113 protein-coding genes and 3 tRNA genes (2 of these 116 cut by a window edge) are annotated in these 111,364 nt (G+C 67.9%); 59 read left to right on the top strand and 57 right to left on the bottom strand.

From position 1 onward, the window contains the following. From J2753_RS02645 to J2753_RS02670, 6 genes are all read right to left on the bottom strand, one after another. Nucleotides 1–388, bottom strand: the 5' portion of a protein-coding gene (locus J2753_RS02645; RefSeq protein WP_209490194.1) for a DUF7555 family protein. Its footprint begins 5 nt before the window's first position; only the first 388 of its 393 coding nucleotides appear in the window; the start codon lies at nt 386–388; its stop codon lies beyond the left edge, outside the window. After that, nucleotides 385–1,701, bottom strand: a complete 1,317-nt coding sequence (locus tag J2753_RS02650; RefSeq protein ID WP_209490197.1) for an ABC transporter ATP-binding protein — start codon at nt 1,699–1,701, stop codon at nt 385–387. Before J2753_RS02650 ends, J2753_RS02645 begins: the two co-directional genes overlap by 4 nt. Then, a complete protein-coding gene (locus J2753_RS02655; protein WP_209490199.1) occupies nt 1,698–2,735 on the bottom strand; it encodes an ABC transporter ATP-binding protein in 1,038 nt (345 codons plus the stop codon). The genes J2753_RS02650 and J2753_RS02655 overlap by 4 nt, the downstream gene beginning before the upstream one ends. Further along, the gene (locus tag J2753_RS02660) at nt 2,735–4,264 is read right to left on the bottom strand and encodes an ABC transporter permease (RefSeq protein ID WP_209490200.1); all 1,530 of its coding nucleotides are present in this window, start codon (nt 4,262–4,264) and stop codon (nt 2,735–2,737) included. The genes J2753_RS02655 and J2753_RS02660 overlap by 1 nt, the downstream gene beginning before the upstream one ends. 2 nt (nt 4,265–4,266) lie before the next feature. Further along, nucleotides 4,267–5,370 carry an ABC transporter permease gene (locus J2753_RS02665; protein ID WP_209490202.1) on the bottom strand — a complete coding sequence of 368 codons (1,104 nt, stop codon included), beginning with the start codon at nt 5,368–5,370 and terminating at the stop codon, nt 4,267–4,269. Between the two features lie 228 nt (nt 5,371–5,598). Next, entirely contained in the window at nt 5,599–7,440 is a 1,842-nt protein-coding gene (locus tag J2753_RS02670) for an ABC transporter substrate-binding protein (RefSeq protein WP_209490204.1), read from the bottom strand. A 283-nt stretch (nt 7,441–7,723) separates the two neighbouring features. Between J2753_RS02670 and trmY the strand changes: the two genes are divergently transcribed. Continuing rightward, entirely contained in the window at nt 7,724–8,320 is a 597-nt protein-coding gene (gene trmY / locus J2753_RS02675; RefSeq protein ID WP_209490206.1) for a tRNA (pseudouridine(54)-N(1))-methyltransferase TrmY, read from the top strand. A 6-nt stretch (nt 8,321–8,326) separates the two neighbouring features. On the opposite strand, the gene J2753_RS02680 is transcribed toward trmY, so the two are convergent. The 4 genes from J2753_RS02680 to arcS form a co-directional block, all read right to left on the bottom strand. Then, nucleotides 8,327–9,163 carry an RAD55 family ATPase gene (locus J2753_RS02680; RefSeq protein WP_209490208.1) on the bottom strand — a complete coding sequence of 279 codons (837 nt, stop codon included), beginning with the start codon at nt 9,161–9,163 and terminating at the stop codon, nt 8,327–8,329. A 41-nt stretch (nt 9,164–9,204) separates the two neighbouring features. Beyond that, nucleotides 9,205–10,170, bottom strand: a complete 966-nt coding sequence (locus tag J2753_RS02685; RefSeq protein WP_209490210.1) for a beta-ribofuranosylaminobenzene 5'-phosphate synthase family protein — start codon at nt 10,168–10,170, stop codon at nt 9,205–9,207. Between the two features lie 72 nt (nt 10,171–10,242). Beyond that, nucleotides 10,243–10,590: an SHOCT domain-containing protein gene (locus tag J2753_RS02690; protein ID WP_209490212.1), complete on the bottom strand. Its 348-nt coding sequence runs from the start codon at nt 10,588–10,590 to the stop codon at nt 10,243–10,245. A 99-nt stretch (nt 10,591–10,689) separates the two neighbouring features. Next, entirely contained in the window at nt 10,690–12,492 is a 1,803-nt protein-coding gene (gene arcS / locus J2753_RS02695; RefSeq protein ID WP_209490214.1) for an archaeosine synthase subunit alpha, read from the bottom strand. A gap of 90 nt (nt 12,493–12,582) precedes the next feature. Between arcS and J2753_RS02700 the strand changes: the two genes are divergently transcribed. From J2753_RS02700 to J2753_RS02725, 6 genes are all read left to right on the top strand, one after another. Next, nucleotides 12,583–13,731: a sensor histidine kinase gene (locus J2753_RS02700; RefSeq protein ID WP_209490216.1), complete on the top strand. Its 1,149-nt coding sequence runs from the start codon at nt 12,583–12,585 to the stop codon at nt 13,729–13,731. Between the two features lie 69 nt (nt 13,732–13,800). Next, nucleotides 13,801–15,141 (top strand): glutamate-1-semialdehyde 2,1-aminomutase, encoded by a 1,341-nt coding sequence (gene hemL / locus J2753_RS02705; protein ID WP_209490218.1) that lies wholly within the window; start codon nt 13,801–13,803, stop codon nt 15,139–15,141. 274 nt (nt 15,142–15,415) lie between these two features. Next, complete coding sequence (locus J2753_RS02710) at nt 15,416–16,357, top strand: hypothetical protein (protein WP_209490220.1); 942 nt, start codon at nt 15,416–15,418, stop codon at nt 16,355–16,357. A 134-nt stretch (nt 16,358–16,491) separates the two neighbouring features. Continuing rightward, nucleotides 16,492–17,511 carry a PQQ-binding-like beta-propeller repeat protein gene (locus J2753_RS02715; protein ID WP_209490222.1) on the top strand — a complete coding sequence of 340 codons (1,020 nt, stop codon included), beginning with the start codon at nt 16,492–16,494 and terminating at the stop codon, nt 17,509–17,511. Nucleotides 17,512–17,572: 61 nt separating this feature from the next. Next, nucleotides 17,573–18,727 carry a hydroxymethylbilane synthase gene (hemC, locus tag J2753_RS02720; protein WP_209490224.1) on the top strand — a complete coding sequence of 385 codons (1,155 nt, stop codon included), beginning with the start codon at nt 17,573–17,575 and terminating at the stop codon, nt 18,725–18,727. A 2-nt stretch (nt 18,728–18,729) separates the two neighbouring features. Next, the gene (locus J2753_RS02725; RefSeq protein ID WP_209490226.1) at nt 18,730–19,461 is read left to right on the top strand and encodes a uroporphyrinogen-III synthase; all 732 of its coding nucleotides are present in this window, start codon (nt 18,730–18,732) and stop codon (nt 19,459–19,461) included. A 23-nt stretch (nt 19,462–19,484) separates the two neighbouring features. Here the strand turns inward: J2753_RS02725 and J2753_RS02730 are convergent, their stop codons facing one another. The 3 genes from J2753_RS02730 to J2753_RS02740 all read right to left on the bottom strand — a co-directional run bounded on the left by J2753_RS02730 (nt 19,485) and on the right by J2753_RS02740 (nt 21,337). Continuing rightward, nucleotides 19,485–19,994, bottom strand: a complete 510-nt coding sequence (locus J2753_RS02730) for a nucleoside deaminase (protein WP_209490228.1) — start codon at nt 19,992–19,994, stop codon at nt 19,485–19,487. Nucleotides 19,995–20,177: 183 nt separating this feature from the next. Further along, a complete protein-coding gene (locus J2753_RS02735) occupies nt 20,178–20,825 on the bottom strand; it encodes a trimeric intracellular cation channel family protein (protein WP_209490230.1) in 648 nt (215 codons plus the stop codon). After that, the gene (locus J2753_RS02740; protein WP_209490232.1) at nt 20,825–21,337 is read right to left on the bottom strand and encodes a nicotinamide-nucleotide adenylyltransferase; all 513 of its coding nucleotides are present in this window, start codon (nt 21,335–21,337) and stop codon (nt 20,825–20,827) included. Before J2753_RS02740 ends, J2753_RS02735 begins: the two co-directional genes overlap by 1 nt. Nucleotides 21,338–21,538: 201 nt before the next feature. Between J2753_RS02740 and lonB the strand changes: the two genes are divergently transcribed. The 3 genes from lonB (at nt 21,539) to J2753_RS02755 (ending at nt 24,821) form a co-directional block, all read left to right on the top strand. After that, a complete protein-coding gene (lonB, locus tag J2753_RS02745; RefSeq protein WP_209490234.1) occupies nt 21,539–23,662 on the top strand; it encodes an ATP-dependent protease LonB in 2,124 nt (707 codons plus the stop codon). Nucleotides 23,663–23,832: 170 nt separating this feature from the next. Beyond that, a complete protein-coding gene (locus J2753_RS02750; RefSeq protein WP_209490236.1) occupies nt 23,833–24,378 on the top strand; it encodes a DUF7342 family protein in 546 nt (181 codons plus the stop codon). A 134-nt stretch (nt 24,379–24,512) separates the two neighbouring features. Further along, complete coding sequence (locus J2753_RS02755; RefSeq protein ID WP_321168772.1) at nt 24,513–24,821, top strand: hypothetical protein; 309 nt, start codon at nt 24,513–24,515, stop codon at nt 24,819–24,821. A gap of 201 nt (nt 24,822–25,022) precedes the next feature. Here J2753_RS02755 and J2753_RS02760 read toward each other — a convergent pair whose 3' ends face one another. Then, nucleotides 25,023–26,201 (bottom strand): twin-arginine translocase subunit TatC, encoded by a 1,179-nt coding sequence (locus J2753_RS02760; RefSeq protein ID WP_209490237.1) that lies wholly within the window; start codon nt 26,199–26,201, stop codon nt 25,023–25,025. Nucleotides 26,202–26,295: 94 nt separating this feature from the next. On the opposite strand from J2753_RS02760, the gene tatC reads away from it, so the two are divergent. The 6 genes from tatC (at nt 26,296) to J2753_RS02790 (ending at nt 31,279) form a co-directional block, all read left to right on the top strand. Then, entirely contained in the window at nt 26,296–29,034 is a 2,739-nt protein-coding gene (tatC, locus tag J2753_RS14520; RefSeq protein WP_209490239.1) for a twin-arginine translocase subunit TatC, read from the top strand. Nucleotides 29,035–29,210: 176 nt separating this feature from the next. Continuing rightward, entirely contained in the window at nt 29,211–29,390 is a 180-nt protein-coding gene (locus J2753_RS02770; protein ID WP_209490242.1) for a ribbon-helix-helix domain-containing protein, read from the top strand. Continuing rightward, nucleotides 29,387–30,121 (top strand): queuosine precursor transporter, encoded by a 735-nt coding sequence (locus J2753_RS02775; protein WP_209490244.1) that lies wholly within the window; start codon nt 29,387–29,389, stop codon nt 30,119–30,121. The genes J2753_RS02770 and J2753_RS02775 overlap by 4 nt, the downstream gene beginning before the upstream one ends. A gap of 47 nt (nt 30,122–30,168) precedes the next feature. Continuing rightward, nucleotides 30,169–30,540 carry a hypothetical protein gene (locus J2753_RS02780; protein ID WP_209490246.1) on the top strand — a complete coding sequence of 124 codons (372 nt, stop codon included), beginning with the start codon at nt 30,169–30,171 and terminating at the stop codon, nt 30,538–30,540. A gap of 204 nt (nt 30,541–30,744) precedes the next feature. Continuing rightward, nucleotides 30,745–31,077, top strand: a complete 333-nt coding sequence (locus J2753_RS02785; protein ID WP_209490248.1) for a hypothetical protein — start codon at nt 30,745–30,747, stop codon at nt 31,075–31,077. Beyond that, nucleotides 31,070–31,279: a hypothetical protein gene (locus J2753_RS02790; protein WP_209490250.1), complete on the top strand. Its 210-nt coding sequence runs from the start codon at nt 31,070–31,072 to the stop codon at nt 31,277–31,279. Before J2753_RS02785 ends, J2753_RS02790 begins: the two co-directional genes overlap by 8 nt. Here J2753_RS02790 and J2753_RS02795 read toward each other — a convergent pair. Both J2753_RS02795 and J2753_RS02800 read right to left on the bottom strand, forming a co-directional pair. Next, complete coding sequence (locus J2753_RS02795; protein ID WP_209490252.1) at nt 31,276–32,166, bottom strand: 23S rRNA (uridine(2552)-2'-O)-methyltransferase; 891 nt, start codon at nt 32,164–32,166, stop codon at nt 31,276–31,278. The genes J2753_RS02790 and J2753_RS02795 overlap by 4 nt on opposite strands. 237 nt (nt 32,167–32,403) lie before the next feature. Continuing rightward, nucleotides 32,404–32,973, bottom strand: a complete 570-nt coding sequence (locus J2753_RS02800; RefSeq protein WP_209490254.1) for an ArsR/SmtB family transcription factor — start codon at nt 32,971–32,973, stop codon at nt 32,404–32,406. A gap of 133 nt (nt 32,974–33,106) precedes the next feature. Here J2753_RS02800 and J2753_RS02805 point away from each other — a divergent pair, with 133 nt between their 5' ends. After that, nucleotides 33,107–35,503: a heavy metal translocating P-type ATPase gene (locus J2753_RS02805; RefSeq protein WP_209490256.1), complete on the top strand. Its 2,397-nt coding sequence runs from the start codon at nt 33,107–33,109 to the stop codon at nt 35,501–35,503. Here J2753_RS02805 and J2753_RS02810 read toward each other — a convergent pair whose 3' ends face one another. After that, entirely contained in the window at nt 35,504–35,710 is a 207-nt protein-coding gene (locus tag J2753_RS02810; protein WP_209490258.1) for a heavy-metal-associated domain-containing protein, read from the bottom strand. Nucleotides 35,711–35,762: 52 nt separating this feature from the next. Further along, nucleotides 35,763–36,059: a hypothetical protein gene (locus tag J2753_RS02815; RefSeq protein WP_209490259.1), complete on the bottom strand. Its 297-nt coding sequence runs from the start codon at nt 36,057–36,059 to the stop codon at nt 35,763–35,765. A 91-nt stretch (nt 36,060–36,150) separates the two neighbouring features. Here J2753_RS02815 and J2753_RS02820 point away from each other — a divergent pair, with 91 nt between their 5' ends. After that, a complete protein-coding gene (locus J2753_RS02820) occupies nt 36,151–37,152 on the top strand; it encodes an aldo/keto reductase (protein ID WP_209490261.1) in 1,002 nt (333 codons plus the stop codon). Between the two features lie 66 nt (nt 37,153–37,218). Beyond that, complete coding sequence (locus J2753_RS02825; protein ID WP_209490263.1) at nt 37,219–38,247, top strand: threonine aldolase family protein; 1,029 nt, start codon at nt 37,219–37,221, stop codon at nt 38,245–38,247. On the opposite strand, the gene J2753_RS02830 is transcribed toward J2753_RS02825, so the two are convergent. Continuing rightward, nucleotides 38,244–40,865, bottom strand: coding sequence for a GAF domain-containing protein (locus J2753_RS02830; protein WP_209490265.1), 2,622 nt, complete (start codon nt 40,863–40,865; stop codon nt 38,244–38,246). The genes J2753_RS02825 and J2753_RS02830 overlap by 4 nt on opposite strands. A 208-nt stretch (nt 40,866–41,073) precedes the next feature. Here J2753_RS02830 and alaS point away from each other — a divergent pair, with 208 nt between their 5' ends. The 6 genes from alaS (at nt 41,074) to mtnP (ending at nt 48,000) form a co-directional block, all read left to right on the top strand. Continuing rightward, complete coding sequence (alaS, locus tag J2753_RS02835) at nt 41,074–43,836, top strand: alanine--tRNA ligase (RefSeq protein WP_209490267.1); 2,763 nt, start codon at nt 41,074–41,076, stop codon at nt 43,834–43,836. 53 nt (nt 43,837–43,889) lie between these two features. Continuing rightward, entirely contained in the window at nt 43,890–44,666 is a 777-nt protein-coding gene (locus J2753_RS02840) for a hypothetical protein (protein ID WP_209490269.1), read from the top strand. A gap of 206 nt (nt 44,667–44,872) precedes the next feature. After that, nucleotides 44,873–45,640: an alpha/beta fold hydrolase gene (locus tag J2753_RS02845; protein WP_209490270.1), complete on the top strand. Its 768-nt coding sequence runs from the start codon at nt 44,873–44,875 to the stop codon at nt 45,638–45,640. Between the two features lie 152 nt (nt 45,641–45,792). After that, the gene (locus tag J2753_RS14615) at nt 45,793–45,975 is read left to right on the top strand and encodes a CorA family divalent cation transporter (RefSeq protein ID WP_321168773.1); all 183 of its coding nucleotides are present in this window, start codon (nt 45,793–45,795) and stop codon (nt 45,973–45,975) included. Between the two features lie 83 nt (nt 45,976–46,058). Next, nucleotides 46,059–47,015 carry an AEC family transporter gene (locus J2753_RS02855; RefSeq protein ID WP_209490272.1) on the top strand — a complete coding sequence of 319 codons (957 nt, stop codon included), beginning with the start codon at nt 46,059–46,061 and terminating at the stop codon, nt 47,013–47,015. A 112-nt stretch (nt 47,016–47,127) separates the two neighbouring features. Further along, on the top strand, nt 47,128–48,000 hold the full coding sequence (mtnP, locus tag J2753_RS02860; protein WP_209490274.1) for an S-methyl-5'-thioadenosine phosphorylase: 873 nt from the start codon (nt 47,128–47,130) through the stop codon (nt 47,998–48,000). A gap of 763 nt (nt 48,001–48,763) precedes the next feature. Here mtnP and J2753_RS02865 read toward each other — a convergent pair. The 3 genes from J2753_RS02865 to J2753_RS02875 all read right to left on the bottom strand — a co-directional run bounded on the left by J2753_RS02865 (nt 48,764) and on the right by J2753_RS02875 (nt 51,642). Further along, nucleotides 48,764–50,692 (bottom strand): ABC transporter ATP-binding protein, encoded by a 1,929-nt coding sequence (locus J2753_RS02865; protein ID WP_209490276.1) that lies wholly within the window; start codon nt 50,690–50,692, stop codon nt 48,764–48,766. Between the two features lie 146 nt (nt 50,693–50,838). After that, nucleotides 50,839–51,114: a DUF7538 family protein gene (locus J2753_RS02870; protein ID WP_209490278.1), complete on the bottom strand. Its 276-nt coding sequence runs from the start codon at nt 51,112–51,114 to the stop codon at nt 50,839–50,841. 18 nt (nt 51,115–51,132) lie between these two features. Next, the gene (locus J2753_RS02875; protein WP_209490280.1) at nt 51,133–51,642 is read right to left on the bottom strand and encodes a DUF192 domain-containing protein; all 510 of its coding nucleotides are present in this window, start codon (nt 51,640–51,642) and stop codon (nt 51,133–51,135) included. 84 nt (nt 51,643–51,726) lie between these two features. Here J2753_RS02875 and J2753_RS02880 point away from each other — a divergent pair. The 4 genes from J2753_RS02880 (at nt 51,727) to J2753_RS02895 (ending at nt 54,031) form a co-directional block, all read left to right on the top strand. Then, nucleotides 51,727–51,800 (top strand) — tRNA-Val (locus tag J2753_RS02880). A 240-nt stretch (nt 51,801–52,040) separates the two neighbouring features. Beyond that, nucleotides 52,041–52,598 (top strand): hypothetical protein, encoded by a 558-nt coding sequence (locus tag J2753_RS02885; RefSeq protein WP_209490282.1) that lies wholly within the window; start codon nt 52,041–52,043, stop codon nt 52,596–52,598. Between the two features lie 61 nt (nt 52,599–52,659). Then, nucleotides 52,660–52,733: transfer RNA gene (locus J2753_RS02890), tRNA-Phe, on the top strand. Nucleotides 52,734–53,167: 434 nt separating this feature from the next. Further along, nucleotides 53,168–54,031, top strand: coding sequence for an alpha/beta fold hydrolase (locus tag J2753_RS02895; RefSeq protein ID WP_209490284.1), 864 nt, complete (start codon nt 53,168–53,170; stop codon nt 54,029–54,031). 21 nt (nt 54,032–54,052) lie between these two features. On the opposite strand, the gene J2753_RS02900 is transcribed toward J2753_RS02895, so the two are convergent. Further along, nucleotides 54,053–54,649, bottom strand: a complete 597-nt coding sequence (locus J2753_RS02900; RefSeq protein WP_209490286.1) for a phosphoribosyltransferase family protein — start codon at nt 54,647–54,649, stop codon at nt 54,053–54,055. A 79-nt stretch (nt 54,650–54,728) separates the two neighbouring features. On the opposite strand from J2753_RS02900, the gene J2753_RS02905 reads away from it, so the two are divergent. Both J2753_RS02905 and J2753_RS02910 read left to right on the top strand, forming a co-directional pair. Continuing rightward, nucleotides 54,729–55,136, top strand: coding sequence for a DoxX family protein (locus tag J2753_RS02905; protein ID WP_209490288.1), 408 nt, complete (start codon nt 54,729–54,731; stop codon nt 55,134–55,136). 30 nt (nt 55,137–55,166) lie between these two features. Further along, nucleotides 55,167–55,943, top strand: coding sequence for an enoyl-CoA hydratase/isomerase family protein (locus tag J2753_RS02910; RefSeq protein ID WP_209490290.1), 777 nt, complete (start codon nt 55,167–55,169; stop codon nt 55,941–55,943). On the opposite strand, the gene J2753_RS02915 is transcribed toward J2753_RS02910, so the two are convergent. Then, nucleotides 55,940–56,185 (bottom strand): hypothetical protein, encoded by a 246-nt coding sequence (locus J2753_RS02915; RefSeq protein ID WP_209490292.1) that lies wholly within the window; start codon nt 56,183–56,185, stop codon nt 55,940–55,942. The two genes, J2753_RS02910 and J2753_RS02915, sit on opposite strands and share 4 nt — an antisense overlap. A 220-nt stretch (nt 56,186–56,405) precedes the next feature. Here J2753_RS02915 and nucS point away from each other — a divergent pair, with 220 nt between their 5' ends. From nucS to J2753_RS02930, 3 genes are all read left to right on the top strand, one after another. Beyond that, nucleotides 56,406–57,182 (top strand): endonuclease NucS, encoded by a 777-nt coding sequence (nucS, locus tag J2753_RS02920; protein ID WP_209490294.1) that lies wholly within the window; start codon nt 56,406–56,408, stop codon nt 57,180–57,182. A 59-nt stretch (nt 57,183–57,241) separates the two neighbouring features. Continuing rightward, complete coding sequence (locus tag J2753_RS02925) at nt 57,242–57,772, top strand: 50S ribosomal protein L16 (RefSeq protein ID WP_209490296.1); 531 nt, start codon at nt 57,242–57,244, stop codon at nt 57,770–57,772. 87 nt (nt 57,773–57,859) lie between these two features. Beyond that, nucleotides 57,860–58,897: a carbohydrate kinase family protein gene (locus J2753_RS02930; RefSeq protein ID WP_209490298.1), complete on the top strand. Its 1,038-nt coding sequence runs from the start codon at nt 57,860–57,862 to the stop codon at nt 58,895–58,897. 4 nt (nt 58,898–58,901) lie between these two features. Here the strand turns inward: J2753_RS02930 and J2753_RS02935 are convergent, their stop codons facing one another. Beyond that, the gene (locus tag J2753_RS02935; protein WP_209490300.1) at nt 58,902–59,846 is read right to left on the bottom strand and encodes a sugar kinase; all 945 of its coding nucleotides are present in this window, start codon (nt 59,844–59,846) and stop codon (nt 58,902–58,904) included. Nucleotides 59,847–59,952: 106 nt separating this feature from the next. Here J2753_RS02935 and J2753_RS02940 point away from each other — a divergent pair, with 106 nt between their 5' ends. After that, entirely contained in the window at nt 59,953–60,342 is a 390-nt protein-coding gene (locus J2753_RS02940; protein ID WP_209490302.1) for a winged helix-turn-helix transcriptional regulator, read from the top strand. A gap of 75 nt (nt 60,343–60,417) precedes the next feature. Here the strand turns inward: J2753_RS02940 and J2753_RS02945 are convergent, their stop codons facing one another. Beyond that, nucleotides 60,418–60,642, bottom strand: a complete 225-nt coding sequence (locus J2753_RS02945) for a DUF7860 family protein (RefSeq protein WP_209490303.1) — start codon at nt 60,640–60,642, stop codon at nt 60,418–60,420. 79 nt (nt 60,643–60,721) lie between these two features. Here J2753_RS02945 and J2753_RS02950 point away from each other — a divergent pair, with 79 nt between their 5' ends. Beyond that, a complete protein-coding gene (locus J2753_RS02950) occupies nt 60,722–60,964 on the top strand; it encodes a hypothetical protein (RefSeq protein ID WP_209490305.1) in 243 nt (80 codons plus the stop codon). Between the two features lie 6 nt (nt 60,965–60,970). On the opposite strand, the gene htpX is transcribed toward J2753_RS02950, so the two are convergent. Further along, complete coding sequence (gene htpX / locus J2753_RS02955) at nt 60,971–61,846, bottom strand: zinc metalloprotease HtpX (protein WP_209490307.1); 876 nt, start codon at nt 61,844–61,846, stop codon at nt 60,971–60,973. Between the two features lie 93 nt (nt 61,847–61,939). Here htpX and J2753_RS02960 point away from each other — a divergent pair, with 93 nt between their 5' ends. The 4 genes from J2753_RS02960 to J2753_RS02975 all read left to right on the top strand — a co-directional run bounded on the left by J2753_RS02960 (nt 61,940) and on the right by J2753_RS02975 (nt 65,497). Next, nucleotides 61,940–62,842: an NAD-dependent epimerase/dehydratase family protein gene (locus tag J2753_RS02960; protein WP_209490309.1), complete on the top strand. Its 903-nt coding sequence runs from the start codon at nt 61,940–61,942 to the stop codon at nt 62,840–62,842. Between the two features lie 124 nt (nt 62,843–62,966). Then, nucleotides 62,967–63,179: a hypothetical protein gene (locus J2753_RS02965; protein WP_209490311.1), complete on the top strand. Its 213-nt coding sequence runs from the start codon at nt 62,967–62,969 to the stop codon at nt 63,177–63,179. A 61-nt stretch (nt 63,180–63,240) separates the two neighbouring features. Then, entirely contained in the window at nt 63,241–63,951 is a 711-nt protein-coding gene (locus tag J2753_RS02970; protein WP_209490313.1) for a fumarylacetoacetate hydrolase family protein, read from the top strand. A 424-nt stretch (nt 63,952–64,375) separates the two neighbouring features. After that, the gene (locus tag J2753_RS02975) at nt 64,376–65,497 is read left to right on the top strand and encodes a 60S ribosomal export protein NMD3 (protein WP_209490315.1); all 1,122 of its coding nucleotides are present in this window, start codon (nt 64,376–64,378) and stop codon (nt 65,495–65,497) included. Nucleotides 65,498–65,598: 101 nt separating this feature from the next. On the opposite strand, the gene J2753_RS02980 is transcribed toward J2753_RS02975, so the two are convergent. Then, complete coding sequence (locus J2753_RS02980; protein WP_209490317.1) at nt 65,599–66,417, bottom strand: hypothetical protein; 819 nt, start codon at nt 66,415–66,417, stop codon at nt 65,599–65,601. Between the two features lie 34 nt (nt 66,418–66,451). Beyond that, the gene (locus J2753_RS02985; protein WP_209490319.1) at nt 66,452–68,335 is read right to left on the bottom strand and encodes a helicase C-terminal domain-containing protein; all 1,884 of its coding nucleotides are present in this window, start codon (nt 68,333–68,335) and stop codon (nt 66,452–66,454) included. A 252-nt stretch (nt 68,336–68,587) separates the two neighbouring features. Here J2753_RS02985 and thiC point away from each other — a divergent pair, with 252 nt between their 5' ends. Then, complete coding sequence (gene thiC / locus J2753_RS02990) at nt 68,588–70,036, top strand: phosphomethylpyrimidine synthase ThiC (RefSeq protein WP_209490321.1); 1,449 nt, start codon at nt 68,588–68,590, stop codon at nt 70,034–70,036. Between the two features lie 52 nt (nt 70,037–70,088). Here thiC and J2753_RS02995 read toward each other — a convergent pair whose 3' ends face one another. After that, on the bottom strand, nt 70,089–70,967 hold the full coding sequence (locus J2753_RS02995; protein WP_209490323.1) for a fumarylacetoacetate hydrolase family protein: 879 nt from the start codon (nt 70,965–70,967) through the stop codon (nt 70,089–70,091). Nucleotides 70,968–71,116: 149 nt separating this feature from the next. Between J2753_RS02995 and J2753_RS03000 the strand changes: the two genes are divergently transcribed. From J2753_RS03000 to J2753_RS03015, 4 genes are all read left to right on the top strand, one after another. After that, nucleotides 71,117–71,767: a DUF7504 family protein gene (locus J2753_RS03000; protein WP_209490325.1), complete on the top strand. Its 651-nt coding sequence runs from the start codon at nt 71,117–71,119 to the stop codon at nt 71,765–71,767. Nucleotides 71,768–71,818: 51 nt separating this feature from the next. Then, nucleotides 71,819–72,154 carry a DUF5783 family protein gene (locus tag J2753_RS03005; RefSeq protein WP_209490327.1) on the top strand — a complete coding sequence of 112 codons (336 nt, stop codon included), beginning with the start codon at nt 71,819–71,821 and terminating at the stop codon, nt 72,152–72,154. Nucleotides 72,155–72,224: 70 nt separating this feature from the next. Then, nucleotides 72,225–72,602: a NifU family protein gene (locus J2753_RS03010; protein ID WP_209490328.1), complete on the top strand. Its 378-nt coding sequence runs from the start codon at nt 72,225–72,227 to the stop codon at nt 72,600–72,602. A 90-nt stretch (nt 72,603–72,692) separates the two neighbouring features. After that, the gene (locus J2753_RS03015) at nt 72,693–73,298 is read left to right on the top strand and encodes an Sjogren's syndrome/scleroderma autoantigen 1 family protein (RefSeq protein WP_209490330.1); all 606 of its coding nucleotides are present in this window, start codon (nt 72,693–72,695) and stop codon (nt 73,296–73,298) included. Between the two features lie 200 nt (nt 73,299–73,498). On the opposite strand, the gene J2753_RS03020 is transcribed toward J2753_RS03015, so the two are convergent. The 4 genes from J2753_RS03020 to J2753_RS03035 form a co-directional block, all read right to left on the bottom strand. Next, on the bottom strand, nt 73,499–75,943 hold the full coding sequence (locus J2753_RS03020) for a DEAD/DEAH box helicase (RefSeq protein WP_209490332.1): 2,445 nt from the start codon (nt 75,941–75,943) through the stop codon (nt 73,499–73,501). Nucleotides 75,944–76,021: 78 nt separating this feature from the next. After that, the gene (locus tag J2753_RS03025; protein WP_209490334.1) at nt 76,022–76,264 is read right to left on the bottom strand and encodes a ferredoxin; all 243 of its coding nucleotides are present in this window, start codon (nt 76,262–76,264) and stop codon (nt 76,022–76,024) included. 42 nt (nt 76,265–76,306) lie between these two features. Further along, a complete protein-coding gene (locus J2753_RS03030) occupies nt 76,307–76,732 on the bottom strand; it encodes a VOC family protein (RefSeq protein WP_209490336.1) in 426 nt (141 codons plus the stop codon). Then, a complete protein-coding gene (locus tag J2753_RS03035; protein WP_209490339.1) occupies nt 76,732–77,079 on the bottom strand; it encodes a cupin domain-containing protein in 348 nt (115 codons plus the stop codon). Before J2753_RS03035 ends, J2753_RS03030 begins: the two co-directional genes overlap by 1 nt. A gap of 86 nt (nt 77,080–77,165) precedes the next feature. Here J2753_RS03035 and J2753_RS03040 point away from each other — a divergent pair, with 86 nt between their 5' ends. Beyond that, on the top strand, nt 77,166–78,062 hold the full coding sequence (locus J2753_RS03040; protein ID WP_209490341.1) for an ABC transporter substrate-binding protein: 897 nt from the start codon (nt 77,166–77,168) through the stop codon (nt 78,060–78,062). 2 nt (nt 78,063–78,064) lie between these two features. Next, nucleotides 78,065–79,051 (top strand): ABC transporter substrate-binding protein, encoded by a 987-nt coding sequence (locus J2753_RS03045; protein WP_209490343.1) that lies wholly within the window; start codon nt 78,065–78,067, stop codon nt 79,049–79,051. A 31-nt stretch (nt 79,052–79,082) separates the two neighbouring features. Here the strand turns inward: J2753_RS03045 and metG are convergent, their stop codons facing one another. Together metG and J2753_RS03055 are read right to left on the bottom strand one after the other, a co-directional pair. Further along, a complete protein-coding gene (gene metG, locus J2753_RS03050) occupies nt 79,083–81,161 on the bottom strand; it encodes a methionine--tRNA ligase (protein ID WP_209490345.1) in 2,079 nt (692 codons plus the stop codon). A 233-nt stretch (nt 81,162–81,394) separates the two neighbouring features. Then, complete coding sequence (locus tag J2753_RS03055; protein ID WP_209490347.1) at nt 81,395–81,673, bottom strand: hypothetical protein; 279 nt, start codon at nt 81,671–81,673, stop codon at nt 81,395–81,397. Nucleotides 81,674–81,865: 192 nt separating this feature from the next. Here J2753_RS03055 and J2753_RS03060 point away from each other — a divergent pair, with 192 nt between their 5' ends. Further along, a complete protein-coding gene (locus J2753_RS03060; RefSeq protein ID WP_209490349.1) occupies nt 81,866–83,266 on the top strand; it encodes an amidase in 1,401 nt (466 codons plus the stop codon). On the opposite strand, the gene J2753_RS03065 is transcribed toward J2753_RS03060, so the two are convergent. Together J2753_RS03065 and J2753_RS03070 are read right to left on the bottom strand one after the other, a co-directional pair. Then, entirely contained in the window at nt 83,260–85,329 is a 2,070-nt protein-coding gene (locus J2753_RS03065) for a hypothetical protein (protein WP_209490351.1), read from the bottom strand. The two genes, J2753_RS03060 and J2753_RS03065, sit on opposite strands and share 7 nt — an antisense overlap. 62 nt (nt 85,330–85,391) lie before the next feature. Then, a complete protein-coding gene (locus J2753_RS03070) occupies nt 85,392–85,889 on the bottom strand; it encodes a DUF456 domain-containing protein (RefSeq protein WP_209490353.1) in 498 nt (165 codons plus the stop codon). Between the two features lie 82 nt (nt 85,890–85,971). Here J2753_RS03070 and J2753_RS03075 point away from each other — a divergent pair, with 82 nt between their 5' ends. Beyond that, the gene (locus J2753_RS03075; protein ID WP_209490355.1) at nt 85,972–86,343 is read left to right on the top strand and encodes a 4Fe-4S dicluster domain-containing protein; all 372 of its coding nucleotides are present in this window, start codon (nt 85,972–85,974) and stop codon (nt 86,341–86,343) included. Between the two features lie 16 nt (nt 86,344–86,359). Here J2753_RS03075 and J2753_RS03080 read toward each other — a convergent pair whose 3' ends face one another. Both J2753_RS03080 and tmcA read right to left on the bottom strand, forming a co-directional pair. After that, nucleotides 86,360–87,430 carry an aminotransferase class I/II-fold pyridoxal phosphate-dependent enzyme gene (locus J2753_RS03080; protein WP_209490357.1) on the bottom strand — a complete coding sequence of 357 codons (1,071 nt, stop codon included), beginning with the start codon at nt 87,428–87,430 and terminating at the stop codon, nt 86,360–86,362. A gap of 54 nt (nt 87,431–87,484) precedes the next feature. After that, complete coding sequence (tmcA, locus tag J2753_RS03085) at nt 87,485–89,830, bottom strand: tRNA(Met) cytidine acetyltransferase TmcA (RefSeq protein WP_209490359.1); 2,346 nt, start codon at nt 89,828–89,830, stop codon at nt 87,485–87,487. A 204-nt stretch (nt 89,831–90,034) separates the two neighbouring features. Between tmcA and rpl7ae the strand changes: the two genes are divergently transcribed. The 5 genes from rpl7ae to J2753_RS03110 all read left to right on the top strand — a co-directional run bounded on the left by rpl7ae (nt 90,035) and on the right by J2753_RS03110 (nt 91,868). Then, nucleotides 90,035–90,397 (top strand): 50S ribosomal protein L7Ae, encoded by a 363-nt coding sequence (gene rpl7ae, locus J2753_RS03090; protein ID WP_054583460.1) that lies wholly within the window; start codon nt 90,035–90,037, stop codon nt 90,395–90,397. Between the two features lie 3 nt (nt 90,398–90,400). Next, nucleotides 90,401–90,628 carry a 30S ribosomal protein S28e gene (locus tag J2753_RS03095; RefSeq protein WP_049979819.1) on the top strand — a complete coding sequence of 76 codons (228 nt, stop codon included), beginning with the start codon at nt 90,401–90,403 and terminating at the stop codon, nt 90,626–90,628. Beyond that, nucleotides 90,628–91,038, top strand: a complete 411-nt coding sequence (locus tag J2753_RS14655; RefSeq protein ID WP_345777168.1) for a 50S ribosomal protein L24e — start codon at nt 90,628–90,630, stop codon at nt 91,036–91,038. The genes J2753_RS03095 and J2753_RS14655 overlap by 1 nt, the downstream gene beginning before the upstream one ends. Continuing rightward, a complete protein-coding gene (gene ndk / locus J2753_RS03105; protein ID WP_209490361.1) occupies nt 91,035–91,499 on the top strand; it encodes a nucleoside-diphosphate kinase in 465 nt (154 codons plus the stop codon). Before J2753_RS14655 ends, ndk begins: the two co-directional genes overlap by 4 nt. Before the next feature lie 87 nt (nt 91,500–91,586). Continuing rightward, nucleotides 91,587–91,868: a hypothetical protein gene (locus J2753_RS03110; RefSeq protein ID WP_209490363.1), complete on the top strand. Its 282-nt coding sequence runs from the start codon at nt 91,587–91,589 to the stop codon at nt 91,866–91,868. Nucleotides 91,869–91,997: 129 nt separating this feature from the next. Here the strand turns inward: J2753_RS03110 and J2753_RS03115 are convergent, their stop codons facing one another. The 10 genes from J2753_RS03115 to J2753_RS03160 form a co-directional block, all read right to left on the bottom strand. Continuing rightward, entirely contained in the window at nt 91,998–93,077 is a 1,080-nt protein-coding gene (locus J2753_RS03115; RefSeq protein ID WP_209490365.1) for a methionine synthase, read from the bottom strand. After that, nucleotides 93,077–94,084 carry a 5-methyltetrahydropteroyltriglutamate--homocysteine methyltransferase gene (locus tag J2753_RS03120; RefSeq protein ID WP_209490367.1) on the bottom strand — a complete coding sequence of 336 codons (1,008 nt, stop codon included), beginning with the start codon at nt 94,082–94,084 and terminating at the stop codon, nt 93,077–93,079. Before J2753_RS03120 ends, J2753_RS03115 begins: the two co-directional genes overlap by 1 nt. 53 nt (nt 94,085–94,137) lie before the next feature. Then, nucleotides 94,138–95,172: an ABC transporter ATP-binding protein gene (locus tag J2753_RS03125; protein ID WP_209490369.1), complete on the bottom strand. Its 1,035-nt coding sequence runs from the start codon at nt 95,170–95,172 to the stop codon at nt 94,138–94,140. Next, nucleotides 95,169–96,254 carry an ABC transporter ATP-binding protein gene (locus tag J2753_RS03130; RefSeq protein WP_209490371.1) on the bottom strand — a complete coding sequence of 362 codons (1,086 nt, stop codon included), beginning with the start codon at nt 96,252–96,254 and terminating at the stop codon, nt 95,169–95,171. Before J2753_RS03130 ends, J2753_RS03125 begins: the two co-directional genes overlap by 4 nt. 6 nt (nt 96,255–96,260) lie before the next feature. Beyond that, a complete protein-coding gene (locus tag J2753_RS03135) occupies nt 96,261–97,217 on the bottom strand; it encodes an ABC transporter permease (RefSeq protein WP_209490373.1) in 957 nt (318 codons plus the stop codon). Next, on the bottom strand, nt 97,214–98,170 hold the full coding sequence (locus J2753_RS03140; protein WP_209490375.1) for an ABC transporter permease: 957 nt from the start codon (nt 98,168–98,170) through the stop codon (nt 97,214–97,216). The genes J2753_RS03135 and J2753_RS03140 overlap by 4 nt, the downstream gene beginning before the upstream one ends. 12 nt (nt 98,171–98,182) lie before the next feature. Next, complete coding sequence (locus J2753_RS03145; protein ID WP_209490376.1) at nt 98,183–99,811, bottom strand: ABC transporter substrate-binding protein; 1,629 nt, start codon at nt 99,809–99,811, stop codon at nt 98,183–98,185. A 253-nt stretch (nt 99,812–100,064) separates the two neighbouring features. Continuing rightward, a tRNA-Val gene (locus J2753_RS03150) sits at nt 100,065–100,139 on the bottom strand. Nucleotides 100,140–100,223: 84 nt separating this feature from the next. After that, complete coding sequence (locus J2753_RS03155; RefSeq protein WP_209490378.1) at nt 100,224–100,853, bottom strand: helix-turn-helix domain-containing protein; 630 nt, start codon at nt 100,851–100,853, stop codon at nt 100,224–100,226. Nucleotides 100,854–100,900: 47 nt separating this feature from the next. Next, a complete protein-coding gene (locus J2753_RS03160; RefSeq protein WP_209490379.1) occupies nt 100,901–101,263 on the bottom strand; it encodes a group I truncated hemoglobin in 363 nt (120 codons plus the stop codon). A 161-nt stretch (nt 101,264–101,424) separates the two neighbouring features. Here J2753_RS03160 and trpD point away from each other — a divergent pair, with 161 nt between their 5' ends. Genes trpD through trpG form a run of 4 tightly spaced genes read left to right on the top strand, consistent with a single transcriptional unit; the run spans nt 101,425 to nt 105,363 of the window. Then, nucleotides 101,425–102,435 carry an anthranilate phosphoribosyltransferase gene (trpD, locus tag J2753_RS03165; RefSeq protein ID WP_209490380.1) on the top strand — a complete coding sequence of 337 codons (1,011 nt, stop codon included), beginning with the start codon at nt 101,425–101,427 and terminating at the stop codon, nt 102,433–102,435. Beyond that, entirely contained in the window at nt 102,435–103,088 is a 654-nt protein-coding gene (locus J2753_RS03170; RefSeq protein WP_209490381.1) for a phosphoribosylanthranilate isomerase, read from the top strand. The genes trpD and J2753_RS03170 overlap by 1 nt, the downstream gene beginning before the upstream one ends. Then, nucleotides 103,088–104,725 carry an anthranilate synthase component I gene (gene trpE, locus J2753_RS03175; protein ID WP_209490382.1) on the top strand — a complete coding sequence of 546 codons (1,638 nt, stop codon included), beginning with the start codon at nt 103,088–103,090 and terminating at the stop codon, nt 104,723–104,725. Before J2753_RS03170 ends, trpE begins: the two co-directional genes overlap by 1 nt. Further along, complete coding sequence (gene trpG, locus J2753_RS03180) at nt 104,722–105,363, top strand: anthranilate synthase component II (protein WP_209490383.1); 642 nt, start codon at nt 104,722–104,724, stop codon at nt 105,361–105,363. The genes trpE and trpG overlap by 4 nt, the downstream gene beginning before the upstream one ends. A gap of 7 nt (nt 105,364–105,370) precedes the next feature. On the opposite strand, the gene J2753_RS03185 is transcribed toward trpG, so the two are convergent. From J2753_RS03185 to J2753_RS03210, 6 genes are all read right to left on the bottom strand, one after another. Further along, a complete protein-coding gene (locus J2753_RS03185; RefSeq protein ID WP_209490767.1) occupies nt 105,371–105,577 on the bottom strand; it encodes a hypothetical protein in 207 nt (68 codons plus the stop codon). A gap of 169 nt (nt 105,578–105,746) precedes the next feature. Then, the gene (gene hisS, locus J2753_RS03190) at nt 105,747–107,057 is read right to left on the bottom strand and encodes a histidine--tRNA ligase (RefSeq protein ID WP_209490384.1); all 1,311 of its coding nucleotides are present in this window, start codon (nt 107,055–107,057) and stop codon (nt 105,747–105,749) included. A gap of 42 nt (nt 107,058–107,099) precedes the next feature. Beyond that, nucleotides 107,100–107,690, bottom strand: coding sequence for a DUF7411 family protein (locus J2753_RS03195; RefSeq protein WP_209490385.1), 591 nt, complete (start codon nt 107,688–107,690; stop codon nt 107,100–107,102). Next, entirely contained in the window at nt 107,690–108,040 is a 351-nt protein-coding gene (locus tag J2753_RS03200; protein WP_209490386.1) for a DNA-binding protein, read from the bottom strand. Before J2753_RS03200 ends, J2753_RS03195 begins: the two co-directional genes overlap by 1 nt. 42 nt (nt 108,041–108,082) lie before the next feature. Further along, entirely contained in the window at nt 108,083–108,538 is a 456-nt protein-coding gene (locus J2753_RS03205; protein WP_209490387.1) for a 30S ribosomal protein S19e, read from the bottom strand. Nucleotides 108,539–108,595: 57 nt separating this feature from the next. Then, the gene (locus J2753_RS03210; protein ID WP_209490388.1) at nt 108,596–109,624 is read right to left on the bottom strand and encodes a lysylphosphatidylglycerol synthase transmembrane domain-containing protein; all 1,029 of its coding nucleotides are present in this window, start codon (nt 109,622–109,624) and stop codon (nt 108,596–108,598) included. Nucleotides 109,625–109,713: 89 nt separating this feature from the next. Here J2753_RS03210 and thiL point away from each other — a divergent pair, with 89 nt between their 5' ends. Beyond that, on the top strand, nt 109,714–110,589 hold the full coding sequence (gene thiL / locus J2753_RS03215) for a thiamine-phosphate kinase (protein WP_209490390.1): 876 nt from the start codon (nt 109,714–109,716) through the stop codon (nt 110,587–110,589). Nucleotide 110,590: 1 nt separating this feature from the next. Here the strand turns inward: thiL and J2753_RS03220 are convergent, their stop codons facing one another. Further along, nucleotides 110,591–111,364 carry the 3' portion of a site-2 protease family protein gene (locus J2753_RS03220; protein WP_209490391.1) on the bottom strand. Its footprint extends 372 nt past the window's final position, so only the last 774 of its 1,146 coding nucleotides appear in the window; the start codon falls outside the window, past its right edge; the stop codon is at nt 110,591–110,593.

The following is a 111,364-nucleotide window of genomic DNA, read 5'->3' on the forward strand; positions in this document are numbered from 1 at the left end:
GACCGACGCCGAGGAAAACCTCCATCGCGAGCGAGACCGCCAGCGTCGCGACGCCCGTGAGAAACAGCTTCCAGTCGCGGCTCACGCGGTCCTCGTAGGGGAGCAGTCGCCCCCGGAGCGGGGGAACCTGCTGGAGCGCCACCTCGACGTCGGCGGGTTCGTCGCTCTGGACGGTCACACGCTGCTCGTCACGGCCGGGGCGGGGGGGCTGGATGGCGAAGCTCCCGAGCCCGAACAGCAGCAGGCCGACGACGAACAGCACGTACTTCAGCGTGGGCAGGCCGTCGCCGAACAGCAGCGACGGGACCGCAGAGAAGACGACGGTCAGCGCCGTCGCCCCGGCGACCCAGAGGGCGGCCTCCACGAGACGGAGGATACGTCGGCTCACCGCCTGATTGCGGACTCGACGTCGTCGTACTCCTCGCGGTGGCGGTGACAGTAGCTCTCCCGGCCGCGGTCGCCGACCTGGTGGTGGGCCGGACGCTCCCGATCACAGACGCTGCCGAACGCCTCGTGGAGGCGCTCGCGGGCGTCCTGTGGGTGGCCGGCTTTCACCTGCTCGACCGCGTACGTGAGGTGGTCGTCGACGACCGGCGGGCGCTCGACGCCGTCGAACAGGTCCTTGACGGCCTCGTCGATGTCGTCGTACTTCGAGAACAGGCCGGCGCGACGCTTCACGCGGTCGACCGTGCCCAGTTCGACGCGGGTCCGCTCCCGGACGATCTCGCGGAACCGCTCGATTGCGTCCCACGTCTCCTCGGAGACCTCCTCGAACCCCTCGGGACGGATCTTCGCCGGACAGCGCGTCGAGAACTGACAGCCCTGGGGCGGGTCGCGCGGACTCGGCGGCGTGCCGGGGAGCGTGGTTCGCTCGCTCTCGTCGGTCGGGTCGGGTCTGGGGATCGCCGACAGCAGCGACTTCGTGTAGGGGTTGACCGGGTCCTCGTACAGTTCCTCGGTCTCGCCGACCTCCATGATCTTCCCGAGGTACATCACCGCGACCCGGTCACAGATATGCCGGACGACGCTTAGGTCGTGGGCGATGAACAGGTACGTGAGATCGAACTCCTCCTGGAGGTCCTCGAGCAGCGTGATGATCTTCGCCTGGACGCTCACGTCCAGCGCCGAGACCGGTTCGTCGAGAACGACGAACTCCGGCTCCAGGGCGAGCGCGCGGGCGATACCGACCCGCTGGCGCTGGCCGCCGGAGAACTGGTGGGGGTAGCGGTAGTAGTGCTCCTCACGCAGGCCGACCCGCGAGAGCAGGTCCATCACCCGCTTGCGGCGCTCGCGTTCGGTCCCCTTATCGTGGGCGTCGAGCGGTTCGCGGACGATTTCGCCCACGGTCATCCGGTCGTTGAGGCTGGACTCGGGGTCCTGAAACACGATCTGGGCGTTGCGCCGCCACCGTTTCAGGTCCGATCCCTCGAGCGTCGTGATGTCGGTGCCGTCGAAGGAGACGGTTCCCGACGTCGCCTGTTCGAGTCTGAGGAGCGTCCGGCCCAGCGTACTCTTGCCAGATCCGGACTCGCCGACCAGACCGAACGTCTCGCCGCGTTTGATATCGAGGTCGACGCCGTCGACGGCTTTCACCGGCGGCGGCGAGAACATCCCGTCGTCGCCGTAGTACTTCTCGAGGTTCCGCACCTCGATGAGCGTCTCCTCGTCGGTGTCGTCGTGACGCTGTGTCGCCTGGCTCATTCGTGGTCACCTCCCGTCTCCGCCTGCGCTCGATGGTGTTCGACTCGCTCCGACCGCGACTTCTCCCCGGGGTAGAGCAGACAGGCCGCAGTGTGCTCCGGGCCGACCTCGACGTGTTGGGGGTGGGCCTGCTCACAGGCGTCGAACGCGTGCTCACACCGCGGCGCGAACCGGCAGTGCGACGCCGCCTCGTTCGCCGTCGGCACGTCCCCCTCGATGGTTCGAAGCTGTTCGCTCCCGTCCTGCCTGCCCGGAATCGCGTCGAGCAGCCCCTCGGTGTAGGGGTGGGTGGGACTCGCAAACAGCTCCTCGACCGGCGCGGTCTCGACGATCTCGCCGGCGTACATCACGTTGACGCGGTCGGCGATTTCGGCGATGACGCCCATGTCGTGAGTGATGAACAGGATCGAGAGACCTCGCTCCTCCTGGAGCTCCTGGAGCAGTTCGAGGATCTGGGCCTCGATGGTCACGTCGAGCGCTGTCGTCGGCTCGTCGCAGATGAGGAACTCCGGATCACACGCCAGCATCATCGCGATCATCGCGCGCTGGCGCATCCCGCCCGAGAACTCGTGTGGGTACTCGTCGAGTCGGCGGGGCGCGTCGGGGATGGCGACCGCTTCGAGCAGGTCGATCGCCTCCTCGCGGGCCTCCTCGCCGGTGAGGTCCTGGTTCTCCTCGAGCGCCTCGATGATCTGGTTGCCGACGGTGTAGACGGGGTTGAGCGACTTCTGGGGATCCTGGAACACCATCCCGATCCCGCTGCCCCGGATCTCGCGGTACTGCGCGTCGTCGAACTCGGTTAGCTCCTGGCCGTTGAACCGGATCGAGGAGCCAGGGAGGATCTCCCCGGGACTTTCGACCAGCCCCATGATCGAGCGGGCGGTGACGGATTTGCCCGACCCGGACTCGCCGACGATGCCGACGGTTTCGCCGCGGCCGACGTCGAAGCTGACGCCGTCGACGGCACGGATGGTCTCGCGGTCGGTGTGGAACACCGTCCGGAGGTTGCTGACCGAGAGCACTGGCTCGGACATCAGGCACCACCCCCTGCGGCCGCTTCGTCGTCGTCGCCACCGGCGCTCTCGGGGTCGATGGCGTCACGGATCCCGTCGCCGAGGGCGTTGAGCCCCGTGACGAGGACCACGATCATCGCCCCCGGGATGAACGAGATATGCCACGATGGGCCCGAGACGTAGCTCTGACCCAACGAGACCGCCCGGCCCCACGCGGGGGTCGGCGGCGTGATACCCAACCCGTTCCCGAGGAACGAGAGCGCTGCGAGACCGACGATGATACCGCCGGTCGACATCGAGGCGTACACGAGCAGATAGCCGGTGATATACGGGAACATGTGTTTTCGCATGATCGTCCGCGGCGGCTGACCGAAGCTCTCGGCGGCGTCGACCCACTCCTCCTGGGCGACTTGGAGTGCCGGGCCACGTACCGCGCGCCAGAGGAACGGCCAGCCAGTGAAGGCGAAGATGAGCGCCAACAGGAACCCGCCGTCCAACACCCCCGCGAGCCAGTGGTTGGCGAAGATGGCGCTAATCATGATCAGCAGCAACAGTCGCGGGACGGAGACGATACCGTCTGCGGTCGTCAGCAGCGTCAGGTCGATGTTGCCGCCGTAGAACGCCGACACCATCGCCAGCCCACCCGCGATGAGCGCGCTCAGACCGATTGCGAGCCCCGCGACGATGAGCGTGATGCGGGCCCCGCCCATCATGAAGGTGAACAGGTCCCGCCCGTTGGGGAGCGTGCCGAACGGGTGGAACCGGTTGAAGTTGTCGTAGGTCATCGGGCCGACGTTCTGGTCGCCCGCGCCCTTCGACTTCGAGTTGAAGTTGGCGTCGCCGGCGGCGACGGTTTCGACGGCGCCGGCGTCCGCGTTGAAGTACGTCACCTCGTGGCTGTACGGCGAGACGATGTTCTGTGAGACGGTGGTCGGGCCGAGCGCCGGGCCGAACAGCGCCATGATCAGGAACAGCGCGAGCACGAAGATCCCGAACTGGCCCCAGCGGTGATCACGGAGTCGGTCGATCATGTCGTCGGTCGGGGTCCAGTCGGCCTGGCGGTAGTGCGCCCGGAAGACGAGCCATCCACGGAACAGCCAGTAGAACGTAAACAGGGAGTAGCCGACGATGAGCAGCACCCGAACCGCCCACGCCAGCGCCGGCTCCAGTCCTAGGAACGTGTCGACCCAGGGCCCGTCCGCGCTCGCGAGATGCCCCTGATTGGGGATGGTCTCCCGGCTGAGCAGCGTCGGGAGCCCTTCGGCGGCGTCGCGGGCGGTCGTGACCGCGCCGGAGAGCGCCGACTGCACGTCGACGACCGCAGCGGAGGCACCCGTGAGGCCGACGAGGCCGAACAGCACGTCGAAGATAGCGGTGACGCCGACGACGGCCGCATCGAGTATCGACAGCAGGCCGCCGAGCAGCGAGCCGATCTGGACCAGCGCCAGCGCGGCCATCACCGCCGCCCACCGGAGCGCCGGTTCGGGGTCGGCTTCGAGCCGTGAGCGGAGCGTGCTGTCCTCGTCGAAGCGAGAGGTTGGTTCCTCCATCGTTACCTCCCCGCGTCCTCGAGGGTGATGCGCGGGTCAACCATGGTGTAGAGCAGGTCCTGTAGTATGTTCATCAGTACTTGGATGACCACGAAGATGAAGACGAGTCCCATCACGACGGGGATGTCCGGCCCGAGAACGGCTCTGAAAAAGAGGTTCCCGAGGCCGTTGATGCTGAACACCTTCTCGACGAGCACGCTCCCGCCGATCAGCAGGTAGAACTCCCCCATAATGACCGGGAGCAGCGGGACGACCGCGTTCCGACCGACGTGCTTGACGATGATGCGTCGACTGGAGAGCCCCTTGGCTTTGGCCGTCTCGACGTATTTCGAGTTGATACTCTCCAGGACGGCGGTCCGGCCGATTCGGATCTCGTTCCCCATCGACGCCGACCCGAGGACGAGCGCCGCCGGGAGGATCCACTTGAACGCGATAAGTACGTTCCCCACGTTCGGTATCGGAAGGAACAGTAGTTCGAGCACCGGAACACCCTGGAACAGGTCGACGACGGTGAACAGGTTCCCCACTTCGTCCGGGGTCCCGATCACGTCGGTTTTGAGACCGTAATCGCTCCCCAAACCGCGATACCATCCGAGCGCACCGCCCGCGGAGAGACTCCCCGCGAGCATCACCGCGAGCCAGAAGTTCGGCATCGCACGCCAGATGATGCCGCCGCCGGAGGCGAGGTAGTCGCTCCAGCTGTTGGCCTTGAGACCGGCGAAGAGACCGATCGGGATACCGAACAGCAGCGCGATGACGACCGACCACCAGCCCAGCCAGAGCGTTGCCGGCATGCGGTTGCCGATGACTTCGGTGACCGGGACGCCCCGCTGGATGATCCACGACTGACCGAACTGGAGGGTAAACAGGTCGTACATCACGGTGGCGTACTGCTCCCAGATCGGGACCTGTGTCCCGTTGGGACGGATGTAGCCGAGCGCGATGCGAAGCTGTCGGATGTCACTCGCCGTGGCGTCCCGACCCAGGATGGTCATCACGGGGTCGATGGGGCCACGGTACATGATGAGAAACGACATCGTGAGGCCAAAGAGGACGACCGGAACCCCCAGCGCGAGTCGTTTCGCGAGATACGTAAGCCGGTTCATCGACGACTCACCACCGTGTTCGGCCGAGAGGCTGTGTCGGGCGACGGCGAGTTCGTTCGACCGGCAGTGGAGGGGCAGGTCGTGATACTCAGGACGTCGGTATCGGTACTGTAACGACTCATATTGGAGATGGAATCCGTTTCATAACCGTTTCTAGTCGGCTGTTCGTGCTACGAAAAAGTCCACGACCGGTTTCAGCATATCGAAAGTCGGCTGCACGAGCGCAGCCTACTCGCCCTGCCAGTGGCTCTGGTACGCGTCGGCGCCACCCGGGTAGACCTGGGTCGGCGTGAGGTGGTACGCCGAAGCGCCACGCCCCTTGAAGACGCTCTCGACGAACTGGTCGCGGTTGATGACGTACGCCATCGCCTCACGAACCGGCTTGGGCACGTTCTCGAGGTTGAACGCGACGTAGTAGCTGTTGATCGTCGGCGTCTGGGCCATGTTGACCGTCTTGTCGTTCTGGAGCGGCCCGTAGGTCCCTCGGTCGATGCCGTCCTCGGTCCGATCGATGCTGACCTTGCTCGGGTCGTACTTCGAGGTCGGGATGGCTGCGAGGTCGGCGTTCTCGTTCAGGAAGTAGTTGTACTGCGCCGTGGTGTCGGTGATGATGGCGGCGTCGATGCCGTCGATGGCGGGCGCCTGACCGTGGTAGTCCGCGAACGCGTCCGCGGAGAACTCCCCACCGTTGCCCGACTCCCAGTTGGCGAACTCGAAGGGGCCCGAGCCGACGGGGTTCGAGGTGGAGAACTCCTCCCAGCTCATGTCGCCGTCGTAGCCCTCGATGTCGCCGACGATGCCTTCCGGAACGACGGAGAACGCCGAGTAGGCGAGCACCGACAGCGCGAACGGGAACGTGTCCTCGAGCGAGACCTTGAAGCTGTACTCGCCGGTCTTCTCGACGCCGGTCGACCCGGGGACGACGTTGCCGTCGTCGTCGGTCTCGCGGACGATGTTGAGCACCGAGTTCGGGAAGTAGGTGTTCGTGGAGTTCGGGGACTCGACGAGGCGGCGGAGCGAGTAGACCATGTCGTCGGCCGTGACCTCGCCGTAGTCGCCGTGGAACTGGATCCCCTGCTTGAGCGTGAACTCGTACTCGGTCAGGTCGTCGCTGATGGAGTAGTCCTCGACCAGCAGGTTCCGGACCTCGGTGGTCCCGTTGTGGTAGTTCATCGGCGCGTCGAACATGTTCATGATCTTCCGGCCCGACGCGGTGTTGCCCGAGGCGATCGGGTCGAGGGCACTGAACGTGGCCGAGATCTTGTCGAGACGGTCCTTCCCCTCGAGGCCGCCGACCGAGATGTTCTCCTTCGCCCGGGAGCCGCCCATCCCGCCGGGCGGGTTGTAGTCGAGGCGGTCGTACCAGAACGACTGCGAGACCTGGTGGTAGACCGGGATCAGCGCGGCCGACTCCCAGAGCCCCTCCTCCATCTTGGCGGTGGCGTCGTCACGGGTCGCCTGCGCCTCGTCGGACTGCTCGGGGTTGTTCTGGATCCGGTCGAACTGCTCGGTCATGAACTTCCGAACCGCGGGGCTACCCTTGGCGTCCTCGGACCAGAAGAGGCGTGCGCCGTTCGGCGTCGACCCCTCCGCGTCGTACACCGTGTTCTCGGGGTCGATGAGCTGGAGGAAGTTCTGGGGCGCGGGGTAGTCGGCGATCCAGCCGAGCGTGTACGCGTCCATATCGCCCTTCTCGGTTTTTTCGAGCAGCCCACCGAAGTCCGCCTCGGCGATGCTCATCTCGATGTGGGCGGACTCGAGCCGGGAACGGATGGTGTTAGCCATCTCCTTCCAGGCCGGGCTCGTGTACTGGAGCCAGTCGAGCTCGTACACGTTGTCCGGGCCGTAGCCAGCCTCCTCCATCACCTGCTTCGCGCTGGCGACGTCGGTCTCGCCCGGCGAGTACGGGTACGAGTCGTGCCCTTCGAACTCCTCTGTCTCGGTGGTCGAGGTGTCCGTCTCGGTATCGGTCCCCTCGCCACCCCCACATCCCGCAATGCTCGTGGTCAACGCGGCAGCACCGGTTGCTTTCAGGAAACGCCGCCGGTTATAGTCGCTATTTCGAGCCATTCCACATGATATCCTAATGGAAAATCATTAAATCCTTCGAAACAGCCTTAAAGACACGTAGCACGGCTCAGTTAAATCAGTTCGAGAAGGGAGTCGCATGTTCGTGTCAGTGTCTGTTGTTGAACTGGACGGGATCGATGATCGAGACGGCGTTCCATCGGTCCCGAACAGGGTCCCTACCCACCGAATCACGTAAGAGCGGAAGGTCGTGCTGAAACCACCCGACTGACGACGCGAGCCGACTTACCGAAACCTGTTCCCCGGTGGCGAAACTGGGGACGCTATGCGCCAGTTCCTCGTCGTCGGCCACGACGTGCCGACCGAGCCGTCCTTCTCGCTCGACGATATCGCCGGCGGCGCTGGCCGCCTCGACGTGCTGTGTCGCTGTGTCAACTCCGCCTTCTTCCTCTCGCACGACCTGCGCGAGGACGTGAAAGTCCACCTCGTGCTCGGCGACGAGTACACCGTCAGCTTCGACGGCGCGCACCTCCGCCGCCTGAACCCCGACGAGCGCTCGACAGCCGCGCTGATCCGTGGCGCGCTAGAGGAGAAACGCGAGGCCATCGGCCACCAGCCAGTCGAAACGAGCCCCGGCGTCTCGCTCTACCGGATGGGCTTTGCGGACACGTTCGAGCGCGTTTCTCGGGACGCGACGGTGGTCCAACTTCACGAGGACGGCGACCCGCTTCCGGACGCTGAGCCGCCGGCGGACCCACTGTTCGTGCTCTCGGATCACCACGACTTCGCCGGCGCCGAAGAAGCCCTGCTGGACGAGAAGGCCGATCGGCGGGTACGCGTCGGCCCGAAACTGCTCCACGCCGACCACACCATCACGGTGGCGCACAACTACCTCGACACCGAGGGGTTCGAGCGGTACTGACGCCCTTTAGCGGATCTTCCGCACGTCGCTCACGTCGAAGCCGCCCTCGTGGATCTCGGTTTCGAACTGGACGATGTTCTCGGCCTCTAGTTGTGAGAGCACGCCGCGGAACTGCCGGACGACCATGGAGCGGGCGCGCTGCGAGCCGCCGGACTCCCACGAGAACTCGAAGGTGCCCTCGGCGGCGTCCATCAGTTGGCCGAACTCCGTCCGGGTGAGCGTGTCGCGGTTGACGATCATGATGATCAGCCCGTCCCAGTTGTGGGAGGCTTTCGTCAGCCCGCGCAGCAGCGTCGTGATGTCGCTCCACTCCACGTCGTCGCCAACGGCGCCGACCAGATCGGAGATGGAGTCGATGATCACGAGGTTCCCCGCCGCGTTCTCGTTGAGGTAGTCCCCCAGCGCCCCGAGCACGTCGTCAGTGCCGGTATCCTTCCCGAGGTCCTCGATAGTCTGGGGCTCGCCCACGTACCACTCCCGCGGGATCGGCGAGAGTTGGAAGAACTCCGGCGAGAGGTCGCGGAACTGGATGCTGTCGGTCGCGGCGTCGACGATCTCCTCGTCCATGGTGTACCCCATCTCCCGGGCGATCTCGCCGCCGTCGGCAGTGAAAGAGAGGTAGTGGACCTCCGGGGGCACCACCGATCGCTCGTGGAGGTCGCCGTAGTAGAGGTCGAACAGCTCCGGGTCCGCCGCCGAGAGTGCGTTCATCACCGCCGCGGTGTGGGCGAACTCGCGCCCGCCCGCCCCGGACTCGCCGGCGGCCAGCAGCGTGCTCCCCGGCGGCGCCCCGCCCTGCAGGATCCTGTCGATGCGCGCGACGCCAAGCGGTAGCCGCTCCATGCTCCTTCGAGGGGCTGCCGACGGCATAAAGGGTTCCCGTGTCAGGGCTCGAACGACGCGCCGTGATTCCGGCCGCCGGCGACGAGCACCTCGCCGTCGACGCCCGCGGCCGCCAGCGCTTCCCGTCCGGCCTCCCGGGCCGCCTCAGCGTGGTCGGCGTCGGTAACACCGTACACCGTCGGTCCCCACGACGACTGGCCGGCGCCGTAGACGGCTGGCGCGCCCGAGAGCGAATCGACGATGGCGCCGACCGGCGGGCGATAGGTGCCGCCCTGCTGGTCGGCGTACCACGCGCCGTTGAGCCGACCGACCTCACTCACTGCGTCGCCGAACCGAGTTGCGTCGCCGGCGGCCACGGCGGGTAGTACCTGCCGGACGACGACACCGGCGATGCGGTCCGCGAGTTCGGGATCCGCTTCGGTTACGGCCTGCCGCATCGACGCGTCCTCGTCGGCGCCGCTCCGGCCCGACGGCACGTCCGGAACCACGAGGAGGAACCGCCAGTCCCGCGGGATCGGGTGGTGCGCGGCGACTTCGGGCACGTCCCACTCGCCGACCCGTGGTGCGTCGGCGGTGAACAGCGCGGCGGGGTGGCCGGCGTCCAGTACGAACCCGCCCTGCTCGAACGTGGCGACGCCGACGCCCGAGCGCCCGCCGCGGCCGAGTGCGGGAGCGCGCTCGCGGACGGCCGGCGCGCGGTCGTGGGCCTCGGCGACCGCCGCCAGCACCGAGAGCGCCAACTGCGTGCCGCTGCCGAGGCCGGCGTGTCGCGGGAGCGCGCTCTTGACCGTGAGGTCGGCGCCCGCGACGCCGAGCAGGTCACACGCCAGTTCCGCGTACTCGGCGGCCGCGTCGTCGTCGCAGCGTACCCCGTCGGCGGCCGTCGCCTCCACGGAAAGCGTCGGCTGGTCGAGTGCGACCCCGAGCGCGCCGTAGAGGCGGTCGTGGGCCAGCGAGAGGTTCCCGAAGCCGAAATGCAGGCGGCCGGCCGTCTCGATGCGTGCCATCGTTCGTGACTCTCGCCCCGGGCCCTTCGCCGTTTCGGCGGCCGGCTCACCGTTCCGGAAACTGCGGCGCCGTTACCGCTCCTTGAGGACGGTTCGCTCTCGGTCGCGATCCGACGGTTGCTCAGCTTCTTCGGTCTCCAGGAGCCGATCCAGCCGCCGTTCGAACTCCGACTCGCTGAGTTCGCCCTGCGCGTATCGCTGTCGCAGCGTCGATACCGGGTCGCCAGCCTCCTCCTCGGTGTCGGCGTCGCTGTCGTCGTAGTACGTGAGGATCGCCAGCGCCGGGGCAACGATGAGCCAGCCGGCGATAGCGATTACGGCGGGGAGGGCACCGAGCGAGAGGACGGCCGTGAGGGCGGAGAGCCCGAACGTCACGACGAGGACGAGCCCGATTCCGGGCCACGATTTGAGCGGGACCATACCCGAAAACGGGTCAGGATTCCTGAAAAAACTACCGTCGGCTCTTCGTCAGATCTCGTCGACGTCACCAGACTGCGTCTGGTTTGCTGACGAGAAGTGTTACGTCTCGTCGACGTGGCGCATCTCGACGGCGATGCCCCGCGTCGAGTCCTGCATCTCTTCGCCGAACATCGCCGCCCGGCCGACGCCGAACGCCTTCGGGCCGGAGACGATCACGTCGTCGCCGGTCCGGATCTCCTCGTCGGCGTCGACGATACCTGGGGCGAGCACGCTCCCCTTCGGGACGAACCCGTCGATTTCGACGGTTTTCGAGGGGGCGTCGCTCTCGGCCCACTTCCGGGCGCCCGCGGTCGTGAAGGAGAGCACGCCGTACTGGGGGACCATCGTCGCCAACTGCTCGCCGTCGGTGTCCCGGACCTGTAGCTTGGGGTAGCGACTGGTGGTCTGAATCTCGTCGCTGGGGAACAGCGCCTCGCCGGCGCCCTCGCCGATCTGATAGTCGGCCATCGCCCGGACGATGCGGTGTTCGCGGGTTCGCTTCTGGTAGGCCTCGACGCCCGAAAGCGCTTCAGAGAGTGCTGCGAGGGACTCGTCGGTCGTCGGGTGGTCCACGACAGTGTACTCGAACTCGGCATCGACCGCGGGTTCGACCGTCTCGCAGATCTGCGTGTAGCCGCCCGGCGGGACGTGGGCGACGACGCGGTCGTAGTCGTTGCGTTCGAGGTAGCGCCGCAGGACTTCGGCGACGAACTCCTGCTCGTCGGCGGTCCAGCGGCCGGTGACGACGGTGTCGTACTGCTGGGCCGGGTAGGTGAGTTCGAGTTCCTGGGGCACGACGCCGATGGGCGAGGTCATCGACGCCAGATGCCCGCGCCACTGGATCGCGTCGTGGAACTGCCGGTGGCTCTGGGACTCGCTGTAGGGCTTCTTCGCCGAACAGGGGACGAGCACCAGCGGGCCGTCGAACTCCGTCTCGTAGCGGTTGGTCACGCGCTCGGCGAAGCGCTGGATCTCCGGCCGGCGGATGCTGTCGCCGCTGGCGGCCGCGAGTTCGCTGTCCCGGACGACCGGCGCGCGCTCTTCGACGTACTGGTACTGCTGGTCGAACTCCCGGAACGCCGCGGTGAGCCACTGGTCGTGGCGGGCCTGCCCCTCGACGTAGTCACGCAGGCGCCCCTCGCGGATGCGCTCGCGCACGACCCGGAGTTCGGTCCGGAGCGCGTTGGCGTTGTGCTCGGCGCAGTCCCGGCGGTCGAACGCCTCGATCGGCTGCTGGCAGGCCGAACAGGAGCAGGGTAGCTCGCGGAGGTCCTCGAGGAAGCGCTCGCCCTCGCTGGTGAGGTAGAACCCTTCCGCCCCGCGGATCTTTGCCTTCTTCGCGTCGACGAGGTCGACGCCGGCGTAGACGAGCGTGGCGACGTTCCGCGGCGTCGCGACCCCCGAGAGGTAGAGCGCGGTGTCGGCGGGGATGGCCTCGTGGGTCCGGACGATGGCGTCTTTGAACGCCGACGCGTGGCCGACGAAACCGTTGGCGTCAGAGAGGAGGTAGGCGTCCGCACCGACATCGCGGGCCTCCTCGCTGGAGATGACTGCGGCGGTCGGGGCGTCGATCTCGGGATGCTCGACGCGGAACGACTCCCGAACCGGGTCGCGAGTGCCCGGCGGGAACGCGCGATGGGGGAGGATCGTGAGGCGGTCGTCGGCGCCCTCGGGGAGTTCGCGCTCACGGGCCCACAGGGAGCCGGCGTCCTCGATCACCTCGTTGCCGGACTGCGTCCGGCCGCCAGTGGAGCTCTGCTCCACGCTGTCGACGAGCGCCGGCGTCGAAACGGGGTCGTCGAGGCGGAGTTCGCCGAGGCGGGCGGCGCCGTCGCGCCCGTGAACCTCGAAGTACTCGGTCATGGCCGGAACTGGCGCCGGGAGGGCCTTAGCCCGTTCGTTGTGACGCCGCCGATAGCTTGATTGACTGGCTGGATGACCGTAGAGACAACAATGGCTTCGAACGCTGGAACGGGCGGGATCGTCGAGACGATCCTGCGCGAGATCGGGTTCAATCCCGAGGTGGAAGCAGATAGGGAGCCTGATCGGGGGGTGCCCAGACTGCTCGCGAGCGCGGTGGTCGTGGTGACGGGCGTGGTGCTGCTGGTGCCGAACATCACCATCCTGCTGACGCCGCCGAACGACCCGGTGGGGACGGTGCTCTCGCTGCTCGGCACCGTCGTCTCGACCGGGCTGATAGCGGCGGGCTACAGCCTCTACCGCAGCAACTTCAGCGACCGGAACGCGATCCGGATCGCGATCTGGAACGTCCTGGGGTTGGTCGTGCTGGGACTGGTGATGCTGGGGCTGTTCGCCTACCAGACCAGCGCCGGTGCGAACCCCGTCGACCGCGCGTTCACCATCGCGAACCTGCTGGCCATCGGCGCGGCCGCCCACGTCATCATCGGCGTCTACGACGCCCGGCGTGTTCGGGCCGAGGAGTTGGCGGCCGAACGCCGGAAGCTGTCGGTGCTGAACCGCGTGCTCCGGCACAACCTCCGCAACGAGGCGACGGTGATGCTGGGCCACGCCGAACAGATCGTCGAAACCGCCGAGGATCAGGGCGTCGCCGACTCCGCCGAGACGCTCCAGCGTCACGTCGAGATCGTCGGCGATCTCGCCGAGGAGGCCGACACCGTGATGGGAGTCTACGACCGGCGCGGCGGCGGCCTCGAAGAACGAGCCGTCCGCTCGGACGCCGAGCGCGCCGTCCAGTCGGTCGCCGACAAACACCCCGAAGCCGAGTTCTCCATCGACGTGCCCGAGGGGCTGACGGCACAGACCGACCCGGCGCTCCCGGACGCGCTGGAGGAACTGGTCGAGAACGGCGTCGTCCACGGCGCCGACGATTCCGAGGTAGAGGTAGATGCCGCCCGCGAGGACGACTGGGTCGCCGTCGAGGTCCGGGACAACGGCCCCGGCATCCCGGAGGAGGAGTATCAGGTCGTCACCGGCGAGAGCGAGATCACCCAACTCACCCACGGCTCCGGCCTCGGCCTCTGGGTCGCGCAGGCCGTCGTCGACGCCGTCGACGGCCGCCTCGACTTCGGCGTCCCCGAGGAGGGCGGCACCGTGGTGACGCTGCGGCTGCCGCCGGCCTGACCGGTGCGAACCCCGCCCGGGCTGCCGAACCCGTTAGCTTCTTTCGCTCCCCGGACCGACTCCCGGACTATGAACCACGAACGATCGGGCGACCTCTACGACCGTGCGCTGTCGGTGATGCCCGGCGGCGTGAACTCCTCCGTCCGGGCAGCCATCGAGCCGTACCCGCCGTTCGCTGAGCGCGGGGAGGCCGGCCACCTGATCGATGCCGACGGCAACCGCTACGTCGACTGGGTGATGGGCCTCGGCCCCCTGCTGCTGGGTCACGACCTGCCCGAGCAGGTGCAGTCCGAGATCCAGCGTCAGGCCAGCGCGGGCCCGATGTACGGGATGCCGACCGAAATCGAGGTCGAACACGCCGAGTTCGTCGCCCGCCACGTCCCGAGCGTGGAGATGATCCGCTTTGTCAACTCCGGCACCGAGGCGACCGTCTCCGCGACGCGTCTCGCCCGCGGCTACACGGGCCGGAACAAGATCGTCGTGATGCAGGGCTCCTACCACGGCGCCAACGACTCCACGCTGGTCGAGGGCGACATCGACGAGCGCGGCCCCTCCACGCAAGGGATTCCGACCGAGTTCGCCGAGCACACCATCCCGGTGCCGTTCAACGACCCCGAGGCCGCGACCGAGGCGTTCGAGGAGCACGGCGACGACATCGCCGCGGTCCTCGTCGAACCGATTCTGGCGAACAAGGGGATCGTCCACCCCGTCGACGGCTACCACGAGACCCTGCGGGACCTCTGTGACGACTACGGCTCGCTGCTCATCTGGGACGAGGTCATCACCGGCTTCCGCGTGGGCGGCCTCGGCTGTGCCCAGTCGAAGTTCGGTATCGAGCCCGACGTGACCACGTTCGGGAAGATCATCGGCGGCGGCTTCCCCGTCGGCGCTATCGGCGGCAAAAGCGAGATCATCAGCCAGTTCACGCCCTCCGGCGACGTGTTCCAAGCCGGCACCTTCTCGGGGCACCCCGTGACGATGGCCGCTGGACTCGAAACGCTGCGCTTCGCCGCCGAGAACGACGTGTACGAGCACGTCAACAGTCTGGGCGAGAAGCTCCGCGAGGGGCTGACCGAGATCGTTCGGGAGCGCGCGCCGGAGTACACCGTCGCCGGCACGGACTCGCTGTTCAAGCTGATCTTCACCCGGAACGGCCCGGAGAACGTCGCGGACACCTGTTCCGGTGGCTGCCAGCAGAACGAGTCCTGTGCGCGCTTCGACTACTGTCCGAAGACCGGCGCCGACGTGGCCGCCGCCGAGACCGACCGCTGGCGCCGCCGCTTCTGGCCGGCGATGAAGGAACAGGGCGTGTTCCTCTCCCAGAACCAGTTCGAGTCGCAGTTCGTCTCCTACGGCCACACCGAGGCGGACGTGGAGGAGACGCTGGATGCGTATAGAGAGGTATTATAGGGATCAGCAACTAGATAAATGATATATCTGCCGCACAAATACTATATTTAGATCCAAACCGAAAAATATAAAATAGGTATCTGACATAGCTGTCATGGGAGAAGACCCATTAGAAAATAATAGTATTGGTCGTAGGAACATTTTGAAGAGCGGAATTGCAGCTACGTCGCTATCGTTCCTTCCAAAGACTGTTTCAGCTAAGAAACTGAGTCGGACCATCAAACTCACAGGCACGCTAAACAGCCCTGTTTCCGAGAAGGTGGTAAACAAGTGAGTGAAGCAATTAATCAAACGAGTTCCAGAGATCAATAAGGGGGATCTTATGCTGTACGGGTCTCCCAAATTCGGGCAAGAGGAAAAATACGTAGGGGCCTTTGTCATGAAGATCGGGCGAGATGGTGTTCCTATAGTTACAATCGGATACGGCAAGCCGGGAGAAGACGGTGATAATAGCGCGAAGGTCAAAGAGAACGCGGAAGAAGCGTTTACTCGGATGGATAGTTCAGAGACAGTCCAGGACTATACCACCTCAACGGAGGGCAGTGTTAGTCTCCAAAGTTCGTCAGGCAATGAGCCTACATTTGATAATGGGTGGAACACATACTCAAATACAGAAGCTTTCACCGAGGGAGATAACGGACAAGTGAGTATAACTGGACAACATGCACGCTTCGATAAGAGCGCAGACGGTAGCGATAGTTGGGATCAGTGGGGAGCCTCATTCAACTACCGATCTACTCCATATGAGAACCTTGGTCGAAAACGTGTTTCAGATACGACATTCCGACAAGACTGGTCAGAAGGGTTCATGGATGTCAAGAACGATAGTATATATGACTCATCACCAAGCGGTAGAAAGGTGGGTGAACAAACAATCGGAGCAGAAGTCAGCGCGAGTGCAGGTACCGATACATCTGTGGGAACAGCGATTAGCTGGTCCTACACGCAACCGGACGTGACACGGACGGAACGTTCTGATCAGAATGGAAATGATGGTGACGCTGTTTGGAATTTCGACTGTTCCAGCGGCTCAACCAGTGCGTATGATACAACCCTAGATGTCACCTGTGGAAGTGTTGTCTATTTAGATCAAATTGACAACTGCACCGCTGCAAGCGCTGGGGAAATTTCTAATAGAACACTGTTCAATGGCAGTACGTTCGGGAGTAATATATCATGTGAAGCAAATATGGATTTCAACACCTGTCCACTCTAACTATACCAATGTTTCGTAGGGAGCTATTATTGAGTGCGGCGTGTGGAATACCTGTCCTTATTTCCGGGTGTGGCTCCCGCGATCCCGAACCGACACCGGGCCTTCGTTCGGCTGTCGGCGACGGGAACTGGCCGATGGCAGGCGCCGACCCAGCCAACAGCGGCTACGTCGATGGATCGTTTCCCACCGATCCCACAGAACCGGCCGAACTGTTCACCATCAACAGTTACCCCGGCGGCGTTGAGTCGATCACAACCGGCGACGGCATCCTCGCGGCCACGTTCGGTGGGACGAAACTGCTCGTTTGGGACCTCAACGATAGGAGCGAGCGGTGGCGCTTCGACGCCGGCGAGGGCGAGGGGCTTTACCCATCGCCGACGGTCGCCAATGAAAGCCTCTACGTTCGGACGCCGGCTCACGTGCGCTGTCTCTCCTTGGCAGACGGATCGACGCGGTGGGTAACTGGAATCTCCTCGCCGGACCTCCGCCCGGTACCGCTGGGCGAGGAGCTGGTCGTCGGCGCCGCGACGGAGCAGGCAGTCGTTGGCTTGAACGCACGCACCGGCGAACGTCGTTGGACGTTCGAAACCGAGGGATCCCCGACTGGAGTCGCTGTCAGCGATGACCGGCTGTTCGTGACCGACCGCGGGAACGAGAGCGGCCGGGTCACTGCTGTCGATCCAGAAACACGGGAAGCTGTGTGGCAACGCACTTTTACCCCGATCAAGGCTCCGCCGACGGTCACCGACAGCACCGTTCTCGTCGGCGACGCCGGGGGGATGGTGCGAGCGCTCTCTCGCGGCGACGGATCGACGGAGTGGGAAGACGACGTGATCGGCGACGCAGAAGGTGTGCAGTCGCCAGTGGCCACCGACGGCGACCACGTCTACGTCACCCCGGATAACGACGAGGTACTGAGCGTTCTTGGAGCCGAATCGGGGAAAGAACAGCATGCGACCGAAGTGGGGCAGTCGTACTGGGTTGGTGCGGTCGGGGACACTGTGCTGTTCCGGACGCGGTCTGGCGTCGGCGTCTGGCGACCGGGCTCGGGCGACGCTCAAACCATCGACGTTCCTGGAAATGTCTCCGCGGTCTGTCCGACCGACAGCGGGGCCTTCGTTGCGGCAGGGGACGCCGTATACCGGCTTGGCTAACATTCCCACGCAGTCAAACGCGAACGCACTCCTTTTCCCCAACCACCCCCCACTCCCGCCCATGAGCACCGACAGGACCCTCCGCCTCGCCACGCGCGGGTCCGACCTCGCCATGCGACAGGCCACGCTCGTACAGGAGCGGGTCGGCACCCGACGCCGGCCCGTGGAACTGATCGAGATCGAGACCGAGGGCGACCGGATCCAGGACGAACTCATCGCCGACCTGGGCCGGATCGGCGCGTTCGTCCACGCGCTGGATCAGGAAGTCGCCGACGGCGACTGTGACGCCGCCGTCCACTCGATGAAGGACATGCCCACGGAGTTCGCCGAGGGGATGGTTGTCGCCGCCGTGTCCGAGCGCGCCGCCGCGGGCGACCTGCTGGTCACCGAGGACGGGAAGGCGTTCGAGGACCTGCGCGAAGGCGCCGTCGTCGGCACCTCGTCGCTTCGCCGGACCGCCCAACTGCTCCACGCCCGCCCGGACCTCGACGTGCGCCCGCTGCGCGGGAACGTCGACACCCGGATCGAGAAACTGCTCGCCCCCCGCCTCCAGCGCGAACACGAGCGCCGGATGGACACCGACGAGGAGGCACAGAGCACGGAGATGCGGGACTACAACATCGACCCCGAGGGGGTCCTCGACGACGAGAACGCGGACCTCGACGACCCGGACGACGACGACGAGTTCGAGCAAAGCGTCGACGAGTGGTTCGAGAGCCTCTCGGAAGTCGAACGCGCCGCGATGGGCCAGGAGTACGACCACGAGTACGACGCCCTCGTGCTGGCCGAAGCGGGCTTGGAGCGCAGCGGCCTGCGCCACCACATCGGCACCAGCCGGCTCCCGAAGGACAAGTTCGTCCCCGCGCCGGCACAGGGTGCCATCGCCGTCACCGCGACAGACGAGGACGTGATCAAGCGGCTGCAGCAGAACCTCGACCACGCGCCGACGCGGGTCGCCGTCACCGTCGAGCGAACAGTCCTCTCGGAACTCGGCGGCGGCTGTGTCGCCCCGCTGGGCGTCCACGCCACCGTGCAGGGCAACAGCGTCAACGTCCGCGCACAGGTGCTCTCGACCGACGGTACCGAAGTCGTCGAGGGGACCCGGGACCTCCCCATCGAGACCCACGCCGAGGCAGCCGCGGAGTTCGCTGCGGACCTCGCCGAACGCGGTGCCGACGACCTGATCGCGGCCGCCGCAGCCGAGACCGACGAGTAACCATGCGCCGCCCGCGCGTCGCCGTCTTCCGTCCGGACGACGGCCGCATCAACGGCGCCGCCGCCCTCCTCGAGTCGCTGGGTGCCGAGCCGGTGCCGGATCCGATGCTCACCATCGAGCCGACCGGCCAAACCCCGCCCGAGGCTGATTTCGTCGTGCTCACCTCCGCGACGGGCGTCGGCGTGCTCGCCGACGCAGGCTGGGCGCCCGGCAACGCGGCGCTCTGCTGTATCGGCGAGTCGACGGCCGAGGCCGCCGAAAAAGCGGGCTGGACCGTCGAGCACGTTCCCGAGCAGTACGACTCCGAGGGGATGGTCGCAGAACTGGAGAGCGACGTATCCGGGAAGTCGGTCGCGCTCGCGCGCTCGGACCGGGCGAGTCAGACGATGCCCGAGGGACTGCGCGCCGCCGGCGCCGAGGTGATCGAGACGACCCTCTACCGCCTGCGCCGGCCCGACGACGCCGGGGAGTCGGCCGAACTGGCCGCCGCGGGCGACCTCGACGGCGCCGCGTTCACCTCCTCCTCGACCGTGGAGGGGTTTCTCGCGGCTGCCGAGGAGCGCGGAGTCCGTGAGGCGGCGATTGCCGGCCTCGAGAGCGCCGTCGTCGGCGCCATCGCCGAGAGCCCGGCAGAGAGCGCCCGGGAAGCCGGGATTTCGGTCGACGTGGTTCCTGAGGAGGCCGACTTCGAAGCGGTGGCTCGGGCGGTCGTGGAACGGGCGAAATCGCAGTAGCCGAGAAACGGGATCCGCGCGGCCTACCAGTGCTCCTCGTGCAGTTTCTCCCCTTCCTCACGGAGCACGTCCGGGATCACTTCCACGTCACCGCCGCCGGCGTCGAACACCTCCGTCGAGGGGAGCAGCGGGCTGCCGCCCCGGAGTTCCGCGGCGCGTTCGCCCGAAACGCTGTACACTACGGCCCGGAGTCCAGCGATGTCGATACCGCCCGAGCACATCGGGCAGGGCTCCGTGGAGGTGTACATCACCAACTCTCCCGGGTCGCCGAGAGCCTCGCTCTCGGCTGCCAGCCGAGGACGTTCGTCCTCGGCGGCGGCGTCGCGCTCCGCGGCGGCGCGTTTCGCGAGCGTGAGTTCCGGATGTTCCCGGAGGTCGTTCTCGGTGTTGATCCGGTTGCCGGCGCGCATCACCACCTCGTCGTCTCGCACCAGCACCGAGCCGTAGGGTTCGTCGCCGCGGGCGGCCGCCTCGCGGGCGCAGTCGATGGCTTCGGCCATGTGGGACTCGTGGTCGAACGCGTCGAGATCCATACTGTCACCTCGGGCGGGGGCGGCATAGCGGTTCGCCCGTTCGGCTGAAGGGGCTCACGACCCTCCGCCCTCGTGATGGGGGAGACGCTCGGGCTCCGAAACGCCGTCTCGATAGCACTTGGCGGGGTAATCGGGGGCGGCATGTACAAACGGGTGCGGGAAAGTCTCACTCGCTAAGTGGGCTCAAACCGTCGGCAGCCGCCAGCCGTATCGGATCGCGGCGAGTCGGAGCCCCAGCACCACGCCCGCGGAGAGCAGCGTCGTCGCACCCAACGGGAGGCCGAGCGCGATGGCCGGGGGCACGACGGCGCCGCCGACCACGGCCGGCGTCGCGTAGAAGTCCTCGCGGAGCACGGCCGGAATACGGGCCAGCAGCAGGTCCGAGAGGCTGCCGCCGCCGACGCCGGTGAGCGTCGCCGTGACGACGACGCCGAACGGGGAGAGGCCCGCCTCGATTCCCACGGCGGCGCCGGTCGCCGCGAAGGCAGCGAGACCGATAGCGTCCGGGAGCAGCACCGCAGGACTCTCCATCAAGTCGCTGCCACCAGAACGCGACGCGTTCTCGTCGACGTCGACGCGCTGGACGAGCATCACTGCGAGCGTGATGCCGGCAGCGGCGAGCAGGACTTCGAGGTTCGTCTGGAGCGAAGTGGGAACTCGGCCGACGAGGAGGTCCCGGACGGTGCCGCCGCCGAGGGCGGTGAGAAAGCCGAGCACGCTCACGCCGAACAGGTCGAGGCCGGCGTCGCTGCCCTTCAGCGCGCCGACAGCCGCGAACGCCACGAGTCCAATCGCGTTCATCGCCGCGAACGCTGCGCCCGCCTCGACCATCAGCTACTGGCGTCGGTCTCGGAGATCTGACGGATGCGCTCGACGCCGTCGACCTCGTGGATCGTGTCGACGACGGCCCCCGGGACGAGCGACTCCCAGTCGCCGCCGGTGACGAGTCGCTCCCGGATCTCGGTGCCCTCGAGGACGTCACGCTGGAACATCGGCGACTGGCGCACGTCGACGCCGGCCTCCCTGAACAGGCGGACAACGAGGGGGTTGTTGGAGTAGGCCACGTCGAACTTCGGGGTCATCGACTGGACGTGCCCGACCCAGACCGCGTTGCGGTCGAGGTCCTCGATGGGGACGACGTAGGTGGGGATGTCGACGTCCTCGACGGCTTTCGTGACCATCATGATACGCTCCCCCGCCGTGAAGGGGTTTCGGGTGGTGTGGGAGTTGCCCGCGGAGCCGATACCGACCACGAGTTCGTCGACTTCCTCGGCGATCTCGGTCACCATTCGGTGGTGGCCGTCGTGGTACGGCTGGAACCGTCCGATGTAGAACCCCCGCATGTCCGCGGCTTCTCACCCGGGGTGGATAAAAACGACGAGTCACGCCTCGGGGGCAGTTTATAAGCAACTCCAGGCATTCGTTGTTCGATAATACGGAGATAGAACGCTCGTAGAGCGCGATTTCCACGGTCGAACAGCTATCGAGAATGGGGGAAAGTATATCAGGCTCACGAGCCTCTTTTGACGTAGCGACAGCGTTCTATGAGCAACGAAACGGACGATACCGACGTGCCCGAAAACGGGGAGGAAGATCCCTTCCCGCTGAACGGCTCGGACGCCCAAACGGGCGATCCCGACGAACAGCCCGACCCCCCCGCGGAGCAGCCGCGCCGCGAGGAGGACGAGGAGCCCCCCAGCATCGACGACCTCGGGAGTGACGTGGAGTTCGACGCCGAGATCGCCGACGACGAGGAGATCGGGAAGGACGACCTACTCGGTGGTCTTCGGATCGACTCGACGGCGGAGATCAAGGTGCCCGACCGGCTGGTCGATCAGGTAATCGGCCAGGAACACGCCCGCGACGTGGTGCTGAAGGCGGCCAAACAGCGCCGACACGTGATGATGATCGGCTCCCCCGGGACGGGGAAGTCGATGCTCGCGAAGGCGATGGCCGAACTCCTCCCCAAGGAGGAGCTCGAAGACGTGCTGGTCTACCACAACCCGGACGACGGCAACGAGCCGAAAGTCCGGACGGTGCCGGCCGGCAAGGGCGAACAGATCATCGACGCCCACAAGGAGGAGGCCCAGAAGCGCGATCAGCTTCGCAGCCTCCTGATGTGGATCGTGATCGCCGTCGTCGCCGGCTACGCCATCCTCGCGATGGGGAACCCCATCATCGCCGTCATCGCGGCGGTGCTGATCTACATCGGGTTCCAGTACATCTCGCGTGGCAGCGACGCGGTGATCCCGAACCACCTCGTGAACAACGCCGACACGAAGACGGCCCCCTTCGAGGACGCCACGGGCGCCCACGCGGGTGCGCTGCTGGGCGACGTGCGCCACGACCCGTTCCAGTCCGGGGGGATGGAGACGCCGAGCCACGACCGTGTCGAGGCCGGCGCCATCCACAAAGCCAACAAGGGCGTGCTGTTCATCGACGAGATCAACACGCTCGACGTCCGATCCCAGCAGCACCTCATGACCGCGGTTCAGGAGGGCGAGTTCGGGATCACGGGCCAGTCCGAGCGCTCCTCGGGCGCGATGGTCCAGACCGAACCCGTGCCGACCGACTTCGTGATGGTCGCGGCCGGGAACATGGACGCGATGGAGAACATGCACCCCGCGCTCCGGAACCGCATCCGCGGCTACGGGTACGAGGTGTACATGGACGACACCATCCGCGACACCCCGGAGATGCGCCGGAAGTACGCGCGCTTCGTGGCCCAAGAGGTCGAGAACGACGGCCGGCTCCCCCACTTCACGGAGGACGCCGTCGAGGAGGTCATCCTCGAAGCCCGGCGCCGTGCCGGCCGGAAGGACCACCTCACGCTCGAACTCCGCTCGCTGGGTGGGCTGATCCGCGTCGCGGGCGACGTCGCCCGCGCCGAGAACGCCGAGGCCACCAGGCGCGAACACGTGATGGAGGCCAAGGGCCGTAGTCGCTCCATCGAGCAGCAGCTCGCCGACGACTACATCGAGCGCCGGAAGGACTACGAACTGCAGGTCTCCGAGGGCTATCAGGTGGGTCGCGTCAACGGTCTCGCCGTGATGGGCCAGGACTCGGGGATCATGCTGCCCGTGATGGCCGAGATCACCCCCTCCCAGGGGATGGGCGGGCAGGTGATCGCCACCGGTCAGCTGCAGGAGATGGCCGAGGAGTCCGTCCAGAACGTCTCGGCGATCATCAAGAAGTACACCGACGAGCAGATCTCGGACAAGGACATCCACATCCAGTTCGTCCAGACCGGCCAGCAGGGCGTCGACGGCGACTCGGCGTCGATCACGGTCGCGACGGCGGTGATCTCCGCGCTGGAGGGCATCGGCGTCGACCAGAGTCTGGCGATGACTGGCTCGCTCTCGGTCCGCGGTGACGTGCTGCCCGTCGGCGGGGTGACTCACAAGATCGAGGCCGCCGCGAAGGCGGGCTGTAACCGCGTGATCATCCCCGCAGCCAACGAGCAGGACGTGATGATCGAGGAGGAGTACGAGGAGATGGTCGAGATCATCCCGGTTTCGCACATCTCGGAAGTGCTCGACGTGGCCCTGGAGGGCGACGGCGAGAAGGATTCGCTGGTCAGCCGCCTCAAGAGCATCACCGGCTCCGCGCTGACGGAGGGCTCCGAGGTCACGAAGCCCGCCGGCGGCTCCGAGCCGACGCCGCAGTAAGCGGTCTTTCGGGCACGTCTTTTCGCAAGAACCGCCCCGGGCCAAGCCCCGAGGCACCCGGCTTGCGCCGCCTGTAGATCGGGAGAGCGATCAGTCGCAAGTAGCTCCAGTATACGAGATTAATAGTTCTCATCCGAAACTATTAGTCAAGAGGGTGCGAAGGGTCGGTGATGAGTGAGACGGAGTCCACATGGCCCGACGGGACGGACGCCGCAGCGCGCGTCCGGCATGTCGCGTCGACGCGAACCGAGCCACGGAACGCCGGATGGATCGCCGACGAGGCGGACGTATCGCGCGATACGGCCGTAAAGTATCTCACTCGAATGGTCGAACAGGGCGATCTGAAAACCGTCGAGACCGAACACGGGACGGCGTACAAGCCCGACGAGATGACGCAGTTCCTCGATGAGGTCCGCCGACTCGCCGAGGAGCGAAGCGTCGACGAACTGACTCGGGAACTCGACGCCATCGCCGAGGAGATGGACGGCTGGCGCGAACTGTACGGCGTCGAGTCGCTGTCGGGGTTGCGCCGGAGCGTCGGACGGGACGACCTCACTGCGACGGAGCGGCGCGAACGGCTCGATACGGTCGCCGAGTGGGAGTACGACGTGGAGATACGCGAGGCGATCCGGCTGGCGATCAGCCTGCAGGAGTCGCTGGCGACGCTTGAGCCGCTCGGCGATGGGTCAACTGGTCCAGTAGCAGAGAGCGGATAATGGTGTTCCTGCTCACTGGCGGTCGTGGGTTCACGCGACGTGAGGGTCTCCGTCGTCTCAAGGAGCGACTGCAGAACGTCGCTGGAGTGAGTTCGGTCCGGTACAGACCGTCCAAAATCCGACCGCGAACCGTCGTGGCCGATATCGCTGTCGAACAGTTCCTCGGCGAGTCGTTCCCCCGGTCAGAAGCGAAACTGAAGGTGCTGTGGCGACCGCGGGAGGGGCGGGACGTCCAGCGCGTGCAGTACGCCGACGATGCCGTCAGTCTCGGCTGGCACAAGGACGACGACCACCCGGAACCCGGGGAGACCCACTACCAGTTGGAGAGCGACGACGGGGTCCGACACGAACCAGCAAACATCGAGGCCGAGGCGCCGCTGAGCGTTCTGGAGATCTGTCTCGACCGGCTGCGAAAGCGGCTTCCGGACGGCGTGAACGACTGAGAACGCAGCGTCGTGGTCCGAGTCGGAAAATCGGCGTGAGAACCCATTTGTTAGCCGGCTCAAGCGCATCACCGGCTCCGCGCTGAGGAGGCTCCGAAGTTCGGAAGGCGGTCGAAGGCTGCGTCTGTGTGGAAGCGCTACTAGCGCACAGGGTCGGACGTGAGGCGGACGCCTGTCTGGTTACTCTCCGCCGTCGATGCCTCAGTTCCCGGTCCAGCGCAGTAGCGCCAGCGTCCCCTCGTAGAGGACGATCATCGTCGCGGCGATGATGAACGGGGTCATCCCCGTCGGGTCGGGGTTGACGAGGAACGCGATGGTGAGGAACCCGCCCCAGAACAGCAGGCGCTTGTCTTCCAGCCACTGGCGGGTAACGATGCCCATCATGATCGCGAGCATGATGAACAGCGGGATCTGAAAGATGATCGCCATGTAGCCCATGAGCACCAGGATCAGCGAGAACGTGCTCTCCAGCCCGTAGGCGACGGTGGCGACGTTCTCGTCGGTGTAGAGGGTGAAGTAGCGCATGATCGCGGGGATGATGACGAAGTGTGAGAACGCCATCCCGACCGCACCGAGGATCAGGCTCGTCGGGATCGCCGAGATGTAGTAGCGGCGTTCCTGCGGGTAGAGCCCCGGGCGCATGAACAGGTACGTCTCGTAGACGAACACCGGGAGCGCGACCAGCAGGCCTGCCAGCGCAGTCACCTTGAGTTCCGTCAGGATCAGCTCCAGCGGGCCGTACACCCGCGGTCGGCGCCCCTCGATCTCGGGCGCGCCGGGGATCGCGTTGTTCCAGAGGATGTCGATCAGGTCCACTGCGGTTGGCACCTGGTCGGATAGCTGCCCCAGGCCCAGCAGCGTCAGCGCGACGACGCCGCCGACGAGGAACACCACCGAGAGGCGCTTCATCATCTCCTCGATGTGGGCCGCCAGCGGCATCTCCTGATCCGAGTCGGGCCCGCCGCCGAGCAGCCCCTCCTCCTCGACATCGTCCTGCGTGGACTGCTGTGACGCTGCAGGCGTAGTTTCCGCGGGACCGTGGGGCGGCGGCGCCGACGCCGTCGATTCCGGCTCGTCGGGGGCTGCATCGGGGTCGTAGTCCTCGAACATGTACCCCTCCTCGGCGTCGTCAGCCTCGTCCGCGCCGTCGTCGCTGTCGCCGTCCCCCGTCTCGTCGTCCGCGTCGCCGCCGTTGTCGGGGCCTAACCCCTCGACGTTCGTGAAATCGGGAGCGTCGTCCTCGTCGCCGTCCTCTGGCGCGTCGGAGTCTGGGACGTCTTCGGCCGACTCGTCGGCCGGCTCGGTACGCTCCTCGTCGGAACCGGGCGGCGACGAGTCGGACGGCTCGCGATCCGACTCCTCGTCCGGTTCCTCGGGCATGGCTCGCTATCGCTTGCGCGGTCTTATAGGCCTTTTCGGATCGGCTTCCCGCGAGGTGGAAAGGTTGATAACTCCGAGGCGGCTCCTTCGTCCCATGTCTAGCGCGCTCGATGACGATACCCAGCGCGCCATCGCCGAGGGGCGTGAGACCGCCGGGGCGATGCTGCGGTCCGCACAGAAGGACCTGCAGAAGGTGTTCATCGTCTTCCTCATCGGCTTCATGGGGATGTTCTACGCCCTCCGGGGCGGGATCTGGGAGTGGCTCAAGGGCGTCACCACCCAGCGAATGCCCGACGAGCTGGCCAGCCAGTTCGACATCATCGCCCAGACCCCCTTCGACGTCATCCTGCTGCAGGCGAAGATTTCGCTCGTGGTCGGCATCGTCGTCGCCGCCCCCGTGCTGCTGTACTACTCGAAGGACGCGCTCGAGGAGCGCGGCCGCTGGCCCCAGATGCCGATCCCCATCTGGAAGGCTATCCCCATCGTCCTGCTCTCCCTGCTGCTGTTCGTGGGCGGGCTCGCCTACGGCTATCTGCTTTTCTTCCCGATCATGTTCAACTTCCTCGCCGGCAACGCGGCCGCGGCCGGCTTCGCCCCCCACTGGTCCATCGTGCTCTGGACCCAGTTCGTCCTCCTACTGACGTTCTCGTTCGGGCTGGCCGCACAGATGCCGCTGGCGATCACCGGGCTCTCCTACACCGGGATCGTCCCCTACGAGCAGTTCCGCGAGAAGTGGCGCTACGCCGTCGTCGCCATCTTCGTGTTCGGCGCGGTGTTCTCGCCGCCGGACCCGTTCACCCAGATCATGTGGGCCATGCCGCTTTTGGGGCTCTACGGCTTCAGCCTCTATCTCGCGAAGTTCGCGGTCACGATGAAGCGCGGCAGCGAGCGCCTCTCCGTCAGGGGGCTGTTCGTACGCAACTGGAACGGCGTCGTCGGCCTGCTGGTCGCCGGCATCGCCGCCGCGTGGGTGTACGAGAACGCGGGTGGTCGCACCGGGGCCAACGCCGGACTCGAAGCCATCGGCAGTAGCTACCGTGCGCCCGCCGTGAGCGAACTCACCTCGCTCTCGGCGACCGGGAACGTGCTGCTGGTCGGCGTCGCCATCGGCCTCGTGTTCGCCGTCTTCGGCATGCTGCTGTTCGCCTACCGCGAACTCGAAGAGACCGTCGACCCCGACGCCGACATCGGCGACCCGACCGGGATCGATCTCGACGAACTCGACGAGGCGGGCGTCCGCGCGGCGCCGATTCAGGCGTTCGAGGCGATGAGCGAGCCGGAAGCGCTCGAAGCCTCCCAGAACGCCATCGACGAGGGCCACCACGGGAAGGCACAGGCGATCCTCGACCGCTACGACGAGGCCCACGAGCCGGCCGAGGACGAGCCCGAGCCGCCGGCCTACGAGACCGACCCGCTGTTCAGCCCCGTCAACCCCATCGGCGCGATCCGGCGCGGCCGGGACTGGGTCGACTGGGGCCAGCGCGCCCGCGAGCAGGGCACCCCCCTCGGCGTGCTGGCGGTGCTCGTACTGGCCGTGAGCTACGCCGTGCTCGGCTACCCCGCCGAGGTGAACTCGCTGCTCACGCAGGCCGCGTTCGACCTCTCGGTGCCCGCGTTCGGGCTCTCCTCGACCGTCGCCGTGGGCGCCGCCGTCGGCATCACCGTCGCCGTGGTCGCGGTGCTGGTCGGGAGCTACGTCCTGCTCGCCAGCTACTTCGCGGGCAGCGACCCGACCGCGGTCAACGTCGGCCAGCTTTCGGCCGAGGAACTCGAACGCGCCCCGCCAGCGACGTTCACGGCGCTCGAAGAGTCGGCGGCGAACTTCTACGCCAACCGCGCGTTGGCGGCCGGCGACGACGCCCGGGCGCGGCTGATCCTCGACCGCTACGACGAGGCCATCGAGCAGGCCGAAGCCGAGGAAGCGGAGGCCGAACCCGGCAGCATGGGCGACCGCACCCAGCGCGCCGGCAGCACGTTCCTCGACGAGTTCGCCGAGGACACCGACGAGGAGGACATCGGCGGCTACTACAAGGACGTCCAGTTCATCCTCGGCTCGCTCACCTCCGGGCTGTTCTACATCGTCGGCACGTTCATGGCCGTGATGGCCGGGTCGTTCTTCTGGCTCTACACGGGCGGGATCAAGGACGTCTACGCGGACTTCCTCGCCCGCGTGCCGGGCGAGGTGCTCGCGCCGGGCCAGACCGCCTCGGAGGCGTCGAAGGTCATCGCGCTCCACCCCGTCGAGGCGCTGGTGTTCGAAGTGAAACTCTCCGCGCTGCTGGGCGCCGCCGCCACGCTGCCGCTGATCGCGTACTTCGCGTGGCCCGCGCTCCGGGAGCGTGGCTTCGTCCGCGGGCGCCGCAACGTCATCTTCGGCTGGGCCGGCCTCCTGAGCGCCGGCCTGCTGGGCGGCCTCGTGTTCGGCTACTACGAGATCGCGCCCCGCGTCATCTCCTTCCTCGTCGAGGACGCGCTGGCGGCGAACATGACGATCAGCTACCGCATCACCAACTTCTTCTGGCTGATCTTCTTCACCACCGCCGGGATCGGTATCCTCGCGGACGTGCCGGTGTTGATGGTGCTGTTGAACTCCGCGGGCGTCTCCTACAGCGCGATGCGGACCCGCTGGCGCGAGGTGCTGATCGGGATGCTGCTGGCGGCGTCGCTGCTGACGCCGGCGGACATCCTCACGATGGTCATGGTCACGATCCCGCTGATGGCGGCCTACGGCGTCGGGATCAGCCTGCTCTACGTGCTCACCCTCGGCGGCCGGCGGAACCTCCGGAAGCCGACTATCGGGCCCGACGCGCCCGGGTCGAACGGGAAGGCCTGATTGCCGGCCGTTTGGCCCTGTTCGAGCGTGTCGTTTTGCTTCGACGCCTCGCCGCCGAGCAGTGTGCTTTTACTCGTCCACCGTGGATATTCTCTCGAGAGTACTATGCGAGCATCGAACCAGCCACCACGGCGTGCTGTCGATACCGGCGTGACCGAACAGTCGGAGGGAGCGCAATGACCAAGGTTTCCGTCGAGATTCCCGACGAACTGCTCGAAGATCTGGACGAGCACGTCGGCGACGACGCGAAGTTCGTGAACCGCAGCGACGCCGTCCGGGCGTCGATCCGGAAGACGCTCGACCGCCTCGACGAGATCGACGAGCGACAGGGCCGGCTGGCGGAGGAGGAGTCGTGAGCGCCGAACGCCGCCCGCTCCCGGTCGACCGCCTGCTGCTGGTCGCGCTGTTCGTCACCGCGCTGGTGGTCGCCCAGCTAACGGCCGCGAAACTGCTCTCGTTCCAGCTACCGTTCTCCATCCCGGTCGCCGGCAGCGCGCTCACGCTCCCGGGCGCCGCGCTCGCGTACGCGGTCACCTACTTCGCCTCGGACTGCTACGCCGAACTGTACGGGAAACGGGCCGCGCGGGAACTGGTCAACGTCGCGTTCCTGATGAACTTCGTCGTGCTGGCGCTGGTCTGGAGCACCATCGTCGCCCCCGCGGCGAACCCCGAGTTCGCGAGCACGTTCTCGTCGGTGCTCGGCTCGGCGACCAACATCGTCGCCGGGAGCCTGCTCGCCTACGTCGCCAGCCAGAACTGGGACGTGATCGCGTTCCACCGGCTGAAGGAGTACACCGACGGTGAGAAGCTCTGGCTCCGCAACATCGGCTCGACGGCCAGCAGCCAACTCATCGACACCGTCATCTTCGTCGGCGTCGCGTTCTGGCTGCTCCCGCAGGTGGGCGTCGGCGCCGAGATGGGGCTCCCCCTCGTCGGCGGCGGCCCGGTGCCGAGCGTCGCCGCGCTGATCGTCGGCCAGTACGTGTTGAAGCTGGCTATCGCACTGATCGACACCCCGTTCGTCTACGCGGTGGTCCGGGCGGTCCGGAACCGCGAGGCGGGCGAACGCCGACTGTTCGCGGCGTAGCTGTCCAGTAGTCAAGTTTTTCACGCCCGCAGCCGAGGATCAGCGTGATGGAGATCACCAGCTCCCTCTGGAGTGCCCTCTCGGCGGTCGCCGCCGTCGTCGCCGCAGCCATCACGGCCGGCCTGCTGTTCGTCGCCGACTCCCCCGTCCTCCCGGCGGTCGGGATGGCGCTGCTCGCGACAGCCTTCTTCGCGCTGAGCGCGCTCCCTCGCGTTCGAGCGCACCACGCGTACGGTCCGCTGAACGTCGGATTCGTCGCCGCGATGCTGGCGCTCTGGTTCGCGACGCTGCGGGTCGGCCCCGCCGGGGAATCGGCCGTGACCGGACTCGTCGGTGGCCTCGCTGCCGTCGGTCTCGCCGTCGCCGCCGTCGAACTGTACCGCTATCGGCGGGGCGGCGTCACACCGCATCTCGGCTGAGTTGTCACGGACTGCGTGGCTTTTTCTCGCCGGCGCACCGAGTCGGCGCCGATGGACGAACAGCGAGTGGGGACGGTTCTCTACGCGACCGCCGCGGTGCTGATCGCCGTCGTCGGCGCCACCTTCGCCGTCCGGCCCGGCGATTCCGCGCCGTAGGCCTACGCACTGGTCGCGCTGGGTGTCGCCTTCTTCGGCCTGAGCGCGGTGCCACAGGTCCGTGCCCACGACGCGTACAACGCCGTCGGCGTCACCAGAAATCTTCGATTTCTGGTTGGCAGACGAGAGCCTGCGGCTCTCGTCGACATCACCAGAACGCGGAGCGTTCTGGTTGCCCGCAGAGCGGAGCTCTGCGACGCCGCGTTCGCGACGGCGGTCTGTACCGTCGCCTACCTCGGGAGCGGGTCGCTGTTCGTAGGTATTCTTGCCGTCATCAGCGCAGTCGGGACGCTGGTGGAACTGTACAACTGGCAGGCTGGGACGACGTATCTGCGGCCGCCAGTTTCCTCCCGCCGGCCACCGAAGCGACCGTATGGGTAGCGACGCAATCGTCGGCCTCGATCAGGACACGTGGACGGTGATGGCGAAGTACAACCTCGCGCTAGCGACGCTGTTCGGACTGGTGACGGTCTGGGCCCAGCAGGCATCCCCGGCGGATCCCGGGAGCGTCCTGCTCGCGGAGAACGGCGTGTTGGCCCTGCTGTTCGGTGCGATCCAGACGTACGCCTGGATCTCGAGTTAGTCGAGTCGCTCGGCGAACGCGAAGTTCGGCTTCACGTCGGTGATCTCGATGTCGATCTCCTCGCCGACTTCGGCGTCGGCAACGAACACGGTGAACTGCTCGACCTTGGCGATCCCGTCGCCCTCCTCACCAGTGTCGGTGATCTCCACGGAGAGTTCGTCGCCCTCGGTGATGGGCGCCGTCGTGTAGCCCTTGCCGACCAGATACACCTCACTGGAGGAATCGCGGGAGGCCTCCGGGGTGACGGTGCGGACGTACTGGAACGACTCGCTCATCTCCTCGCGGAGGTCCGCCAGATCCCGACCCTGGAACACCTTGGCGACGAAGTCGCTGCCGGGCTTGAGGTACTGCTGGGCCGTCTCGAACGCGATGCGGGCGAGGTGGACCGAGCGCGCGTGGTCGAGTTCGTACTCGCCGGTCATGTTCGGCGCCATGTCCGAGATGACCAGATCAACGACGCCCTCTCCCTCGTCGGCATCACCAGAAATCTTCGATTTCTGGTTGGCAGACGAGAGTCTGCGGCTCTCGTCGACATCACCAGAACGCGGAGCGTTCTGGTTGGCCGCAGAGCTTCGCTCTGCGACGCCGAGTTCGCGGCGCAGGCGGTCGCGGGTCTGCTCCTCGGTCATGTCCCCGCGCATCGTCGTCACCTGATGGGGTTCGAGGTCGTCGATGCGCTGGAGGTCGACGCCGACCACCTTCCCCTGCGGGCCGACTTTCTCGGCGGCGACCTGAAGCCACCCGCCGGGGGCGGCGCCGAGGTCGACCACCGTGTCGCCATCCGCGAACAGGTCGGCGGTCTCGTCGAGCTGTTTCAGCTTGTAGGCTGACCGGGCGCGGTAGCCCTGCTGTTTGGCTCTGTTGTAGTAGTCGTCTTTTCCGCTCATACGTCTCTCACCGGGTTCGGTACGTCCCGCGTGGCGTCTCTCGGCGACGGCGCGTTCATACCGTCTCTGATGGGGTCGAACCGGAAAGGTACGTCGGATAGCGCCTGAAGACATGGGCGGAACAGCGCCCCGTCGGCTTCCACACTGGGACCCGGGCAACTCTTTCGACGACCCGTGTGGGACATCCGCGTGCGACGCTCGCGGTACAGGTCGGGCAGGCGGGCGACGATATCACCATCACGACCCCGACGGATCGTCACTGCCAGCAGAAACGTCGTCGAGGACCCCGGTCTCGCTCAGGTCGATGAGGGCGCGATTCAGTAGTTCGCGGAGGACGAACTCCTCGTAGTGCTGGGTCTCGCAGTACTCACTGGGCTTCATTTCGCGGGCGACCGCTTCGATCTCGTCGCCGTGCTCCGTGTACAGCGTTTCGACGAGCGACTCCAACTCCTCGGTCGCGGTCGCCTGCGTCCCCGCGAGGGTCTCGTCGGCCCCCTCCGGGAGGTCGTAGGAGAAGACGCGCGTGTTCGATCTGTAGTACTTCCGCGTGCCGCCACCAGCCTCCTCGAGGCGGGCGATTTCGACCATGCCGGCGTCCTTCAGGACGTTCACGTGGTGGCGCACCGTCGTCTCGGCCTTCTCTTCGCCGCGCCGCTGCAGTTCTTCGTGAATCCCCTTGATCGTCATCCCTTCGTCGGCAAGCATATCCAAAACCTTCGCTCGCACGTCGTTCTCGAGGGCTTTCGCCTTCTCGGGGGTGGTTGTGACGACCTCGCGGATCGGCACCTCGGATTCGAGCAGAGCCATTTCCTTACCGCCAGTTAGGGGAACAACGACAGTAAGAGTATCGCTACATATCCGATTTCGATATCGGGAAGTTAGCACCATTATGAAAGTGGTCGTAATGGTTATGCACGTCGCCCGGCAAGGACGACCCCAGATGGGGACGACACAGGAGCAGTTCAACGTCGGCGGGATGTCCTGCTCGTTCTGTGCGGAGAGCATCGAGAAGGCGTACCGCCGCACCGACGGCGTTGCCGACGTGGACGTGAGCCTCGCCCACGAGGAGGTGCTCGTGCAGTACGACGCGGATCGGATCAGCGAGGTCGACGTGAAGGACACACTCCGCGACCTCGGCTACACCATCCGCGATCCGGACAAGGAGAAACGGTACGAGGAGCAGCAGGCCGAACTCGCTGACGGCAAACGCCGCCTCGTCCTTGCGGGGAGCGCGTCCATCGTCGTCGCCGCGCTGATGAGTTGGATGATCATCGTGACGGGGCGTTTCGAGTCGGAGTCGCTGGCGATGGACCTCGTTACGCTCGCGTTGGCCCTCGGAACGATGTTCGGTCCCGGCCGCTACATCAAGGAGAAGGCCTATCAGAGCCTTCGCCGAGGCATCCTCAATCAGCACGTCCTGCTGGAGGCGGGGGCGTTCGCCGGCCTGCTCGGCGGGTTTCTCGGCCTGTTCGTCTTCGCCGACTTCCCGACCGTCCACTTCTTTGCGGTTTCCGTGTTCATCACCACCTACCACATCCTCTCGGAATACACGAGCCTTATCGTCCGCACGCGGGCCTCACAGGCCGTCCAGAGCCTCCTCGACCTCCGACCAGACACCGCACGCCGCGTCACCAGCGAGGCGCGAAGCGCCTCGGACCGGCCGAGCGGGGAGAGCAATGGCGACCAAAAGGGCTCCTCGAAGCGAGCGGGAAGCGATGCGGCCTGCGAGCAAAGCGACCCACGGGCCGATGAGACCAGCGTCGAGGAAGTGCCCGTCAACGACCTCGATGTCGGTGATCGCGTACGGGTCAAGCCCGGGGAGAGCATCCCCGTCGACGGCGAGGTCGTCAACGGCGAGTCGACGGTCGACGAGTCGGTCGCCACCGGCGAGTCCATCCCCGAGGAGAAATCCCCGGACGACGAGGTGATCGGCGGTAGCGTCAACCAGACGGGCACACTCCTCGTCGAGATGACCGCCACGGGCGAGGACGCGTTCCTGAACCAGGTCGCCCACGAGATCGAGGAAGCGCGGGCGATGAAACCCGGTATCATCAAGCTGGCCGACCGCGTCCTCAGGTACTTCGTCCCCGCCGTTCTGATCATCGCCACGCTGGCCTTCGTGTTCTGGCTGGTCGCGCCGCTCGCGTGGGGTGCCGATCCGAACGTCCGTCGGGGCGCCTTCGCCGCCTTGGCCGTCCTCGTCCTCGGGTACCCCTGTGCGCTGGGGATGGCGACGCCGCTGGCGCTGATCCGGGGGGGTGGCAAGGCCGCGAACCGCGGCATCCTGATGCGGTCGGGTGACGCCTTTCAGGTATCCCCCGATATTGACCACGTTGTGCTGGACAAGACCGGCACGATCACCGTCGGCGCGCCAGCCGTCAGCGAGGCCGTCGCGCTCGAAGGCGGGACACGAGGCGGCATCGAGTCCGAGATGCTGGCGACGGCGGCAAGCGCGGAGGCGTTCTCGGAACATCCGCTCGCGGACGCCGTCCTCGAGTACGCCGACGAGCGCGGCATCGACTACGACGATCCCGAAGGGTTCGACTCCATGACGGGCAGGGGCGTCCGCGCGACCGTCGACGGCGACGACGTGCTCGTGGGGAAGCCGGAATGGCTCGATGGGGAAGGAATCGACATCAGCGGCGCGGCCGACGAGGTTCAGCGGCTCCAGCGCCGCGGTCTCACGGTCTCCGGGGTCACCCGTGACGGCGATCTCGTCGGCCTACTCGGCATCGGCGACGGAATCAAGGGCGACGCCGCTGCGACCGTCCGCCGGATGACGGATGCAGGCATCACGCCCGTGATGATCACCGGCGACAATCAGCGAACGGCCGCGGCGGTCGCCGAGGAGGTCGGCATCGACCGCGTGATGGCCGACGTGCTGCCCGACGAGAAGCGCGAGGAGATCGGTCGCCTGCAGGACGGCGGGCACCGCGTCGCGATGGTCGGCGACGGTATCAACGACGCGCCGGCGCTCACGCAGGCGGACATCGGTATCGCCATCGGGGCAGGCACCGATATCGCCATCGAATCGGCAGACATCGTCCTGATGGGCGACCGGCTTGGCGGCGTGATGGACGCCCACGAGATCGGGACGGAGAGCTACCGGAAGACCCGACAGAATCTCGCTGCGGCGTTCGCGTTCAACGGCATCGGGGTCGCCGCCGCGACGACCGGACTCGTCCACCCGGTGTTTGCGATGATCGCGATGGTGCTATCCGTCTCGGCGGTGCTGGCCAACAGCTTCGCCGGCCAACTCCTCTCAGGCGAGGGCGTCAACACCGGCTTCAGCGTCGAAAACGGTGACGTGGGCCGTAGAGGAGGGAACGGCCGTTGACTAGGGCGCCACGTCGTAGCCCGCGTCTTCGATAGCGGCCTCGACGTCGTCGTCCGCGACATCATCCTCGGCGGCGAGTTCGACAGTATTGGCCTCGTGGTCGGCTTCGACCCGGGTGACCCCCTCGAGGTTCCGAAGGGCGTTTTTCACGTTCTGCTCGCAGCCGTTGCACGACATGCCGGTGACGGAGATCGTTTTGCGCTCCATACATGTGTGGTGTGGCGCCAGCAACAAATCCGTTGTGAGGATTGTTGGAGTACTACGGAAAGCTTCGCTCCGGCGCGGCCGCCTCGGCGTCCTCGTTCTCGATCTCCTCGATTCGCTCGTGGAGTTCCTCGACGTCCTCCTCGTCGACGGTGCCCCAGTAGGCGACGATGGCCAGCGAGAGCAGGAACACGATCCCCCAGCCCACCGTCTCGTAGGCGTCGGGCACGTACTGATTGAAGATGCCGTCGATCACCCCCTCCAGCGAGAAGACGATGATCACCGGCCCCACCACGTCGCGTGGCAGGAAGTGGTCGACGTACGCACGGAGCACGCGTGGGTCCCAGTCCATACGGATGCCTCGGCCGGGTGGGAAATCAATCTCGGGGCGGACGCCGCCGATTGTCGAACGTTTTTCCGCCGGCGCCCCTAGTTTCGCGTACATGAGCGATACCGATCTCGGCTTCGTACAGTTCGGCGACAGCGGCCTCCAGACGAGCGAACTCCAGTTCGGCACGTGGCGCTTCGGCCGCGAGACCGAGGAGGGCAACGTCGAGATCGACGAGGGGCAGGCAAAGACCCTGCTCGATGCCTACGCCGACGCCGGCGGGCGCTATATCGACGCCGCGGACGTCTACGGCGGCGGGAAGGCCGAGGAGTGGATCGGCGACTGGCTGGCCGAGCGTGACCGGGAGCGCTACACGGTCGCCTCCAAAATCTACTGGCAGATCCGGGAGGACGACCCCAACAGCCGCGGCACGAACCGGAAGAACCTCCGGCACCGCGTCGACGCCATCCTCGACCGCCTCGACACCGACTACATCGACGTGCTCTATCTCCACCGCTGGGACGGCGAGACGCCAACCCGCGAGACGATGAAGACTCTCAACGCGCTGGTCGAGGAGGGCAAAGTCCACTACCTCGGCGCGTCGACGCTCCGACCCAACGCCTGGCGCGTCGCGAAGGCCAACGAACTCGCCCGCGCGGAGGGCTGGGTGCCGTTCTCGGTGCTCCAGCCGCGCTACAACCTCGTCGACCGCGAGGTCGAGGGAGACTACCTCCAGTTCGCCCGCGAGGAGGGGCTGGCGGTCTGTCCGTGGAGCCCGCTCGGCCAGGGGTTCCTGACCGGGAAGTACGACCGCGAGGAGGGCCTGACCGGCGAATCTCGCGCCGCCGAATCCTCCCGCTTCGAGAGCGCCTACCTCACCGAGACGAACTTCGACGTGCACGACGTGCTCGATGCCGTCGCCGACGAGGTCGACGCCACGCCCGCGCAGGTCGCGCTCGCGTGGCTCCAGCACCGTGACGGCGTGACGGCGCCGATTGTGGGGGCCCGAACCGTGGAGCAGCTCGAGGAGAATCTCGCGTCCGCCGAAATCGACCTCAGTGACGAGCAGGCCGACCGACTGACCGAGGCGAAGGGCGGCCCGTACGCGAACCTCTAACAAGGTCAAGCGACGCGTTCTCACGCCACCGGTTTCCTTATTCCTCCCCCTCTCCCAGCCACCACCATGGTTGTAGACCTGCGCTCCGACACCGTCACCAGACCGTCCGACGCGATGCGGGACGCCGCCAAGAACGCCGAGGTCGGCGACGACGTCTACCGCGACGATCCGAGCGTCAACGAACTCGAGCGCCGCGCCGCCGAAATCCTCGGGAAGGAGGCCGGCCTGTTCGTCCCCAGCGGGACGATGGGCAACCAAGTCGCCATCCGGGCCCACACCGACCGCGGGCAGGAGCTACTGGCCGACGAGCACGCCCACGTCCTCAAGTGGGAACTCGGCGCCGTCGCCCAACTCAGCAGCCTGCAGACACGCCTGCTTGACTTCGGCGACTCCGGCGCGCCCACACCTGAGCAGGTCGAGGGGGGTATCGTCGAGGAAGGCCTCCACGAGGCCGGCACGGGGCTGTTCTGTCTGGAGAACACCCACAACTATCGTGGCGGTGTCGCCGTCCCGAAAGAAGAGATCGACGCCGCGGCCGAAGTCGCCCACGAACACGACGTGCCGGTCCACCTCGACGGCGCGCGCCTGTTCAACGCCGCCGAGGCGCTTTCCACCGACGCCGCCGCGCTCGCGGAGAACGTCGACAGCGTGATGTTCTGTCTCTCGAAGGGGCTCGGCGCCCCTGTCGGTTCCATGCTCGTCGGCGATCAGGCGTTCATCGACCGCGCACGCCGCGTCCGAAAGCTGTTCGGCGGCGGGATGCGCCAGGCCGGCATCATCGCCGCGCCGGGCCTGCTGGCACTGGAGAACCGCGAGCACCTCGCCGACGACCACCGGCGCGCCGCCCGGATCGCCGAAGACCTCGGCCAGATCGACGGCATCGAGACGACCGCGCCCGACAGCAACATCGTCGTCGCCGACGTGGCCGACACGGGGCTGAACGCCGAGGAGTTCGTCGGCCAGATCGAACAGCACGGCGTGCTCGCGGTCGCGTTCAGCGAGACCACCGTCCGCTTCACCACGAACTGGGACGTGACCGACGACGACATCGAGCAGGCAATCGACTCCGTGCGAACGGCGATGGCCGAGACCTAATCGGTCACGAACTCGAAGCGCGCGCCGCCCTCCTCGCTCGCCGTCGCCGACACCGACCAGCCGTGGGCCTCGGCGATGCTCTGGACGATGGGGAGGCCGAACCCAGTCCCCTCGTCGCTGGTCGTGACGCCCGTGTCGAACGGCTCGATATCGGGGTCGATCCCGGGACCGTCGTCGGCGACGTAGAAGCCCGCCGGCCGCCGCAGGTCGCCGACCGTGACCGTCGGCGTCTCGCCGGCGTGCTCGATGCTGTTCCGGTAGAGGTTCTCGAACAGTTCGATCAGGCGCTCGGGGTCGGCGTCGATATCCCGGCCGCTCTCGACGCGCAGCGACGCGTCGCCGGTGGCGACGTGGCTCCAGGCCTCGTGGGTCATCTCCTCGAGGCCGACCGACTCGGTCTCGCCAACGTCCCGGCCCTCACGGGCCAGCGCCAGCAGGTCCGTCACGAGGTCGTCCATGCGCTCGATGGCGTCCTCGACGCGGTCGAGATGGGCCTCGTCGCTCGTCTCCCGAACGAGTTCGAGATAGCCCGCGGCGACGTTGAGCGGGTTCCGGAGGTCGTGGCTCACGACGCTCGCGAACTGGTCGAGGCGCTCGTTCTGCCGGCGGAGTTCAGCCTCGCGCTCGCGTTGCTCGGTCACGTCCGAGTAGATGGCGTAGCCGGGCGCGCTCTCCTCGCCGACCTCCAGGGGCGTAACCTGTAGCAGGAAATGCTTGGGCCCGGTTGTGGTCTGGCGCTCGACTTCGGCCTGCACGCGCTCGCCATTGGCGATGCGTTCGTTGTACGACACGGCGTTCTCGTCGCCGTCGGACGGGATGATGAACTCGTCGAGGGACTCGCCGATCACCGAGTCGGCGTCGTGGCCGAACGTCTGCTCGAACGCGCCGTTGACCCGGCGAACGATCGGCTTGCCGTCGATCATCTCGTAGGCGACGGCCGCACCGGGGATGTTCTCGAACAGCGCGTCGAGGCTATCACGCTCGGTCCGGAGGTCCTCCTCGGCGCGCACCCGCTGGAGCGACACCGCGGTGTGGGCCATCAGTAGCTCTGCGAGGTCGACGTCCTCCTGATCGAACGCCGCTGGCTCGGTCGCAACGGCCTGAAACACGCCGAGATCCCCCAGTGGCACGGAGATGGCCGAGCGGAACGAGGCGTTGGTCGGGTCGGCGTCGGGGTTGGCGGCGAGATCGTCGACGAGGGACGGTTCGCCGGTGCGGGCGGTCTTGCCGGCCAGCCCCTCCGAGAGATGCATCGGCCGGCCCGCCTCGGGTGGGACGCCGCCGGACTCGACGACCGGCACGAGCATGTCGTCCTCCCGGAGGTCGATCTTGCACATATCGAGGGCAAGCACGTCCTCGGCGGCGTCGACCGCGCGGTCGAGCAGTTCGTCCTCCGTTTCGGCGCTTGCGAGCCCCATCGCCGTGGTGTGGAGGCGTTCGATCAGCCGCCGGGACTCCCGGAGCGCGGCCTCCGAACGGATGCGTTCGAGCGTCGCCTCCGCGTAGCCGACCAGTAGCTCCGCGAGTTCGCGGTCGCTCTCGTCGAACGTCCCGGTCTCGTCGGAGATGACCTGAAACACGCCGGCGTCGCCGACCGGCACCGAGATAGCCGACCTGATCGACTCGCCGGCCGGGTCGGCGTCGGGGTTCGTGCGGGCGTCATCGAGCAAGAACGACCGGTTCTCGTTGTACGTCCGGCCGAGAATACCGGCGTCAGTCGAAATCGCCGAAATCTGGTCGATCCGGCCCGCGACGGGGGTGAGCTCCCCGTCCCGGGCGATGAACAGCACCGACTGATCGAGCGCGAGCACGTCTTCGGCGATATCGACGACGCGGGCGAACAGCGCCGACTCGCTGTCGGCGTCGATCAGCGACGGCGCCGCACGGTGGAGTCGGGTGATCCGGGCCTGGCGCTGCCGGAGGCTCTCCTCGGCACGGATCCGGGCGTCGACCTGCGCGCCGTGGTTGGCCAGTAGCTGGCCGAACTCCAGATCGGCCTGGTCGAAGCTCCCGACATCCGGCGAGAGCGCCCCGAGCACGCCGACATCGCCAAACGGGATGGCGATTCCGGAGCGCAGCCCCTCGACACGCTGCTCGGCGACGGGGTGGGCGTCGATGTCCTCGATGATGGCTGGCTCGCCGGTCTGGCGCACCTCCGAGAGGACGCCGAACCCGGGTTCGGCGGTTTCGGGGGCGTCGGGGTCGGTCGAGGCGCCCAGCCGGAAGCTGTCGCCGTCGTAGAGATAGAGCACGGCGTTGCCGAAGCCGAGCACTTCCGAGCCGATTTCGACGACGCGCTGGTGAAGCCGCTCGCGGTCCTCGATCCCGATCAGTTCCGCAGAGCCCTCGTGGAGTCGGGCGATCCGGTCACGGTTCGGGGTGCCGTCGACGGCCGCCCGGACCCGCAGGGCGAGCGAATCGGCATCAGCGTCGGTCTCACCCGAGCCGTGGGCTGCGGCGCTCCGTACGGGGGGCGTCGAGCCCGCACAGTCGACCACCGGACAGCCAGCGTCGGCGGCCGCCGCGGCCAGCGACGTCGGCAGCGAGGCGGCACAGACGACGAGACAGTCGGGGGGGGACTCCTCGAAGGCGGCGAGCGCCAGAGCCGGGGCTCGCACGCACCCGGTGAACCCATTCCGATCCAGGAGGGAGCCGGCCGTGGAACACGGGCTGTCGCCGACGACGAGAATATCGGTACGATGTGACACGCGTGGGTACAGCTACTGTGAATCTTGTAAGAGAGTCGCATATGTGTTTCGGTAGACGGGATCCCGAGCCCACACGGACCCCGGAATCCTTTTGGCCGGCGGTGGACCACTGCCGGTAATGAGCGAGCTCGAGAGCGAGTACCGTCTCGACTACTTCGCGGAGAACGGGTTCGAGCGCCAGACCTGTTCGTCGTGTGGCGCCCGCTTCTGGAGCCGCACGGAGCGTGAGACCTGTGGCGAGCCCCCCTGTGAGGACTACGGCTTTATCGACGATCCCGGGTTCGAGAACGCGTACTCGCTGGTGGAGATGCGCGAGGAGTTTCTCTCCTTTTTCGAGGAGCACGACCACGAACGGGTCCCCCCCGCACCCGTCGCCGCCAACCGCTGGCGCGACGACGTACTGTTGACCCAGGCATCCATCTACGACTTCCAGCCCCACGTCACGAGCGGGCAGTCGCCGCCGCCGGCGAACCCGTTGGTGGTCTCCCAGCCCTGCATCCGGATGCAAGACATCGACAACGTCGGGAAGACCGGCCGGCACACGATGGCCTTCGAGATGGGCGGCCACCACGCGTTCAACGCCGACGAAGGCACTGATTACGCCTACGAGGGCGAAGTCTACTGGAAGGACCAGTGTGTCGAGTACTGCGAGCAGTTCTTCGCCTCCATGGGTGTCCCGCGAGAGGAAATCACGTTCATCGAGGACCCGTGGGTCGGCGGCGGCAACGCCGGCCCCGCCTTCGAGGTCATCTACAAGGGGCTCGAACTGGCGACGCTCGTCTTCATGATGCTGGAGCAGGACCCCGACGGCGAGTACGAGATGAAGGACGGCAACACGTACTCCGAGATGGACCGCCGGGTCGTCGACACGGGGTACGGCATCGAGCGCTGGACGTGGATGAGTCAGGGCACCCCGACCGTCTACGAAGCTATCTACCCCGAAAGCATCGAGTATCTCAAAGGCGAGGCCGGGATCGACCTGACCGAGGAGGAAGCCGATCTGGTCCACCGCGCCTCGAAGCTGGCGGGCCACATGGACATCGACGAGGCCGAGGACATGGAGGCCGCCCGGGACACCATCGCCGACCGGCTGGACGTCCCCGTGAGTCGGCTCGAGGAACTGATGGAGCCCCTGGAGGCCATCTACGCCATCGCCGACCACGCGCGCTGTCTCGCCTACATGTTCGGCGACGAGATCGTCCCCTCGAACGTCGGGACGGGCTATCTCGCCCGGATGGTGCTCCGCCGCACCAAGCGACTCGTCGACGACGTGGGCATCGACGTCCCCCTTGAGGACCTGGTGGACCGCGAGGCCGACCGGCTCGGCTACGAGAACCGTGAGACCATCCGCGATATCGTCCGCACCGAGGAGCGCAAGTACCAGGAGACGCTCGAACGCGGCGGCCGGAAGGTGCGCCAGCTGGCCGACGAGCACGCCCAGGCCGGGACACCCATCCCGACCGAGAAGCTGCTGGAACTGTACGACTCCCACGGCATCCAGCCGTCGATGGTCGCCGACATCGCCGAGGAGCGCGGCGCCGAAGTGAACGAACCCGACGACTTCTACTCGCTGGTCGCCGCCCGCCACGACTCCGAGGAGGCCCTGGAGGCGGAGCACGAGGAGGCCGACCGCGCCGACGAACTCCCGGACACCGAACAGCTCTACTACGAGGATCAGGACCGCATGGAGTTCGAGGCGGTCGTCCTCGACGTGCTCGAGCGCGAGGAGGGGTACGACGTGGCGCTCGACCAGACGATGTTCTACCCCAAGGGCGGCGGGCAGCCGGCCGACCACGGGACGCTCGTCTCCGAGGACGGCAGCGTCGAGGTGACCGACGTGCAGATGCGTGACGGCGTGATCCTCCACCGCACCGAAGAATCCCCCGGCAAGGGTGAGTTCGTCACCGGCCAAATCGACGCCGAGCGGCGTCGGCGCCTGATGGCCCACCACACCGCGACCCACATCGTCGGCGCCGCCGCGCGGCGCGTGCTCGGCGAGCACGTCCGGCAGGCCGGCGCCCAGAAGGGCGTCGATAGCTCCCGGCTGGACGTGAACCACTACGACCGGGTGAGCCGCGAGGAGGTCAAGGAGATCGAACGGGTTGCCAACGAGATGGTGACCGACAACACGCCGATTCGCCAAGAGTGGCCCGGCCGCCACGAGGCCGAGGCCGAGCACGGCTTCGACCTCTATCAGGGCGGCATCCCGCCGGGAGAGAACATCCGCCTGATCCACGTCGGCGACGACGTGCAGGCCTGCGGCGGCACCCACGTCAGCCGAACTGGCGACGTGGGCGCGATCAAGATCCTGAACACCGAACCCGTGCAGGACGGCGTCGAGCGGTTCGTGTTCGCCGCGGGCGAGGCCGCCGTCGAGGCGACCCAGCGCACCGAGGACGCCCTCTACGAGGCCGCCGAGACGTTCGACGTGAACCCACAGGAGGTGCCCGACGCCGCCGAGCGCTTCTTCATCGAGTGGAAGGAGCGAGGCAAGACCATCGAGGACCTCACGGAACAGCTCGCGGCAGCCCGCGCGGGCGGCGGCGAGAACGCCGAGGAGGTGGACATCGACGGTACGACCGCGGTGATCCAGCGCATCGACGCCGACGCCGACGAACTGCAGGCCACCGCGAACGCGCTGGTCGACGACGGCAAGGTCGCGGTCGTCGGCTCCGGCATCGACGAGTCGGCCCAGATCGTCGTCGGCGTTCCCGAGGGTGTCGACGTCGACGCCGGCGAAGTCATCGGCGTACTGGCTCGCAAGGTCGGCGGCGGCGGCGGCGGCCCGCCAGACTTCGCGCAGGGCGGCGGCCCGGACGTGGGGGCCCTCGACGAGGCGCTGGCGGAAGCGCCCGACGTGCTGCGCGAGCAGTTGGAGTAGCGGCGAATTGGCGACGGCACAAAAGTTTCAACTGATCCCACGGGACTGAGGGTATGCAGAAATCGGTCCCTACAGTTGCCCTCGCAGTGGCACTCCTCCTCGCTGGCTGTACTGGCGGCGTCGGAACACCCGAAACAGACACGTCGCCGACAGTCACTCAGACGGCGGAGTCGACGCCGACTGAGGCGCCAACTGAGACACAGACAGCGACGCCGACCGAACAGTCCCCGACCACCACGGTCGAACCCAGGAGCGTCGTCGACTACGAGGAACTGAACAGCCAGCAGCAGGACGCGTTCCGGGCAGCCATCGACGGGGAGGCGAAGTTCGTCCCGAACACGTCGTACGTGAGCGACTCCGCGGGGTACGCCTTCGAACACGCCGTTGCCTTCCAGAGGCACGAGCACGTCCGGTACGACGGCGACCTGTACCGGATCTCCACCCGTGCGGGAGAGCTGTACGCCTCCTACCAGATCTGGGCGTCCGTCGGCTCACCGGGCGAGAACGCGACCGTCGTCGCGTTCGACGACCTCCCGGAAGACATCCGCGACGAAGTCCGGACCGCGATCACGGAGGGCGACTACCACGCACCGTTCGGGAAGTGGGAGTCACTCCCTGAACCCCTGCACGAGGCCGACTACGTCCGGTACGACGGCGAGGCCTACAAGATGACCTACGCCGTCGGGGATGCGTGGGCGACGGTAGTGACCGTCGAGCAGGTAGACCGATCAGCGCAGAATCGGGACCGCTACCGCTTCTCTAAGGTCCCGTCACACTCCGGACAGCGATCCGGCGCGGCGCCGGCCAACTCCACCGTCCGCTTGTTGTAGCAGTCAGAACAGAGCAGCACCCCACAGCGGTCACACTCGTAGCCATCGTAGCTCGCGAGGCCGAGCGCGTCCGTCAGCCCCCCGCCCGTGGCCTCGAGATGGGTTCCACACCGTTCACACTCGGGCATGGTGCCACCCACGCTACCGATGACTGTCAAACTGTGCATAGCCGGAACGGTAAACACCGATCCCCGCGAACGCCCGGTGTGCCCTACGCGAGCAACGACGACGTCTCGCTCTACTACGAGACCGACGGCGACGGCGAGGCGGTGCTGTGCTGTGGCGACGTGGGACTGGGGGCCTGGCAGTGGGGCTGGCAGCACGCCGCCCTCGCCGGCCCCTACGAGACGATGGTTGCCGACACCCGCGGCTGCGGGCGCTCGGACGACCCGCCCGCGGACTGCACCGTCGAGACGCTGGCCGCCGACGCAGTGGAGATCCTCCGGGATCACGGCGTGCGCACGGCCCACGTCGTCGGCGCCGGCCTCGGCGGCATGGTCGCACTGGAGTTGGCCCGCACCACCGGCCGGGTGCAGTCGCTCACCCTGATCGGGACCGCGCTCTCGGGCGACGGCTACGACCCCGAGCCGATGTACGCGCCGCCAACTGACGAGACCGGGCTGCGGCAGGGGCTTGAGGCCGCGCTCTCCCGGGAGTTCGTCGACGAGCAGGCCGACGCGATTTCCCAGTTTGTCGAGTGGCGCGCCGCCGAGGACGCCGATCCCGACTCGTGGGAGAAGCAGGCCGCCGCGCTTTCGGAGTTCGTGATCGAGAAGCCCTACGAGATCACCGAGCCGACGCTGGTGGTCCACGGCACCGACGACCGACTCTGCCCGATCGCTCGTGGCCACGAACTCGCCGACGACCTCCCGAACGCCGACCTGTTCGAGATCGAAGGCGCCGGCCACCTCGCGCACGTCGAGGCCTCGCGGGCGGTGAACGACCGACTGCGGACGCTTCTGGAGACGGCATAGCCGCGGGCGATTCACCGACGGGGCCGCGAACCCCGGCGCATGCAACGACGAGCGCTCGCTGGCTGGCTGTTGTCGCTCGCCGGGTTGGTGGGCTACGCCGCCGGGGTGTTCGTTCACTCCCTGACCGGGCGTTCTCACTGACCGCGGTGGTAGTGTACGCGGACGAGGAGGTGAAGCGCTCCGACGACATCGGCGCGACCGTCTTCACCCCGCTGACGGTCGTCATCGGCGTCTACGGCATGAACTTCGCGGGCACCTCCTTCGCGATGCCCGAACTCGGCTGGACGGCCGGCTATCCGGCGACGATGCTCGGAATGGGCTCGTGGCGGCGCTGATGCTCGCACACTCCCGCCGGCAGGGCTGGCTCTGATCACCGGAACCGAACCCCTCTTGAGGCCACCAGCGCCATTCTGCGGTAGTGGCGCTGCTTTCGATCTTCGCTTCGGCGATCCTCCCGATCGTCCTGATCGCGGCCGTTGGGTTCACCCTCGGCCGGCTGCGGGACGTCGAGCCCGGCCCGCTGAACACCGCGGTCGTCTACGTGCTCGCACCGGCGCTGGTGCTGCACAGCCTGATGGCGTCGGAACTGAGCGGCGGGACGCTGCTCCGACTCGCGCTGGCTATCGCCGCGTTCACGCTCGGCATGGCCGCCATCGTCGAACTCTCGGGGCGCCTGCTCGGTGTCGACACCGCGACGCTGTCGGCGCTGGTGCTCGTCTCGATATTCCCCAACGCCGGCAACTACGGCATCCCCGTCTCCGCGTTCTCCTTCGGCACGACCGGCCGGGGTGTGGCGGTGCTCTACGTCGCGGTCCAGTCAGTCATGATGTACACCATCGGCGTCTACGTCGCCTCCCGAAGCGGCGGGAGCGCGGGGCTGGGCGCGGTCAAACGGGTGTTCCGGATCCCGCTGATCTACGCCGTCGTCTTCGGCCTGCTGGCCCGCGCGCTGGATCTCGTCCCCGCCGCCGGGTCGACGGCGATGGAGACGCTCCAACTCGTCGGCGACGCCTCGATTCCCGTGATGCTCCTGATTTTGGGGATTCAGCTCGCGAACACCGACTTCGGCGCCGCGCTGCCGGAGATCGGCGTCGCCGCGACCGCGAAGATGCTCATCGCCCCGGCGCTCGCGGTCGGTATCGCACTGCTGGTCGGCTTCGACGAGCCGGCAGTCGCCCGGACCTACGTACTGGAGTCGGCGATGCCCGCCGCGGTGACGCCGCTGGTGCTCCTGATCGAGTTCGCCGACGACGTGGAGGTCGGCGGCGTGAGCGCGCCGGAGTTCGTCTCGACGGTCGTCGCCGTCACGACGGTGCTGTCGGTGCCGCTGCTGACGCTACTGATCTCGGTGCTCCAGTCGGACGTGCTGGTTTAGCGGCGACCAGTCGGTGCGGCGTTGGTCGTGGGCCGGCACCGCGTCGCTGGTAACACGGGGCACTGCGGGCGAACCGCCCCCGTTTATTCCGTTGCGGGCAGAAGGGGGCGGTATGACCATCGGCTTCATCGGTGGCTCGGGTATCTACGAGTCCCTACCGCTCAGCAACACCCACGAAGTGACCGTCGAGACCCCCTACGGCTCGCCGTCGGCGCCGGTGACCCTCGGCGAGTTCGGCGACACTGGCCGGGAGGTCGCGTTCCTCCCCCGCCACGGCCCCGACCACCAGCACGCGCCCACGAACCTTCCCTATCGCGCGAACATCTACGCGCTGAAGCAGGTGGGCGTCAGCCACATTCTCGCGACCAACGCGGTCGGCAGCCTGCGCGAGGAGCTATCCCCGCGCACGCTGGTCGTGCCGGACCAGATCTACGACCGCACCAAGCACCGCGACCTCTCCTTTTTCGGCGACGGCATCGTCGTCCACCAGCCGTTCGCCCAGCCGTACTGCCCGGAGATGGTCGACCACCTCAGCGACGCCGCGGCGGCCAGCAACGCTGACGCTGACGCCGACGTGAGCGAGGGCGGCACCTACGTCTGTATCGAGGGGCCGCAGTACTCCACGAAGGCCGAGTCGGAGTTCTACCGCGAGCAGGGCTGGGACGTCGTCGGCATGACGGCGATTCCGGAGGCAAAGCTTGCTCGCGAGGCCGAGATGTGCTACGCCACCCTCGCCGGCGTCACCGACTACGACGTCTGGAAGGAGGACCACGAGGTCACGCTGGAGGAGGTGCTCGAGAACGCCAGCGCCAACGAGGCGGCGATCAAGGCCGCCATCGAGGAGGCCATCCGGACGTTCCCCGAGGACCACGAGTGCAGTTGCCACAGTTCGCTGGAGGGGACGATCAACACGCCGACGGAGGCGATTCCGGACGAGACGCGGGAGCGTGTTGACCTGCTGGTCGGGGAGTATCTGGACGACTGAGGGCGTACGTAGTTGCGGTTTTTGGCTTCTAGAGTGACTACGGCTGTAGTTCGCTTTTTTGAGACAGCATCAGCAACAGCAGCTCTATCGTTGGCAAATTGGGACGGCAGGGCGCCGGGGATGAACCCCGGTCACCAGAAATCAGAGATTTCTGGTTGGCAGACGAGAATCGGAGATTCTCGTCAACGTCGCAGGAAGGCGCCGCCTTCCTGCTGGCAAACGGGAGCTTCGCTCCCGTTAACGTCGCCGGACTACGTCCGGCTGGCGAACGGGAGATTTGCTCCCGTTAACGGTACAGCACGAATCCCCACCCCTCGCGGGTCGCTGACGCTCCCCGCTCGGTCTTCCGTGGCCTCCCTCCGGTCGGCCACGCACCCGCCCCCCGCGTTGACGAGAGCCTGCAGCTCTCGTTCGCCAACCAGAACGCTTCGCGTTCTGGTGACGTCGACGAGCGACGCTCGTCTGCCAGCCGGACGTGGTCCGGCGACGCTCGCCGACCACTGGCGAGCGCGAGGCGTCCACCGCACCGCAGCCGTGCCGGCGGTGGCGCGAAGCGGTCGCGTCGACGGACGCGACCCGAGCACGAGGGATGAGGGAGCGAAGCGACTGAATCGGCTGGGGAGGCTGTGGCCGCGGTGCTGGGTAGTGCGGTCACAAGTAGTCAAGGGAACTCCGCGGTCGTGTTAGCAGCCAAATCGACGACCCAAAGAAAGCGGCCCCAGCGAAAGGCCGTGGCAACCGCACCAACTGCTACTTGCCCGAATCAGTTATCGTCCACGTCCACGTCGGCCTCGGCGTGGCGCTGCTGGGCGCGCTCGATGAACTCCTGGGGGAGTTCGTCGATCTCGCCGGCCTGCACGCCCCAGAGGTGAGCGTACAGCCCGTCGTTCTCGATCAGTTCGTCGTGCGTGCCGCGCTCGGCGATCTCACCGTCCTCGAGCACGAGGATCTGGTCGGCGTCCTTGATCGTCGACAGCCGGTGGGCGATGGCGAACGTCGTGCGGTCCTCGGTGAGTTTGTCGATGGAGCGCTGGATCAGCATCTCCGTCTCCGTGTCCACGTCGGAGGTCGCCTCGTCGAGGATCAGGATCTCCGGGTCCTTCAGGATCGCTCGCGCGATGGAGAGGCGCTGGCGCTGGCCACCCGAGAGTTTGACCCCGCGCTCGCCGATCTCGGTCTCGTAGCCCTCGGGGAGGTTCATGATGAACTCGTGGGCCTCGGCGGCCTTCGCGGCCTCGACGACCTGCTCGTGGTCGGCGCCGAAGGTGCCGTACTCGATGTTGTCCGCCACCGTCCCGTAGAACATGAACGTATCCTGGGAGACGTAGCCGAGTTTCCTCCGCAGCGAGGGGATGGTCACGTCGCGGATGTCCTGCTGGTCGATCTCGATGGCTCCCTCGTTGACATCGTACATCCGCAGCAGCAGTTTGAGGACCGTCGACTTCCCGGCCCCCGTCGGGCCGACCAGCGCAAGGGTGTTGCCGCCCTCAACCTCGAAGTTGATGTCGTCGACGATGGTCTCCTCGTCGTAGCCGAAGGAGACGTCGTCGTACTCGACGTAGCCGTCGGTGACTTCCAGCGCCTCGGCCTCGGGGTCCTCGACGATGCGCGAGGGGGTATCCATCAGGCCGAACAGGCGGGCGCTGGACGCGCGGGCCCGCTGGTACATGTTGATGATCGAGCCGAACTGTGCCATCGGCCAGATGAACCGCTGGGTGTAGAGGATGAACGTCGTGAACACACCGGCGCTCAGCGTCTCCTGACTCCCGGTGATCCACGCCGGCGCCTCGCCGAGCACCCAGAGGCCGCCGACGGTGAACGTGATGATGAAGCCGATGCCGGCGATGACGCGCAGCGCCGGGAAGAACAGGATCCGCGTCTCGATGGCGTCCCAGTTGGCGTCGTAGTACTCTTCGGAGACGTCCTCGACGCGGTCGGATTCGAAACCCTCCGTGTTGAACGTCTTGATCACCTTGATGCCACCGAGGTTGTTCTCGAGACGGCTGTTGAGGTGGCCGACCGTCTTGCGGACGGTGGCGTACTTCGGCTGGATGATGTCGATGAACTTCCAGGTGATGACGGCGATGATCGGCACCGGCAGCAGCGCGATCAGCGCCAGCCGGGGGTTGAGCCAGAGCATGATGCCGGCGATACCCAGCACCATCACCGAGAGCCGGAACAGCGAGTTCATCCCCTCGTTGAGGAACCGTTCGAGGCGGTTCACGTCGTTCGAGAGGATGGACATCATCTCCCCGGTCTGCTTCTCGGCGAAGAAGTCCATGTTGAGCCGCTGCATCTTGTCGTACGTGTCGGTACGGATGGTGTGCTGGATCGTCTGGGCGAAGGAGTTCCAGCCGTAGTTTCTGATCCAGTGGAACGCCGACCCGCCGAAGAAGGACACGCCCAGCAGGGTGATCGCGAACCAGAACTGGGGTATCGTCTCGGTCGGGATGAACCGCTGGGGGAGCAGCGGCAGTTCGAACTGCCTGGGGCCGAAGATCGCGTCGATGGCGATCCCGAGCAGGAGTGGCGGCAGCAGGTCCAGGATCCGGGCGGCGACGCTGCCCAGGAACCCGATGCCGAAGTAGCGGGCGTTGGGCCACCCGTACTCCTCGAACAGGCGCCGCATCGGGTTATCCGTCTTCTGACGGATATCCTCGAACGGGTCGTCCTCGTCGGAGGGATGTGACATTGTTCACCGCGACGGAACCATCCCTCAAAAGACTTTACGAATCGAAACACGCTGCCGGTCGGGTGAGCCGGCCGAAATCGCCGGTATCGTTCGACGACAGGGGGGCGACGAGTGGTTTCTGGTCGTTTGGGGTGTGAGACCGAGCCTCAAATCGGTCGGCTCTCGACGCTGGAATCGACGCCAGCGGCGTCGAGGTCCTCGCGAATCCTCGCGCGCAGGGGGTCCGGGACGGTGTCGCGGCCGACCGGGACGGCCGTCTCGCCATCGCCCTTGACCTTCCAGTAGAGGACGCAGTCGCTGGGTGCGTAGTACTCGATGCTGTAGCGGTCGCCGTCGCCGCGGTAGTGGACGCGGGCGGCGAACTCCTCGGCGGTCCAGCCCTCGCGGTCGGCGAGGGCGTCGACGGCCTCGTACTCGCTCACGATTGGTGGTGGGGCCCCTCAGTCGTCGGTGTTTCGGTGTTCCTCGGGGATCTGGACCTGATCGCCGACTTCGATCCCGTGCTCGACGGTGTACTCGTAGGGGAGTTCGACGACGTACTTCCCGTACCCCTCGTAGGTGGGGCTCTCTTCGCCCTCCGGCGGGACCTCGGCGTGGTGGATAGTCGTGATGGTGCCGTTCTCGGCGACGAACACCATGTCGATGGGGAAGTCCATGTCCCGCATCACGTAGCCGTGTTCGCCCTCGCGCGGGTGGACGAACAGCATCCCCCCGTCCTCGTCGAGGGATTCGGTGTTGCTCAGTCCGGTGTAGCGCTCGTCCCACGTGTCCGAGACGTTGGCCTGCACGACGGCGAGTTGGTCGCCGGTCTCGGCGTCGGAGAACGTCACCGTCGCGCGTTCGGCACCGCCGCCGTCGTAGATGGCGGGGAACGGGCTGGCGCCGGTGACGACGACGGTGGCGCCGACGAGGAGGACGACTACTGCGAGGGCGAGACGGCGGTCGATCACGGCTGTAGCGAAGGGCTACGGGGTGCTAAGGGTTGCGACGGATTGCGTAATCGTTATTCGCGCGGGTCGCCGTATTCGGGGCACGGGCTCGTGGTCTAGTTGGCTATGACGTCTCCTTTACATGGAGAAGACCGGTGGTTCAAATCCGCCCGAGCCCACTTCTGACGCCGCAACTGTGAGGAGCGAAGCGACGAGCCTGCGGCGTCTGCGTGGCGTCGAAGGATTCTGAACCCAGAGGACGAGCGCAGCGAGTCCTCGCGGTTCAAATCCGCCCGAGCCCACAGTTCGAACCCCCACCAACCCAAAATCTGCGCTCTAACGCCCCGAACCGGTCGGGTTCCTAACGGAACGTCCAACAGACCTTTTCGTGGCCGGGGTCTCTCCGCGGACAGACACACATGCAGGGGAAACACATCGCGATCGCGGCCGCCGTGCTCGTGGTCGTCGTGGGTGGGATCGCCGGCGCGCTGGTCACCGGGTTCGGCCCGGCGCCGGGCGGCGACGGCGGGGGACTCGGCGGCGACAGTACGGCGACGGCAACGCCGTACGAGAACACCGTCGTCGTCGACTCGACCGGGACTGAATCGGGCGGAGGTGGCGACGGCACCGCGACTGCCTCCCAGCCGGACCCGTTCGCGTTCGTGATCGAGAACATCAGCGAGTGCGGGGACACCTGTCGCGTCGTGGACGCGTCAATCGTGAACCAGCAGGACTCCGCTGCGACGGGCGTGACCGTGCGCTCGGAGATCTACACCGGCGGCGACAAGATCTGGGAGGGGAGCTCCGACGTGGGCACCCTCGAGTCGGGCGAGAGCTACAGCGACACCAAGCGCGTCGATCTCAGCTACGGCGAGGCGTACAAGGTTCAGCAGAACGACGGCAAGATCCTGATCAAGACGTACGTGGTGACCGACGGCGCGACGTACGTGTTCAAAGACGAGCGGGACGTCAGCTAATCGTCGCCGGGTCGCGGTTTTTCGAAATCCTTAATGCCGGATCGGCCATCGTTTCGCTTGCGCCGCCTTAGCTCAGATTGGGAGAGCACTCGACTGAAGATCGAGCTGTCCCCCGTTCAAATCGGGGAGGCGGCATTTTCCTGCGAACTCGTGAGGGAGCGACGCGACCGAACCGTGAGCAGTGAAAAATGCTCTCGAGCCGATTTGAGCACGGAAGTCGCGCACAGCGAAGCGAGCACGTCTTCCGGCGTTCAAATCGGGGAGGCGGCATAGCTTTTTCACACGAATCGCATTCGAGAGTTTCGACTGAAGATCGAGCTGTCCCCCTCCCCGCGAGCGAAGCGAGTGGGGGCACGGAAGACGAGCATCGCGAGTCTTCCGGTGGTTCAAATCGGGGAGGCGGCATTTTCCTGCGAACTCGTGAGGGAGCGACGCGACCGAGCGTACCAATCGCCCCGCCGTCCCACCCCCGAACGTACAGCGCCCGTTTGAGTCTCCCGAGGCTCTTTCACCACGCCGACAGATTGTTGCGATAGCGCCAGATCCGTCGACGGCGCGGTTCCACGACGATGACCGCCTCCATCCCGACCACGACCGTCAGCATCGACGAGAACCGACAGCTCACGTACACCGAATACGGCGACGCCGGCGGCACGCCCGTCCTGTTCCTCCACGGGGCGCCCGGGTCGCGCCGACTCGGAACGCTGTTCGACACGGCCGCCCGCGAGCACGGGATCCGGCTGCTCGCGCCGGACAGACCCGGCTACGGCCAGTCACTACCGTGGCCGGATCGCTCGATCAGCGACGCCGGAACGTTCCTCACAGCCGTCCTCGACGACGCCGGCGTCGAGACGGCCGGCCTCGTCGCGTTCTCCGGCGGGAGCGCCCACGCGCTCGCGGCCGCGGCGGCCCACCCGGACCGGATCGACCGCCTCGACGTCGTCGCCGGGGCGACGCCGCCGAGCGTCAGCGCGGCGACGCCGACGCCCCAGCGCGTGCTCTCGGGGCTGGCGAAGCGGGCACCGAGAGGGCTCGGGGCGCTGCTCCGCGGGCAGGCGTTCCTCGCCGACCGCCTCGATCCGTCGTTCGTCGTCGCCCAGTACACCGACGATGCCGACTCGGTGCCGGAGGCGGTGCAGTCGGTCGTGAAAGCCGACTTCCTCGAAGCGTTCGCCGAATCCCGTTCGGGAGCAGTGACAGAGTTCCGGAACACGGCCAGCGAGTGGGATATCGCGTTCGAGGCCATCGACGCCGAAGTCTGCCTCTGGCACGGCGAGCGCGACACCAACGTCCCGATTGCGGGGGCCCGGGAACTGAAAGCACAGATCCCGGGGGCTGAACTCCGGGTGTTCGACGACGCCGACCACCTCCAGACACTGCGGCGTGCGACGCCCGACGCACTGGCGGCACAGGGGCGGAGAACTACTGACTGAGACGGCCGCTGGCCGATCGGGCTACTGCTCCCGCTCCGGCGTCCCGAGTTCGTGCCACGGCCGAATGGTGTGCACGCCGTACTCCTCGTCCAGTTCCAGCGGCACCTCGTTCTCCTCAGCGTCACCGGAAGCGGACGCTTCCGGTTGGCCCGCGGGAGCGGCGCTCCCGCGAACGTCGAGGACGGCGATGCCCACCACGTCGGCGCCCGCACGCTCCAGCAGATCCAGCGCCGTCGTCATCTGGGAGGCCGTCTCCATCCAGTCGTCGACCAGCAGCGTGCGGGCGCCGTCGTCGACCATCCGGGTGTCCAGTTCGAGGGTCTTCTCCTCGCCGGTGTAGTCGACTAGCGAGTCGCTGATCCGGTGTTCCTCGGCGATAGGGAGCTTCCCGCCCTTCCGGACCGAGACGAAGCCGGCGTCGAGTTCCCACGCCAGTACGGCGCCCGGGACGAAGCCGATAGCGTCGATGCCCGCCACCTGATCCACCTCGTCGGCGTCGTAGGGGTCCAGCACGTCCTCGCAGAACGCCGCGAACGCATCGGCGTCGGCGAACAGCGCCGGGACGTTGTACCGGTAGCCCGCGCTCTGGATCAGGTCGCGGTACTCGTCCCACTCCATAGCCGCGCTTGGGCGCTCCACACCAAATGTCTGCCCGTCGCGGCGAAGCTTCTTGCCCCGCCGCGCCGAACCGCCGCCGATGACCGACCCTGACGCCGACGCCTCGGACTGGTCCACTGGCCGCGCCGTCATGGGCCTGTTCTACGTCGTCGCCGGCGTAAGCCACTTCTTCGCGCCGCGGGCGTTCAAGCGCGTCGTCCCGCCGCAACTCCCCCGGCCGCGGGCGCTGGTCTACCTCTCCGGCATCGCCGAAATCGTTCTCGGCATCGGCGTGCTGTTCGAGCGGACCCGCCGCGTCTCGGCGTGGGGCCTCGTCGCGCTCCTGATTGCGGTGTTCCCGGCGAACGTGTACATGGCGACCGACGACGTGGCCGCCGATCTCGTCCCCGAGCGGTTCGCCGACACCGCCCGGGTCGCGGCGTGGGTGAGGCTCCCGCTGCAGGCCGTGCTGGTGGGCTGGGCGTGGCTCTACACCCGGGCTCGGTAGCTCTTTGTCGCCGCCGGGACACGCCCGACCATGCCCGAGTACGGCCCGTTCCGCCACCTGAGTCTCGCCGTCGACGACGGCCTCGCCACGCTGACCATCGACCGCCCGGAGACCCACAACGCGCTGAACGCCGCCGCGATGTGCGACCTCGACCGGGCGTTCACCGAGATCGAGGCCGACGACGCCGTCGAGGCGGTGGTGATCGAGGGTGCCGGCGACGAGGCGTTCTCCGCCGGCGCGGATCTGGAAGAGTACGCCGGCCCCACAGAGGCCCACGAGCGCATCGAGAAGGAGCGCCAGCACGAGCGATTTCGCGCGCCACACGACTGCTCGGTGCCCGTGATCGCGAAGATCGACGGCTACTGCATCGGCGGCGGTCTCGTCCTCGCGCTGCACTGCGACCTCCGGATCGCAAGCGAGCGCTCGACGTTCGGGCTCCCGACCGCCGCAGTGGGGCTGCTGCCCACCGGCGGCGCGACCCGGCGGCTGGTCGATGCTGTCGGGGAGTCGGTCGCGAAAGAACTGGTGTTCACTGCGGAACGGATCGACGCCGACCGGGCCCGGGAGGTGGGGTTAGTGACCGACGCCGTCCCGGCGGCCACGCTCGACGGGCGCGTGGACGATCTGGCGGCGTCGATGCGCGACGTGGGTCGTGAGGCGCTGGGGCGCGCGAAGCGGTCGATCAACGCCGCCGTCGCGGCGCCGGACCCCGCTGCCGCGCGGGAGCACGAAGCGTCGCTCTGGTGGGCGCAGTTCGAAAGCTCCGAGCGACGGGAGCGCGTCGAGTCGTTCCTCGACGGGTCTTAGGTCTCGTCCTCGACCGCCTCTTCCTCGGACTCGTCTGCTTCGGTGGCTTCCTCAGTGGCCTCTTCGTCGGCATCCTCGCCCTCAGCCTCCCCCGATGCGACGGGGCCGACGCCGCCGACAACCGTCTCGCCAGGGCTGTCGTCCTCGTAGTCGGGCGTGTTGGCCATCAGGTAGAGTACGGGCACGATGATGAGGGCGAGAAACGCGATCCCGCCGATATAGGTGAGTATGGGGTCGACCATACTCCCCATATTTCCCGGGGGGACTGTATGTGCTACGGCTTGCGTCGGCCTCGGCCGGTAGTGTCAGCGGCCGAGTGCGACGGCCTCGGCCGGTAGTGTCAGCGGCCGAGTGCGTCGGCCTCGGCCGGTAGCGTCAGCGGCCGAGTGCGACGGCCTCGGCCATCCGCGCACCTCCCCCCGAGACCGTCGGCCATTTGTCCGTCGGCGGCCAACGACGGGTGTGAGCGTGACCACTCTCCATCGACCGACCCACCGCGACGCGCTCGAGGCGCTGTCGGCGGCGTTCGAGCGCGGGGAGATGGTCACCGTGTTCGGCCGCTGTACCGTCGAGTACGACGGCCGGGCGGCCTCCTCGCTCGGAGCCGGCGACCGCCTGCTGATCCTCAAGCCCGACGGGACCGCGCTGGTCCACACCGACGAGCAGCGCACGCCCGTGAACTGGCAGCCGCCGGGGTCCGAACACCGCGTCGCCGTCCGCGACGGCCGGCTGCGCGTGCGCAGCGAGCGCGAGAGCCCCGCCGAGACGCTTGACGTACGCTTCGAGCGCGTCCATCAACTGTCGGCCCTGCCGGTCACCGGCGGCCGCGCCGTCGACGTTCACGGGAGCGAGGAGGACCTGCGCCAGCGCATCCTCCAGAACCCGGACCTCGTGGAGCCGGGGTTCGAGCCAGCGGCCACCGAGCGCGAGACGGCCGCCGGCCCAGTCGACGTGTTCGGCCACGACGACGAGGGGCGGCCCGTCGTCGTCGAACTCAAGCGTCGGCGCGTGGGGCCGGACGCGGCAGGCCAACTCGGGCGCTACGTCGAGGCGCTGGATCGCGAGGTTCCAGACGGGGCCGAGGTTCGCGGGATGTTGGTCGCGCCCTCCGTGACCGACCGCGCGCGCGAGCTACTGGCCGAGAAGGGGCTCTCCTTTGTCTCGTTGGCGCCCGCAGCGGCCGACGACGGCGGCGTCGCCGGGGCAGCCTCGACGGCGAGCGACGCCGACGAGGCCTGACTCCGGGGACGCATCGAAGGGTTTAATCGCCGAGTGTACCTCAAAACAGGCAAGTAGCCATGTCTGACAAGCCCGCCTCAATGTACCGGGAGATCGACAAGCCGTCGTACACCCGGCGAGAGTACGTCACCGGTATTCCCGGTTCGAAGATCGCCCAGCACAACATGGGCGACCTGCAGTCCGACCCGCAGGACTACCCGGTCAAGATCTCGCTGCGGCCCGAGGAGACCCTCCAGGTCCGTCACGGCTCCCTCGAGTCCGCGCGACTGTCCGCGAACCGCCACCTGATCAAGACCCTCGGCGAGGGTAACTACAAGATGGTGCTCCGGAAGTTCCCCCACCAGATCCTCCGCGAGAACAAGCAGGCGACCGGCGCCGGCGCCGACCGTGTCTCCGACGGGATGCGGCAGGCGTTCGGGAAGCCGGTCGGCACCGCCGCCCGCATCAACCAGGGCGATAACATCTTCACGGCCTACTGTGAAGTCGAGGAGGCCGACGAAGTGAAGGAGGCGTTCCGTCGCGCCTACAACAAGATGTCGCCGCCCTGCCGCATCGTCGTCGAGCGCGGCGAGGACCTGCTGGTCCGGTAGCCCCGCGGCTTCTTTCGCTTTCTCCCCCGCCGAGCGGCGCCGCCGTCGAGCGTAGCGCCCATCTTCCCCCCACCCTAACGACCCCCTATGCCCTATCAGCGTCTGGCCCGTCGGCTGGCCGAGGCCCCCTCGCCCGCGGTGAGTACGCTCCCCGACGGGAGCGTCGACCGCTTCTGTCGGCTCTCGGCGGGTGCGCTCGACCCCGTCGAACGCCGGACGACGTTCGCCCGCGAGGCCGCCGCGGGCCGTCGTAAGGGGTTCGGGCTGGAGCCGGAGCGCGTCGAACCCGGCGGCCAGTCGGTCAACACCGCCCAGCAGGCCCACGCGCTCGGCGCCGATGCGACCTGCTACGGCCATCTCGACGACCCCGAACCCGGCCGCGACGTGTTCGACGCGCTTCCCCTCGAGACCGTCTCGATGGGTCGCCCGGCCATCGTGAACATCCTCGACTTCGAGGACAACGACCTGCTGCTCGTGGAGGCGTCGCCGGATCTCGCCGACTGGCGGCTGGCGGATCTCCGCGCGGCAGCGCCGCTCCCGGAGGTCTTCGACACCGAAGCAGTCGCCTGCTCGAACTGGGTCTCAGTCCCCGGGATGGCCGAGGCGTTCCACGAACTCGGCGACGCCTCGATCCCGCGAGTGCCGTTCGTGTTCGACCCCGGCGACGTGCTCGGCGGTGACGCCGCGGCCCACCGCGAACTCCGCGAGGCCATCCGCGCGCTCGGCGCGAGCGTGGACGTCGTGCTCTCGGTGAACCCCACCGAACTCCGGGCGCTGGCGGCCGCGCTACCGGAGCCGCCCGAGAGTCCGGACGACGAGAAACGGGTTCGAGCGATCCGGCAGGCGGCCGACGCCGCCGCGGTCGTGAAACACGGGAAAAACGAGGCGCTTGCGGCGACTCGGGAGGGGATCGTCCGCGTCGACAACCCCGTTGTCGAGGACCGCCGACAGATCGGCGGCGGCGACCGCTTCGCCGGCGGCCTGGCAGTTGGGCTCGGCGACGGCTGGAACTGGGAAACCGCCCTCGCGGCCGGGAACGCGTGTGCGAGCCACTACGTCGCGACCGGCGAGACGGCGTCGGCGACGACGCTCCGCGAGTGGCTGCTCGACCGCGACCTGGCGTAGGCGACTACTGCTCGGCGAGGATCCGTTCGACCGCGGCCGGCGACACGTCGACCGAGGTGCCCGAGAGCGTCCGGACGAGCGCCGCAGTAGCGGCGGCGCGGGCGAGCGCGTCGCCCACCCCCGCCGGCTGGTCGCCGGCGGTTCGTGCGGCGTGGAACGCGCCGACGAACGCGTCGCGGGCGCCCGCCTCGTCGACGACATCGCCCGCGACGGCGTCGGTTTCGTGGACCTCGCCGTCACGGGCCGCGAGTGCGCCGTTGTCCCGGAGCAGCACGACCGTCTCGAGGTCGTTGTCCGTCCGGAGCGCGTGGGCGATCTCGATAGGGTCGCCGTCCTCGCCGAAGATGGCCTCCGTGGCCGCCGGCGAGATGAACAGGACGTCGACGTGGGCCAGCAGCGCCTCACACGCCTCGCGCGCGGTCTCCCGCGACCAGTCTTCCTCCCGGTAGCGCAGGTCGAAGGAGGTGGTGGTGCCGGCCTCGCTCGCGGCCTGCAACAGCGACTCGGTCGCCGCCGCGGCGCGCTCGGAGCGTGCGGGCGTGGCGCCGGCGACGTGGAACCGCTCGGCGTCACGCACCACCCCCACTGGGAGGTTCCCGGCGTGGACCTGCTCGAAGGCGGCGCCGCTGCGGTCAAGCACCGTCGTCCGCCTGCGCGGTTCGGGCCCGGCTTCGACGAACGCCGTCGCGAGGCGGTCCGCATCGTCGCCACACGAGACGCCGGTCCGGACGCCGTGACCTCGCAGGTCGGCGACGACGCGCTCCCCCAGCGGCGAGTCGGGGAGCCGAGAGAGCCAGACGGCGTCGGCGCCCAGGCTCGATGCCGTCACGACGCTGTTGCGCTCCGGGCCGCCGACGCCGGCGTCGAAGCTCTCGGTGTCGCCGAGTCGGCGGCCGTGTGCCGCCTGGAGGCGCAGCGTCGCCTCGCCGAACGCCACGAGGTCGGTCATGCGACGACAGACGAGCGGTCGTGTGAAAAAGACTCGCCGGGGGTTACCGAGCCGTAGTCGGTATCCGGCGGTAACCCTGATACGCCTCGAGACCGTTGGTTCGGCCATGACTGACCCGACGGCCGACGACGCCACCGACCGACTGGAAGTTTGGTGTGCCGGCGAGGACTGGTGCCCGGTGACGACGACGGCGACGCTCATCGGGAAGAAGTGGCACCCCGTGATCGTTCATCGACTGCTCGATGGCGGCCCGAGCGGGTTCAGCGAACTCGAAGCGAACGTCGACGGCATCTCGAGCAAGGTGCTCTCGGACAGCCTCGACGACTTACAGGAGAAGCGACTGGTGAGCCGCGAGGTGGTCAGCGAGAAGCCGTTCCGCGTGGAGTACTCGCTCACGGACCACGGCGAGTCCCTCGAACCGGTGATCGTCGAGATGCAGAACTGGGGGCTGGAGCATATCGACGAGGCCACCGACGAGGAATCGTCGGTGGCCTGAACGGGCGGCAGAACTGCGAGTCGGCGGCGTTGGTGGTGTCGATGACGGGATCAGCACGTTCTGGGGCCGATCCGCCTACTCGGTCAGCGGCAGCACGATGCCGAACACGATGGGGCTGAGCACGAACGCCAGCAGCCCCACACCTGCGACGCCGAGGAACAGCGTCTCCTCCCAGCCTGGGACACTGAGGTAGTTCTCCGCGAGATACCCGCCGAACTCGCCGACGACCATCAGCGCGAGGCCGAGGAGGACACCGCGCTTGACGACCGCCGGGTAGTCGATTGAGCCGTATCTGCCCATCTCAGTTCGAGGTTGTCGTGTCGCCCCATACGTCTTTCGAGGCCGAAAGGCGTATAGTTACCAGCGCGAATCTCGGGGTATGGCATCCGGACTCCCCGAACTCGCAGTCGAACTCGCCACGGTGCTTGCCTACGCGGTGCTGTCGGGCGTACTCACCTACGTCGGCGTGCTCTCCGAACAGACAGCCCTCGAGACGTTCGCCGGCGGCCCGGCGCCGCTTGCGGTCTGGTTCCTCCTGCTCGGCGGCGTCGCCATCTACGGCGGTGTCGTGCTCGTCGGCCGCGAGCTGCTGGCGACGAAGCTACTGTCGCTGCTGCACTGAGTCGACCTACTGCGTCTCCATCTCGCGTTCGAGACCCCGGAGCTTCTCGACGCGGTTCTCCGTGCTCGGGTGGGTGCTGAACAGCTTACCGACGACCCCGGAGCTGATCGGGATGACGAAGAACGCGTTCATTTCTGAGGTCTCCCGCAGGTCCTCGTCGGGCACGCGGTCCATGCTGCCGTCGATGGTCAGCAGCGCCGAGGCCAGCGCCGAGGGCTTGCCCGTGATGGCCGCGGCGCCGCGGTCGGCGGCGTACTCCCGGTAGCGCGAGAGCAGGCGGATCAGCAGGAACGAGATGACCCAGACTGCGAGCGAGACGCCGATGGCGACGAGCATCTGCCCGCCGCCCTGTCGGTTCCGGCCGCCGCTGAACAGGAAGCCAAAGCGCACGACCATGAACGCCAGCGTCGAGAGAAAGGAGGCGATGGTCATCACCATCACGTCGCGGTTCTTGACGTGGGCGAGTTCGTGGGCCAGCACGCCCTCCAGTTCCTCGTCGTCGAGGCCGCGTAGCAGGCCACGGGTCACACAGACCGTCGCGTTCTTCTGGGAGCGCCCGGCCGCGAACGCGTTGGGCACCTGCGTGTCCGCGACGGCGACGGTCGGTTTGGGCAGGTCGGCCTGCTGGCAGAGGCGTTCGATGGTCGCGTGGAGTTCGGGGTACTCCTCGCGGTCGACCTCCTTTGCCCCCATGCTGTACAGCGCGAGTTTGTCGCTGAAGAAGAACTGGCCGATCATGAACAGCCCCATCACGCCGATGATCAGCCTCGGCCCGGCGCCGAGACTGGCCAGCACACCGATGAAGACGATATAGAGGACCCCAAGCAGCAGCATGGTCACACCCATGCGCGCTCGGAGGCCCCAGTCCGCTTTCCACTCCATAGCGGTGAATGGGTGTTCAGCCGTTTAAACCCCTTCCTGCCGGGGCGGGCCGCCATCGGCGGGGCTTTTCACCTCGGCGACGCCAGCGGGGGTATGGACACCGTCATCGTCACCGGCGGCCGCGGCGCTTCCGGGCGCTGGGTCGTCGACCGCCTGCGCGAAGACTACGAAGTCGTCGTCGTCGACCGGGACCACCCCGGGTTCGGTGCCGAACCGGTCGAGAACGTCGACTTCCGGGCCGCCGACCTCACCGACCGCGGCGCCGTCCGCGAACTGGTCGCGAGCATCGACCCCGACGCCGTCGTCCACTGGGGCGCCATCCCAGCGCTCGGCCGGCACCCCGAGGGCGACGTGTTCGAGAACAACGCTATCGCGGCGTACAACGTTCTCACCGCGGCCGGTGAGGCGGGTGCTCGGATCGTGCAGGCCTCCAGCGACGGCGCCTACGGGTTCTTCTTCGCCGAGGAGACGCCGCTGCCTGAGGAACTCCCGATCACCGAGAACCACCCGCGCCGGCCGGAGGATGGCTACGGCCTCTCGAAAGTCGCTGCCGAGGAGGTCGCGGCAGGTGTCGCACGCCGCCACGGCGTGCAGGTGGCGTCGATTCGGCCCTCGTGGATTCAGGAACCGGGCGAGTACCCCTGCCGGGATCCGGGCTACACCGGCGATCTCGGCGCCGGCGCAGGGAACTTCTGGTCCTACATCGACGCCCGGGACGTGGCGGAGATGGTCCACACGGCGCTCACGACGGAGTTCGCGCCCGAGGGCGGCCACGAGGCGTTCAACTGCGTCGCCGCGGACAACGCGCTCGGTGACCCGCTGGAGACGCTGATCGAACGGCACTACGGCGCGCTGCCCTCCGGCCCGGGCGTCGAGGGCGACGGGACGGCGTACAGCCTGAAGAAGGCGGGCGAACTGCTGGGCTGGGTGCCCGAGCACTCGTGGACGGAGGCGGCGGATGAGGACGTGCCGCGGCCGGAACTGGTCCGGGACTGAGCCGTCGGCGGTTGCAGATCTGTTCGAAGCGATTCGTTCGGTGCCTCTCCGTGAAACACTCGATCACCGAGTTGCTTTCTTCCGGTCACAAGTATTAACTAATAGCGGTGGAGAGGTCACAGTCGTGCAGTCCCCCGACACTGGCTACTCTGTCCTCATCCTCGTGCTTGGGTTGCTGTACGCTGTCTACCCGGGGGAAGCGGCGTGGCTGCGCTACGTGCTGAAGAAGGGGACGACCAGAAACGTGACCCCGCCTGCGGATACGGTGAATCTGTTTCGATTGCTCGGCATTCTGCTAACGATTGTTGCCCTCGTTTTCCTCTCGCCGGGCTTCTAACAGCGTCGAGGTTCTGCGCCGCGAGCCGAACCCCTATCACCCCGCCGGCACAGGCCCACCCATGCGACTCGCACGGATCGGGACCGGCGACGGCGTCGTCGCCGGCGAGTACGACGAGGGCGTGGTCGAGAGCGACGGCGAGCGCTACGTGGTCGGCGAGGACGGCCCGCTCGCGCCGCCGTGTGACCCCTCCGCCCTCTACTGTATCGGCCGGAACTACGCCGAGACGCTGGCCCAGAAGGGGTACGAGCGCCCCGAGCAGCCCACGTTCTTCATCAAGCCGCCGGCGTCGGTGATCCCCCACGGGGCGCCGATTCCCTACCCGACGTTCTCGGCGGAAGTGACCTACGCGGGCGAACTGGTGGCCGTCATCGATGAGCGTTGCCACGACGTGAGTCCGGAGGAGGCCGAGGATGTGGTTCGGGGGTTCACCATCATGAACGACGTCGACGCGCTGGATCAGCCGGGGCTCACGTCGCGGAAGGCGTTCGACGGCTCCGGACCGCTGGGGCCGTGGCTCGAGACCGATGTGGACCCGCGGAATCTGGATATGTACACCGAGATCAACGGCGAGCGCCGGCAGGAGGCGAACACGGAACTGATGCTCTGGGGGCCGTACGAGCTGATTTCGTTCCTCTCGGAGCGGTTCACGTTCCGTCCGGGCGACGCGATTACGTTCGGGAGCCCCGGGAACCCGGGGACGATTGACCCGGGCGACGAGGTGGAGATCTGGTACGAGGGCGTCGGGACGTTGCGGAATACGGTCGAATAGTTGTTTTCGGGGTATTTTGTGGCAGGATCAGCAGCCGCAACAGCATCTCGTTCGTTGGCAAATTGTGACCGCAGGGCGCCGGGGATGTACCCCGGCGCAGCGCCGAGTCCCCACCCCTCCCCCGCGCTCGCCGACCGCGGGCGAGCGCGAGGCGTCCACCGCTCCGCGGCCGGCGGTGGCGCGCGACGGGAGCGCCTCTGTGCGCGAACGAGCGCGCGAGGGATGAGCGACCGTATGGGAGCGAGTCGGCTGGGGAGGCTGTGGCCGCAGTGCGGCACGGTGCAGTCACAAGTTGCCCTGGGAACTCCGCGGTCGTGTTCGCAGTCGCGGTGAAGCGGACTCCGCCTCTCCAACAACAGTTCGCTCCGCAAACTCACACCACATAGCGCGGTCCTTATCAGTCCGAACCGCCGATTCAGCAGTAATGAGTAAGTCAGGCGAGTTCTGCCCTCGCTGTGGCGACGACGTGCCCAAGCGCCCCGAGCCGTTACCCGGGGAGCCGCGGGACCGCGACGCCGCCCTCTGTGACGCCTGCTACTTCGAGGACTTCGACCTCGTCGACGCCCCCGACCGCATCGAGGTGCTGGTCTGCTCGCGCTGTGGCGCCGTCCACCGCGGCAACCGCTGGCTCGATGTCGGCGCGAAGGACTACACCGACGTGGCCGTCGACGAAGTCGCCGAAGCCCTCGGGGTCCACCTCAAGGCCGAGCAGGTCCAGTGGGGCGTCGAACCCGAACAGGTCGACCAGAACACGATCCGAATGCACTGCACCTTCTCGGGGCTGGTCCGCGGTACGCCCGTTGAGGAGCAGGTCGTCGTTCCCGTCAAGGTCTCGCGGGCGACCTGTAAGCGCTGTGGCCGCATCTCCGGCGGCGCCTACGCCGGCGAGGTGCAGGTCCGCGCCGAGGAACGCGTCCCCACCAAGGAGGAACGCGAGCGCGCCATGGAGATCGCCCACGACATGGTCGAGGAGCGCGAAGCCGACGGCGACCGCGAGGCGTACGTCACCGAGGCCAAGAAAGTCGACGACGGCGCCGACATCAAGATCTCGACCAACAAACTCGGTCGGATGCTCTCGAAGCGCCTCGTCGAGGAGTTCGGCGGCTCCTTCGAGGAGTACGCCACCCTCGTCACCGAGGACTCCGACGGCAACGAGGTCTACCGCGTGACGTTCGCGGTCCACCTGCCGCGCTACCGGCCGGGCGAGATCATCGACCCCGAGGACGGCGACGGCCCGGTGCTGGTCACCTCCGTCCGAGGCAACCTCAAGGGCGTCAGGCTCACCTCCGGCGGACGCTACGAGGCCCGGTTCGACGAGGGTGACGCGCCCGACGCGCTCCGCCTCGGCGGGCGCGAGGACGCCGTCGAGACCACTGTCGTCGCCGTCGAGGACGAGCACGCGGTACAGGTGCTCGACCCCGAGACGTTCGAGTCGGTGAGCATCGCCCGACCGGACTTCTTCGACCCCGACGCCGATCAGGTGGACGTGCTCAAGGTCCGCTCCGGACTGTACATGGTGCCCGAGGAGGGCGTCACCGGAGCTTAAGCCGCCGGCTTTCCTCTTCGAACTATGGACTGGAAACAGCTACTCGCCGTCACGATGGTCGTGCTGATGCTCGGCTCCTCCATCGCCTACGCGCTGGCGCTCTAGGGCCGATACTCCACGTTCAGCGCGTCGTACACCCAGCTCAGCAGCGGACGGCTCGTTCCGTCCGGGCGCTCGACGCTCACGTCGTTCCACCGGTCGTAGCGGTAGCGCTGCCAGTCGGTCTCGTTGTCGTTGCTGGAGTGAACCGTGATCGACTGCAGCCAGCCCGATTCGGCGTCGACGGCAACGGTGACGTTGCCGTCGAACTGCTCGGGCGGCGCCGACGCGTTCCGTGAGGTCCCAAGCAGCCAACTCGCGACCGAGTCGTTCTCGGTCCGGAGTCGGATCGTGCCGTTCGCTTCCGAGACGGTCGTCTCGACCGCCGGGCTGGCGAGCGTCGCCGCCAGATCACTGCGGTCGAGGCGGTCGGCGCTCCCCCAGAGGTTCAGCGACCGGGATTGGGTGCGGTCGGGGTCGTCCGGGAAATCGTGGAACGCGACGCTGGCCTCGTCGGCGTACACGTCCGGCCCGGAGCCGGAGTAGCCCCCGCCGTTGGCGATGGTGTACTCGCGCTCGCTTCGCTCGACGGTGTACCGGAGGAACACACAGCCGCCGTCCCGCCGCGTCACGTTCTCGCGGTCGCAGGGCGCGATCCGGTCCATCCGGTAGTCGTTCGTCCCGGTCGCGTTCAGCGCGTCCAGCGCGACCTGTTCGGGCGGCCCGTCGGTGTCGACGGGGTCTGGATCGGGTGGCTCGTAGAACGGGTCGGCGATGCCGATTGAGCCCATGAGCAGCGCGGTGAGGACGGCGGCGATGGCCATCCGGCGGATGATGTCCTCACCGAACCGGGCCCGGAGGGCGTCGGCGAGTCGGCTCATCCGTCGCCCTCCACATCCCGAGTGGGCCGACTGCTCATCCGTCGCCCCACACGTCCGACAGCGGATGGTTATCTCGCTTCTCCGCGTCGGCCTCGGTGCGGTTCGTCGTCGACGCCGCTGACGATGACGACGACGCACTCGACGTACTGGATGACCCGCCGGACGACCGACTCGACGACCCACCCGACGAACTGCTGTCCGAACTCCGCCGACTGGTCCGACTCGTGCGCCCACCCGAGCGCGCGCTCGGGCTGGCGTCGACGCCCGACAGCGCCGCTTCCGGATCGGCTGTAGGAAGAGTCGGCTTCGAGAGCCGGTCGACCTGCTCTTGGAACCAATCCGGGATGTCCGTGCTCGCGCGGTCGAACAGTTCCAGCAGCGAATCGTCGGCGAGGTAGGTCGCGCCGTAGTCGTCCGGCGAGCGAACGACGCGGCCGCAGCCCTGAATCACGGTCTGCAGGGCGGCGCGGTAGTACCACGCCCACTGGCCCTGTTCGAGGCGCTGCTCCACCCGGGAGTCCTTCGTGTTGAGGTACGGCGCCTTACAGAGCACCTGCCAGCGACAGAGGTCGCCTTCGAGGTTCAGGGCTTCCTCCATCTTCACTGAGAGGAACAGCTCCGGGTCGTCGCTGGCTTTCCACGTCTCCAGTTCGGCGTCGCGGTTCTCCCGGTCGTGGACCCGGATGCGGCCGGCGACGCCGAGTTCGGCGAGGCGCTCGGCCAGTTGCTCCTGAATCGCGTAGGAGTGACAGTGGATCAGCCCCTTCTCGTCGGCGTGTTTCGCCATCAGGCGGACGATCAGGTCCGCGATTTTCGGCAGGGTCTCGTCGCGGTGCTCGTAGGTCATCTTCCCCTGCGTGGTGTCGTACAGTGGGCGGTTCTCGACGGGGAACGTGTGGCCGACCTCGACCAGTGCGACGTTGTCGGGGTCGAGGCCGACGCCGCGGCAGAACGCCTCCTTGTTGAGGATGGTCGCCGACAGCAGCGCGAACTTCGAGCCACGGTCCCAGACGGTGTGCTTGAGGTACTTCGCGGGATCGAGGGGCTTGATCGTGATCGACCCGCCGGCGCCGTCTGGCTGGTCGACGACCCACGTCGTCGGCGACTGCGGGTCGCGGTAGTCCTCGGCGAAGTAGCTGAGTTCGCTGATTAGCTCCTGCAGGCGGTCCCGGCGGGCCGCTTCGTCGGGCGTGAGTTCGGGCTTGGCCAGCAGGCGGTCCTTCTCGGCCTCGCAGCGTTCGAGTAGCTGTTCCGAAAAGCGCACGGCGCCCTCGACTTCGTCGCCGGTGGCGGCGGTCACGTCCGGGACGTCGATGTCGTCCCAGACCGGGACGCGGCGCGGGTCGAGTTCGACGGCGGCGTACATCTCGGCCCACTCCGCGAGGCCGTGGGCCTCGTCGACGACGCAGACATCGCGCATCCGGAACACGTCGCTGCCGGCGGTCTGCATGAAGTACGCGAGCGTCATCGCTGCGATGGACTGATTGCTGGCGATGGATCGGTCCGAGAAGTACGGGCAGCGGTGGCGGACGGTGCAGTCGAAGCCCTTCTTGCGGACACAGGGCGCTTGGTCGACGGGCGTGTCATGCTCGCCGGGGAGGATGCAGTCGTAGTTGTTCTTGCCACGGATGATCCGGAACTCCTCGAGCAGGTCGTCGGCCTCGACGTCGTCGAGTTGGCTGACCTGCGGCGTGGTGTAGTAGGCGCCGGTGGGCTGGGCGGGGTCGGCCTCCCCGACGGTCCGGGCCGCGCCCATGATCGAGCGCGCGAGGAGGGACTTGCCGCTGCCGGTCGGCGCGCGCACGAGCACCACGTCGTTCCCGGCGGCGAAGGCGTCGCGGATGTCCGCGAGCGCCTGCTCCTGATTGCCGCGGAAGGAGGGCGCGGGGAACGAGTCGGGGATTCGGGCGGGCTCCACTCTGTTTGGTGGTACGCTCTCGCGGGGATGAATGTAGCGGACGTGGACCGCGGGCGGGTCGGCGGGTCTGGTGGTCACGGTTCGACGCGAGACGGCGAGAACCGCCCCATAACGGCATCCCGATCACCCCCCGTCGAATGGGCCCGACAGGCCACCCTCGCTCCGTACGGCGGTCGAACGGGCCATGTTCCGACTCTGTCGAAAATATCGAAGCCAAAAGAGGCATTAGCTAGTGGTACAACTGAGTAATCTATGGCGCGAACCCAGCTTCAACGGGCCCGCGACGGCGAACTGACGGCCGCGATAGAGCGGGTGGCCGAGCGCGAGAACCGTGATCCCGCGTTCGTCCGCCAGCAGGTCGCTGACGGGCAGGCAGTGATCCCGAACAACCACGACCACGAGTCGCTCGATCCGATGATCATCGGGCGTGAGTTCGCCACGAAGGTCAACGCGAACATCGGCAACAGCGAGGAGACGAGCGATCTGGAGGGGGAACTCGAGAAGCTCCACACGGCAGTTCACTACGGGGCGGACACGGTGATGGATCTCTCGACGGGGGCGAACCTCGACGACATCCGCGAGGCGAACGTGGAGCACTCGCCCGTCCCCGTGGGAACAGTCCCGATCTACGAGGCGGTCAAACACGTCGACGACCCGGCCGACCTCACGCAGGAGCTGCTGCTCGAGGTGATCGAGAAGCAGGCCACACAGGGCGTCGACTACATGACGATCCACGCCGGCGTGCTGATGGAGCACCTCCCCCTGACGGACGGGCGGAAGACCGGCATCGTCTCGCGGGGCGGGTCGATCCTCGCCCAGTGGATCGAGGAGAACGGGATGCAGAACCCGCTGTACGTGGCCTTCGAGGCGATCTGTGAGATATTCGCCGAGCACGACGTGACGGTCTCGCTCGGCGACGGTCTCCGGCCGGGGTCGCTGGCCGACGCGAGCGACGAGGCGCAGTTCGCGGAGCTCGAGACGCTGGGCGAACTCACGCGGACCGCGTGGGATCACGGCGTACAGGTGATGGTCGAGGGGCCGGGCCACGTCCCGATGGATCAGGTAGCCGAGAACGTCCAACGCCAACAGGCGGTCTGTGACGGCGCCCCCTTCTACGTGCTCGGGCCGCTCGTCACCGACATCGCGCCGGGCTACGACCACATCACGAGCGCTATCGGCGCGACCGAGGCAGCGCGGGCCGGCGCCGCGATGCTGTGTTACGTCACCCCCAAGGAGCATCTGGGCCTCCCGGAGCAGGGAGACGTTCGCGACGGACTGGCCGCGTACCGGATCGCCGCCCACGCAGGCGACGTGGCGACCGACCTCCCGGGCGCCCGCGACTGGGACGACGCGCTCTCGGAGGCGCGCTACGAGTTCGACTGGCGCCGCCAGTTCGACCTCGCGCTGGATCCCGCTCGTGCGCGGTCGTACCACGACCAGACGCTCCCCGGGGACAACTACAAGGAGGCACGGTTCTGCTCGATGTGCGGCGTCGAGTTCTGCTCGATGCGGATCGATCAGGACGCCCGCGAGGCCGACGGCGAAATGACCGAAATCGACGACGAGACCGATCTCGACGACTCGCCCGCCGCGGAGGCGAACCTCCCGCCGGTCGGGAGCCACGACACGAGCGGCGTCCCCGAGGAGATCGAGATCGACGGCGTCACGTTCACGCCGGCGGCGTCACACACCGACGACTGAGTCGTCGCGTCGTTCTCGGTGCCAAAATCGAGGGACTGCGGCCAATCGATCCTTACCGCACCACGTCAGCCGCCACAGCGCCGATCCCCTCGACCGCTGCCCGAACGTGCGAACCAGGCTCGATCACGCCAGCGCCCGGCGTCCCCGTCGAAATCACGTCACCGGGCTCTAAGGTCATCACGTCGGAGTGGAACGCCACCAGCTCCCGGGGTGGGAACTCCATGTTGCCGACGACGTTCTCGGCGACCGTCTCGCCGTCGACGACCGTCCGAACCGTCGTCTCGGAGAGATCCGTCCCCGCCTCCGGCACCGCGAGATACGGGCCGAGCACCAGGAACGTGTCGAAGCTCTTCGAGCGCGTCAGGAACCGGGGGTTGCGCTGGAGCACGTCCTCGGCCGTCATGTCGATAACGGGCGCAAAGCCCGCGATCACGTCGTCGGCGTCCTCGACGTCACCAGAACGCGGAGCGTTCTGGTTGGCTGACGAATCGCCTCGCGATTCGTCAACGTCGACGTTCCGGCAGGTCCGGCCGATCACCACGGCCAACTCCGCCTCGGCGGTCACGCGCTCGCTGATCGACTCGGGTGGGAGCCGGATCGGGCCACCCGGGCCTGTCGCGGCCGTCTTGGGCTTGAAGAAGCTCGCCGGCTCCTCGGGCGCGTCCTCCGAGAGGTCGCCGGCGTGTTCGACGTAGTTGAGACCGATGCCGAACAGCTTCCCCGGATCGTCGAGGAACGCGCCGAGCGCGTGCTGCTCGCGGGGGGTTCGGTCGGCAGTCGCGTCGTCGACGCTCGGGAGCGCGCCCGCGGCGGCGGCCGGGAGCGCGTCGCGGACGCTGGCGTGCTCGGGCGCGGCGGCGGGGAGCGGGACGACGCCGTCGTCGTCGCCCAGCAGCGGGTCGCCGTCGGCGGCGCGGGCGAGATAGCGCATCAGGGCCACCTCCGAGTGGCGGGTCGCGTTGCGGTCGACATACAGCCGAACGCGTTGGCCTGCACCATCAACGTCCCGACAGCGTCTTCCCGCCAGTGTCTCAGTCCTGATACTGGAGGGAACAGCGTTTTGTGCGACCCCGTGGAGAGGTGAGTACAGAAATGGAGGAGCCCCAACATAACCTTCGGGACTCCCCCCTCCCCGTCGACGCGCTCGCCCAGGGCCGGTCGGTGCTCATCCGCGGGCCGGCGATGTCGGGGAAGTACGACCTGCTGCTCGCGCTCCTTGGCGCGCTGGCCGACGACGCGATGTTCGTCTCCACCAGCCGGCAGGTGACGGGGGCGCGCCGGGATTTCGCGGCGTACGGCGACCCCGACGGCCTCGCCGTCGTCGACTGTTCGAGCCGGGTCAGCGGGCAGGAGACGGGTGGGGGCGACCTCGTGCGCTACGTCTCCTCGCCGAAGAACCTCACCGAGATCGGCGTGAAGTTCACCGAACTCGTCGAGTCGTTCGAGACCGACGGCGCCGACGCCGCCGTCGGGATCCACTCGCTCTCGGAGCTGTTGATATACTGGGACGTGGACCGCGTCTACCAGTTCCTCCGCGTGCTGCTCGCTGAGTGCCGTGATCTGGACTGGCCCGCCGCCGCCGTGGTCGACGACGACGCCGCGGGCGAGCAGGCGGCCACGACGCTCACACAGCCGTTCGACGCCGTGATCGCCACCCGGGCCGACGAGGACGGGCGGACGTTCCAGTACCGCGAATCGGGCAGCCAGCCCAGCGACTGGACCGTGTTCTGAGCCTGGCGGCGAGTCGCCTCACTTTTGCCGCCGTCCACCGAACCACGAGCGATGACCGAGTTCGACCCCGAGACGTTCGAGGAGGAGAAGTACCGCGAGCATTTCGCCGAACTCCAGCGGGCCTACAAGGACGCGTTCGACCAGATGACCGACGAGTTCGACTCTGACCTGATCCACGCGCTCGACCAGCAGGTGCTCAACGAGTCCGAACCGCAGTTCGTCGACGGCCGCTTCGAGATCGAACTGCCCGAGGACCCCGCCGAACGGGTGACTGCGGTGTCCGTCGACGCCGACACCGTGACCGAGACGCTCTCGCGCTACACCGACGAAATCGCCGCGCAGCTCCACCAGCTGTTCGGCGTCGAGCGGCCCGAAGACGGCGACTGAGCGAGGTTTCAGGGGCCGGACCGGGGGTGTCGAACCAAAGGCATAAGCCGCCCGCTCACCAAGCGGGAGTATGAGCACGGAGAGCCAGTCCGGCGACGACCTTCGCGACCGCATCACGAACTTCCTGCGGCGCAACTTCCCGCAGATCCAGATGCACGGCGGATCGTCCTCGATCACGCATCTCGACCGCGAGGAGGGTGTGGTCCACATCCAGCTCGGCGGCGCGTGTTCGGGCTGTGGGATCTCGCCGATGACGATTCAGGCGATCAAGTCCCGGATGGTCAAGGAGATTCCCGAGATCGACAAGGTCGAGGCCGACACCGGCATGAGCGCCGGCGCCGACGGCGACATGGGCGGCACCGGCAGCAGTAGCAGCATGAACGCGACGTTCCCGGGCGAGGGTGACGACGACGGCGAATCGGACGAAGGCCCCCAGGCCCCGTTCTAAGCCGCACACGCCCAGTTCCCGTGTTTTCACCCGCGTAGCGACGGCGCCGGACTGCCACGCCTTTTCACCACGGAGCCCTAACGGCCAGCCATGAGCGAGGAGTTCGACAAGGAGGCCGAGCGGGAGAAACTCCGCGAGAAACTCGAGAAAGACGAGGAGAAGCGACAGGAGACCCAGCGCATGAGCGAACTCCTGTTGCAGGGCGCGACGATGACCAACGAGCACTGTGACAACTGCGGCGACCCGCTGTTCCGCGACGGCGGGGAGACGTTCTGTCCCACCTGCGGCGGCGCCGACGGCGCGGCACAGCAGCAGGCCGCGGCCGAACAGCAGACCACCGCTCAGCAACAGTCCGCCACCGAGCAGCAGGAACGCCAGCCCCAGCAGCCACCCGCTGCCCGGCAGACTGCCGAGCAGACCGAGGAGGCCCCGACCCAAACCGCAGCCTCCCAGCCAGATGTCGAGGGCACGCCTACCACGACCCGGCCACAGCAGGGTGGCTCCGTCGACGACCAGCCGACGCAGGCGGCCCGTTCGCCGGAGCCGTCGACGGCGGCCGATCCGCGCGCCGAACTCCAGCGCGCGGTGACCCGGAGTGCTCGGAAGGCCAACGAGGCGACCGACCCCCGGACGGCCAAGCAGTGGCTCGAAGCGTCGAAGGAAGCGGCAGAAGCGCTAGAAGCGCTGGAACGGTAGACGGGGGGTATGCGAAGCACACGGCGGCGGGGTGGATTCCGTAACCGGGATACGGAGATCCCGGCAGGCCACACAGTCACGGCATCCGCTCCGAGCGAGCACCCGACGCTGCTCGCCGGTCACGCGCCGTCAGTCGGTGTAACACGACGACGGCATCCGCTCCGAGCGAGCATCCGACGCTGCTCGCCGGTCACGCGCCGTCAGTCGGTGTACTCGCTCCCGACGACCTCCCGCAGCCGATCCGCGGTGACCTCGCCGACGCCGGCGACCTCCAGCAGGTCCTCGGTCCGGGCGGTCATCACCGCCTCGACGGTTTTGAACTCCGCCAGTAGCGCTCGCGCGGTGACGGGGCCGATGTCGGCGACGCTGCCGACGACGTACTCCTGCTGCTCCGCGAGGGTCTTGCCGGATTTCTCGCCGTGGACCGACACCGTGCGGTCGCTCTCCTCCTGTTCGCGGCCGGCGACGACCTCCAGTAAGTCGGCGGTGTCGTCCTCGTCCTCGGTCCGGAGCACGCTGGCGTCGAAGTCGATAGCCAGCGAGGAGAGCGCGCCGCGGATGGCGTTGGGGTGGACGTTGCGCTCGCCGTAGAGGTCATCGCCCTCGAGGATCACCACGGGCCGGGCGTACGCCCGCGAGAGGTCGCCGACCTGCTCGAACATCGAGCGGTCGCCGCCGGTGAGCGTGTCGAGGAAGTCAGACACGGATTTGCGCTCGACGGCGACGCGGTCCGAGAGCACGTAGTCGCCGACTTCGAGGGTTTCGAGCCGTGTCCGGACGCCCTCGCGCCGGGAGAGTTCCTTCGCGATTGGCGAGTCGAGTTCGCGCTGGTCGGCGACGACCTCGATTACGTCCTCCGTGGGGTCCGAGTCGGCGGTGGCGACGACGCCCTCCGCGGGTTCGGCACTACCTTCGGTTCCGTCCTCGTTCTCGTCGTCCTCCCCTTCACCATCCTCCTCCGCGAAGTCGGTGAGCCCCGGATCGAGGCGCTCCGCCCGGGCCTCCCCATCGCCGTCGCCGCCGCCGTCCTCGCCGGCTCCCTGTGCCGGCGAGCCGTCGAACGCCGAGAGCGCCTGCTGGGCGTCGTCGAGTTCATCCTCGACCTCCTCGGCGACGCCTTTCAGCTTCCGAAGTTCGTCCTCCATCTCCTGCTCGCGCCGGCGGGCGATCCAGAAGAACGCCTCGTCCCGGGTGTCGTTCGCGAGGAGGACGACCACTTTCCCCTCCGCCTGTCGGCCGGTTCGGCCCTTCCGCTGGATCGAACGGATCGCGGTCGGAACTGGCTCGTAGAACATCACCAGATCGACCTCGGGCACGTCAAGCCCCTCCTCGGCGACGGAGGTGGAGACGAGCACCTCGAACTCGCCGTTCCGGAACTGGTCGAGGCGCTCCTGCTGTTGGGTCTGGGTCATGCCGTCCGAGCCCTGCTTGTCGCCCTGGCCGACGAACTTCCGGGTCTCGAAGCTCTGGCCCAGGAACTCAGTCAGGGCTTCGGCGGTGTCGCGGGACTCGGTGAACACGATGACGCGCTCGCCCTCGCCGATACCGAGCGTCTGAGCGAGCAGGATCCGTGCCTGCGAGAACTTCGGGTGGAGGCCGTCGTACTTCTCGGCTTTCCGCATCGCGCGGCGGACGCGGGGGTCGCTGACCATGCGCTGGCTGGCCTTCGACGCGCCCGAGGAGCGGGCGTCCTCGCGCTGGCGCTCGAAGTAGCGCCGGACGGACTCGACGGACTGGGTCTCGACCAGTTCGACCGCCCGCCGGAGCTTCATGATCTCGGCGTGGGTGCTCATCCCCTGGTACCCCTCGCTCTGGTCGTTGTTGATCAGCTTCTGGAGTTCCGCGCGCATCCCGTTGAGCTTCTTCTGGGAGAGGTCCGGGCTGGTCGCCTTGGTGACGCCGAGTTCCTTCAGGTCCTCCAGTCGCTCCGTAATGACCTCGTTGATGAGGTCCCGGATCTCCAGGATCTCCTCGGGGAGATCGACGCGCTCCCACTGCACGTCGGTGTCGTGGGTGAACTCCGCCACGTCGGCGTCGTCCTCGGTCATCACCTCGACTTCTGTGAGCCCGAGGTTCTCACAGACGGTGAGGATCTCCTCCTCGTCGCCGCCGGGCGACGCCGACATCCCGGTGACGAGCGGATCGCTGGCGTCGGCGTGGTAGCGTTCGGCGATGTAGACGTAGGCGTAGTCGCCGGTCGCGCGGTGGCACTCGTCGAAGGTGAGGTGGGTCACGTCCGACAGCGAGATGCGGTTGCCGACGAGGTCGTTCTCGACGACCTGCGGCGTGGCGATGACGATGGTCGCGGACTCCCAGAGTTCCGCGCGGTCGTCCGGGCTCACTTCGCCGGTGAACACGACGATTTCGTCGTCCGGAATCTGGAGGGCTTCGCGGTAGAACTCCGCGTGCTGCTGGACCAGCGGTTTGGTTGGGGCCAGCATCAGGGCTTTGCCGCCGACTTCCTGCAGTCGCTCGGCAGTCACGAGGAGAGAGACGGTCGTCTTGCCAAGCCCGGTCGGGAGGCAGACGAGGGTGTCGGCCTCCTGTGCGGTGCCGGCGAGTTGGAGTTGGTAGAGCCGACGCTCGAGGAAGCCGGGCGTCAGCAGCGGGTGGTCGATCCGGCCGACATCGTCGGTGGCCGCCATTTGGCGATACTGGGGCGCGCTCGGGAATAAGCGTTCGGCGAGCGAGGTGGAACTGAAACGCGAGTAGTTTCGACGGCTTCAGACGATCTGCTCGCCGTCGTCGTCGTAGACGCGGATGGCGTCGACGGGGCAGGCCCGCGCGGCGAACTTCGCGTCGAGTTCGGCCCCCTCGGGGACTTCGCGGACGAACAGGTCCTCCTCAGTTTCCTCGCCATCGACGAGCACGGCCTTGCCGGCGTCCTCATCGCGCTCGAAGGCGTCCCACTCGGCGACGCACTGGAACATCCCGATACAGGTGTCGCGGTCGTACTCGATGCGCATGGAGGGCCGTTCGCGGGAGGGGAACTAAGCCGTGGCGTTCGGCTACACGTCGTCGTGTGTCAGGAGGGTGCGGTCGACGTCAGCGGGCGCTGGCTCGCGGGTGACGACTTCGAGGAGGTTCCCGTCCGGGTCGAGGAAGTAGAACCCCTCCGTCTCGCCCCAGTCGTAGGGCCCCTGTTTGGGGAACTGGCCGTCGAGGCGGTCGATCACTGCTTCGTAGCCCGCGCGGTCGGTCTCGAAGGCGACGTGGCCCTTGTCCAGCGGGTGGGCCAGCGCGTCAGCCGTCCAGCCGTCCGCTCGGCCGGTCTCGACCAGCGTGAACGTGGTGTCGCCGGCGGTGAACATGGCGTGCTCGCCGTGGAAGTCGGCGGGCGGCCGGTCGACAGTCAGGTCGAGCGTGTCCCGGTAGAACGGGAAGCAGGCGTCGAGGTCGTCGATGTCGACGTTGATGTGATCGACTCCCTCCATCACTCACCCCCGTCTCCCCAGTCGGGCGCGTCCCGCGGCGGCGACAGAACGCCGATGCCCATCGCTGGCTCGTCGCCACGGTTCTCGGCGCCGTGGAGTTCGCCGCTCTCGAACGCGTAGGAGGTGCCGGCCGGCAGCGGCCGCGTGCCGTCGGCGAGCACCGCCGTGAGTGCGCCGCTGATGACGTAGCCGATCTGTTCGTTGCCGTGGCTGTGGGTGGGGAGGGTCGATCCCGGTTCGACGCGCCAGAACTTCATCGACGCCCGTTCGCCCCGCGCCAGATCCGCGAGGGAGACCCCCTCGGCGACGGTCGATGGCGAACGGTCGTCCGTAGTCACTCGGTCCATGTGGCGTTCGACCGCAGTTGCTGCCCGGTTAAGTATAAAGGTTCTCAACTAACCTTTATGTATTGACCGGCGGAACGGCGATCCGCATGTCAGACGACGACCGATTCCGGCTGTTTCACCTCCCGTTCTCGTTCATGCTCCCCCAGCGGGTGGCGAGCGAGCGCGGCTACTTCGCGGACGAAGGGCTCGACGCCGACCTGGTCGAGCGCGAGCGAAGCGACGTGGAGTGGAAGTACATCCCGGCCGAGGAGCGCCTGACCGACGACTACGGCGTCGATGTCTACCCCGTCTGCAAGTGGGAGAGCCTCAAGCGGACGTGGGAGATGGACGACGGTCGCGTGGTGGCGAAGGGTACCTTCGCCGACCAGCCCTACAGTGTATTCACCCGACGTGACGACGTTGAGGAGCCTGCCGACCTCGCTGGGCTCCCGGTGGGTATCAACGAACGCACCGGGCAGGAGTACACCGCGATGCGGGCGCTGGAAGAGCACGTGGCGCCCGAGGACGTAGAGTTGGTCCACCACGGGATGCCGACCGACCGCCTGCGGGCGTTGTACGACGGCGACGTCGACGCCGTCACCCTGCTGGAACCCCACAGCACGCTGGCCGAGCGGCTGGGGTTCGAGCGCGTGCTGACCTTCGAGAACCACATGGGCATCGTCGGCGACGACGACCTGGACCGCGAGACGTTCGCGGCGTTCATGCGGGCCTACGGCCGCGCCGTCGGGGAGATCAACGCCCACCCGGATCGCTACCGCGAGGAGTACCTCTCGATGCTGCGCGCCGAGGAGTCGCTCGCGCCGGACCTGTTCGCCGAGGTGGACCTCGACGCCGTCCGCGAGGAGCTAACGGTGCCGGAGTACTCGGTGCCTCAACTCGCCACCGGCGAAGAACTCGACGAACACCTGCGCTGGATGCAGCGCCGCGAACTGGTCGACGACGCCGCCGACATCTCCGGCATCGTCGCCGACGGGGGTGACTGACCGTGGGTATCGAGGAGCAGCAGGCCGCCATCGACGCCGAACACGGCGACCCCGAGGGGCTGCCGGTGATGCGGGCGCGCTTCGAGCACAACGGCAGCCCGCGCTACATGCTCTACACGATGAAGCGGCTGGGCCTCGACCACGAGCACGGCTTCCACCTCGACTTCGAGTTGGTGTCCGACGAACTGGAGGGCGGCGTCGAGACCGTCGAAGCGAAACTCCAGGACGGCGACGCCGACCTGATCGACATCGACTACATCTCGACGGCGCGCGAGCGCGCCGAGGGCGCGCCCATCGTCGCCTTCCACCCCTACGGCCGGACCGTCGGGGGGCTGGTCGCCCACGAGGACAGCGACATCGACTCGCTGGCCGATCTGCGCGGGAAGGACGTCGGCGTCGTCCGCCGGCTCGACAAGAACTGGATCCTCGTGCGGGCCGCCTGCCGCGAGGCCCACGGCTTCGACCCGGACGAGGCGGCGACGCCCGTCGAAGCCGGCTCGAAGGTCGAACTCACCCGGCTGCTCCACGACGGCGAGGTCGACGCCGTGCTCCAGTTCTGGCCCATCATCCCCGAGATCACCGAGCGGGGCCCCTACGAGGAGGTGCTCCCGATGTCGCGGCTGGTCCAGACGCTCTCGGGCACCGAGAACAAGCTCCCGATATCGACGTTCCTCACCAGCGAGGAGTACCTCGCGGAACACGGCGACGCCGCCCGCGCGTTCGCCGACGCGTACCGCGCGACCGTCGACCGCCTCGTCGAGGACGACGAGCCGTGGGAGGTCGTCGGCGAACGACTGATGAGCTACGACGATCCCGCGATCGTCCGCGCGGTCCGTGACGGCTGGCGGGAGATGGTCGTCCGGGACTGGGACGCCGAGACGCTCGACGGGATGGACCAACTGTTCGGCTCGCTGCACGCCATCGGCGGCACCGACGCCCTCGGCGTCGACCACATCCCGGACGGGATGTTCCGGCTGCTGGACGAGTAACTAAAAGACCGGCTGGGGCGGAGTACGCCCGCTAGAGCACTTTCGTCCCCGGCTCGGCGTCGCCGTGGGTCGTCAGCAGATCCGCCTGCTCGCCCGCCGCAAGCACCATCCCGTTGGACTCGACGCCGAACAGTTCGGCCTGCTCTAAGTTCGCCAGCACGATCACCGTCTTCCCCTCGATCTCGTCCATATCGTGGAGCTGTTTCAGCCCCGCGACGATCTGGCGGGTCTCGGCGCCGATGTCGACCTCCAGCCGGGAGAGCTTGTCCGCGCCCTCGATCCCCTCGGCGGACTCGATCCGGCCCACCCGGATGTCGAGGCTCTCGAACGTCTCGAAGTCGATACGCTCGTCGGCCAGGGGCTCGATGTCGCTTGCGTCCATGGTCTCATCGGCTTCGTCCTCGGTCTCCGCTTCGTCCGCGTTCTCGGCGGCCGCTTCCGCGATCTTCTCCTCCAGCGCCGCGTCGAGTTCGTCGACGCGGTCGTCCTCGATCTTCTCGAACAGTTCGTCGGGCTCCTCGAACGCGCCGGGTTCGGCGTGGACCGCGTCGTCCTCGGCGGCGTGGACATCGCCGTCGACGTCGAGTTGGGCCCAGACCGTCTCGGCTTTCTCCGGGCAGATCGGTTCGAGCAGCACCGCGACGGCGACGGCGATCTGCAGGCAGTCGCGGATGACCTGGGCCTGCTCGTCGCTGCCGTCCTCCAGCTGCCACGGCTCGTGCTGCTGGATGTACTCGTTACCGAACTGCGCGAGTTCGACGGCGGCGTCGCCGGCGCCGCGGACGTCGTACTCCTGCACCGCGTCGCGGAACTGGCCGACGGCGGCGTCGATGTGCTCCTGCACGTCGTCGCTGACCTCGGCGTCGGGCGTGCCGCCGAAGTTCCGCGCCGCAAAGAGCATCGAGCGGTAGACGAAGTTGCCGACCGTCCCCACGAGTTCGCCGTTGACGCGCTCCTGGAAGCGCTCCCAGGTGAAGTCCAGGTCCTGCTGGAACCCACCCATCGTGGTGAGGTAGTAGCGCAGCAGGTCCGGGTGGAACCCCTCGTCGAGGTACTCGTCGGCCCAGATGGCGCGGTTACGGCTGGTCGAGAGCCCCTTGCCGTCGATGGTGACGAAGCCCGTCGCACAGACCGCGCGCGGTTCGGCGTGGTCCGTCGCGTGGAGCATCCCCGGCCAGAAGATGGTGTGATGCTGGATGATGTCGCGGCCGATCACGTGGACGATCTCGCCGCCGTCGCCGCCATCTCTCCCCCAGACCTCCTCCCAGTCGTACTCCGCTTTCCCGACGCGCTCGGAGTACTGCTTGGTCGAACTGACGTACTCGATGGGGGCGTCGATCCAGACGTAGAGCACGAGGTCCTCCTCCTCCGGATAATCGATACCCCAGTCCAGATCCCGCGTGATGCACCAGTCCTGTAGGCCCTCCTCGATCCACTCGCGGGGCTGGTTCTGGGCGTTCGAGGTGCCCTCGAGGCGGTCGAGGAACTCCGTGAGGTAGTCCGCGAGTTCGGAGACGGCGAAGTACTTGTGCTCTCGCTCGCGATACTCCGCGGCGTTGCCCGTCAGCGTCGAGACGGGGTTTTCGATCTCGCCGGGTTCGAGGTGGCGGCCACAGCCCTCGTCACACTCGTCGCCGCGGGCCTGCTCGCCGCAGTACGGGCAGGTGCCCTCGACGTAGCGGTCGGGGAGTGGCTGGTCCTCCTCGGGGTCCCACGCCACGAGGATCTCGTCCTCGTAGACGTAGCCCGCCTCCTCGAGTTCCTCGACGAACTCGCGGGTGAGTTCGGTGTTGGTCTCGTCGTTGGTGCGGCCGTAGTTGTCGAACTCGACGTTGAACTTCGGGAACGTCTCCTGATACTTCTCGTGGACCGGCATCGCCAGCTCCTCGGGGCTGATGCCCCGCTTGGCGGACTCGACCGCGATGGGGGTGCCGTGCATGTCCGACCCGCAGACGTAGGCGGTCTGCTGGCCGATCTTTCCGAGCGAACGGTTCAGCGCGTCGGCCGCGGTGTACCCCCGGAGGTGGCCGATGTGGAGGTCGCCGTTGGCGTACGGCAGTCCACACGTCACCACCGCGGGACGGTCGGTCGGGAACGACTCGTGGCTCATCTGGTTTTCAGTTGTCGATGCGGGCCTAAAGCCCGCCGGTTTCGGTAATCGAACGATGCCCGAACGCGGCAGGGTTTCGCCAGCGGGCGCCGCCGCGCGTGTGACCGCCCGGCGGCGTCGAGAAGGGTCCACCCGTCGCTACGGCGCACGCATACCGCGGCGACGAGTGGGGAACACGTCGAAAAGCGAGCACTCCCGACGGCAAAAATCTCCCGGCGGTGTGGGTCGCCGACTCAAGCGTTCCGCAGGTAGGAGTTCTCGGGGAGTTCGGCGTCGTGCTCCCGGACCACTTCGGCGGCGCGTTGGTCGACGGCTACTGGGGCGGGCCGATCCGCGTGTTCGCGGACGTGGCCGGCGACGAAACTGGTGAGGTCCTCGACGGCCGCGCCGCCGGCGGCCTCGTTGACGGCCGACAGCGCCGCCCGCAGTCCCTCGTGGAACCCCTCGTCTTTCTCGCCGATCTCCTTGGTGATCGCCTCGTCGACCTCTTTGATCGCCGTGTCGACATCCATGGAGCATCGTTGGGACAGGAGCGGGAAAAATGACGTGGCAGGTGTAACCATGGCACAGTCAGCTTCGCTTTTCCGGTGACTCGTAGCGTACGCGTTGGTCGAACAGCCGGCGGGGAGGGGGCCCAACGGGCTGTGGGCCGCCCATCTGGCCGCGGCCAAACAGCCCTTATACGTACGTCTGAAACAGGGAGTATGGACCGTCCCGACCCGCCGCAGTGCCAGGATCGGGTCGACGAGTATCTCGACCGGGTTCGCGCGCTCCCGACCGACAGCGTCGCCGGCGCGTTCGCCGAACCGACGCCCCAGGACCGGGCCGACCCCTACGACGCGTTCGCCGAGACGTTCATCGCCGACGCCCCCCTCGAAGGCCCCCTCGCTGAGTTCGACCTCGCGGTGAAGGAGAACATCGCCGTCGGCGGCGTCACGACCACCTGCGGCACCGACTGCTTCGAGTGGACGCCGGACGTCGACGCCGTGGCCGTCGAACGCCTGCGGGCCGCCGGGGCCGCGGTCGTCGGCACCACCGACATGGACCCGTTCGCGTTCGGCACGACCGGTGAGTCGGGCGCCCGCGGCCGAACCGAGAACCCCGCCGTCGAGGGGTACGTCCCCGGCGGATCCTCCTCCGGAAGCGCCGCAGCAGTGGCGGGCGGCGTTGTCGACGCCGCACTGGGCACCGACACTGCCGGGAGCGTTCGGATCCCCGCCTCGTTCTCCGGCGTGGTCGGCTTCAAACCCACCTACGGGCTGGTGCCGACCGATGGTGTCGTCCCGCTCTCGCCCTCGAACGACCACGTGGGGATCCTCGCCGACGACGTGGCGACCGCCGCGACGGTGCTGGAGGCCGTCGCCGGCCGCGAGGCGACCCGCCCCGACTCGCTGACGGCGCCCACGCGACTCTCGTTCGTGGAGGACCTGGAGCGGTTGCCCTCGGGGCTTCGCCTCGGCGTCGCCTCGGAGTTCATGGCGGCTGCGGCGCCGGCCGTCGAGGCCGAGATAGAGACGGCACTGACTGCCTGCGTGACAGAACTCGACGCCGAGGTCGGCGCGGTGACGTTCCCCGAGGCGGAGGCGGCCGTCGACGCCAACGACGCCCAGACGGTCGTGGAGTTCGCGGCGCTGCTGGAACACGGCTACCTGCTCGGGAACGGCCAGCGGGCCGACCTCCGGGCGGCGCTCCGGCGCGCGAACCGGCGGACCGACTCGCTCCCGGACCGCGTTGCGTCGTTGATCGAGGCGGGGCGGGAACTCCACTCGCGCGCGCCGGACGCGTACGGCCGGACCTGGGACGCTCGCCGACGCGCGATCCGGCGCCAGCAGGCACTGTTCACCGAAGCGGACGTGCTCGCGATGCCGACGACGCCGATCCCGGCGCCCTCCTTCGGCGCGGTGCCGGGCGAGGGCGGCCCCTCGGTGCTCGACACCGTCGAGAACACGGCGCCGTTCAACGCCACCGGCGCGCCAGCGGTGTCGATCCCCTGCGGTCAGGTCGCCGGGCGCCCTGTCGGCCTGCAGTTGGTCGGCCCCCCGGGCGCCGACGGCTTCCTGCTCCGGGTGGCCGAGTCGGTCGAGCGCGTGCTCGATAGCTACTGAGACGCCTCCTCGTCGGTCAGTCCTTCCTTGATCCCGCGAACGATCCGCTCCAAGTCGCCGGAGTCGGCATCGAGGTCGAGATTCACCGAGAGCGCGTGTGGCTCTCCCCCAGCCCCGTCGGCTGCGGTTGCGCCGTCGGCCTGGTGGGTCGCGGTCTGAGCCTCTTCGGCGGCGTCTTTGGCCTCTTCGGCGGCGTCTTTGGCCTCCTCGGCGGCCTGCTTGGCCGCCTCGGCGGCGTCGACGATTTCGGTGACCAACGCCTCGGGATCCTCGACATCGGAGAGATCTATCCCCTCGAGCGCGCTCGAGGCTGATTCGGCTTCGTCGCTGGCCCCCTCACCGGCTTGCGCCTCATCCGCCGCCTCCGCTTCGGCTGCTTCCTCGGCTGCCGTTGCCTCCGCTTCGGCGTCTCGTTCGACTTCCGTTTCCCCCGCTTCGGCTGCTTCCTCGCCGTCTGGCGCTCCCGCTTCGGCCGCTCTTTCGCCGTCTGGGGCTCCCGCTTCGCCTGCTTTCTCACCGTCCGCGGCTTCCTCGGTCCCCCCACCGTCCGCTTCGCTGTCGATAGAGAGCGTGATCCCCGGGCCGGCGTCGATGTCGATGCGGACCGTGTCGTCTTCCTGCGTAAGTTCGACCGGGGATTCCTCGGCGGCGGACTGCTCGCCGCCGTCGGGGCGGAGGTCGGAGTCGCCGTCACTGGACGTGATCTCGACCCCCTCCGGCAGATCGAGGTCCGCTACGTCGGCGTCGCTGTCCAGCGTGACCTCGATGCCGGAGCCCTCGTCGACCTCGATCTCGACGCCGTCGTCGCCGACGGTGAGTTCGAGCCCATCGACGCCCTCCAGCAGCTCCCGAGTCAGTTCCTGCGTCGCCCGTTCGATGTCCTCGGCGTCGCCCTCGCCGGCTTCCGCGGGCGTCCCGGCGGTCTCGGACTCTTCCACCTCAGCGGTCTCCGTGACCGCCGAAGTCACGTCCTCGGCCGTCTCCTGCGCAACGGGTTCGGCAACGTCGCTCGCGATCTCCTTCGCTGTCTTGGCGGCTGCCTCCTCGGCGGCTTCGCGGGCCACCTCGTGGGCGGTTCGGGCGGCCACCTCCCGTGCGATGGCCTCGGCGGTCTCCTCGACGCGCTCGGTTTCGACCGTCTCGGCCACCTCATTGGCCGTCTCGGCGGCTTCCTCGGCGGTGGCGGCGACCGACTCGATATCCGCCGCCGCGTCCTCGACTACGTCGTGGGCCGTCTTCGACGCCGCCTCGGTGGCTACCTCCTCGGCGGTCTGTCGGGCGGCGTCCGCGGCGATCCCCTCGGCTATCTCGGCCGCGGCGGTTTCGGCGGCCTCGACGGCGGTCTCGCGGGCCACCGCCTCGGCCGTCTCGCGGGCGGTCTCCGCGACCGTGCGCTGGGCGACCTCTTCGATCATCTCCTCGATATGCGCTGCCTCGGGTGTGGGTTCGGCGCCGGCCTGCTCGACGGCTGCCTCCGCCGATTCGGCGGCCGCGGCGGCGCCCTCGGCGGCCCGTTTGGCCCGTTCGACCTCGGAGGGCTCCTCGTCGCCCGCTGACTCGGCTTCGCTCTCCGGGAGCCGGTATCGCCCGTCGGCGTCGCGTTCGAGCAGGCCGGCCCACTCGTAGAGGTCCAGCAGCGTCGAGACGCCGGTGTCGACGCGGCTGTCGTCGAGGTCCTGCTCCGCGAGGTCCGCGACGACGGGGACCAGTTCCGACTCGGCCATCGGGTTGCTCTCGAGGACGCCGCGGACATCCTCGGTGAGTTCCCAGCCCGAGAGCGCGTCGTGGGCCCGGGACTTCGCTGTCTCGGTGTCGGCGGCGGCGAGCGCGTCGGCTAACTCCACGCCCAGATCGGTCAACTGTCGCTGCTGGCCGTGGGGTTCGAGCACGCCGATATCCTCCAGAAACCGGGTCTGTCGGCCGACGGCGTCGGAGACACTGACGACGTCCTCGACCTCGGAGGTGTACTGTGGCGCCGTCGCCGCACCGACATCAGCCCAGCCGGCGATGATCTCGCGGAGGGTGTCGAGCGTGACCCCCTTCGGGATGTGGTGTGGCGTCATCGTCAGGAGGTTCGGTCGAGGCTCGCAAAAGTGTCATGGCCGGGTGAGGACGCCCCGCGGCGCTACAGCCCGTTTCCGAACCAGAGCACGAACACGAGGTAGCCGATGAGTATCGACGCCACGAGCAGGAACACCGCGACGCCGGAGGCGAGCATCCCGGCAGTCGCCCAGAGGCCGTTGTCCCACGCCTCCTCGACGGATCTGTCCTCCCGACGGAGTTCCAGTGCGAACACCGCGGCGAACATCCCGACCACGACGCCGATGGGGCCGGCGACGAAGAACAGCACCAGCCCCGCGCCGCCCGCGAGTAGCGAGGTTTGCGTGCTCGCACCGCGGCCGCGGGCGGCGACGGCGCCGCCGAACAGGTCGACGACGACGGCGAGCATGCCGACGACGGTGAAGCTGAACAGGAGCCAGAGCGTCATCCCGCCGGACCCGAACAGGTACTCGACGTAGACGCCGGCCAGCGCGAGCAGCCCGGCGGGCACGCCCGGCACGCCGCTCGCGACCACCGCGAGCACGAGCAGTGCCAGCGCGAGGATGGACACGGCGTCGATCATGTTCGGGCGAACGCGGCCGGCGTACAAGAACCCGGGCGCACGCACCAGCGAATACTTATGCGGAGCGACGGGAGATACGTCCATGCCCATCGACCCGAACTTCGACACCCACCGCGAGCGTGTCGAGGGTGAGGAGGCCGCGGCCGCCAGCGGCGAGGACCAGGACGAGGCCGCCGTCACCGTCTGGGGCCCCGTCGACCCGCCGGAAAAGCTCGGCATCCACGGCACCCACGTCGCCGTGGACTACGACCTCTGTATCGCCGACGGCACCTGTCTCGAGGACTGCCCCGTCGACGTGTTCACGTGGGTCGACACGCCCGACCACCCCGAGAGCGACCGGAAAGTCGAACCCACCTTCGAGGACCAGTGTATCGACTGCATGCTCTGTGTCGACGTCTGCCCCGTCGACGCCATCGATGTCGACGCCAGCCGCGCGGGCGGCAGCGGCCTCTGAATCGGCGGCCGCTCACTCAGCGGTTGTTCTCGATGTGCCGGCCGATGCGTTCGAGCCCCGACTCCAGTTCCTCGGTGTGGAGGCCGAACCCGATCCGGAAGCGGTCCGGGTAGCCAAACACCTCGCCGGGTGCGAGCACCACGCTCTCTTCCTTGAACAGCGTCCGGCAGAACTCCTTGCCGTTCTCGAACCCCGCCGGAATCGTCGGGAAGGCGTTCACACCCGTCGGCTCGAACCAGTCGAGGTCGTACTGCTCGACGAACTCCGCGACGCGCTCCTTGTTGGCCTGCGCATGGGAGCGGTTCGCCTCAAGGATGTCGGCCTCCTGCTCGCCGAGCGCCTGCCGGGCGATGTGCTGCCCGACGAGTGGCGGCGAGATGGTCGTGTAGTCCTTCCACTTCCGGACTTCATCGGCGATTTCCTCGTCGGCGACGACCCAGCCGACCCGCGCGCCGGCGAGGCCGTAGGACTTCGAAACGCCGGCCGTGGAGATGGCTCGCGGGCCGAGCGCCGCGGCGGGGGCGTGGGGCTCCTCGGCCAGCATCCGGTAGACCTCGTCGACGAGCAGATAGGCGTCGTGTTCGGCGACGAGGTCGTACAGCGCCGCCATCGTCTCCGGGCCGAGGTACTTCCCAGTGGGGTTGCTGGGGTTCGTGAGCACGACCAACTCCGTCTCGGGGCGCATCGCGTCGGCGACGGCGTCGACGGATAGCTCCCACTCCGGCGGCTCGGTTCGGACCTCGGTCACGTCGCCGACGGCGTCGGGGACGCTCGCGAGGGACTGGTAGGTCGGTGAGATGACGACGCTGTGGTCTCCCTCGTCCAAGAGCGCCATGAACGTGAGGTAGTCCGCCTCCTGCGTGCCGCAGGTGAGGACGACTTCCTCGGCGTCGCGGCCGTAGCGCTCGGCGATATCGGCCCGGAACTCGGGGTCGCCGTCGGTGGGGATGACGTAGCCGAGTTCGCCCACGTCGAGGTCGAACCGGTCGACGGGGAGGCTCCGGACGCCGCTCTCGGCGAGCATCAGGTCGGCCTCTGGCTCGTACTCGTCGAGCCAGCGCTCCAGTTCGAAGGGTGGGAGTTCCATACGGACTGCAACTGTGAGCGGGCATTAGTAGCTCCCCATTCGGGGCGAAATCGCCTACTCCCAGTACCCGCGGTGCGCCTTCGCCGCTGCCGTCCCGTAGGCCTCGACCAGTGGCTCGCAGGCGTCGCCGAACGCCCGCATCGTCATCCGCGTCGAGACGTGATCCAGATCGTCGGCGACGGCTTCCCACTCGCGGTTCTGGAGCACTTTCTCGACTAGGAGGCGCTCCGCCTCGGCGTCGAGGTCGGCCTCGCCCAGAATCAGCTCCCGCAGCGCCAGTTCGGTGAACGCCGCCGGCGCGGCGTGGTAGCTCCCCATCCCGTTGGCGGCGTCGACGACGACCCGCCAGTCGCGCTCGGAGAGTCCCGCCTCCGCCGGAACCGCCTCGTCGTCGACCGCCCGGAGCGCACGCCGGACCACGTCGGGATCGACGCCCGCGAGCGGGCCCGTGATCACGCCCGTCGCACGCTCGCGGAACCACGTGGCGTGGCGTCCTGCGAGGTCGGCGCCCGTGTCGGTCAGCGGTCGGACCATCAGCGCGGAGTGCTCACCGCTGGCGTCGTTTTTCGTGGTGGAGAGGTGGACCGTCCGGTAGCCGTTCCCGGCCCAGAAATCGAGCAGTTCGGGTGTGGCGCCGTAGCCGACGCCGAGGTAGTCGACGCGCTCGCCGGCGCCCTGTCGGCCGGCGTGGGCGACCTGCTCGCCCCGGAGGTCGGCATCTCGTCCCTCGCTTGCGCGGAACTCCGCCTCGACCTCGCCGAGCAGGCGTGAGCCGAGCCCACCCGAGCGAACGGCGTGGTGGGTCGCGATGCGCATCACCCGGTAGCCGACTGGCTCGCCGCCGTCCTGATCGCGGAGTTGGCTGGTGAACACGTCCGGGAGCATGTTCCCGCGGACGCGCTCGCCGCGGTAGACACGCTCCCGGGTCGCCTCGCACAGGCCGCCCTCGCGGGCCAAGAGGGCGATACTGACCACCCGACCCTCATGCAGCAGCGCGCGGCAGGTGAGGTTTGGCGCGTCGAGCAGGCGTACGAGGTCGTCCGGTTCGGTCCGGTAGTGGGCAAGCACGAGCAGGCCGAACGCCTCCCGGAGCAGATGTTCGTCGGCCAGCAGGCGCTCGGGGGTGAGTTCCTCGTACTCGACGGTCTCCGGGGTGGCGTCAGCAACCAACTGGTCCACGGGCGGCCGGGCGTCGAGCAGCAGCGCGCGGAACGCCCACGACTCCACGGGGTCACCGGCGGCGTACCGGATCGGCTCGTCAAGCCGGATGTCGATCACCTCGCGCTCCGAGTCGGCGAGGCTGCTCCGGAAGCGCACGTCGAAGCTCCGACCCGCGCCCTCGTAGCCGTGGACCGTGGTGCAGAACGCGACCGGCGGGCCGTCGAGGAACCGTTCGAGCAGCGAGACGGGGAGCGCCGCGGCTTCGTCGACGACGACGGCATCCGGGTCGTCCGGGAGGTCGGCCGCTTCAGGGGGTCGGGCGAATCGGACGCAACCCCCCGAGTCGGCGGCGATTCGGTTCTCCCCGGCGCCGGCGAGCGCGTCGGCCGCTTCCAGCCGTTCCCGGGCGCGGGCGAACAGTTCATACGTGCCGCGGCGGTCCGGCGCGGTCACGAGCACGTCCCGCCCCTCGCGAGCGAGTGCGCCTGCCGCGAGGCCCGCGGCGCTCGACTTCCCGCGGCCGCGGTCGGCTTCGACGATGACGGCCGGTGCGGATTCGGCGGCGGTGTTCCCGAGCGCTTCCAGTTCGCGGACCGCGTCGGCCTGATCGGCGGTCTCGCAGGCGCGGTAGATGTCGTCCGGGAAGCTGGCACCCTCCGGGGGTTCGGGAGGTTCGCGAGGGCGCGCAGGCCACGGATCTGTCAGGCCGTCGTCTTGGATCTCGACGGCGTTTTCCTCCGGACCGTCGTAGTTCTCGTCCACGTCGCAGATCGCGATCCCCGGGTGTTCCCGGAGCGTCGCGACGAGTCGGCGACGGAACTGCCCGGTTACGTCGTCAACGCCGAACGGGGGCACGGCGAGCGTCTCGTCGAAGGCGTCGTGGCGCTCCGCCCACGAATCGAGATCCGGCGCGAGCAGGATGTAGAGACCGCCGCCATCGACGGCGCCGACGGTGCGGCCGATGGCGTTGGGCGAGCACTCGTCGTGGCCGTCGAGGACGACCGCCTGCTGCGTTCGGCCGAGGAGTTCGCGAGACTTTCTTGGACCGACATGCTCGAACGGCCAGTCCTCGGCAGCCGAGACCGCGGTACAGTCCGGGATGGGGAGGCCCGCGGCCTCGATGGCGTCGACGGCGGCCGCGCGGGTGGCGTCGGCGTCGCCCGTGAGCACGAGTGCGCGGCGCTCGTTCGCGCGCGCGGCCTCCGCGCGGAGGTCAGCCGCGAGCGAGGAGAGGGTCATGCCAGCCGATTTGCCCGCCCCGGGTTTGCCCGTTTCGGCTCCCGTGTCGGGCGCTGACACGGTCCCGGGAGTTTGAACACGCTTTTACGTGGGGCTGGCGAACCGATGGTCGAAGCCTGTCCGGGGTTGATGATACTCCCCACCGCTAGGGACGCGGTTCCGGTGGGGCAGTCGAGCCCGCAGGCAGGACGAGGTACTACAACAATGCCAGTTTACGTCGACTACGAGACCCCCGCCGACCTCGCCGACCGCGCGCTCGACGCGCTCGAGGTCGCCCGGGACACCGGCACCGTGAAGAAAGGAACCAACGAGACGACCAAGGCCGTCGAGCGAGGCAACGCGGACCTCGTGTTCGTCGCCGAGGACGTCCAGCCCGAGGAGATCGTCATGCACCTGCCCGAACTCGCCGAGGAGAAGGGCATCGCGGTCGTCTTCGTCGAGACTCAGGACGACCTGGGTCACGCCGCCGGCCTCGAGGTCGGCAGCGCCGCCGCCGGCATCGTCGACGCCGGTGACGCCGAGGACGACGTGGAGGACATCTCCGAGAAGGTCGAGGAACTCCGATAACCTATGAGCGCAGAAGAGGAGAGCGGCACGGAATCAACGCCTGCCGAGGTGATCGAGATCGTCGGCAAGACCGGGATGCACGGCGAGGCCATGCAGGTCAAGTGCCGCATTCAGGACGGCTCGAACCAGGGTCGCATCATCACGCGGAACGTGCTGGGTCCCGTGCGCGAGGGCGACATCCTCCAGCTCCGGGAGACTCAGCGTGACGCCGACTCCATCGGAGGTGCCTAATGCCCCAGAACCGAACCTGTGACTACTGTGGCGACGACGTCGAGCCCGGTACGGGCACGATGTTCGTCCACACGAACGGCAGCGTCGTCCACTACTGCTCGGCGAAGTGCGAGAAGAACGCCGACCTCGGGCGCGAGCCCCGAGACCTCGAGTGGACCGAAGCAGGCGGCCACCACCAGGCAGAAGCCGAAGCGGAGGCCGAAGCAGCGGCCGAAGCAGAAGCTGAAGCCGAAGAGGAGGCCGCCGAGGAAGAAGAGGAAGAGGAGTCCGAAGCAGCGGAGGAAGCCGAGGAGGCCGAATCCGGAGCCGAGGAATCCGAAGAAGCTGAGGACGCCGAAGCGGAATCCGACGAGGAGGCTGACGAGGCCGAGTCCGCGGAGTCCGCCGACGCCGACGAGGACGAGGAATGAGCGAGCGCGAGCGAACGTTCGTCATGGTCAAGCCCGACGGCGTCAAGCGCGGGCTGATCGGCGAAATCGTCTCGCGCTTCGAGGAGCGCGGCCTGAAGCTGGTCGCCGGGAAGTTCATCGAGATCCCGCGTGACCTCGCCGAGGAGCACTACGGCGAGCACGAGGACAAGCCGTTCTTCGAGGGTCTCGTCGACTTCATCACCTCCGGGCCCGTCTTCGCGATGGTCTGGGAGGGCGGCGACGCCACCCGACAGGTCCGCCACATGGTCGGCGAAACCGACCCCGCCGAGTCGCCCGCGGGCACGATCCGCGGCGACCTCGGGCTGGATCTGGGCCGCAACGTCATCCACGCCTCGGATCACGAGGATCCGGGCTCGAACGAGCGCGAGATCGAGCTGTTCTTCGACGAAGCGGAGCTGATCGACTACGAGCGCCCCGACGAAGCGCTGCTCTACGAGTAACGCTTCGACTTTTCCCGTTTCTCCCGCCGTCCAGCGACGCCGCCGGAACCACAAATGCCTCGTGTTCGTAGCCCGTCATACCGGTGTATGCTCCTGAGAGCCCTCACGTTCGTCACCGGCGTCGCCGGCGCTGCCGTCCCCGAGAAACTGCTCGACATCTGTGCCCGCTCGATGCTCGCGGGCTACGAGAACCCCGAGGACCTCGAACCCGAAGACTGGTACGTCGAGGCCACGCGCTACGCGGGCCTGCTGCTCGCCGTCGCCGCGCTGATCGCGCCGTTCCTGCCGACGCCCAGCGAGAGCGGCGACGGGGATGAAGAAATCGAGGAAGGGCCGGTCGTCGACGTCATCGAGTCGAGCGACGAGTAACCGAAAAACCGTTTTCCCCGCTCGGTCGTCGCCCTCCCACGGCTGCCAATCGCCGTGTCAGTCGTCGCCCTCCCACGGCTGCCAATCGCCGTGTCAGTCGTCGCCCTCCCACGGCTGCCAATCGCCGTGTCAGTCATCCGCCGGCGCGGCGTCCCGAACCGGCACGTCGATCTCGCCCGCGTCGAGTTCGGCCTCGACCTCCCGGGCGGCCTCCACGAGGTTCTCGGTCTTCCCGTAGGCGGCCTCGCGGGGCAGTAGCTTCAGCCCGCAGTCCGGCGAGATAGTGAGCTTCTCCGGGGGCACAACCTTCAGTCCCTGCTGGATGTTCTCCTTGATCTCCGCAACGCTCTCGACCTCGGCGGTGTGGGCGTCGACCACGCCGAGCGCAAGGTCTGGCGCGAACTCGCCATCCGCAAACGTCTCGATCTGCTCGTAGTCGCCGTTGCAGAGTTCGAGGTCCACCTCGTCGACCGGGAACTCGTTGAGTTCCGGGTAGATCCGGGAGTAGTCGCCGTAGCAGACGTGGAGGCCGATCCGGACGTCCTCGGGCACGCCGTCGGCGATACGCTCCAGACAGCCGCCGACGATGGCGTGGTCGTCGGGCGTCGTCGCCAGCGCTGGCTCGTCGATCTGAATGTAGCGCGCGCCGGCCTCGACCAACTTTTCGATCTCCTCGTTCACGAGGTCCGCGAGGTCGTAGGCCAGTGCCTCGCTGTCGCCGTAGTGCTCGTCGAACGCCCAGTTCGCGAGCGTGTAGGGACCCGTGATCGGCACCTTGACCGGGCGCTCGGCTACAGAATCGGTGAACTCGAACTCGTCGACCAGCCACGGTTCGTCGTAGCTGACCTCCTCAACGACGCTCGGCTTGTCGAAGTAGTTGTGACCCCACACCTTGATGGGCCCGTTGAACTCGTAGCCGTCGATGCGCTCGGCGAAGAACTCCACCATCTCGTTGCGCCGCATCTCGCCGTCGACGACGGTGTCGAGGCCGCTGCGTTCGTGCTCCTCGGTGATGAGGCGACACGCGTCGTCGTGGGCCTCCTCGAGGTCGGCCTCGTCGAACGAGGACTCCGGATCCTCGACGAGGTCGTCAGCGCGGTTGAGCCACGTCGGCTTGGGGTAGGAGCCGACGACACTCGTGAGCAGGAAGTGCTCGCTCTCGTGGTCCTCGGGGCGGAACTGCTCGCGGTTCTGGGCGTCTCGGGCCATCAGGCGCTCACCTCCGGGGTCTCGACGGCTTCAGCAAGCACCGAGAGCTTCTGCTTGTAGGTCGAGACGGGGAGGTAGGCGAGTTCCGTGTTTGGCGTCGCGTAGACGGTGTCGAACGTCTGGTCCGGGATCTGCTCGGTCACCCAGTCGATGCGCTCGGCGACGGTGCCGGGGTCCTCGACGGCGGTGTTCTGGCCGTCGACGAGACCCAGCGAGATGTCGCCCTTGGTGCCGTACTCGTTGACGTTGTAGAGGTGGGTCTCCCGGTTGCCGGCGACGAAGTCGAATCCGAAGGCGTCGACATCGGCATCCATCAGGTGGGCGTACGTCTTCTCCTCGTGAGCGCCCCAGTAGCTCTGGAACACCACGTCGGCGTCGGTGGCGCTGGCGACGGTATCGACGGCGTCGCTGACGCGCTCGTTCGTCTCGCCCTCGGGCGGGTCGGTCACCAGCGAGGGGTCGAGCAGGAACAGCGTCTCGTGGGGTGGGAGCGCCTCGACTTCGGCGGCGAGGAACTCCGCGATGGCCGCGAGGAACTCGGCATCGTCGCCGTAGTGCTCGTCGGTAGCGAGTTCCGCGAGCGTGTAGGGACCCGGCAGGACGGCCTGCAGGGACTCGCCCTCGTTCAGCAGGCCCGTTGCGGCATCGAGTTCGGCGGCGACATCTCCGTCCACGGTCAGGTCGTCGACGACCCGCGGGTCGCGGTAGAAGTTGTTGTTGTCGTAGTAGCGCACGATGCCGCCCGTCTCCACGCTGTCGTGGACCGCCAGCGGGTGGGCCAGCCAGTCGTCCCAGCGGCCCTGTCCCTCGACGATGCGGTCGAGGCCGGCCTCGCGCTGGTCGGTGATCAGGTCCTCGCGGACGCGCTCGTAGGCCGCGCGCACGTCCGGCCCCTCGCTGCCGTCGACGAGGTCGGCCCTCTGGTGACCTTTCAGGTCCGAGAGTTCGTCTTTCGCCCAGTCCGGGAGCGGGTACAGCCCCAGCGTGGTCGCGACTCGTTCGGTCATACGTCACGTTTCGGATGCAGTGGCTTAATAATTTCTACTGCGGGAGATGCCCTTCAGTAATTACGGCCGCCGGGCCGGAAGTGACACGCCACGGTCCGGTCGTCGTCGCCGCCCGGGCGCGGCTCCCCGCCAGCCTCCCGCTCCGTGAGTTCCGGGTCCGCAGCTACGCAGCGCGCGGCGTCATCGTCGTCGAGGCGCTCCCGGAGGTGGCATCGCGGGTGGAACCGACAGCCCGAGGGCGGATCCGAGGGGTCCGGCGGGGACCCGGGCAGTCGGATCCGCTGGTCCGGCGCTGGCTCGGCTCGGACCCGGGGAACGCTCGACAGCAGCGCCTCGGTGTAGGGGTGGGCGGGGTCGTCAAGCACTGCTTCGAGGCCGCCGAGTTCGACGAACTCCCCGAGATACATCACCGCGACGCGGTCGGCCACCTGCCGGACCACGCTCACGTCGTGGCTGATCAGCAGGTAGGTGAGGCCGCGCTCGGCCTGCAGATCCCGGAGCAGTTCCAAGATCCCCGCACGGACGCTCACGTCCAGCGCCGAGACTGGCTCGTCCAGCACCAGTAGGTCCGGGTCGAGCGCGAGCGCCCGCGCGATGCCCACGCGCTGGCGCTGGCCCCCGGAGAGTTCGTGCGGGAACGCGTCGTAATCCCGGTCCGGGTCGAGCCCGACGGTTTTGAGCAGATCCCGGACGTACGCCGCGCGGTCGTCCTCGCGCTCGCCGTGGATGACGAGCGGTTCGGCGACGATTCGGCCGACGGTCATGCGCTCGTTCAGGGTCGAGAACGGGTCCTGAAACACCATCTGGACCCGGCGGCGGAACGCCTTGTCGACGCCGCCGGCGATTACTTCTCCCTCGAACTCGATCTCCCCCGCGCTGGGCTCGTCGAGACCGATTACCATCTCCGCGAGCGTCGATTTCCCACAGCCGGATTCGCCGACGACCGCCAGCGTCTCGCCCTGCTGGAGGTCGAAGCTCACGCCGTCGACGGCCTGGACCGCGCCCGTCTTTCGTTTGAGGATGCCCGAGCGGACCGGATAGTGGCGCTTCAGGTCTCGAACGGAGAGCAGTGGCTCGGCGTCGCTCATCGTTCCACCTCCTCTTCTCCGCCTATCTCCTCAGTCCCGTCGGCGTCCCACCGGATCGACTCGACTGCCTCGCGGTCGTAGTCGTCGCCGCCCGGGTGGGCGTCGGTGTAGGCGTAGCAGGTCGCCTCGTGGCCGTCGCCGAAGGCGACCGTCGGCGGCGCCGCGCCGTCGCAGACGCCCGCCTCCGCGACCGGACAGCGCGGGTGGAACCGACAGCCCGACGGCGGGTTCTCGAGGCTCGGGGGCGCGCCGCCGATTGGTTCGAGGTCCTTGCGCTCGTCCACGTCGGGGACGCTGCGCAGGAACGCCTGCGTGTAGGGATGGCGGGGGGAGCCCAGTAGCTGCTTTCGGCTGCCGCGCTCGACGATCCGGCCGGCGTACATCACGGCGATCCGCTCACAGAGCTGTGAGACGACGCCGAGATCGTGGCTGATCAGCAGGAGCGACATGTCGCGCTCGGCGACGAGATCGCGGAACAGGTCGACGATGCCGGCCTGCACGCTCACGTCCAGCCCGGTCGTCGGCTCGTCGGCGATCAGCAGATCCGGTTCGCCCGCCAGCGCCATCGCGATGATCGCGCGCTGGGCCATCCCCCCCGAATACTCGTGGGGGTAGTCGTCGAAGCGCCCCCCGGGGTCGCCGATGCCGACCTCCACGAGGAGGTCGATGGCTTCCTCGTGGGCGTCCTGCTTCGAGAGGTCACGGCTGGCCCGGACCGCCTCAACGATCTGAGTGCCGACGGTGAGGCTCGGGTCGAACGCCGCCTCGGCGTTCTGGAACACCATCCCGATCCCGGAGCCACGGACCGCGCGGAGCTTTCGGCTGGAGGCGTCGACCAGTTCCTCGCCGCGCCAGCGCACCGAGCCAGTGACCTCGCCGGGGTCGTCGATCAGCCCCACGAGCGAGCGCACGGAGACGGATTTCCCGGCGCCGGACTCGCCGACGATGCCCAGCGTCTCGCCCGCTCGAAGGTCGTAGCTGATCCCATCGACGGCGACGAGAGGGTTCTCGCGGCCGAACTGGGTTCGGAGGTTCTGGGCGCGAAGGAGGGGGGCGTCGGTCGTGGGTGGGGAGTCAGCCATTCTGGATCACCTGTTGGGGTCGGTCCGGGGGTCGAGCACGTCGCGCAGGCCGTCGCCGAGCAGATTGAACCCGAGGACGGCGACGACGATGGCCAGCCCCGGAAACACGCTGAACCACCACTCGCCGCTGTCGACGTACCCCTTGCCAACCCGGAGGATCGACCCCCAGGAGGGTTTCGGCGAGGGGACGCCGACGCCGAGGAAGGAGAGCGACGACTCCAGGACGATGGCCAGCGCGGCTGTGACGGTGGCCTGTACGAGGATCGCCGAGAGACAGAACGGCAGCACGTGGACCAGCATGATCCGGACGTGGGAGGCACCCAGCGAGCGCGCGACCCGGACGTGCTCCTCCTCGACGACCGAGACGGCGCTGCCGCGGGTGACGCGGGCGAACTGCGGGATGTAGACGATGCCCAACGCGAGCACGATGTTGGTCAGCGACTGGCCAAACACGGCGACGAGGGTCAGGCCCAGCAGGATCGCCGGGAACGCGAAGATGCTGTCCATCAGGCGCATCAGCGCGTCGTCGACGCGGCCGCCGGCGTAGCCCGCGAGCAGGCCGATGGGGACGCCGATGGCGCCGGCGACGAGCGGGGTGGCGACGGCCACCTGCAGCGCGATCCGGGCGCCGAACAGCACCCGTGAGAACAGATCCCGGCCGTAGTGGTCGGTGCCCATCGGGTACGCGAGGCTCGGCCCCTGCAGGCGTGCGGGGACGTTCACCGTCGCCGGGTCGTGCGGCGCAAGCACCGGCGCCAGCAGCGCGATCAGGACGACGCTCCCGGTGATGAGGAGGCCGGCCATTGCCAGCGTGTTCCGGCGGAACCGTGCCGCAAAGGCTTTCGCGCGGCGGCGGAGGGGCGACTCAGGACGGGACTGGGCCCGGGAGTCGTCGCCGGGCTCGGCGCCGGAGTGGCCACGGGGTTCGGGGAGGGAGTCGTCGCGGGAATCGTCGGCGCTCATTGGTCACCTCGCAGTTTCGGGTTCAGGTAGAAGTACGCGGCGTCGACGACCACGTTGACGACGACGAAGAACGTGGTGTAGACGAGCACGACCCCCTGGAGGGTGATGTAGTCGCGGCTCCGGATGGCGCCGATCAGTAGCTGTCCCATCCCCGGGATGGTGAACACCTGTTCGACGACGACAGAGCCGCCGAGCAGGTAGCCGAACTGCATCCCGATGACCGTCACCACCGGGATAAACGCGTTCTTCGTCGCGTGGCCCAGCACGCGCAGGTCGCTCACGCCCTTCATCCGGACGGCGTCGAGGTACTCCCGGCGGAGCTCCTCCAGTAGCTCCGAGCGCAGCATCCGGGTGACGACGGCGGCCATCGCCGTCCCGAGCGTGATCCCCGGGAGGAGCAGGTAGCGGATCCCCGCGACCGGGTCCTCGAGCGGCGAGGCGTAGCCCGCGACCGGGAGCCAGCCGAGGTTGACGCCGAAGGCGATCAGCAGAACGATGCCCAGCCAGAAGTTCGGGATGGAGACGCCCAGCAGGCCGAACGTGAGGCCGACGCCGTCGAGGGCTTTCCCGCGGTTGGTCGCACTCAGCAGGCCGGCCGGAATCGCGATGGACAGCGAGACGAAAAAGCCCGCGAGCGTCAGGAACAGCGTTCGGGGCAGGCGGCTGGCGATGGCGGCGCTGACCGCCTGATCGTCGACGTACGAGCGGCCCAGATCCCCGCGGATCGCGTCGGTGATGTAGTCGACGTACTGCACGTAGATCGGGTCGTTCAGCCCCATCTCCTCACGCACGGCGGCGAGTCTGGCGGGGTCGGCGTCGGCGCCGAGCATCACGATGGCCGGATCGCCGGGGACGAGCCTGATGAGGCCGAACACGACCACCGAGACCAGCGCGAGCACCGGCAGCGCCCAGAGCAGCCGCCGGACCAGAAACGCCTGCAGCCGTGAGACCATCGCCGCCGGCGCTCACTCCCCCTTCCACATGGTCCAGTAGCGGGTGTACGGTAGCAGCCACGGCTGGACCCCGTAGACGTTCGATCCCAGCCCCGTGATGCCGTCGGCGCGCGCGACCGAGATCCACGGGCAGTTCTTGTTGACCAGTTTCTCGAACTCGGCGTAGATCTCCACGCGGGCCTCCTGATCGGTCTCGCTACGGCCCTGTTCGAGCAGGTCGTACATGCGTTGGGCGTCCGGTTGCTCCTCGCCGTAGTGGTTGAACTGCGAGCCGTCGGGGTGGATGAAGCCGTAGTAGTGCCGGTCGGGGTCGATCTTGAACGGCACCGAGAACGCCATCGCGCCGAAGTTGCCGGTGACGAAGTCTTCCAGTTGGGTCGCCCACTCGAGGGTCTCGGTCTCGGCGTCGATGCCCGCCGCCGCGAGGTTGGCGACCAGCAGATCCGCGGTGGTCTCCATCAGCGAGTACCGACTGTTGGTCTTGATCGTCAGCGTCTCGCCCTCGAGGGGGTTGCCGGCGTCCTCGAGGATCTGCTTTGCGCGCTCGACATCGCGGGTGCGCCGGCTGTCGCCGAGGTCGTGGTTCCAGATGCTGTCCTCGGCGTAGGGCTGCCACGCCGCCTGGCCGTAGCCCGAGACGGCGGCCTCGACGATGGCGCCCCGGTCGATGACGTGCGCGACCGCCCGCCGGACTGCCGGGTCGTCCCACGGCGGTTCGCTACAGTTGATGTGGAGTTGGCCCCACTCGGTGCCGCTCTGCCGGGAGAGCTTCGTCCGGTCGTCGTCCCGAAGGGTGTCGGCGTCGCTGCCGCCGACGCCGCGGACCATGTCCACGTCGCCGCTACGGAGCGCCGCGACCCGGGAGTCGGCGTCCGGGATCGGCGTGATTTCGACGGCGTCGAGCAACGGCACGCCGTCCTCGCGATAGTCCTCGAACGCCGTCAGCGTGAGGTGGTCGCCGGGTTCGTGCTCCTCGAACTGGAACGGGCCGCTCCCGACTGGCTCCTGAAAGTCACCGAGGCCGCCGCCCTGTTCCTCGACGGCCTCCTCGGGGACGACGACCCACGGGACGCGCCCGAGGAAGTTGAAAAACGGCGCGAACGTCTGGGCGAGCGTGAACGTCACCTCGTACTCGCCGGTGGCTTCGACGGACTCGACCGCCGAGAGGTCGGCGCCCATCGCGCCGTCCTGATTCATGCGCTCGAAGGAGTAGACGACGTCCTCGGCGACCAGTTCGCGGTCGACCGGCGGGTGGAAGCGCGCGTCCTCCGCGAGCGTGAACGTGTACGTGCGGCCGTCGTCGCCGATCTCCCAGTCGGTCGCCAGCCGCCCGGTCGGGGCGCCTTCGTCGAACGTGATCAGCGTCTCGCAGATGTTGAAGTTCACCACCCACGAGACGACGCTCTCGGTGGTGTGGGGGTCGAGTCCAGTGAGTTCGGACTCGAAGCCGACCCGGAGCCGGCCGCCGGCCTGTGGGCCGCCCTCGGGGGTCGACACCGTGGTTTCGGTGGCGGGAATCGGCGACGACGTGCCGTCGCTGGTCGGAGTCCCGTCGCCGGTACAGCCAGCGAGCGCCGTCGCGGCGGCGCCGCCGACCGCCGAAAGGAACGTTCGCCGATCGGCCGTGGAGTCCTCTGCCATCGTTGGAGAAGGCAGTATGGGCGCGGGTAAAGCTTCCACGGTACACACACGGGTTGATGAGCAGCGGAAGAGACGGATGCTGTCGCAGGCCAGGAACCAGTCCTATGGAAGAATTCCGGGGCGGATTCTGAACCACGAGAACTCGCTTCGCTCGTTCTCTGGGTTCAAATCCTTCGTGACCATCACACCCGACGCCCGCTCCTCGCTCGCTCCTTACAGTCGCGTCGCTCGTCGATTGGGCGTCGGAAGAAGATGGGTTGGGGCGGATTTGAACCGCCGGCCTCCTCCATGTCAAGGAGGTGTCATAACCGGACTAGACTACCAACCCGACCGGGCTATCTCTGCACTCAATCGTACCCGTCGGGCTTAGTTGAAGCTTTCGAAAGTCGGCTCCGGCAGGCGGTTGGCGCCCTCACCGCGTGCCGTCGTCGACGGACGCCTGCGCCAGCGTGGCCTCCGTGCGGCGGAGCACGCCGCTGAGCGTCGATTCGGCCATCTCCAACTCCGCCGCGAGGTCGGTCAGCGAGGCGTCGCGAGGCTGCTCGTAGTAGCCGGCGCCGATGGCCGCCTCCAGCACCTCGCGCTGGTGGACCGTCAGCACGTCGTCGTCGACGTTCGCGCCGCGGACGCGGTCGAGGCGGTAGTCGAGCCCCCGGTCGTCCAACTCCGAGCGCAGCGCCGAGAGCCTGTCGTGTGAGACAGTCAGCTCCCAGTGTACCTCGCCCTCGCTGATCTCGAAGGGGAACTGCACCGGGACACCGGAGGATTGGACCGCCCGCAGGAGCATCGGTGACGCCGTTTCGAACTGGACCAGCGCGTCGGCATCCGTTCGCGCGAGCACCGACACGTCACGTAGGTCCGCGTCGAGGATGTCCGCGAGCACCGGCGCCGGGTCCGCGGCGCCGACCTCCAGCAGCCCCGTCCCGCCGTCGGCGTCGGGCAGCGCCGAGAGCACGCGGAACTGCGCGTCGGGGTAGCGACGGCTGATCTCGCCGATCCACGCCGCCGACGGGAGGGTGATGACGAGTTCGACGCGGGGCATACCCGACCCAGCGTACTGACGGAGAAGAACCGACCGATTGCGACCGGCTACTTCCCGACCACGTCGTCCTCGAGCGCCGCGACCTCGCCGATGATCGAGTCCGCGGTCGCCTCGCCGACGCCGTTCTCCACCAGCGCGGCGTGGAGGTACTCGGCCACCTGGCCGAACGCCTCCTCGGTGATCCCCATGCCCTCGTGGGCCGCCTGCATGTCCGCGCCGTCGTAGTCCACCGGGCCGCCAGCGACCGCGCTGACGAACTGTACCTGGTGGGCGAACAGCGCCTCCATGTCGGTCTCCGCGAAGTAGGGCTCGAGCAGCGGGTCGTCGAGCACCCGGTCGTAGAAGTCGTCGACGACACGTTCGACCGCCTCACGCCCGCCGATTTCCGCGTAGATAGACGACTGAGACATCACCGAACCACGGGGCGGGACAGGGTTGGGCGTTGACCCGAACCGATTCGGCCATGATTGAGCCTCTCTCTCAACCGTGCACCACTCTCCCACGGCAGGCTTAAGTGAATGTACAGAGTTGTACACTACATACCCGATTCGTACATTCGGGCGCTCCACCCATGCAGGAACTCATCGAACGCGTGACCGAGGGCGAGGACCTGAGCGTCGAGCAGGCCCGCGAGGCCGCGACGCTGGTCTTCGAGGAGGCGACCGAGGCACAGATCGGCGCGCTGCTGGCGGCGCTCCGAGCCAAAGGCGAGACGGAGGCCGAAATCGCCGGCTTCGCCCAGGGGATGCGCGACGCCGCCCGGACCATCGACCCCGACGGCCAGCCACTGGTCGACACCTGCGGCACCGGCGGCGACGACTACAGCACCATCAACGTCTCGACGACCAGCGCCATCGTCGCCGCCGGCGCGGGCGTCGCCGTCGCCAAACACGGCAACTACTCGGTCTCCTCCTCCTCGGGGAGCGCCGACGTGCTGGAAGTCGCCGGCGCCGACATCGAGGCCGAACCACCTGCCGTCGAGGACGCCATCGAGCGCGACGGCATCGGTTTCATGCTCGCGCCCGTCTTCCACCCCGCGATGAAGGCCGTCATCGGCCCGCGCACGGAACTCGGGATGCGGACCATCTTCAACGTCCTCGGGCCGCTGACCAACCCTGCGGGCGCCGACGCGCAGGTCCTCGGCGTCTACAGCGAGGAACTGGTCCCGCTGATCGCGGAAGCACTCACCCATATGCCCGTCGAGCACGCGCTGGTCGTTCACGGCGACGGCATGGACGAGATCGCGCTCCACGGCCCCACAACCGTCGCAGAAGTCGAGGGCGAGGAGGTCACCGAGTACATCATTACGCCCGAAGACCTCGGCCTCGAGAGCGCCCCCGTCGACGCCATCGCCGGCGGCACGCCCGAGGAGAACGCCGAGGACCTCCGGGGCATCGTCGACGGAACTGTCACCGGCCCCAAGCGTGACGTGATCCTCGCCAACGCCGGCGCGGCAATCTACGTCGCCGGCCTCGCCGACACCCTCCAAGACGGGGTCGAGCAGGCCGCCAAGTCCATCGACGACGGCGCGGCCAGCGAAAAGTTCGCGGCGCTCTGTGGCGAGGCCCTCGAGGCCGAGTGATGGCTCGGACGAAGCTCTGCGGGCTCGGCACCCAAGCCGACGTTGCCGCCGCAGTCGACACCGGCGCGGACGCGCTGGGGTTCATCACCGACGTTGAGGTGGACACACCCAGAGAGATCGATCCCGAGCGCGCTCGCGACCTCGCCGCGACGGTTCCGCCGTTCGTCACCACCGTCGCCGTCACTATTCCCGAGACTGTCGAAGAGGCCGTCACCGTCGCCGAAACCGTCGACCCGGACGCGATCCAGATTTACGGCGACTTCGGCCCCAACGAGATCGAAGAGATCCACCAACGCGCGGGCGTCGACGTGATCGTCGCACTCGGCGTCGAAGACCGGCAACGCGCCCACGAACTCGACGGTGCCGCCGACGCGCTGCTCGTTGACTCACTCACCGAGGAGGGCGCGGGCGGCACCGGCGAAACACACGACTGGGACGCCACCCGAGAGCTTCGAGAGGAACTCGACACGCCACTCGTGCTCGCTGGGGGGCTCACTCCCGAGAACGTCGCCGACGCCGTGGCGACGGTCGATCCCTTCGTCGTCGACACCGCCAGCGGGATCGAACGCGACGACGAACCGGGGCGGAAGGACCACGCGGCCATGCGCACGTTCGTCCGCGAGGCCACCGCCGCCCACACGGAGGCCACCTGATGCCCGAGTTCGACCGCTCCCGATCCGAGTTCGAGGGTCTGCTCGCCGACACCGACGGGCCCGCAGTCGCCCGACTCACCGCCACGCTCGATGTGGACACCGAACCGCTATCGGCCTACGCCGCGCTAGGCGACCGGAGCGACCACACGTTCCTGCTGGAGAGCGCCGAGAAGGTCGCCTCGAGCGACCCCGCGGGCGCGTTCGCCCCCGCGGACGGCCACACGACCCCCGGCGCCGACGACGACGCCGACCGGCACGCCCGCTTCTCCTTCGTCGGCTACGACCCCGAGGCGCTGGTTTCGGTCTACCCCAACCGGACCGAGGTCGAGCAGCTCGGCCCGGCGGCGCGCTTCCTCGACGGCCTCGACGCCGACGCTGGCGAGGAGGTCGGTGCCTGCGACGGGGAACTCGACGACCCCGATACGCTGGATCGCCTCCGCCTCGCGCTGCCGGGCGTGGAGCGCGTCGGCTTCGAGGCGGGCGACCGCCAGCGACTCGACGGCGGCCTCGTCGGCTTCCTGGCCTACGACGCCGTCTACGACCTCCACCTCGCGGAGGTGGGGGTCGAGCGCCCCGACCCCGTCGTACCGGACGCCCAGTTCGTGCTCACGACCCGGACGCTCGCGTTCGACGACCGGGAGGGGAGCGTCGAACTCGTCTTCACGCCAGTCGTCGCCGAGGCGGACGACGCCGGCGCCGTCTACGACCGACTCGTCGCGGAGGCCGAGGCGGTCGCCGGCGACCTCGCAGCAGCAAAGGCCCCCGAAACGGGCGGCTTCGACCGCCAGTCGGCCGACTCCGGCGCCCGCGACGACTACGAAGAGGCCGTCGCCGAGATGCAGAAGCACGTCCTCGGCGGCGACGTGTATCAGGGTGTGGTCTCCCGCAGCCACGAGATTGCGGGAGATCTGGACACGCTGGGGCTCTACGCCTCGCTTCGCGAGGTGAACCCCTCGCCGTACATGTATCTGCTCTCCTTCGGCGACCGCTCGGTCGTCGGCGCCAGCCCCGAGACGCTCGTCTCGGTCACGGGCGAGCGCGTCGTGTCGAACCCCATCGCGGGCACCTGCGCCCGCGGTGCCAGCCCCGTCGAGGACCGCCGGCTGGCCGGCGAACTGCTCGCCGACGACAAGGAGCGTGCCGAGCACACGATGCTCGTCGACCTCGCGAGAAACGACATCCGGCAGGTCTCCCGGCAGGGCAGCGTGCGCGTCGAGGAGTTCATGAACGTGCTCAAGTACAGCCACGTCCAGCATATCGAATCGACCGTCACGGGCCGGCTCCACCCGGATTTCGACGGCTTCGACGCCACCCGCGCGGCGTTCCCCGCGGGGACGCTCACCGGCGCGCCGAAAGTCCGGGCGATGGAGCTACTGGACGACCTCGAAGTGAACCCACGGGGCGTCTACGGCGGCGGCGTCGGCTACTTCTCGTGGACCGGCGACGCCGACACGGCCATCGTCATCCGGACGGCGACAGTCGACCACGGCGAGGGCGACGCCCCCGACGAGGTCCGAGTCCGCGCGGGCGCGGGTGTCGTCGCCGACAGCGACCCCGCGAGCGAGTTCGAGGAGACCGAACAGAAGGTCCGCGGCGTGCTGGACGCGCTGGAGCGGATCGAAGGGGGTGCCCAATGAGCACCCCGAGCGCCGACGATAGCGAGGCGCCGACGGTGCTGTTCGTCGACAACTTCGACTCGTTCACGTACAACCTCGTGGAGTACGTCGGCGAAGGGGCGCCCGACGCCGATGTCGAAGTCCTGCGGAACACCGCCTCCCTCGACGAAGTCCGGGAGATCGACCCCGATGCCGTGGTGATCAGCCCCGGCCCCGGCCACCCGAAAAACGAGCGCGACGTGGGGCTGACGATGGGCGTGCTCCGCGAGGTGAGCCCGGAGATACCCACACTGGGGGTCTGTCTCGGTCTCGAAGCCGCCGTCTTCGAGCACGGCGGCGCGGTCGGGCACGCCCCCCGGCCGATCCACGGCAAGGCGTTCCCGGTCGACCACGACGGCAAGGGCGTCTACGAAGGCCTCGAACAGGGGTTCCAGGCCGGGCGCTACCACTCGCTGGTCGCGACGGAGGTACCCGAGGAGTTCGAGGTGACGGCGACAACGACCGACGATCCCGAGAACGGCGACGACGCCGAAGAACTGGTGATGGGTGTCCGCCACCGCGAGCACCCCATCGAGTGCGTGCAGTTCCACCCCGAATCGGTGCTGACCGCGGTGGGTCACGACGTGATCGGGAACTTCCTCGACGGCGCGCTGCCCTGAGCGATTTTTAGCCGAGGAACGTCGTCACCAGCCAGAGCGCGCCGATCAGTACCGACGCGATCAGCACCAGTTTCCACGCGATGCTGAGGACGATCCGGCCGACCAGAATCACGATAGCGATGGCGATGACGGCGATCAGCGCCTGCCCGATCGGCCCTTCCGGCATCGGTAGCTGTAGCAGCGCGAGCGACAGCGCCGGGAGTGTGGCAGTCATGCCTGAAGATGGATCTCGTGGGAGCATAACTCTGGGGGCTACGTTCAAGTAGGAAGCCGGGACCAGGGCCTCCGTGATCTGAGAATCGCTGCGCAGGGAACGAAGCGGGTGCGCGACGACCCCCTGCGCGTAACGGATCCGTCGCCTGTTCGCCGACGGGCAGCGGCGTCTACGCGAAGTCCTCGTAGCGTGGCTGCTCGCGGTCGCCGGGGAACTCCTCGACCGGCGCGGTGGTCTGGTCGCCGCTCTCCATCTCCTTGACTGTCACCTCGCCGTTCGCGAGGTCCTGTTCGCCGACGATCACGAGCGTCTCGGCGTTGATCGAGTCGGCGTAGCCCATCTGGGCGCCGAAACTCCGGTCGGACACGTCGGTCTCGACGACGTTCCCCGACGTCCGAAGGTCGCGAGCGACCCGGGACGCGACCTCGCGGGTGTCGCCGACGCTGAGGACGTAGTAGTCCGTCGAAACCGCCTCCTCGGGGAACACGCCGGCCTCCTGCAGCAGCAGCGGGAGCGTCGAGTTCATCACGCCCGGCGCGACGCCCACGGCGGGGGTGGGCTGGCCGCCGAACGACTCGATCAGGTCGTCGTAGCGCCCGCCGCCGAAGATGGCCCGGGAGACCCGACCCTCGGTGTCGAAACACTCGAAGACGACGCCGGTGTAGTAGTCGAGACCCCGCGCCGTACGCAGGGAGACCTCACAGTGCTCCCGGACGCCGAAGTCCTCGGCGGCGGAGAGCACCGCCTTGAGGTTCTCGACGGCGGCGGTGAGTTTCGGCCGGTCGACGGCGTCGAGAAGGGCGTCCAGATCCTCGTTCCCCGCGTCGAGCAGGTCGTCGAACGCCTCGGCGTCCTCGACGGAGAGGCCGGCGTCGGCCAGCAGGCCGAGGTACTCCGCCCGGTCGACCTTTTCGCTTTTGTCGACCGCTCGGATCGCCTCGGGCACGTCGACATCCTCGTCGAAGTGCCGCAGGAGTTCTCCGAGGATGTCCCGGTGAGAGACGCGAAACTCGAACTCCGAGGCCGGGAGGCCGAGTTCGGTCAGCGTGTCGCCCGCGAAGGCGAGGATCTCGGCGTCGGCTTCCGGCTCCGCGGAGCCGAAGATGTCGACGTTCGTCTGGTAGAACTCACGGAACCGACCCTGCTGGACCTGCTCGTAGCGCCAGAACGGCCGCGTCGAGAACCACTTGATCGGCTTCGAGAGCGCCTGCTGTTTGGCGACGACCATCCGCGCGACCGTCGGCGTGAGTTCGGGGGTGAGCGACACCTCCCGGCCGCCCTTGTCGGTGAAGTTGTACAGTTCCTCGACGATCCCCTCGCCGGACTTGTCGACGTACATCTCCACGTCCTCGAGCGCGGGCGTGGCGATCTCCCGGAACCCGTAGCGGCGAGCCACCGCCTCGGTGGTGTCGATGACCTCCCGTCGGGCAGCCATCTCGCCGGGGTAGAAGTCCTTGAACCCCTTCAGCCGGTCGTACATGGCCGAGGGTTCCGGGCGGCCGCGCTTGAATCCTGTCTTTCGCTAAGCCAGCCCGCGGACGATGGTCTGGTCGTGATCCGGGAACACAGCCTCGACGGCCTCGTCGCCGCCGCGCTCGCGGATGATCGCGCGGAGTTCGCCCTCGTAGTCGGCGCGGGCGATCTCCTCGCTGGGCCCGGTTTCGACGTCGAGTTCTTGCTCGACCAGCCGATCCACGGCGCCGCGACCGAACCCGGCAAGCGGCGAGAGGTAGTCGATCCCGTGGCGGTCTTCGAGGCTCTGGGCAGTCGCCCGGGAGACGGTCGGCACGCGGTCGTCGCGGCGGGTGCCGTCGGCGACGGCGATCACGTCCCGGTCGGCGACGACCTCCAGGGCGTGTTCGTGGACGCGCTGGATCCCGTTCCGGGGGTAGCCGTCCTCGATCATGCGGTCGACGGCCTCCTCGGCGACCTCGCGGTCGAGTTCCACCGTGTCGAACGGGAACCCAAGCGCGTCGGCGGCGTTGCGGGCGTTCTCGAACTCCTCGGTCACGCCGAAATGGGCGGTGACGAGGGTCACGTCGTAGAAGCGGTCGAGGATCAGCGCCGCCAGCGAGGAGTCCTTCCCGCCGCTGTAGAGGAGCGCCAGCTCCATCAGCGCCGGCGGATGTCGAAGCTCTTCTCTTCGGGTTTCAGCTCACGCAGGATCTGCTTCATCCGGTCCTCGTCGATCTGTCCCTGGATGCGGCCGCTCTGGGCCAGCGCGGTCACCTGTCGCTTGACTTTCTCGGCGAACTCGGGCTTGCTCATCTCGACGGCGTTGAGCCGCTGGCGCGCGTCGTCGGTGAGATGCTGCTTGAGCAGCGCGTCCTGCTGGGCCTGCGCGCGCTCCTGCTGCTCCTGGGCGGCCTGTTGGGTCCCCTCGCCGCCGGTCTGCTCCTGGAGCTCCTCGAGTCGCTCCTGTCGAAGCTGTTCGAGCCGGTCCTCCTCGGAGTTTCCACTCATAGACGTACGTTACTGCTCTCTCCGCAAAACGGTTGCGACGTTTCAGGCGTACTTCTGGAGCTCGGGACGGTCGAGGTCTTCGAGCGTCTCGCCAGCGGTGGTGTCGAGCAGGCTGCGGCCGTCGTCGGTCACGCGTCGCCCCTCCCCCTTCGCGGTCTCGAGGAGGCCCTCGTCCTCCAGCTGCTGGAGCGCGGTGCGGATGATCTTTCGCGAGCCACCGGTGTGGTGGCTGCCGGAGACGCGGTAGCGCGTCGATCCCTGCTTGGAGCCGCCGTACTCGGTGGCGAGTCGCTCGACACCGACCGGCCCCCGGATCGCGACCTTCCGCAGCAAGCTGGCTGCGCGAACGTGCCAGAAGTCGTCCTGCTGGGGCGGGAGTTCGCGGTCGACGCTGGTCTTGGTGAACTCCACCCAGTCGGGTTCCTCGATACGGCCGTCGAGCTCCTCGGCGAGGGCCTCGATGAGGTCCTCTGCCGGTACGTCGTAGAGGGTTGCCATAGGGAGGATTTCTTTCCTGCTCCGGATAAACCCATCGTATCGGCCTGCCTACGGGGGTCAGGTACGTGCACCGGCACCCACCGTCCCCATCACGACGCCGCCGATGGCGATGGGTACCCAGAACACCGCGCCGCGGAAGATGACCACCGCTGCGAGCGCGACCGACTTGGTGACGCCGGACAGCGGCGCCGCCACGAGCAGGAAGACGAGCACGGCCTCGATCCCGCCGGCGCCGCCGGGCAGCGGCGTCATCCCCGCGATGGCGCCGATGGGGACGACGAACATCACGACCGGGAAGCTGACTGGCTCCCCGATGGCCTGAAACGCCAGCCAGAGCCCGAGCATCTGGAGGAACCACCCCAGCCCGGAGAACCCTAGCGCGAGCGCGAGCCCCCGGGGGTTGGTTGCGACGCGCTCGATAGCCTCGAAGAAGTGGCTCACGCGGCGCTTGATCCCCTGCCGACCGGGATCGGAGACGCGCGGGACGTGCTCGCCGGCCCACTCGGCCACGCGGGAAAAGAGGTTCACGACGCCGGCTTCGAGCCGTTCGTGGCTCCGCCACGCGACCGCGAGACCGCCGCCGACGACGACGGCGAGGGCGACGACGACGGTCGCCGCCGTCTCGAGGCGGTCGCCGAGCGTGGTCGTGCTGGCGAAGTAGGCGACGCCCACGAGCGCCAGCGATATCGAGGGGACGAAGTTCAGCGTGTCGACGCTCGCGATGGCCGCCAGCCCGGTGCCGTACTCGGTGTCGGTGACCTCAGAGATGAGGAGGGCGGTCACCGGCTCTCCGCCGGCCTGCCCGAAGGGGGTGACGTTGTTGTTGAACGTCGCGCCGGCGAACACGAGGAAGGTCTGGAGGGGCGAGACCGACTCCCCGAGCACGCCGAGCACGGTCCGGAGCGCCAGCCCCCACGCGAACAGCCAGCCGACGGTGACGACGATGACCAGCCCCACCGTCGATCTATCGGCCTGTCCGAGGTACTGGAGCAGGTCGCCGACGCCCACGAAGTAGAGCAGCAGCGCGAGCACGGCGACCGCCCCGGCGAACCCAACCAGCGTCGTCTTCAGCCGGTCGGTCTCCATGGCCGGTGGAACTCCCGGCGAGCGTTTCAACCCTCCGATGGCGACCCTCGACGCCGGCCCTTTATCGGCGCGCCCCACCAGTCGACCCCATGGACGAGCGCGACGCGCTGGCGACGCTGGCGGCGACCCTCCCCGCGGCCGGCGACGACGCCGCCGTCATCGACGGGCTGGCGATCACGACGGATATGCTCCACGAGCGGGCGGACTTCCCCGACGGCACTACCCGCGAGACCGCCGGCTGGCGCGCCGTCGGCGCCTCGCTCTCGGATCTGGCGGCGATGGGCGCCGACGCCACCTGCGCTGTCGCGGTGTACGCCGCCCCCGAGTTCGACGAGAAGGAACTGGCGGCGTTCGTACGGGGCGCCAGCGAGGTCTGTGAACTGGTCGACGCCGAGTACGTCGGCGGCGACCTCGACCAGCACACGGAGTTCACGACCGCGACGACCGCCGTCGGGCGCGTCGAGGAGCCACTCCGCCGCGACGGCGCCGAACCCGGCGACGCGATCTGTGTGACTGGCGAACTCGGTCGAACTGCCGCCGCGCTGCGTCGGTTCGCCGCCGGCGACGCCGAATCCGGGAACGATCTGTTCCGGTTCACTCCGCGCGTGGCGGCCGGGCGTGCGCTCCGCGGCCACGCAAGCGCCGCGATGGACTCCAGCGACGGCCTCGCGCGCTCGCTCCACCAGATGGCCGACGCGAGCGACTGTGGCTTCGCCATCGAGTGGGATCGGCTCCCGGTCCACTCGGCCGTCGACGCCGTCGCCGAGAGCGAGGCCGACCGCCGGGAGTGTGCGGCCCACGTCGGCGAGGACTTCGAACTCGTGTTCACGACGCCGGATCCGGACGCGGCGCTGGCGGCAGTCGAAGAAGCAGGGACGGCAGCGACCGTAATCGGCGAGGTGACTGAGGAGGGCGTCGTCGCCGACGGCAAGCCGTTACCGGACCGGGGCTACACCCACGGGTAGCTCAGACGGTCACGATCTCGATCGGCACCGTGAGGAAACAGAGCGCGCCGAGCGCGAACGTGAGCGCGCCCACGAGGGTTCGTTTCCAGCCCAGCGGCGACTCGTCGATGGGGTTCGCCGACCCGCCGAAGGAGACGAACAGCGTGATGACCCCCCAGAGCAGCCAGAGGCCCACCGAGTTCTGCATCCCCAGATCGCGGACGTACCAGAGGTAGCCCGCGAGGCCGAACAGCGTGCCGGGCACGAGCGCGGCGACGGTCTCCTGGCGCTGCCCGAGTACCGCGCGGACGATATGCCCGCCGTCGAGTTGGCCGACCGGCAGGAGGTTCAACACGGTGAAGAACATCCCGATCCAGCCACCCATCACGACCGGGTGGACCGCCTTGCTCGGGTCGTTGTAGCTGGTGCCCTGCCCCAGCGCGTCGGCGATCAGGTCGAGCAGCGGTGGGTTGTGGAAGACGATTGCCTGCCCGCTTCCCTCCAGCACGCGCTGGGGCACCGTAATCGGATCGAGCGAGACGCCGACGGCGGTGACGACGATAGTCGCCGCCAGCCCCGCTAGCGGCCCCGCGGCGCCGATGTCGAACAGCGCCTCGCGGTCGGGAACTCGGCTTCGCATCCGGATCACCGCGCCCATCGTCCCGAACGGAACGTAAAAGGGGATGACGTACGGCAGGCTCACGTCGACGCCGTGCCAGCGCCCGGCGACGTAGTGGCCCATCTCGTGGGTCAGGAGGACGCCCAGCACCGCGGCAGTGAACGGCCACGCCGAAAG

Origin of the sequence: Halolamina salifodinae (assembly GCF_017874235.1) — an archaeon.
GTDB lineage: Archaea > Halobacteriota > Halobacteria > Halobacteriales > Haloferacaceae > Halolamina > Halolamina salifodinae.

Bases quoted from the DNA above. Each gene is read 5' to 3' on its own strand.
- J2753_RS02650 (WP_209490197.1), bottom strand. From the start codon at position 1,701: ATGAGCCAGGCGACACAGCGTCACGACGACACCGACGAGGAGACGCTC.
- J2753_RS02655 (WP_209490199.1), bottom strand. From the start codon at position 2,735: ATGTCCGAGCCAGTGCTCTCGGTCAGCAACCTCCGGACGGTGTTCCAC.
- J2753_RS02660 (WP_209490200.1), bottom strand. From the start codon at position 4,264: ATGGAGGAACCAACCTCTCGCTTCGACGAGGACAGCACGCTCCGCTCA.
- J2753_RS02665 (WP_209490202.1), bottom strand. From the start codon at position 5,370: ATGAACCGGCTTACGTATCTCGCGAAACGACTCGCGCTGGGGGTTCCG.
- J2753_RS02670 (WP_209490204.1), bottom strand. From the start codon at position 7,440: ATGGCTCGAAATAGCGACTATAACCGGCGGCGTTTCCTGAAAGCAACC.
- trmY (WP_209490206.1), top strand. From the start codon at position 7,724: ATGCGCCAGTTCCTCGTCGTCGGCCACGACGTGCCGACCGAGCCGTCC.
- J2753_RS02680 (WP_209490208.1), bottom strand. From the start codon at position 9,163: ATGGAGCGGCTACCGCTTGGCGTCGCGCGCATCGACAGGATCCTGCAG.
- J2753_RS02685 (WP_209490210.1), bottom strand. From the start codon at position 10,170: ATGGCACGCATCGAGACGGCCGGCCGCCTGCATTTCGGCTTCGGGAAC.
- J2753_RS02690 (WP_209490212.1), bottom strand. From the start codon at position 10,590: ATGGTCCCGCTCAAATCGTGGCCCGGAATCGGGCTCGTCCTCGTCGTG.
- arcS (WP_209490214.1), bottom strand. From the start codon at position 12,492: ATGACCGAGTACTTCGAGGTTCACGGGCGCGACGGCGCCGCCCGCCTC.
- J2753_RS02700 (WP_209490216.1), top strand. From the start codon at position 12,583: ATGGCTTCGAACGCTGGAACGGGCGGGATCGTCGAGACGATCCTGCGC.
- hemL (WP_209490218.1), top strand. From the start codon at position 13,801: ATGAACCACGAACGATCGGGCGACCTCTACGACCGTGCGCTGTCGGTG.
- J2753_RS02715 (WP_209490222.1), top strand. From the start codon at position 16,492: ATGGCAGGCGCCGACCCAGCCAACAGCGGCTACGTCGATGGATCGTTT.
- hemC (WP_209490224.1), top strand. From the start codon at position 17,573: ATGAGCACCGACAGGACCCTCCGCCTCGCCACGCGCGGGTCCGACCTC.
- J2753_RS02725 (WP_209490226.1), top strand. From the start codon at position 18,730: ATGCGCCGCCCGCGCGTCGCCGTCTTCCGTCCGGACGACGGCCGCATC.
- J2753_RS02730 (WP_209490228.1), bottom strand. From the start codon at position 19,994: ATGGATCTCGACGCGTTCGACCACGAGTCCCACATGGCCGAAGCCATC.
- J2753_RS02735 (WP_209490230.1), bottom strand. From the start codon at position 20,825: ATGGTCGAGGCGGGCGCAGCGTTCGCGGCGATGAACGCGATTGGACTC.
- J2753_RS02740 (WP_209490232.1), bottom strand. From the start codon at position 21,337: ATGCGGGGGTTCTACATCGGACGGTTCCAGCCGTACCACGACGGCCAC.
- lonB (WP_209490234.1), top strand. From the start codon at position 21,539: ATGAGCAACGAAACGGACGATACCGACGTGCCCGAAAACGGGGAGGAA.
- J2753_RS02750 (WP_209490236.1), top strand. From the start codon at position 23,833: ATGAGTGAGACGGAGTCCACATGGCCCGACGGGACGGACGCCGCAGCG.
- J2753_RS02760 (WP_209490237.1), bottom strand. From the start codon at position 26,201: ATGCCCGAGGAACCGGACGAGGAGTCGGATCGCGAGCCGTCCGACTCG.
- tatC (WP_209490239.1), top strand. From the start codon at position 26,296: ATGTCTAGCGCGCTCGATGACGATACCCAGCGCGCCATCGCCGAGGGG.
- J2753_RS02770 (WP_209490242.1), top strand. From the start codon at position 29,211: ATGACCAAGGTTTCCGTCGAGATTCCCGACGAACTGCTCGAAGATCTG.
- J2753_RS02780 (WP_209490246.1), top strand. From the start codon at position 30,169: ATGGAGATCACCAGCTCCCTCTGGAGTGCCCTCTCGGCGGTCGCCGCC.
- J2753_RS02790 (WP_209490250.1), top strand. From the start codon at position 31,070: ATGGGTAGCGACGCAATCGTCGGCCTCGATCAGGACACGTGGACGGTG.
- J2753_RS02795 (WP_209490252.1), bottom strand. From the start codon at position 32,166: ATGAGCGGAAAAGACGACTACTACAACAGAGCCAAACAGCAGGGCTAC.
- J2753_RS02800 (WP_209490254.1), bottom strand. From the start codon at position 32,973: ATGGCTCTGCTCGAATCCGAGGTGCCGATCCGCGAGGTCGTCACAACC.
- J2753_RS02805 (WP_209490256.1), top strand. From the start codon at position 33,107: ATGGGGACGACACAGGAGCAGTTCAACGTCGGCGGGATGTCCTGCTCG.
- J2753_RS02810 (WP_209490258.1), bottom strand. From the start codon at position 35,710: ATGGAGCGCAAAACGATCTCCGTCACCGGCATGTCGTGCAACGGCTGC.
- J2753_RS02815 (WP_209490259.1), bottom strand. From the start codon at position 36,059: ATGGACTGGGACCCACGCGTGCTCCGTGCGTACGTCGACCACTTCCTG.
- J2753_RS02820 (WP_209490261.1), top strand. From the start codon at position 36,151: ATGAGCGATACCGATCTCGGCTTCGTACAGTTCGGCGACAGCGGCCTC.
- J2753_RS02825 (WP_209490263.1), top strand. From the start codon at position 37,219: ATGGTTGTAGACCTGCGCTCCGACACCGTCACCAGACCGTCCGACGCG.
- alaS (WP_209490267.1), top strand. From the start codon at position 41,074: ATGAGCGAGCTCGAGAGCGAGTACCGTCTCGACTACTTCGCGGAGAAC.
- J2753_RS02840 (WP_209490269.1), top strand. From the start codon at position 43,890: ATGCAGAAATCGGTCCCTACAGTTGCCCTCGCAGTGGCACTCCTCCTC.
- mtnP (WP_209490274.1), top strand. From the start codon at position 47,128: ATGACCATCGGCTTCATCGGTGGCTCGGGTATCTACGAGTCCCTACCG.
- J2753_RS02865 (WP_209490276.1), bottom strand. From the start codon at position 50,692: ATGTCACATCCCTCCGACGAGGACGACCCGTTCGAGGATATCCGTCAG.
- J2753_RS02885 (WP_209490282.1), top strand. From the start codon at position 52,041: ATGCAGGGGAAACACATCGCGATCGCGGCCGCCGTGCTCGTGGTCGTC.
- J2753_RS02895 (WP_209490284.1), top strand. From the start codon at position 53,168: ATGACCGCCTCCATCCCGACCACGACCGTCAGCATCGACGAGAACCGA.
- J2753_RS02900 (WP_209490286.1), bottom strand. From the start codon at position 54,649: ATGGAGTGGGACGAGTACCGCGACCTGATCCAGAGCGCGGGCTACCGG.
- J2753_RS02905 (WP_209490288.1), top strand. From the start codon at position 54,729: ATGACCGACCCTGACGCCGACGCCTCGGACTGGTCCACTGGCCGCGCC.
- J2753_RS02910 (WP_209490290.1), top strand. From the start codon at position 55,167: ATGCCCGAGTACGGCCCGTTCCGCCACCTGAGTCTCGCCGTCGACGAC.
- J2753_RS02915 (WP_209490292.1), bottom strand. From the start codon at position 56,185: ATGGTCGACCCCATACTCACCTATATCGGCGGGATCGCGTTTCTCGCC.
- J2753_RS02925 (WP_209490296.1), top strand. From the start codon at position 57,242: ATGTCTGACAAGCCCGCCTCAATGTACCGGGAGATCGACAAGCCGTCG.
- J2753_RS02930 (WP_209490298.1), top strand. From the start codon at position 57,860: ATGCCCTATCAGCGTCTGGCCCGTCGGCTGGCCGAGGCCCCCTCGCCC.
- J2753_RS02935 (WP_209490300.1), bottom strand. From the start codon at position 59,846: ATGACCGACCTCGTGGCGTTCGGCGAGGCGACGCTGCGCCTCCAGGCG.
- J2753_RS02940 (WP_209490302.1), top strand. From the start codon at position 59,953: ATGACTGACCCGACGGCCGACGACGCCACCGACCGACTGGAAGTTTGG.
- J2753_RS02945 (WP_209490303.1), bottom strand. From the start codon at position 60,642: ATGGGCAGATACGGCTCAATCGACTACCCGGCGGTCGTCAAGCGCGGT.
- J2753_RS02950 (WP_209490305.1), top strand. From the start codon at position 60,722: ATGGCATCCGGACTCCCCGAACTCGCAGTCGAACTCGCCACGGTGCTT.
- htpX (WP_209490307.1), bottom strand. From the start codon at position 61,846: ATGGAGTGGAAAGCGGACTGGGGCCTCCGAGCGCGCATGGGTGTGACC.
- J2753_RS02960 (WP_209490309.1), top strand. From the start codon at position 61,940: ATGGACACCGTCATCGTCACCGGCGGCCGCGGCGCTTCCGGGCGCTGG.
- J2753_RS02970 (WP_209490313.1), top strand. From the start codon at position 63,241: ATGCGACTCGCACGGATCGGGACCGGCGACGGCGTCGTCGCCGGCGAG.
- J2753_RS02975 (WP_209490315.1), top strand. From the start codon at position 64,376: ATGAGTAAGTCAGGCGAGTTCTGCCCTCGCTGTGGCGACGACGTGCCC.
- J2753_RS02980 (WP_209490317.1), bottom strand. From the start codon at position 66,417: ATGAGCCGACTCGCCGACGCCCTCCGGGCCCGGTTCGGTGAGGACATC.
- thiC (WP_209490321.1), top strand. From the start codon at position 68,588: ATGGCGCGAACCCAGCTTCAACGGGCCCGCGACGGCGAACTGACGGCC.
- J2753_RS02995 (WP_209490323.1), bottom strand. From the start codon at position 70,967: ATGCGCTATCTCGCCCGCGCCGCCGACGGCGACCCGCTGCTGGGCGAC.
- J2753_RS03005 (WP_209490327.1), top strand. From the start codon at position 71,819: ATGACCGAGTTCGACCCCGAGACGTTCGAGGAGGAGAAGTACCGCGAG.
- J2753_RS03010 (WP_209490328.1), top strand. From the start codon at position 72,225: ATGAGCACGGAGAGCCAGTCCGGCGACGACCTTCGCGACCGCATCACG.
- J2753_RS03015 (WP_209490330.1), top strand. From the start codon at position 72,693: ATGAGCGAGGAGTTCGACAAGGAGGCCGAGCGGGAGAAACTCCGCGAG.
- J2753_RS03020 (WP_209490332.1), bottom strand. From the start codon at position 75,943: ATGGCGGCCACCGACGATGTCGGCCGGATCGACCACCCGCTGCTGACG.
- J2753_RS03025 (WP_209490334.1), bottom strand. From the start codon at position 76,264: ATGCGCATCGAGTACGACCGCGACACCTGTATCGGGATGTTCCAGTGC.
- J2753_RS03030 (WP_209490336.1), bottom strand. From the start codon at position 76,732: ATGGAGGGAGTCGATCACATCAACGTCGACATCGACGACCTCGACGCC.
- J2753_RS03035 (WP_209490339.1), bottom strand. From the start codon at position 77,079: ATGGACCGAGTGACTACGGACGACCGTTCGCCATCGACCGTCGCCGAG.
- J2753_RS03040 (WP_209490341.1), top strand. From the start codon at position 77,166: ATGTCAGACGACGACCGATTCCGGCTGTTTCACCTCCCGTTCTCGTTC.
- metG (WP_209490345.1), bottom strand. From the start codon at position 81,161: ATGAGCCACGAGTCGTTCCCGACCGACCGTCCCGCGGTGGTGACGTGT.
- J2753_RS03055 (WP_209490347.1), bottom strand. From the start codon at position 81,673: ATGGATGTCGACACGGCGATCAAAGAGGTCGACGAGGCGATCACCAAG.
- J2753_RS03060 (WP_209490349.1), top strand. From the start codon at position 81,866: ATGGACCGTCCCGACCCGCCGCAGTGCCAGGATCGGGTCGACGAGTAT.
- J2753_RS03065 (WP_209490351.1), bottom strand. From the start codon at position 85,329: ATGACGCCACACCACATCCCGAAGGGGGTCACGCTCGACACCCTCCGC.
- J2753_RS03070 (WP_209490353.1), bottom strand. From the start codon at position 85,889: ATGATCGACGCCGTGTCCATCCTCGCGCTGGCACTGCTCGTGCTCGCG.
- J2753_RS03075 (WP_209490355.1), top strand. From the start codon at position 85,972: ATGCCCATCGACCCGAACTTCGACACCCACCGCGAGCGTGTCGAGGGT.
- J2753_RS03080 (WP_209490357.1), bottom strand. From the start codon at position 87,430: ATGGAACTCCCACCCTTCGAACTGGAGCGCTGGCTCGACGAGTACGAG.
- tmcA (WP_209490359.1), bottom strand. From the start codon at position 89,830: ATGACCCTCTCCTCGCTCGCGGCTGACCTCCGCGCGGAGGCCGCGCGC.
- rpl7ae (WP_054583460.1), top strand. From the start codon at position 90,035: ATGCCAGTTTACGTCGACTACGAGACCCCCGCCGACCTCGCCGACCGC.
- J2753_RS03095 (WP_049979819.1), top strand. From the start codon at position 90,401: ATGAGCGCAGAAGAGGAGAGCGGCACGGAATCAACGCCTGCCGAGGTG.
- J2753_RS14655 (WP_345777168.1), top strand. From the start codon at position 90,628: ATGCCCCAGAACCGAACCTGTGACTACTGTGGCGACGACGTCGAGCCC.
- ndk (WP_209490361.1), top strand. From the start codon at position 91,035: ATGAGCGAGCGCGAGCGAACGTTCGTCATGGTCAAGCCCGACGGCGTC.
- J2753_RS03110 (WP_209490363.1), top strand. From the start codon at position 91,587: ATGCTCCTGAGAGCCCTCACGTTCGTCACCGGCGTCGCCGGCGCTGCC.
- J2753_RS03115 (WP_209490365.1), bottom strand. From the start codon at position 93,077: ATGGCCCGAGACGCCCAGAACCGCGAGCAGTTCCGCCCCGAGGACCAC.
- J2753_RS03120 (WP_209490367.1), bottom strand. From the start codon at position 94,084: ATGACCGAACGAGTCGCGACCACGCTGGGGCTGTACCCGCTCCCGGAC.
- J2753_RS03125 (WP_209490369.1), bottom strand. From the start codon at position 95,172: ATGAGCGACGCCGAGCCACTGCTCTCCGTTCGAGACCTGAAGCGCCAC.
- J2753_RS03130 (WP_209490371.1), bottom strand. From the start codon at position 96,254: ATGGCTGACTCCCCACCCACGACCGACGCCCCCCTCCTTCGCGCCCAG.
- J2753_RS03135 (WP_209490373.1), bottom strand. From the start codon at position 97,217: ATGAGCGCCGACGATTCCCGCGACGACTCCCTCCCCGAACCCCGTGGC.
- J2753_RS03140 (WP_209490375.1), bottom strand. From the start codon at position 98,170: ATGGTCTCACGGCTGCAGGCGTTTCTGGTCCGGCGGCTGCTCTGGGCG.
- J2753_RS03145 (WP_209490376.1), bottom strand. From the start codon at position 99,811: ATGGCAGAGGACTCCACGGCCGATCGGCGAACGTTCCTTTCGGCGGTC.
- J2753_RS03155 (WP_209490378.1), bottom strand. From the start codon at position 100,853: ATGCCCCGCGTCGAACTCGTCATCACCCTCCCGTCGGCGGCGTGGATC.
- J2753_RS03160 (WP_209490379.1), bottom strand. From the start codon at position 101,263: ATGTCTCAGTCGTCTATCTACGCGGAAATCGGCGGGCGTGAGGCGGTC.
- trpD (WP_209490380.1), top strand. From the start codon at position 101,425: ATGCAGGAACTCATCGAACGCGTGACCGAGGGCGAGGACCTGAGCGTC.
- J2753_RS03170 (WP_209490381.1), top strand. From the start codon at position 102,435: ATGGCTCGGACGAAGCTCTGCGGGCTCGGCACCCAAGCCGACGTTGCC.
- trpE (WP_209490382.1), top strand. From the start codon at position 103,088: ATGCCCGAGTTCGACCGCTCCCGATCCGAGTTCGAGGGTCTGCTCGCC.
- trpG (WP_209490383.1), top strand. From the start codon at position 104,722: ATGAGCACCCCGAGCGCCGACGATAGCGAGGCGCCGACGGTGCTGTTC.
- J2753_RS03185 (WP_209490767.1), bottom strand. From the start codon at position 105,577: ATGACTGCCACACTCCCGGCGCTGTCGCTCGCGCTGCTACAGCTACCG.
- hisS (WP_209490384.1), bottom strand. From the start codon at position 107,057: ATGTACGACCGGCTGAAGGGGTTCAAGGACTTCTACCCCGGCGAGATG.
- J2753_RS03195 (WP_209490385.1), bottom strand. From the start codon at position 107,690: ATGGAGCTGGCGCTCCTCTACAGCGGCGGGAAGGACTCCTCGCTGGCG.
- J2753_RS03200 (WP_209490386.1), bottom strand. From the start codon at position 108,040: ATGAGTGGAAACTCCGAGGAGGACCGGCTCGAACAGCTTCGACAGGAG.
- J2753_RS03205 (WP_209490387.1), bottom strand. From the start codon at position 108,538: ATGGCAACCCTCTACGACGTACCGGCAGAGGACCTCATCGAGGCCCTC.
- J2753_RS03210 (WP_209490388.1), bottom strand. From the start codon at position 109,624: ATGGAGACCGACCGGCTGAAGACGACGCTGGTTGGGTTCGCCGGGGCG.
- thiL (WP_209490390.1), top strand. From the start codon at position 109,714: ATGGACGAGCGCGACGCGCTGGCGACGCTGGCGGCGACCCTCCCCGCG.